Annotated in this window: 81 protein-coding genes and 3 pseudogenes; 28 read left to right on the top strand and 56 right to left on the bottom strand. The window is 65.9% G+C overall.

Annotated elements, in window-relative coordinates; translation table 11 throughout:
• Positions 1-38 precede the first annotated feature (38 nt).
• From AC1RWI_RS04145 to guaB, 6 genes and pseudogenes are all read right to left on the bottom strand, one after another.
• Positions 39-560 carry a helix-turn-helix transcriptional regulator gene (locus AC1RWI_RS04145; protein WP_043346893.1) on the bottom strand — a complete coding sequence of 174 codons (522 nt, stop codon included), beginning with the start codon at positions 558-560 and terminating at the stop codon, positions 39-41.
• A gap of 4 nt (positions 561-564) precedes the next feature.
• Positions 565-840, bottom strand: a complete 276-nt coding sequence (locus tag AC1RWI_RS04150) for a hypothetical protein (RefSeq protein ID WP_082054885.1) — start codon at positions 838-840, stop codon at positions 565-567.
• 61 nt (positions 841-901) lie between these two features.
• Positions 902-1,760, bottom strand: a pseudogene (locus AC1RWI_RS04155) (tyrosine-type recombinase/integrase); the annotation flags it as partial.
• Between the two features lie 261 nt (positions 1,761-2,021).
• Entirely contained in the window at positions 2,022-3,641 is a 1,620-nt protein-coding gene (gene guaA / locus AC1RWI_RS04160) for a glutamine-hydrolyzing GMP synthase (protein ID WP_492864733.1), read from the bottom strand.
• Positions 3,616-4,227: a hypothetical protein gene (locus AC1RWI_RS04165; RefSeq protein WP_492864735.1), complete on the bottom strand. Its 612-nt coding sequence runs from the start codon at positions 4,225-4,227 to the stop codon at positions 3,616-3,618. Before AC1RWI_RS04165 ends, guaA begins: the two co-directional genes overlap by 26 nt.
• Before the next feature lie 140 nt (positions 4,228-4,367).
• On the bottom strand, positions 4,368-5,831 hold the full coding sequence (gene guaB / locus AC1RWI_RS04170; protein WP_043346907.1) for an IMP dehydrogenase: 1,464 nt from the start codon (positions 5,829-5,831) through the stop codon (positions 4,368-4,370).
• 123 nt (positions 5,832-5,954) lie between these two features.
• On the opposite strand from guaB, the gene AC1RWI_RS04175 reads away from it, so the two are divergent.
• The gene (locus tag AC1RWI_RS04175; protein WP_150983476.1) at positions 5,955-6,923 is read left to right on the top strand and encodes a DMT family transporter; all 969 of its coding nucleotides are present in this window, start codon (positions 5,955-5,957) and stop codon (positions 6,921-6,923) included.
• Positions 6,924-7,041: 118 nt separating this feature from the next.
• Positions 7,042-7,623, top strand: coding sequence for a DUF4124 domain-containing protein (locus AC1RWI_RS04180; RefSeq protein WP_492864738.1), 582 nt, complete (start codon positions 7,042-7,044; stop codon positions 7,621-7,623).
• Positions 7,624-7,652: 29 nt separating this feature from the next.
• Here AC1RWI_RS04180 and AC1RWI_RS04185 read toward each other — a convergent pair whose 3' ends face one another.
• Positions 7,653-8,000 carry an RnfH family protein gene (locus tag AC1RWI_RS04185; RefSeq protein ID WP_043346912.1) on the bottom strand — a complete coding sequence of 116 codons (348 nt, stop codon included), beginning with the start codon at positions 7,998-8,000 and terminating at the stop codon, positions 7,653-7,655.
• Positions 7,993-8,430: a type II toxin-antitoxin system RatA family toxin gene (locus AC1RWI_RS04190; RefSeq protein ID WP_043351973.1), complete on the bottom strand. Its 438-nt coding sequence runs from the start codon at positions 8,428-8,430 to the stop codon at positions 7,993-7,995. The genes AC1RWI_RS04185 and AC1RWI_RS04190 overlap by 8 nt, the downstream gene beginning before the upstream one ends.
• A gap of 238 nt (positions 8,431-8,668) precedes the next feature.
• Between AC1RWI_RS04190 and smpB the strand changes: the two genes are divergently transcribed.
• Positions 8,669-9,121 (top strand): SsrA-binding protein SmpB, encoded by a 453-nt coding sequence (gene smpB / locus AC1RWI_RS04195; RefSeq protein WP_043346914.1) that lies wholly within the window; start codon positions 8,669-8,671, stop codon positions 9,119-9,121.
• A gap of 74 nt (positions 9,122-9,195) precedes the next feature.
• On the opposite strand, the gene AC1RWI_RS04200 is transcribed toward smpB, so the two are convergent.
• The 3 genes from AC1RWI_RS04200 to ppsA all read right to left on the bottom strand — a co-directional run bounded on the left by AC1RWI_RS04200 (position 9,196) and on the right by ppsA (position 13,166).
• Entirely contained in the window at positions 9,196-10,128 is a 933-nt protein-coding gene (locus tag AC1RWI_RS04200; RefSeq protein WP_043346917.1) for an SPFH domain-containing protein, read from the bottom strand.
• Positions 10,129-10,201: 73 nt separating this feature from the next.
• Positions 10,202-10,627, bottom strand: a complete 426-nt coding sequence (locus AC1RWI_RS04205; RefSeq protein WP_043346920.1) for an NfeD family protein — start codon at positions 10,625-10,627, stop codon at positions 10,202-10,204.
• A 154-nt stretch (positions 10,628-10,781) separates the two neighbouring features.
• Positions 10,782-13,166, bottom strand: coding sequence for a phosphoenolpyruvate synthase (ppsA, locus tag AC1RWI_RS04210; RefSeq protein ID WP_043346923.1), 2,385 nt, complete (start codon positions 13,164-13,166; stop codon positions 10,782-10,784).
• Positions 13,167-13,434: 268 nt separating this feature from the next.
• Here ppsA and ppsR point away from each other — a divergent pair, with 268 nt between their 5' ends.
• Entirely contained in the window at positions 13,435-14,346 is a 912-nt protein-coding gene (ppsR, locus tag AC1RWI_RS04215) for a posphoenolpyruvate synthetase regulatory kinase/phosphorylase PpsR (RefSeq protein ID WP_419188856.1), read from the top strand.
• A gap of 85 nt (positions 14,347-14,431) precedes the next feature.
• On the opposite strand, the gene AC1RWI_RS04220 is transcribed toward ppsR, so the two are convergent.
• The 16 genes from AC1RWI_RS04220 to rpsB all read right to left on the bottom strand — a co-directional run bounded on the left by AC1RWI_RS04220 (position 14,432) and on the right by rpsB (position 30,641).
• The gene (locus tag AC1RWI_RS04220; RefSeq protein WP_043346926.1) at positions 14,432-15,214 is read right to left on the bottom strand and encodes a TrmH family RNA methyltransferase; all 783 of its coding nucleotides are present in this window, start codon (positions 15,212-15,214) and stop codon (positions 14,432-14,434) included.
• Complete coding sequence (rnhB, locus tag AC1RWI_RS04225; RefSeq protein ID WP_043346928.1) at positions 15,211-15,921, bottom strand: ribonuclease HII; 711 nt, start codon at positions 15,919-15,921, stop codon at positions 15,211-15,213. Before rnhB ends, AC1RWI_RS04220 begins: the two co-directional genes overlap by 4 nt.
• Positions 15,921-17,126: a lipid-A-disaccharide synthase gene (gene lpxB, locus AC1RWI_RS04230; protein WP_043346931.1), complete on the bottom strand. Its 1,206-nt coding sequence runs from the start codon at positions 17,124-17,126 to the stop codon at positions 15,921-15,923. Before lpxB ends, rnhB begins: the two co-directional genes overlap by 1 nt.
• A gap of 14 nt (positions 17,127-17,140) precedes the next feature.
• Complete coding sequence (lpxA, locus tag AC1RWI_RS04235; protein WP_043346932.1) at positions 17,141-17,944, bottom strand: acyl-ACP--UDP-N-acetylglucosamine O-acyltransferase; 804 nt, start codon at positions 17,942-17,944, stop codon at positions 17,141-17,143.
• A 101-nt stretch (positions 17,945-18,045) separates the two neighbouring features.
• Positions 18,046-18,495, bottom strand: a complete 450-nt coding sequence (fabZ, locus tag AC1RWI_RS04240) for a 3-hydroxyacyl-ACP dehydratase FabZ (RefSeq protein ID WP_043346934.1) — start codon at positions 18,493-18,495, stop codon at positions 18,046-18,048.
• A complete protein-coding gene (gene lpxD / locus AC1RWI_RS04245) occupies positions 18,492-19,598 on the bottom strand; it encodes a UDP-3-O-(3-hydroxymyristoyl)glucosamine N-acyltransferase (RefSeq protein WP_043346936.1) in 1,107 nt (368 codons plus the stop codon). Before lpxD ends, fabZ begins: the two co-directional genes overlap by 4 nt.
• A gap of 34 nt (positions 19,599-19,632) precedes the next feature.
• Positions 19,633-20,160 carry an OmpH/Skp family outer membrane protein gene (locus tag AC1RWI_RS04250; protein ID WP_043346939.1) on the bottom strand — a complete coding sequence of 176 codons (528 nt, stop codon included), beginning with the start codon at positions 20,158-20,160 and terminating at the stop codon, positions 19,633-19,635.
• A 36-nt stretch (positions 20,161-20,196) separates the two neighbouring features.
• A complete protein-coding gene (gene bamA / locus AC1RWI_RS04255) occupies positions 20,197-22,530 on the bottom strand; it encodes an outer membrane protein assembly factor BamA (protein WP_419188857.1) in 2,334 nt (777 codons plus the stop codon).
• 99 nt (positions 22,531-22,629) lie between these two features.
• On the bottom strand, positions 22,630-24,021 hold the full coding sequence (gene rseP, locus AC1RWI_RS04260; protein ID WP_492864744.1) for an RIP metalloprotease RseP: 1,392 nt from the start codon (positions 24,019-24,021) through the stop codon (positions 22,630-22,632).
• Positions 24,022-24,159: 138 nt separating this feature from the next.
• On the bottom strand, positions 24,160-25,338 hold the full coding sequence (gene ispC / locus AC1RWI_RS04265) for a 1-deoxy-D-xylulose-5-phosphate reductoisomerase (protein WP_492864746.1): 1,179 nt from the start codon (positions 25,336-25,338) through the stop codon (positions 24,160-24,162).
• 11 nt (positions 25,339-25,349) lie between these two features.
• Complete coding sequence (locus AC1RWI_RS04270; protein WP_043346944.1) at positions 25,350-26,171, bottom strand: phosphatidate cytidylyltransferase; 822 nt, start codon at positions 26,169-26,171, stop codon at positions 25,350-25,352.
• A 37-nt stretch (positions 26,172-26,208) separates the two neighbouring features.
• Positions 26,209-26,982, bottom strand: coding sequence for an undecaprenyl pyrophosphate synthase (gene uppS, locus AC1RWI_RS04275; protein WP_043351978.1), 774 nt, complete (start codon positions 26,980-26,982; stop codon positions 26,209-26,211).
• A gap of 53 nt (positions 26,983-27,035) precedes the next feature.
• Positions 27,036-27,596 carry a ribosome recycling factor gene (gene frr, locus AC1RWI_RS04280; RefSeq protein ID WP_043346946.1) on the bottom strand — a complete coding sequence of 187 codons (561 nt, stop codon included), beginning with the start codon at positions 27,594-27,596 and terminating at the stop codon, positions 27,036-27,038.
• A 120-nt stretch (positions 27,597-27,716) separates the two neighbouring features.
• On the bottom strand, positions 27,717-28,427 hold the full coding sequence (pyrH, locus tag AC1RWI_RS04285) for a UMP kinase (protein WP_043346948.1): 711 nt from the start codon (positions 28,425-28,427) through the stop codon (positions 27,717-27,719).
• A gap of 326 nt (positions 28,428-28,753) precedes the next feature.
• Positions 28,754-29,632, bottom strand: a complete 879-nt coding sequence (gene tsf / locus AC1RWI_RS04290) for a translation elongation factor Ts (protein WP_006163113.1) — start codon at positions 29,630-29,632, stop codon at positions 28,754-28,756.
• A gap of 265 nt (positions 29,633-29,897) precedes the next feature.
• Complete coding sequence (gene rpsB, locus AC1RWI_RS04295) at positions 29,898-30,641, bottom strand: 30S ribosomal protein S2 (protein WP_043346950.1); 744 nt, start codon at positions 30,639-30,641, stop codon at positions 29,898-29,900.
• A 385-nt stretch (positions 30,642-31,026) separates the two neighbouring features.
• On the opposite strand from rpsB, the pseudogene map reads away from it, so the two are divergent.
• The 3 genes and pseudogenes from map to AC1RWI_RS04310 all read left to right on the top strand — a co-directional run.
• Positions 31,027-31,848, top strand: a pseudogene (map, locus tag AC1RWI_RS04300) (type I methionyl aminopeptidase); the annotation flags it as partial.
• A 67-nt stretch (positions 31,849-31,915) separates the two neighbouring features.
• Positions 31,916-34,501 carry a [protein-PII] uridylyltransferase gene (locus tag AC1RWI_RS04305; protein WP_043346954.1) on the top strand — a complete coding sequence of 862 codons (2,586 nt, stop codon included), beginning with the start codon at positions 31,916-31,918 and terminating at the stop codon, positions 34,499-34,501.
• 23 nt (positions 34,502-34,524) lie between these two features.
• A complete protein-coding gene (locus AC1RWI_RS04310; protein ID WP_492864749.1) occupies positions 34,525-36,279 on the top strand; it encodes a pseudouridine synthase in 1,755 nt (584 codons plus the stop codon).
• Positions 36,280-36,459: 180 nt separating this feature from the next.
• Here AC1RWI_RS04310 and AC1RWI_RS04315 read toward each other — a convergent pair whose 3' ends face one another.
• The 5 genes from AC1RWI_RS04315 to smc form a co-directional block, all read right to left on the bottom strand.
• The gene (locus AC1RWI_RS04315) at positions 36,460-37,614 is read right to left on the bottom strand and encodes a hypothetical protein (RefSeq protein WP_492864751.1); all 1,155 of its coding nucleotides are present in this window, start codon (positions 37,612-37,614) and stop codon (positions 36,460-36,462) included.
• A 122-nt stretch (positions 37,615-37,736) separates the two neighbouring features.
• Entirely contained in the window at positions 37,737-38,270 is a 534-nt protein-coding gene (def, locus tag AC1RWI_RS04320; RefSeq protein ID WP_043346961.1) for a peptide deformylase, read from the bottom strand.
• Positions 38,267-40,393, bottom strand: a complete 2,127-nt coding sequence (ligA, locus tag AC1RWI_RS04325; protein WP_492864753.1) for an NAD-dependent DNA ligase LigA — start codon at positions 40,391-40,393, stop codon at positions 38,267-38,269. The genes def and ligA overlap by 4 nt, the downstream gene beginning before the upstream one ends.
• A gap of 68 nt (positions 40,394-40,461) precedes the next feature.
• Positions 40,462-41,847, bottom strand: coding sequence for a cell division protein ZipA C-terminal FtsZ-binding domain-containing protein (locus AC1RWI_RS04330; RefSeq protein WP_492864755.1), 1,386 nt, complete (start codon positions 41,845-41,847; stop codon positions 40,462-40,464).
• Positions 41,844-45,359: a chromosome segregation protein SMC gene (gene smc, locus AC1RWI_RS04335; protein WP_492864757.1), complete on the bottom strand. Its 3,516-nt coding sequence runs from the start codon at positions 45,357-45,359 to the stop codon at positions 41,844-41,846. The genes AC1RWI_RS04330 and smc overlap by 4 nt, the downstream gene beginning before the upstream one ends.
• Before the next feature lie 450 nt (positions 45,360-45,809).
• Between smc and AC1RWI_RS04340 the strand changes: the two genes are divergently transcribed.
• Entirely contained in the window at positions 45,810-46,685 is an 876-nt protein-coding gene (locus AC1RWI_RS04340) for a ferritin-like domain-containing protein (protein ID WP_492864759.1), read from the top strand.
• Between the two features lie 13 nt (positions 46,686-46,698).
• Here AC1RWI_RS04340 and AC1RWI_RS04345 read toward each other — a convergent pair whose 3' ends face one another.
• A complete protein-coding gene (locus tag AC1RWI_RS04345; RefSeq protein ID WP_043346972.1) occupies positions 46,699-47,679 on the bottom strand; it encodes a DMT family transporter in 981 nt (326 codons plus the stop codon).
• Between the two features lie 210 nt (positions 47,680-47,889).
• On the opposite strand from AC1RWI_RS04345, the gene dapC reads away from it, so the two are divergent.
• The 6 genes from dapC (at position 47,890) to prmB (ending at position 53,146) form a co-directional block, all read left to right on the top strand.
• A complete protein-coding gene (gene dapC, locus AC1RWI_RS04350) occupies positions 47,890-49,107 on the top strand; it encodes a succinyldiaminopimelate transaminase (protein ID WP_492864817.1) in 1,218 nt (405 codons plus the stop codon).
• A gap of 94 nt (positions 49,108-49,201) precedes the next feature.
• Complete coding sequence (dapD, locus tag AC1RWI_RS04355; protein ID WP_043346976.1) at positions 49,202-50,029, top strand: 2,3,4,5-tetrahydropyridine-2,6-dicarboxylate N-succinyltransferase; 828 nt, start codon at positions 49,202-49,204, stop codon at positions 50,027-50,029.
• Between the two features lie 190 nt (positions 50,030-50,219).
• A complete protein-coding gene (locus AC1RWI_RS04360; protein WP_173430681.1) occupies positions 50,220-50,579 on the top strand; it encodes a hypothetical protein in 360 nt (119 codons plus the stop codon).
• 50 nt (positions 50,580-50,629) lie between these two features.
• A complete protein-coding gene (locus tag AC1RWI_RS04365; protein ID WP_492864761.1) occupies positions 50,630-50,977 on the top strand; it encodes an ArsC family reductase in 348 nt (115 codons plus the stop codon).
• A gap of 98 nt (positions 50,978-51,075) precedes the next feature.
• Positions 51,076-52,227: a succinyl-diaminopimelate desuccinylase gene (gene dapE / locus AC1RWI_RS04370; RefSeq protein WP_492864763.1), complete on the top strand. Its 1,152-nt coding sequence runs from the start codon at positions 51,076-51,078 to the stop codon at positions 52,225-52,227.
• Positions 52,228-52,252: 25 nt separating this feature from the next.
• Positions 52,253-53,146, top strand: coding sequence for a 50S ribosomal protein L3 N(5)-glutamine methyltransferase (gene prmB / locus AC1RWI_RS04375; RefSeq protein WP_043346987.1), 894 nt, complete (start codon positions 52,253-52,255; stop codon positions 53,144-53,146).
• A 100-nt stretch (positions 53,147-53,246) separates the two neighbouring features.
• Here the strand turns inward: prmB and AC1RWI_RS04380 are convergent, their stop codons facing one another.
• From AC1RWI_RS04380 to AC1RWI_RS04425, 10 genes and pseudogenes are all read right to left on the bottom strand, one after another.
• Positions 53,247-54,326, bottom strand: a complete 1,080-nt coding sequence (locus tag AC1RWI_RS04380) for a M14 family metallopeptidase (RefSeq protein WP_043346989.1) — start codon at positions 54,324-54,326, stop codon at positions 53,247-53,249.
• A gap of 95 nt (positions 54,327-54,421) precedes the next feature.
• A pseudogene (locus AC1RWI_RS04385) lies at positions 54,422-55,271 on the bottom strand (hypothetical protein).
• Between the two features lie 149 nt (positions 55,272-55,420).
• Positions 55,421-56,233 (bottom strand): M55 family metallopeptidase, encoded by an 813-nt coding sequence (locus AC1RWI_RS04390; protein WP_492864766.1) that lies wholly within the window; start codon positions 56,231-56,233, stop codon positions 55,421-55,423.
• A 13-nt stretch (positions 56,234-56,246) separates the two neighbouring features.
• Positions 56,247-57,314, bottom strand: coding sequence for a DmpA family aminopeptidase (locus AC1RWI_RS04395; RefSeq protein ID WP_492864768.1), 1,068 nt, complete (start codon positions 57,312-57,314; stop codon positions 56,247-56,249).
• Positions 57,315-57,327: 13 nt separating this feature from the next.
• A complete protein-coding gene (gene gsiD, locus AC1RWI_RS04400) occupies positions 57,328-58,245 on the bottom strand; it encodes a glutathione ABC transporter permease GsiD (RefSeq protein WP_043346999.1) in 918 nt (305 codons plus the stop codon).
• Between the two features lie 11 nt (positions 58,246-58,256).
• Positions 58,257-59,177, bottom strand: coding sequence for a glutathione ABC transporter permease GsiC (gene gsiC, locus AC1RWI_RS04405; RefSeq protein ID WP_492864770.1), 921 nt, complete (start codon positions 59,175-59,177; stop codon positions 58,257-58,259).
• Positions 59,178-59,331: 154 nt separating this feature from the next.
• Positions 59,332-60,879: a glutathione ABC transporter substrate-binding protein GsiB gene (gene gsiB, locus AC1RWI_RS04410; protein WP_492864772.1), complete on the bottom strand. Its 1,548-nt coding sequence runs from the start codon at positions 60,877-60,879 to the stop codon at positions 59,332-59,334.
• 23 nt (positions 60,880-60,902) lie between these two features.
• Positions 60,903-62,792: a dipeptide ABC transporter ATP-binding protein gene (locus AC1RWI_RS04415; RefSeq protein ID WP_043347005.1), complete on the bottom strand. Its 1,890-nt coding sequence runs from the start codon at positions 62,790-62,792 to the stop codon at positions 60,903-60,905.
• Positions 62,793-62,933: 141 nt separating this feature from the next.
• On the bottom strand, positions 62,934-63,887 hold the full coding sequence (locus AC1RWI_RS04420; RefSeq protein WP_043347006.1) for an isoaspartyl peptidase/L-asparaginase family protein: 954 nt from the start codon (positions 63,885-63,887) through the stop codon (positions 62,934-62,936).
• A 5-nt stretch (positions 63,888-63,892) separates the two neighbouring features.
• Positions 63,893-64,915, bottom strand: a complete 1,023-nt coding sequence (locus AC1RWI_RS04425) for a MurR/RpiR family transcriptional regulator (RefSeq protein WP_052494793.1) — start codon at positions 64,913-64,915, stop codon at positions 63,893-63,895.
• Positions 64,916-65,218: 303 nt separating this feature from the next.
• Between AC1RWI_RS04425 and AC1RWI_RS04430 the strand changes: the two genes are divergently transcribed.
• The gene (locus AC1RWI_RS04430; RefSeq protein ID WP_492864775.1) at positions 65,219-67,159 is read left to right on the top strand and encodes an ATP-binding cassette domain-containing protein; all 1,941 of its coding nucleotides are present in this window, start codon (positions 65,219-65,221) and stop codon (positions 67,157-67,159) included.
• 73 nt (positions 67,160-67,232) lie between these two features.
• Here AC1RWI_RS04430 and AC1RWI_RS04435 read toward each other — a convergent pair whose 3' ends face one another.
• The 5 genes from AC1RWI_RS04435 to alr form a co-directional block, all read right to left on the bottom strand.
• Positions 67,233-67,718 (bottom strand): disulfide bond formation protein B, encoded by a 486-nt coding sequence (locus tag AC1RWI_RS04435; RefSeq protein ID WP_006161979.1) that lies wholly within the window; start codon positions 67,716-67,718, stop codon positions 67,233-67,235.
• 59 nt (positions 67,719-67,777) lie between these two features.
• Positions 67,778-68,431: a GNAT family N-acetyltransferase gene (locus AC1RWI_RS04440; RefSeq protein ID WP_492864777.1), complete on the bottom strand. Its 654-nt coding sequence runs from the start codon at positions 68,429-68,431 to the stop codon at positions 67,778-67,780.
• A gap of 25 nt (positions 68,432-68,456) precedes the next feature.
• The gene (locus tag AC1RWI_RS04445; protein ID WP_492864779.1) at positions 68,457-69,038 is read right to left on the bottom strand and encodes a hypothetical protein; all 582 of its coding nucleotides are present in this window, start codon (positions 69,036-69,038) and stop codon (positions 68,457-68,459) included.
• A 76-nt stretch (positions 69,039-69,114) separates the two neighbouring features.
• Complete coding sequence (radA, locus tag AC1RWI_RS04450; RefSeq protein WP_006161974.1) at positions 69,115-70,476, bottom strand: DNA repair protein RadA; 1,362 nt, start codon at positions 70,474-70,476, stop codon at positions 69,115-69,117.
• A gap of 107 nt (positions 70,477-70,583) precedes the next feature.
• On the bottom strand, positions 70,584-71,699 hold the full coding sequence (gene alr, locus AC1RWI_RS04455; protein ID WP_043347015.1) for an alanine racemase: 1,116 nt from the start codon (positions 71,697-71,699) through the stop codon (positions 70,584-70,586).
• 487 nt (positions 71,700-72,186) lie between these two features.
• Between alr and lplT the strand changes: the two genes are divergently transcribed.
• Complete coding sequence (gene lplT, locus AC1RWI_RS04460) at positions 72,187-73,506, top strand: lysophospholipid transporter LplT (RefSeq protein ID WP_043347018.1); 1,320 nt, start codon at positions 72,187-72,189, stop codon at positions 73,504-73,506.
• Between the two features lie 24 nt (positions 73,507-73,530).
• On the opposite strand, the gene AC1RWI_RS04465 is transcribed toward lplT, so the two are convergent.
• From AC1RWI_RS04465 to tsaB, 4 genes are all read right to left on the bottom strand, one after another.
• Positions 73,531-74,697, bottom strand: a complete 1,167-nt coding sequence (locus AC1RWI_RS04465; protein WP_492864782.1) for a DUF1853 family protein — start codon at positions 74,695-74,697, stop codon at positions 73,531-73,533.
• Positions 74,672-75,625, bottom strand: coding sequence for a uracil-DNA glycosylase (locus tag AC1RWI_RS04470; RefSeq protein WP_043347022.1), 954 nt, complete (start codon positions 75,623-75,625; stop codon positions 74,672-74,674). The genes AC1RWI_RS04465 and AC1RWI_RS04470 overlap by 26 nt, the downstream gene beginning before the upstream one ends.
• A complete protein-coding gene (gene rimI / locus AC1RWI_RS04475; protein WP_492864819.1) occupies positions 75,622-76,107 on the bottom strand; it encodes a ribosomal protein S18-alanine N-acetyltransferase in 486 nt (161 codons plus the stop codon). The genes AC1RWI_RS04470 and rimI overlap by 4 nt, the downstream gene beginning before the upstream one ends.
• A 101-nt stretch (positions 76,108-76,208) precedes the next feature.
• Positions 76,209-76,976 (bottom strand): tRNA (adenosine(37)-N6)-threonylcarbamoyltransferase complex dimerization subunit type 1 TsaB, encoded by a 768-nt coding sequence (gene tsaB, locus AC1RWI_RS04480; protein ID WP_492864784.1) that lies wholly within the window; start codon positions 76,974-76,976, stop codon positions 76,209-76,211.
• 195 nt (positions 76,977-77,171) lie between these two features.
• Between tsaB and AC1RWI_RS04485 the strand changes: the two genes are divergently transcribed.
• Positions 77,172-77,441 (top strand): acyl-CoA-binding protein, encoded by a 270-nt coding sequence (locus AC1RWI_RS04485; protein ID WP_043347030.1) that lies wholly within the window; start codon positions 77,172-77,174, stop codon positions 77,439-77,441.
• A 47-nt stretch (positions 77,442-77,488) separates the two neighbouring features.
• On the opposite strand, the gene AC1RWI_RS04490 is transcribed toward AC1RWI_RS04485, so the two are convergent.
• Both AC1RWI_RS04490 and AC1RWI_RS04495 read right to left on the bottom strand, forming a co-directional pair.
• On the bottom strand, positions 77,489-78,958 hold the full coding sequence (locus AC1RWI_RS04490) for a DHA2 family efflux MFS transporter permease subunit (protein WP_043347032.1): 1,470 nt from the start codon (positions 78,956-78,958) through the stop codon (positions 77,489-77,491).
• Positions 78,955-79,425, bottom strand: coding sequence for an SRPBCC family protein (locus AC1RWI_RS04495; RefSeq protein WP_043347037.1), 471 nt, complete (start codon positions 79,423-79,425; stop codon positions 78,955-78,957). The genes AC1RWI_RS04490 and AC1RWI_RS04495 overlap by 4 nt, the downstream gene beginning before the upstream one ends.
• Before the next feature lie 81 nt (positions 79,426-79,506).
• Here AC1RWI_RS04495 and AC1RWI_RS04500 point away from each other — a divergent pair, with 81 nt between their 5' ends.
• The 7 genes from AC1RWI_RS04500 to AC1RWI_RS04530 all read left to right on the top strand — a co-directional run bounded on the left by AC1RWI_RS04500 (position 79,507) and on the right by AC1RWI_RS04530 (position 87,551).
• A complete protein-coding gene (locus AC1RWI_RS04500; protein WP_492864787.1) occupies positions 79,507-80,223 on the top strand; it encodes an SGNH/GDSL hydrolase family protein in 717 nt (238 codons plus the stop codon).
• 152 nt (positions 80,224-80,375) lie between these two features.
• The gene (locus AC1RWI_RS04505) at positions 80,376-80,819 is read left to right on the top strand and encodes a VOC family protein (protein ID WP_043347041.1); all 444 of its coding nucleotides are present in this window, start codon (positions 80,376-80,378) and stop codon (positions 80,817-80,819) included.
• A gap of 165 nt (positions 80,820-80,984) precedes the next feature.
• A complete protein-coding gene (locus tag AC1RWI_RS04510; RefSeq protein ID WP_043347044.1) occupies positions 80,985-82,172 on the top strand; it encodes an acyl-CoA dehydrogenase family protein in 1,188 nt (395 codons plus the stop codon).
• Between the two features lie 12 nt (positions 82,173-82,184).
• Positions 82,185-83,432: an acyl-CoA dehydrogenase family protein gene (locus tag AC1RWI_RS04515; RefSeq protein WP_492864790.1), complete on the top strand. Its 1,248-nt coding sequence runs from the start codon at positions 82,185-82,187 to the stop codon at positions 83,430-83,432.
• Positions 83,429-84,679 (top strand): LLM class flavin-dependent oxidoreductase, encoded by a 1,251-nt coding sequence (locus tag AC1RWI_RS04520; RefSeq protein WP_492864792.1) that lies wholly within the window; start codon positions 83,429-83,431, stop codon positions 84,677-84,679. The genes AC1RWI_RS04515 and AC1RWI_RS04520 overlap by 4 nt, the downstream gene beginning before the upstream one ends.
• A 26-nt stretch (positions 84,680-84,705) precedes the next feature.
• A complete protein-coding gene (locus tag AC1RWI_RS04525) occupies positions 84,706-86,082 on the top strand; it encodes an LLM class flavin-dependent oxidoreductase (protein WP_043347052.1) in 1,377 nt (458 codons plus the stop codon).
• Positions 86,079-87,551 (top strand): SidA/IucD/PvdA family monooxygenase, encoded by a 1,473-nt coding sequence (locus tag AC1RWI_RS04530; RefSeq protein WP_492864794.1) that lies wholly within the window; start codon positions 86,079-86,081, stop codon positions 87,549-87,551. Before AC1RWI_RS04525 ends, AC1RWI_RS04530 begins: the two co-directional genes overlap by 4 nt.
• Before the next feature lie 59 nt (positions 87,552-87,610).
• Here the strand turns inward: AC1RWI_RS04530 and AC1RWI_RS04535 are convergent, their stop codons facing one another.
• Positions 87,611-87,979 carry a hypothetical protein gene (locus AC1RWI_RS04535; RefSeq protein ID WP_492864796.1) on the bottom strand — a complete coding sequence of 123 codons (369 nt, stop codon included), beginning with the start codon at positions 87,977-87,979 and terminating at the stop codon, positions 87,611-87,613.
• 473 nt (positions 87,980-88,452) lie between these two features.
• On the opposite strand from AC1RWI_RS04535, the gene AC1RWI_RS04540 reads away from it, so the two are divergent.
• The 4 genes from AC1RWI_RS04540 (at position 88,453) to AC1RWI_RS04555 (ending at position 96,495) form a co-directional block, all read left to right on the top strand.
• Positions 88,453-91,704 carry a hybrid sensor histidine kinase/response regulator gene (locus tag AC1RWI_RS04540; protein ID WP_492864798.1) on the top strand — a complete coding sequence of 1,084 codons (3,252 nt, stop codon included), beginning with the start codon at positions 88,453-88,455 and terminating at the stop codon, positions 91,702-91,704.
• Positions 91,705-91,749: 45 nt separating this feature from the next.
• The gene (locus AC1RWI_RS04545) at positions 91,750-92,400 is read left to right on the top strand and encodes a response regulator (protein WP_043347061.1); all 651 of its coding nucleotides are present in this window, start codon (positions 91,750-91,752) and stop codon (positions 92,398-92,400) included.
• Between the two features lie 874 nt (positions 92,401-93,274).
• Positions 93,275-93,925, top strand: a complete 651-nt coding sequence (locus AC1RWI_RS04550; protein ID WP_492864800.1) for a LuxR C-terminal-related transcriptional regulator — start codon at positions 93,275-93,277, stop codon at positions 93,923-93,925.
• Between the two features lie 227 nt (positions 93,926-94,152).
• The gene (locus AC1RWI_RS04555) at positions 94,153-96,495 is read left to right on the top strand and encodes an ATP-binding protein (RefSeq protein ID WP_492864802.1); all 2,343 of its coding nucleotides are present in this window, start codon (positions 94,153-94,155) and stop codon (positions 96,493-96,495) included.
• Between the two features lie 69 nt (positions 96,496-96,564).
• Here the strand turns inward: AC1RWI_RS04555 and AC1RWI_RS04560 are convergent.
• Positions 96,565-97,748 (bottom strand): fimbrial protein (locus tag AC1RWI_RS04560; RefSeq protein ID WP_492864804.1); only part of this gene is annotated, 1,184 nt, incomplete at its 5' end.

Here is a 97,748-nt window from a genome sequence, read left to right on the forward strand (position 1 = left end):
CCATGCACTTCCGCGCCAAGCGTAGACCTCCACCGCCCCTAAACTAATGCTTCCAGCTCGTTGTAAGCCGAGCGCGGCAAGCGCCGTCCTTCCTTTGCCACATTCACCTGCAAGGCTATTCGCGCCACGTCCAACACGCCTTTGCCTAACGGATAGCTGCCCTTGGCCTGTAACCAGGTCAGCACGTCCGCTAGATGCCAGATCGACGCGCTACCCTCATGCACCGGTGCAGGGAAACTGCCCGGATGCGAAAGCATCAGTTTGCGCATGTTCTGCCGTGACACGCCTATGATGTCGGCCACATCGGTCAGGCCGACCAAATCGGGCGCCACTTCGATCAGTCTGGCTGCCGGCACGGCGCGCCGCACGTCAACTAACGCGCTGCGCACGGCCGCGTCCGCATTGTCCGCCTCGCGGGTAAATTCCAGCGCGAGCCGCCCGGGCTGACCGATCCCGATCAGGGCATCATCGCAACCGGCCTCGCCCAGACGCTCGACCAACCCATCTGGATCACGATCGTCGTCGGCGAGCTGGTATTTCAAAGTGAAGATGTATTCCATCGTGCTACTCCTCGACACCGTCGGCCGCATCCTGTTGCTTGCGGTGCGTAGTGCAGTTGTTCACGACGCGCCGTAAGGCGCGTGCGTGGTTGCCGGGGTTCTTCGGCGTGCTCCATATCGACGTGATACAGAACTCGCCGCAGCGGCACTCCTCGTCGTTGTACGGACAATAAATCCGTCCCCAAGCGTGGCTACCGCCGACTTCGACGCGCCAGCCCTGTTCTTCGGCGTGCTTGAGAGCTTCCTCGACCTCTTTCTTCGGATGAGGGGAACGAGCCATCAGTTATCTCCAGTATTGGGATGATTGGCTTGGTTGTCAAGTGACAACCAAACACCCGTTTCTGCGTCACCCGGTTCAGGGTCGCGTTCGACATGCAGCGGTCGGCGTCATAGCGTGACGGCAGCACGAACTTGGAGCCAGCGGCGCAGGTGTGGAGCGCCACGAAGATGTCGAGTGCCTGACGCGAAAGGTAGACCACGTGGGGGTTGCGCCCTTTCATCCGCCGCTTTGGGATCGTCCAGGTCGCAGTCTCGAAATCCACCTCATCCCAAGTGGCTTGGATTAGCTCGCTCTTGCGCGCCAGCGTCAGCAGAATCATGCGCAATGCAAGCCGGATGGTCGGATAGGTTGCCACCGATTCCATCTGCCGCGCCATCAGACGAATCTCCAACGGCGACAAGGCGCGATCGTTCGGCACGAAGGTCGCAATCGAGGCGGCACCCACACCCTCCACCGGGTTGTCGACCTTCTCCCCGTGCAGGATGGCGAACGCATAAACCTGCTTCACGATGTCGCGGACGTGTACCGCAGTGGCAGGGGCACCGCGCGCCTTCACCTTGTTGCACAAGGCACGCAGGTCATCTGCGGTGATTTCGTTGAGTTGCCGGTTCTCGAAGGCCAGCAAGATGTCCCGATCGACGATGCTCTGACGCATCGCCTTCGTGCTGTCGGCCATGCGCGCACCCGCCAGCCATTTCTCGGTCATTTCCCCGAAGGTCTTGGCGGCGGTCAGCCGACGGTTCTCACGTTGCTTTTCCAGCGCGGGGGACTTGCCCTGGGCGACGGCCTTCTTGGTGTCGATCCGCTTTTCACGGGTCAGGGCCGGTTGGCCCGTAGCGGCCGGCGGTCAGCGTCTCGCGGCGGCCGTTGAGACGGTAGTCGTAGCGAAAGGTGACGGTACCTGTAGGCGATACCGTCAGCCGACGGCATGAGAATAATCGCCCGCAAAGCCTTATGGGTATTGGATTTTTTCCCTTCCGTTACCGTCATGCCACCCAAGTCCGGGTGACGGTATCTGCAAGAACGCGCGTACAGCCCGAAGCATATGCCGACAAAACTACCGACGCCAGAGTCAGTCTTTAGCAAATCGTTAGCAATAGCAGAAAAGACGAAACCCGCGACGAATCGCGGGTTTCCGGGGGATTGCCAATAGCCGTCAATAGCTATTTGCTAATGTGAAATCACTCCCACTCGATCGTCGCCGGCGGCTTGCCCGACACGTCATACACCACGCGATTCAAGCCACGCACCTCATTGATGATGCGGTTCGAACAGCGGCCCAGCAGCGCGTACGGCAAATGCGCCCAGTGCGCCGTCATGAAGTCGGTGGTCTGCACCGCGCGCAGCGCGACCACGTAGTCATAGGTGCGGCCGTCGCCCATCACGCCAACCGACTTGACCGGCAGGAACACCGCAAAGGCCTGGCTGGTCAGGTCGTACCAGCTCCTGCCCACTTGCGAAGGCTCGCACATGCCGGCGGCGGCATCCTGCTCGGTAGCGACCGTGCCACGCAGCTCTTCGATGAAGATCGCGTCGGCGCGGCGCAGCAGCTCGGCGTAGTCACGCTTGACTTCGCCCAGGATACGCACGCCCAGGCCCGGGCCGGGGAACGGGTGGCGGTAGACCATCTCGGGCGGCAGGCCGAGCGCCACGCCGAGTTCGCGAACTTCGTCCTTGAACAGGTCGCGCAGCGGCTCGAGCAGCTTCAGGCCCAGTGTTTCCGGCAGGCCGCCCACATTGTGGTGGCTCTTGATGGTGGTGGCCTTCTTGGTCTTGGTGCCGCCGGACTCCACCACGTCGGGGTAGATCGTGCCTTGTGCCAGCCACTTCGCGTTGGTCAGCTTCTTGGCCTCGGCCTGGAACACTTCGACGAACTCGCGGCCGATGACCTTGCGCTTTTGCTCGGGATCGGTCACGCCGGCCAGGTGGCCGAGGAACTGCTCGGACGCGTCGATGGCGATGACCTTGGCGTGCAGGCGGCCGGCGAACATATCCATCACCATCTTGCCTTCGTTCAGGCGCAGCAGGCCGTGGTCAACGAACACGCAGGTGAGCTGGTCGCCGATGGCGCGGTGGATCAGGGCAGCGGCCACCGAGGAATCGACGCCGCCGGACAGGCCGAGGATCACTTCTTCGTCGCCGACCTGTTCGCGGATCTTGGCGACGGCTTCGGTGATGTGGTCATGCATGACCCAGTCAGGCTTGGCGCCCGCGATCTTCAGCACGAAGCGCTCCAGGATGTCGCGGCCCTTGGCGGTATGCGTGACTTCCGGGTGGAACTGCACGGCGTAGTAGCCGCGCGCTTCGTCGGCCATGGCAGCGATCGGGCAGCTGGGCGTGGAGGCCATCAGCTTGAAGCCCGGCGGCAGCTCGGCGACCTTGTCGCCATGGCTCATCCAGACCTTGAGCATGCCGTGGCCTTCGGGCGTGGAGAAATCTTCCAGGTCCTTGAGCAGCGCGGTGTGGCCATGCGCGCGCATCTCGGCGTAGCCGAACTCGCGATGGTCGCTCCACTCCACCTTGCCGCCCAGTTGCACGGCCATGGTCTGCATGCCGTAGCAGATGCCCAGCACCGGCACGCCGAGGTCCCATACGGCCTGCGGCGCGCGCAGCTGGTGGTCTTCGTAGGTGCTGGCGTGGCTGCCGGACAGGATGATGCCCTTGGGCGCGAACTCGCGCACGAATTCGTCCGTGACGTCGTTCGGGTGGATTTCGCAGTAGACGTGCGCTTCGCGCACGCGGCGGGCGATCAGCTGCGTGACTTGCGAGCCGAAATCAAGGATGAGGACTTTGTCGTGCATGATGGGCGGATGGCGTTTCGTCCGGTACGGGCTCGGTCATCACTTCGGTGCCCGGACCATAGCCGGGCGGCGGCGTGACACCCGGCTCGCGCCGGTATTCGGGTGATTGCGGCCGGCGTGCCACGGGGGCGGTGCCGGCATCCTTGTTTTGCGTCTCTTTTTGCAGCTCGCGCTGTTCGCGCTGCTCGCGTTCGCGCACGCGTACGCGCTTGGCGGCCGGGATCTGCACCGCGGCGAAGAAGGCCAGGATCGCGGCCAGCACAGGCAGCCAGATCTTGCCGGCGCCCTGCACCGGCAGGTCGAACATAAGCATCCACGCCACAATCAGCACCGCGCTGGCGAGGTTGACCTGCCCGACTGTCCGCGCCACCGCCACCGTAAGCTGCCCGTTGACGGTTGCCTGCCACAGCAGCAAGGCCAGGCCGACCAGGGCCACGCCGAGCAACTGCCCGTACATCGCGGGCTGCGGCTGCGGTAGTTGCAGCGCGCTATAAAGGGTCGTGAAAGGCGACAGCAGCATGACGATGCCGAGCAGCAGATTCAGCAACGCGTCCAGGAACAGCACGGCACGCAGCAATACTTTCATGAGAACTCCTCCGGCCAGGCGCAGTGCCTGGCTTGCGGGCGGCGCCGGGCGGCGCAGCCGGCGCGCGGCTGGCGGGACATCCAGGTCCCGCACAGCCGCCAGTTCATTGAGACCTGCCTGGTCGACTCACTGGCATCGACTTACTCGATGTAGTAGTTCGGCGCTTCCTTGGTGATCTGCACGTCGTGCACATGCGACTCGCGCATGCCCGCGGCGGTGATCTGCACGAACTCGGACGTCTCGTGCCAGTCGGCGATCGAGCTGCTGCCGCAGTAACCCATGGAGGCACGCACGCCGCCGCACATCTGGTGGATGATGGCAGTGACCGAGCCCTTGTAGGCCACGCGGCCTTCAATGCCTTCGGGGACCAGCTTGTCGACGTTGGCGGTGTTGTCTTCCTGGAAGTAGCGATCCGCCGCGCCGTCCTTCATCGCGCCGACCGAACCCATGCCGCGGTAGCTCTTGAAGGAACGACCCTGGTACAGGAAGACTTCACCCGGCGACTCTTCGGTGCCGGAGAACATGCCGCCCATCATGACCACATGCGCGCCAGCCGCCAGTGCCTTGGCGATGTCGCCCGAGTAGCGGATGCCGCCGTCGGCCACCAGCGGCACGCCGGTGCCCTTGAGGGCTTCGGCCACGTTGGATACCGCGGTGATCTGCGGCACGCCCACGCCAGCGACGATACGGGTGGTGCAGATCGAGCCCGGGCCGATGCCGACCTTGACGCCGTCGGCGCCATGATCGACCAGCGCGCGCGCGGCTGCACCGGTGGCGATGTTGCCGCCGATCACCTGCACTTGCGGGTAGTTCTGCTTGACCCAGCGCACACGGTCCAGCACGCCCTGGCTGTGGCCGTGGGCGGTATCGACCACGATCACGTCCACGCCGGCCTTGACCAGCAGGTCCACGCGTTCGTCGTTGTCAGGGCCCACGCCGACTGCGGCGCCGACGCGCAACTGGCCGCGGTCATCCTTGCTGGCCAGCGGATGTTCCACTGCCTTCTGGATGTCCTTGACGGTGATCAGGCCATTGAGCTCGAAGTCCTTGTTGACGACCAGCACGCGCTCCAGGCGGTGGCGGTTCATCAGGCGCTTGGCGTCTTCCAGCGATGCGTCTTCGCCCACCGTGACGAGCTTCTCGCGCGGCGTCATCTTGGCGCGCGCGGGCGCGTCCAGCTCTTCCTCGAAACGCAGGTCGCGGTTGGTGATGATGCCGACCACGGTCTTGCCTTCCACCACCGGGAAACCGGAGATGCCGTATTGATGTGATAGTGCAATCACATCGCGGATCTTCATGTCGGGGGGAATGGTGATCGGGTCACGCAGCACGCCGGATTCGTAGCGCTTCACGCGCGCCACTTCCCGCGCCTGGTCGGCCGGCTTCAGGTTCTTGTGGACAATGCCGATACCACCGGCCTGCGCCATGGCAATTGCCAGGCGGGCTTCCGTGACGGTATCCATGGCGGCGGATACCAGCGGAATGTTCAGTTCGATCGAACGGGTCAGGCGGGTACGGAGCGAAACATCCCGGGGCAGTACCGACGAATAGGCCGGCACGAGGAGCACGTCATCGAATGTGAGTGCTTTCTGGACAAGACGCATAGCAATTCCTCTAGGCGCAAAACCGAATTATACAGGAATGGCACGTTTCTTGACGCGCCTGCGAGTGCCCTTGTTCAAGTCTGCTATGCTCTTTGTCTTTTTTTCAGGGATAGGCAAGCCACGATGGGTATTGGCGTACTGTGCGGCCTGCTGGCCGGCGCCTTCTGGGGCATGGTGTTTATCGCCCCCAAGCTGCTGCCCGTATTCTCGCCCTGGGAACTCGCGATCGGCCGCTACCTGGCCTATGGGCTGGTCGCCTTCATCGCCGCGCTGCCGCTGATGAAGCGCATTGCGCGCAAGCTCACGCGCGCGGACTGCCTTGCGCTGCTGCGCCAGGCCTTCACCGGCAACCTGCTGTACTACGTGCTGCTGGCGTTCGGCGTGCAACTGGCCGGCGTGGGCCCCACCTCGCTGATCATCGGCATCCTGCCCATCTCCGTCACCATCATGGGCCGGCGCGACCATGGCGCCGTGCCGTTGTCGCGCCTGATCTGGCCGCTGCTGGTGGTGGCCGCCGGCATCGCCTGCATCAATATCGACCTGTTCGCCGGCGGCGGACATGCGCACGGTGCTGCCGCGGGCGAGGCGGTGCGCACGGTCTGGCAACGGCTGGCCGGCGTGATGTGCGCGGCCGGCGCGCTGGTGTGCTGGACGCTCTACGCGGTCGACAACGCACGCTACCTGCAGCGCAACCCGCAGTACAGCGGCAATGAATGGTCCGCGCTGTATGGCATCTCCACCGGCGTGGTGTCGGTGGTGCTTGCGCTGCTGGCGCTGCTGGGCTGGCTGGTGGCCGGCGACAGCCTGGATGCGGCCAGCGGCGGCCGTGACTGGCAGTGGTTCTGGATGGTCAACGCGGCCGTGGCGCTCGGTGCGTCACTGATCGGCAACAACCTCTGGAATATCTCCAGCCGCCGCCTGCCGCTTACGCTCTCGGGGCAAATGATCGTATTCGAGACGCTGTTCGCGCTGGCGTACGGCTTTGTCTTCGACCATCGCCTGCCGCGCCCGCTGGAGATCGCGGCCATCGCGCTGCTCATGATTGGCGTGGCCTGGTCGGTTCGCTTGCACGCGGTCGACAAGTCTGCCTAAACTAGCGGCCAATCCCGGCAGCCAAGGGCGCGCGAGTCACTCGCACAGCGGGGTTCCAGCCCTGCACGCCCTGCCGCCGCACTCACTCTCACCGCAGGCTGCCCCAACACGCTAAGCCATGAAACGATCGACCGCGCACATCAAGCTCGCCACGCTGGCCGCCCTCGCCTGCCTGTGCCAGGCAACCACCGCCCAGGCGGATTCGCAATGGCAGTGGCGCGACGGCAGCGGCCGCATGGTCTACAGCGACGTGCCGCCGCCGCCCTCGGTGCCTGCCGCCAGCGTGATCAAGGCACCCGGACGCTTTGCCGGCAGCTTGCGCCCGGTCGAGCCGCCGGGCGGCTCGCCAGCCGCGGCAGCCGGCCCTGCAGGCGTTGCCGCCGCCACCCAGGCTGCGCCGGCGCCGGGCGCAAAGGGCAATGGCAACGCGAAAAAAGAGTCGGTGGCAAGTGCCGAGGAAGCCTTCGAGAAACGCCGCGCCGCGCAGGCGAAGGCCGAAGCGGACCAGGCCGCCAAGGACCTGGCTGCGCAGGAGCGCCAGGCGCGCTGCGCGCAATCGCGCAACTATGCGATGTCCCTGCAGCAGAACCGCCGCATTGCCGTGTCAGCGCCAGACGGCTCGCCGCAGCAACTGAACGATGATGAGCGGCAGGCCGAACTGCAGCGCGTCAACGCCACGCTCGAGCAAAACTGCACCTGAGCGCCTTTGCAACGCCGCACCGGGGCCGCTCAGCCGCCACGCAGCCATTTCAGCCCTTCGCGCGTGCCGCCCTTGCGGGTCTTTTGCACGCGCCGGTTGCGGGCCGACTGGGGATCGGCCACCAGCGGGCGATAGACCTCGACGCGGTCGCCGGCCCGCACCAGGGTGTCCGGCGTCTTGAGCTTGCTGAAAATGCCGACCCGCATGGTGGCGGGATCCACCTCCGGACAAGCCTGTAGCAGGCCCGAGGCCGCGATCGCGGCGACAATGCTGGTGCCGCAGGGCACCTCGACCTCCTTCAGGAAGGCGTCGCCAGGGCGGGCATAGCAAACCGTGATGCGCACCGGGGCCGCGGTGCCGGCGTCGTGCTCAGCCATTGCCGTAGACCATTTCGGCACGCTTGACGAACGCATCGACAAACGTGTTGGCGATCATGCTGAACACCGGCCCGATGATTTTCTCCAGCAGGAAGCTGGAAAACTCGTAGTGCAGGTGGAATTCGATCTTGCAGGCATCCTCACGCAGCGGCGTGAAGCGCCAGGAACCGCTGAAGGTCTTGAAGGGGCCGTCCTCGAACACCATATCGATCCTGGTGGGCCGCTCCTGCGTATTGCGGGTGTGGAAATACTGCTTGATGCCGTTGAAGTGGATGTAGATCTTGGCGTCAAGCATCGTCTCGGTCTGCTCGAACACCTCCACGCCCCCGCACCAGGGGAGGAACTTGGGATAGTCCTCGACTTGCGTGACCAGGTTGTACATCTGCTCGGCGGAATGGCCGAGCAGCACGGATTTATGGACGTCTGCCATGTAGTGGGGAATCATGGCCCGCGCAGGCGCCGCCAGCGCATGACGCACTGCGGAATCCACCGGAGCGGGCCGGTTTGCTAGAATCCCGATTTTAGCCCACGCGCGCGCCGACGGCACCCAGGGCGCGCACGATAGCACCCAAACCGCGGCTTGATGGGCTTGCACGGCCCTGCAGCGTCTTCCCCCTTCGTTTTTTGGTGTTCGTTTTACTTATCTCCATTTCCACTATCCGGACCGCATGACCATCGCAGAAAACAAGAAAGCCTTTTTCGACTACTTCATCGAAGAGCGATATGAGGCGGGGATCGTGCTCGAAGGCTGGGAAGTCAAGGCGATCCGTGCGGGACGCGTGCAGATCAAGGAAGGCTACGTGGTCATTCGCGACGCCGAGCTGTTCCTGATCGGCGCCCATATCAGCCCCCTGCACAGCGCCTCCACCCACGTCTCGCCCGACGCGGTGCGCACCCGCAAGCTGCTGCTCAAGGCAGAAGAGATCAAGCGCCTGATCGGCAAGGTGGAGCAGCGCGGCTTCACGATCGTGCCGCTCAACCTGCATTACACGCGCGGACGCGTCAAATGCGAGATCGGCCTGGCCAAGGGCAAGAAGCTGTTCGACAAGCGCGAGACCGAGAAGGACCGCGACTGGCAGCGGGAGAAGGCGCGCATCATGAAGGGCGCGGGCAAGGAGTAAAAGACCGAGGCAGCGCGGCGGCAAGCCGCAGACTGCCTCCTCTGTGCAAGGCTTGCGCTTCAAGCTCCCTCGCTTCAAGCCCCCTTCTGCTGGCCTTTGACGATCTGCAGCGCCGACGCAACCATGGTGCTCATGTCGCCAAGGTTGCCCGGCACGATCAGCGTGTTGCCTTGCTTGGCCAGATTGCCGAAGGCGCTCACGTACTCCTCCGCCACCTTCAGGTTCACCGCCTCCATGCCGCCGTCCGTGCGGATGGCATGCCCGATCTTCTCGATGGCCTGCGCGTTGGCCTCCGCCACCGCCAGGATCGCCGAGGCCTCGCCCTGCGCCCGGTTGATGGCGGCCTGCCGCTCGCCTTCGGACTTCTGGATGGCGGCCTCGCGCGCGCCCGTGGCCAGGTTGATCTGCTCCTGGCGCTTGCCTTCCGACGCGGCGATCAGCGCGCGCTTTTCACGCTCGGCGGTAATCTGCGCCTGCATCGCATGCAGGATTTCCTTGGGTGGCGTGAGATCCTTGATCTCGTAGCGCAGCACCTTCACGCCCCAACTCGCGGCGGCCTCGTCCAGCGCATTGACCACGCTATGGTTGATGTACTCGCGCTCCTCGAAGGTCTTGTCCAGCTCCAGCTTGCCGATGACCGAGCGCAGCGTGGTCTGCGACAACTGGGTGATAGCCACCACAAAATTGCTGGACCCGTAGGATGCCTTCATCGGGTCGGTCACCTGGAAATACAGCACGCCGTCCACCTGCAATTGCGTGTTGTCCTTGGTGATGCAGATCTGGCTCGGCACATCGAGCGGGATTTCCTTCAGAACATGCTTGTAGGCCACGCGATCGATGAAGGGCAGCACGACAGTCAGCCCCGGCGTCAGCGTGGCGCGGTACTTGCCGAGCCGCTCCAGCACCCAGGCATGTTGCTGCGGCACGATCTTGAAGCTTTGCGCCACCAGCACGATGACGGCGACCAGGATCAGCAGGGGCAGCAGGCTGCCGAAGAATTCGAACATGGGACCTCCGTGACGGGGTTGACAAAAACGAACTGAAAAAACAGGGAAAACCGAGGCCGCGCCCTGCCTTGCACTATCGCGGGCTGACGAAGAGCGTGTTGCCGCGCACCGCGACGATGCGAAAACGCCCGGGCGCTGCTGGGCCGGCCGCCTGGAGTTCCACATCCCAGTCGGTGCCACGGTAACGCACGCGTGCCCGCCCGGCGTCGCCCCAGGCCGGCACCTCAAGCTCCTGGCCGATGTCCGGGTTGACGTTGGGATCGCGCTCCGCCGCCTCGCGCCTCACGCGTCCATAGCGGGAGCGCCGCAGCGCGACAAAGCCGGCCAGCGCCACCAGCGCCGCCAGCAGGGTCTGGGCGGCTGCGCCAAGCCCGGCCAGCGCACCCAGGCCACCCGCCGCCGCGCCCAGCGCTACCATCAGCAGATAAAAGGTGCCAAGCCCCAGTTCCGCGATCACCAGGACCGCCGCCAGCGCAAACCAGATGTAGTACGGCGCCATCTTTGCCTCCTTGCTTACCTGCGTATCTGCGTATCTGCTTACCTGCGTTTGTCCTGGCCACGGCCAAAAAAAAACCCCGCAGCGCCAGGGCGCCTGCGGGGGTTCGGAACACCTGGCGCAGGGCCGGTGTACCGCTATTGTGACGTCAAATGCCTCAGGAAGCCAGTTGCTTCCAGGTATCGACCACCGAATCCGGATTCAGCGAGATCGACTTGATGCCTTCCTTGGCCAGCCACAGTGCAAAGTCCGGGTGGTCCGAGGGGCCCTGGCCGCAAATGCCAACGTACTTGTCCAGGCGCAGCGCGGTGGAGATAGCGCGCGACAGCATGAACTTGACGGCCGGGTCGCGTTCGTCGAAGTCCTTGGCCAGCAGCTCCATGCCGGAGTCGCGGTCCAGGCCCAGCGTGAGCTGGGTCAGGTCGTTCGAGCCGATCGAGAAGCCATCGAAGTACTGCAGGAACTCTTCAGCCAGGATGGCGTTGGACGGCACTTCGCACATCATGATGACGCGCAGGCCGTTCTCGCCGCGCTTCAGGCCGTGCTTGGCCAGCAGCTCGATGACCTTCTCGGCCTGGCCGAGCGTGCGCACGAACGGCACCATGATCTCGACGTTGGTCAGGCCCATGTCGTCGCGCACGCGCTTCATGGCCTTGCATTCCATCTCGAAGGCTTCGGCGAAGTCTTCGGAGATGTAGCGCGAGGCGCCACGGAAACCCAGCATGGGGTTTTCTTCGTCCGGCTCGTAGCGCGACCCGCCGATCAGCTTCTTGTACTCGTTGGACTTGAAATCCGACAGGCGCACGATGACGGGCTTGGGGTAGAACGCCGCGCCGATGGTGGCGATGCCTTCGGCCAGCTTGTCCACGTAGAACGCGCGCGGGCTGGCATGGCCGCGGGCCACGCTTTCCACGGCCTTCTTCAGGTCGGCATCGACTTGCGGGTAGTCGAGGATGGCCTTCGGGTGGACACCGATGTTGTTGTTGATGATGAACTCGAGGCGGGCCAGGCCAACACCCTGGTTCGGGATCTGGCAGAAGTCGAAGGCCAGTTGCGGGTTGCCGACGTTCATCATGATCTTGACGTCGATGTCCGGCATTTCGCCGCGCTGCACTTCGGTAACCTCGGTTTCCAGCAGACCATCGTAGACGCGGCCTTCATCGCCCTCGGCGCACGACACCGTCACCAGCGTGCCGTCCTTGAGCAGGTCGGTGGCGTCACCGCAGCCGACCACGGCGGGCACGCCCAGCTCGCGCGCAATGATGGCCGCGTGGCAGGTACGGCCACCGCGGTTGGTCACGATGGCGGCGGCGCGCTTCATCACCGGTTCCCAGTTGGGATCGGTCATGTCGGCAACCAGCACGTCGCCGGGCTGCACGCGCTCCATCTCGGACGGATCATTGATCACACGGACGCGGCCGGTGCCGATCTTCTGGCCAATGGCGCGGCCGCTGGTGAGCACGGGCGCGGTGCCCTTGAGCTTGAAGCGCTGCTCCGCCTTGCCGGCGGACTGGCTCTTCACCGTTTCCGGGCGGGCCTGCAGGATGTAGATCTTGCCGTCGCGGCCGTCCTTGCCCCACTCGATGTCCATCGGGCGGCCGTAGTGCTTCTCGATGATCATCGCGTACTTGGCCAGCTCCGACACATCGGCGTCGGTGATGGAGTAGCGGTTGCGCAATTCGATGGGCACATCGACGGTCTTGACGCGGCCGGCTTCGCCCGGCGCGGTGAATTCCATCTTGATCAGCTTGGAGCCGATCGAGCGGCGGATGATGGGGTACTTGCCCGCTTGCAGCGTGGGCTTGAAGACGTAGAACTCGTCCGGGTTGACCGCGCCCTGCACCACCGTTTCGCCCAGGCCGTAGCTGGAGGTAATGAAAACGGCATCGGGGAAGCCGGATTCGGTGTCGATGGTAAACATCACACCCGCAGCGCCCACATCCGAGCGCACCATGCGCTGCACGCCGGCGGACAGCGCGACGATGTCGTGCGCGAAGCCCTTGTGCACGCGATAGGAAATGGCGCGGTCGTTGTACAGCGAGGCGAACACGTGGCGGATCTTGTCCAGCACATCGTCAATGCCGCTGACGTTGAGGTACGACTCCTGCTGACCGGCGAACGATGCATCCGGCAGGTCTTCGGCGGTCGCCGACGAACGCACGGCGAACGAGGCCTCGGCGCCTTCGCGCGCTTCGGCACGCGCGTAGAACTCGCGGATTTCCTTTTCCAGGCGGGGCTGGAACGGCGCTTCGACGACCCAGTTGCGGATCTCGGCACCGGCTTCGGCCAGGGCCTTGACGTCGTCGACGTTGAGGGCCTTCAGGCGATCGGAAATGCGTTGGGTCAGGTTGCTGTGGGCGAGGAAGTCGCGAAAAGCCAGCGAAGTGGTGGCAAAGCCGCCGGGCACACGCACGCCAGCCTCGGCCAGCTGCGAGATCATCTCGCCGAGCGACGAATTCTTGCCGCCCACGGTTTCCACGTCTTCCTTGCGCAACTGCTCGAACGGCAGCAGGTATGCGCCGTCAATTGCCGGGTTGTTCATAAAAGCCTCAAAACAAAGTAAGAAACCTGTTGCTGACGCCCGGAATATTGTTGGAGTTCTGCTACCGGACGGATCGCTTGGCTAAACAGCCCCAGCGGCTCACAATCGGCGTGCGATCGTGATTGCTGCAGCGCACATTGTTGACAATTCGTGGCCGAATCGTTGTGCCAACAGCGCTGGCGGAATTGCTTAGCGAAAAGATCGCCGCTATTCTACCGTGCCGCACCGCACTTTCGCGGAACGCGGATTCAAAAATAATTGTCCATACATGTCCCTCCCCGACGCTCCCCAGCCCGACGCTACCGCCGCGCCACTTGCGCCGCAGCACCCCCAGGAACCGCGTAAGGAGGAGGAGCGCCCCGCCATCCGCACGGTCTTTATCGTCTCCGATGGCACCGGCATTACCGCCGAAACCTTCAGCCACTCAATCCTGGCCCAGTTCGAGATGCGTTTCCGCAAGGTGCGCATGCCGTTCGTCGACACGCCCGAGAAAGCGCACATCGCAGTGGGCAAGATCAACGAGGCCTTCTACGCGGAAGGCGTGCAGCCCATCGTCTTCACCACCCTGGTCAACCAGGAGTCGAACAAGGCGATTCGCCGCGCCAAGGCCATGATCCTGGACATGTTCCAGACCTTCATCGAGCCGCTGGAGAAGGAACTCGGCCTGAAGTCCACCCATGCTATCGGCCGTTTTCACCAGAATGCGGACACCGAGGCGTACCAGAACCGCATCGAGGCGATCAATTTTTCGCTCGCGCATGACGATGGCCAGTCGCACAAGAACCTGGCCGAGGCCGATATCATCCTGGTGGGCGTGTCGCGCAGCGGCAAGACCCCGACCAGCCTTTACCTTGCCATGCAGTACGGGCTGAAGGCGGCCAACTACCCGCTGATTCCAGACGACTTCGAGCGCGGCAAGCTGCCCACCGCGCTCTACGCATTCAAGAGCAAGATCTTCGGGTTGTCGATCAACCCGCAGCGCCTGGCCGAGATCCGCAACGAGCGGCGTCCGGGCAGCAAGTACGCCGCGCCGGAAAACTGCCGCTACGAGGTCAACGAGGCCGAGGCCATGATGCGCCGCGAGGGCATCAAGTGGCTGTCGTCCACCCACAAGTCGATCGAAGAGATCGCCACCACGATCCTGCAGGAAATCAAGGTGGACCGCGACAGCAACTATTGAGTCAGGCTGACGCCGCACGGCGGGCGCGCAGGCCGGTCAGTGCGGCGAAGTGGGCTGCGAAGTAGGCTGCGAAGCGGCGGCAGGCTTAACCAGGACGGCGCTGCCGCACCGCCTCGAACAGGCAGATCGCGGTCGCGGCCGCCACGTTCAACGACTCCAGCCCGCCCGGCTGGGGAATGCCCACCGTGCGGCTGACCTTGGCCATCCATTCCGGGCTCACACCCGCGCCTTCATTGCCGACCACCCAGCCTACCGGTGCGCGCAGGTCCGTGTCGAACACAGCTGCCTGCGCGTGCGACGACGTGGCCAGCAGCGGCACCGCCAGGCGCGGCGCCAGCATGTCGAGCGTGCAGTGCTCGACAATGTTCAGGTGGAAATTGGCGCCCATGGCGGCGCGCAGGGTCTTGGTGGACCAGGCGAAGGCGCTGCCCGTGACGAGAAAGGCGTGCTGGATGCCTGCGGCCGCGGCGCTGCGCAGGATAGAGCCGACATTGCCGGCATCCTGGACGCCGTCCAGGATGATGCAATCGGTGTCGATATGCGACGGCAGGTGGCCGCGGGGCGTATCGATGACCAGCATCAGGTCGATGCCGTTGACCACGCCGGCGACCAGATCGAACAAGGCATCCGCCAGCAGGACCACGCGCTCGGGCTCGATCTGCCTGAGCAGCTGCGCCACCTCGGCATGATCGTAGTGCCGCTCCGACACCACGCACTGCACCGGCTGGCCCAGCGCGTCCAGGTAGGCTTGCGCCAGGTGCACGCCATCCAGCACCGACTGCCCCGCCTTGCGGCGTGCATGCGTGGAACCAGTCAGTGCCTTGAGGTGCTTGAACAGCGCGTTTTCGCGCGATGTGACGTGTTTCACAGTAGCGGCTCCGGGAATGCTGGCGCCGGGATGGCGCCCACGGGCGCGATCCGCCCCATCGCGATGGCTTGGCGCACGGGCGCAAACGAGCGCCGGTGGTGCGGCGTGGCCCCGAACTCGGCAAGCGCGGCCAGGTGCTGCGGCGTGCCGTAACCTGCGTGGGCATCGAAGCCGTACTGTGGGTATGCGCCATGCAGCACCAGCAACGCGCGGTCACGCGCCACCTTGGCCAGGATGGAAGCCGCCGAGATGGCCTGCACCTTGGCATCGCCTTTAACGATGGCTTCGACCGCAAAGCGCACCTGCGGGCAGCGGTTGCCGTCTACCTGCACGAGGTCCGGCTCCAGGCCGGAATCGGCCAGGCCATGCACGGCACGCTGCATGGCCAGCATGGTGGCATGCAGGATGTTGATCCTGTCGATTTCTTCCACTGAGGCCTGGGCGATATGCCAGCCCAGGGCGCGCTCGCGAATCTCGTCGAACAGCGCCTCGCGGCGGCGCGCGGTCAGCACCTTGGAGTCCGCCAGGCCCTGGATCGGGCGGGCCGGATCCAGCACCACGGCGGCGGCGTAGACCGGGCCGGCCAGCGGGCCCCTGCCCGCTTCGTCCACGCCGCACAAAAGGCGTACTTGCGCGGCGGTGCCGGCCAGGTCAAAGCCGAGCTGGGCCGAATCGCCCTTGGCGGTGGCTGTGGGGCGGCGCGCCATTACACGCCCCTCCGCTGCCGGATCAGGTCGGCGACCACTGCCGAAGCGATCTCGGCGGTATTGCGTTTAAGCGTCTGGTGCATCTGGGTGAAATGATCCCGCAGGAACGCGGTATTGCCTTCGTCGTTCAGCTGCAGCAGCGTCTCGCGCGCCAACGCCTCGGGCGTGGCGTCATCCTGCAACAATTCGGGTACGACAAAACGCCCCGACAGGATGTTGGGCAGGCCCACATACGGCAGGTAACCCTGCCGCTTCATGATCTGCGCGGTCAGCCAGGGCACCTTGTACGAAATCACCATGGGCTTCTTGTACAGCGCGGCCTCCAGCGTGGCGGTACCGCTAGCCAGCAGGATCACGTCGGCGGCTTCCATGGCCAGGTGAGACTGCCCGTCGATGACGGTCAGCGGGATCTGCGGATACTGCTGGTGCAGGCCCGCGACGATCTCTCGCAGCGGCGCGCTGGCAACCGGCAGCACAAAGGCGAGATTGCCGTCCATGCTGTGCATGCGCGCCATGGCGGCGAAGAACGTCGCGCCCAGGTTGCGCACCTCGGACTGCCGGCTACCGGGCAGCACGGCCACCACGCGCGGCCCGGCCGGCAGGCCAAGCTTCTCGCGGGCGCCCTGCGTGTCCGGCACCATCGGAATCACGTCGGCCAGCGGATGGCCCACATAGGTGGCGGGAATCCCGGCCCGGGCGTAGATCTCCGGCTCGAACGGGAACAGGCACAGGATGTGGTCGACCGCGCGCGCGATGGTGCGGATGCGCCCGCCGCGCCAGGCCCAGATCGACGGGCTGACAAAGTGCACCACCGGAATGCCGGCACGGCGCAGCGGCACTTCGAGCCCGAAGTTGAAATCCGGCGCGTCCACGCCGATAAAGCACAGCGGCGGCTGCGCCAGCAGTTTTTCCTTGATGGCGCGGCGCGTGGCGAGAATCTCGCGCAGCGAGCCCAGCACCTCCACGTAGCCGTTGACCGAGAGGGTGTCCATCGGCCATTGCGACTCGAACCCTTGCGCCATCATGCGGGGGCCGCCAATGCCCGCGTAGCTCACCTCACCGAGGCGAGCCTTGAGTCCACCCATCAGCAGGGAGGCAAGCAGGTCGCCGGAGTTCTCGCCAGCCACCATGGCAATGGTGCCGCGATTGCCCGCGCCCGCCGCAACCGGCGTGGCCTCCATGGCCGGTAGGACACCGTCGACCATGGTTGTATCCGGCTTCAGCGCACAATGCCGCGCTGCGTGGCGGCAATGAAGTCGAGGAAATCCTGCAACGCAGCCGTGGCGGTGCCTTCGGCCTGCGCAATGAGTTGCGCGATCTCGTTGCGGGCGGCTTCAAAGCTCAGGTCGGACTTGTACAGCACCTTGTAAGCCTGGCGCAGGGCCGCGATCTGCGCGGCGTCAAAGCCACGGCGGCGCATGCCTTCCACGTTGATGCCGTGCGGCGTGGCCTTGTTGCCGCCCTTGTCGCCAGCGGCGATCACGAATGGCGGCAGGTCCTGCACCAGGGCCGAGGCGCCGCCCAGCATGGCGTGCGCGCCGATGCGCACGAACTGGTGCACCCCGCTCATCCCGCCAAGAATGGCCCAGTCGCCCACCTGCACGTGGCCGGCGATCTGCGCGTTGCTGGAGAACACCGTGTGGTTGCCCACCTGGCAATCGTGCGCGATGTGCACGTAGGCCATGATCCAGTTGTCATCGCCGATGCTGGTCACGCCCTGGTCCTGCACCGTGCCGGTGTGGATGGTGGTGAATTCGCGAATGGTATTGCGATCACCGATCACCAGCCGGGTCGGCTCGTTGCGGTACTTCATGTCCTGCGGCGTGCCGCCCACCGAAGCGTAAGGCCCGATGCGGTTATCCGCGCCAACAGTGGTATGCCCCTCGATGGTGGTATGCGCGCCCACCTGGGTACCACTGCCAAGGCGCACGTGGGGACCCACGATGGAAAACGGCCCGACGGTCACGTCGGCTGCAAGCTCGGCCTTCGGGTCAACCAGTGCGCTGGGATGGATTTGCGTCATGCGTCCTGTCCTATGGTCTGAGATGAAAAGATTGAACGGTCAACACAGTGAGCCAAATACGTCCAAGACCTGCCCGGGGCCTAGCCCCGAAGGCAGGCTTCTTAGTCGGCTTGTTTGACGGTGCACATCAACTCAGCTTCACAAGCCACCTTGTCGTCGACGGTGGCAAATGCCTTGAACTTCCAGATGCCGCGGATATAGCGCTCGACAGATACCGTCATATGCAACTGGTCGCCCGGCGTCACGACCTGCTTGAAGCGCGCGCCGTCGATGCCGACGAAGTAGTACAGCGAGTTTTCCTTGCGCTCCATGTCGGCGCCAAAGGTCAGCAAGCCGGCCGACTGCGCCAGCGCTTCGAGGATCATCACGCCCGGCATCACGGGGTGGCCCGGGAAATGGCCCTGGAAGTACGGTTCGTTCATGGTGACGTTCTTCAGCGTTTTGATACGCTTTTGCGGCTCCAGTTCAAGCACGCGGTCTACCATCAGGAACGGGTAACGATGCGGCAGCAGCTTGAGGATCTTGCGGATGTCGATATCGACTGCGTTCATGATTTTTTCTCTTCGGTATGCTGGATAGATATGCCGGCGTCCTGCCCTTGCAAGCGCTTCTCGAGCTGGATCACGCGATCGCGCAATTTGCTCAGGCCTCGCAAGGTGGCTGCGGTGCGTTCCCAATCGCCATGCGGCTGGACCGGGAACACGCTGGTGAAATGCCCGCCGGGCTTGGAAATGGATTTAGTGATCGATGTGCCACCGGATACCGTGGTGCGGTCGGCGATGTTCAGGTGGCCGGCAAAGTTGGCCGAGCCCCCGATCACGCAGAAGCGCCCGACCTTGGTACTGCCGGCAATCGCCGCACATCCCGCGATCACAGTATGCGCGCCCACCCGTACGTTATGCGCGATCTGTACCTGGTTATCGAGCTTGCAGCCGTCCTCGATGATCGTGTCGGCCATGGCACCGCGGTCGATGGCGGTATTGGCGCCGACCTCGACATCATTGCCCAGCACGGCGCGGCCGGTCTGGGGAATCTTGACGTACTCGACGCCAGCCGGGCCAATGTCCGGGGCAAAGCCGAAGCCATCCGCACCCAGCACCACACCGCTGTGCAGTATGCATCTCATACCCACCACGCACTGGTGATAGATCGAGACATTAGCGTAGATCAGCGTGTCATCGCCAATCCGCGCCCCGGCGCCAACAAAGCCGTTGGCCAGGATGCGCACCCGCTCGCCAAGCCGGGCCCCGCTCTCGATCACCACGTTGGGGCCGATAAAGCAGGACGCCGGGACCACGGCATCGGGCGCCACGCTGGCGCGCGGGTCGATGCCGGTACGGTGATCGGTATTGCCGCGGCGATCGAACCCCTGCGCGATACGTGCAAAGCACACATAGGGATTGCGTGCCACCAGCCAGTTGCGACCGTCGGCCTGCCCTTCGGCGCGAATGCGCTCCAGGTCGGCCGCCGACACGATCACGGCGCCGGCGCCGGAGGCCAGCGCCTGCGGCAGATACAAGGGATTCGAGAGAAACGAGAGCTGATCGGGGCCGGCCTGGTCGAGCGGCGCGAGGCCGCGCACGGCGAGGTCGGGATCACCCACAACCTGCGCGCCGGTATCGGTGGCGAGCTGACCCAGTGTGGGTGTTTGCATGGCAGTACTTCCTTGGACGGCGAAAACTGGCAGCTTACTTGCTGCCGGCGTTCAACGCTTTCATCACATCGTCGGTAATGTCGATGCGAGGATTGACGTACACGGCCTCTTGCACGATCAGATCGTACTTGCGCTGCTCCGCAAGCTGGCGAATCACGCGGTTGGCACGCTCGAGCACCTGGGCCAGTTCCTCGTTGCGGCGCTGGTTCAGGTCCTCGCGGAATTCACGTTGCTTGCGCTGGAATTCGCGATCGAGATCGGCCACTTCGCGTTGACGGCGCTGGCGGTCGGCATCGGCCAGCACGGCGGTGTCCTTGTCGAGCTTGTCGGCCATGCCCTTGATCTTCTGGGCCATGTCCTGCAACTCGCGGTCGCGCTTGGAGAACTCCTGCTCCAGCTTGACCTGGGCCTGCTTGGCAGGCACCGAATCACGCAGGATGCGTTCGGAATTGACCGCGGCGATGCGCGCTTCCTGCGCCATGGCAGGCGCGGCTGCCAGCAGCGCGCCAACCGTCAGCGCAGCCGCCGTCAGGTTTTTGATCAGTGGGAATGTTGTTTTCATGAATCCGTTCCTCAATCTTCTTTCTTCTATGCCCGATCAGAACGCAGTACCGATCTGGAACTGGAAGCGCTGTACCTTGTCGGTCTCGTCCTTCTTCAGCGGGAAGCCCACGCTGATCTTGAGCGGACCGATCGGCGACAGCCAGGACATGCCCAGGCCCGTCGAATACTTGAGCTGGCTGAACAGCAGCGGTGCGCCTTCTTCGTACACGTTACCGAAGTCGAAGAAGGTGAACAGGCGCAGCGTCCGGTCCACACCCGAACCCGGCAGCGGGAAGATGAATTCGACGTTGCCGATCATCTTGGAAGCGCCGCCAATCGGGTTGCCGTTCTGGTCCTTCTTGCCCAGCGTGCTGGTCTGGTAGCCGCGAACCGAGCCGATACCACCGGCGTAGAAGTTCTTGAACACCGGGAACGGCGTATTGCCGTAGCCGTGCCCGTAAGCCACTTCACCGTTGAAGGCCAGGGTAAAGGCCTTCGACAACGGATAGAAGTACTGCTGCTGGACACTGGCGCGATAGTACTGCGTATCGCCACCGGGCACGCCCACTTCCAGGTTTGCCTGCGTGTAGGGTCCCTTGGTGGGGACCAGCGCACTGTCGCGGCGGTCGCGCGCCCAGCCGATCGTGAACGGGAAGTTGTTGATCGGATCGCCGCTGGACTTGCCGATCTTGGTCAGCCACTGGCCGTACTGGAGCGGCGTGTTCGGCGAGATGGTCACCTGGGTACGCTCGTAGCCGATGCCGAAGAACACGGTATCCGTTTCCGTGAACGGCACGCCGAACTTGACGTTGCCGCCCTCCGAAACGATCTTGTAGTCCTGGTCGCCGGTGTAATACAGCGGCCGCGACGTACGATAGTAGATATCCGTCGAGCGGCTGATGCCGTCCACCGTGAAATACGGATCGTATTGCGTCAGCGAGATCGTGCGGAAGGACTTCGCGGTGTTCACGTCCAGGCCAAGGCTGGTACCCGACCCGAACACGTTATCCTGGCGCAGGCCGGCTTGCAGCACCAGCTTGTCCGTGGAGGAGAAACCCAGGCCCAGGCTGATCTGCCCGGTCGGCTTCTCGGTCACGTTGACGTTCACATCGACCTGGTCGGGCGCGCCGGGCACGTCCTCGGTGGTGATGTTGGTGTCGGTGAAGTAGCCGGTACGATTGATACGGGACTGCGATTGCGTCAGCTTTTCGCTGTCGAACCACGAGCTTTCCATCTGGCGCATTTCGCGGCGCACCACTTCGTCGCGCGTCTTGCTGTTGCCCACGACGTTGACGCGGCGCACATAGACGCGACGGCCCGGATCGACCATCAGGGTCAGCGCGACTTCGCGCTTTTCCTTGTCGATCTGCGGCTGCGGGTTGATGGTGGTGAACGCGTAGCCGTAGGTGCCCAGCAGATCGGTAATGGCCTTGGTGCTCTGGGTCAGCTTCTCGGACGAAAAGACCTCGCCCTTCTGCAGCTTGAGCAGTTTTTCCATCTCGGCCTGCTTGCCGAGCAGTTCGCCCGCCAGGCGGATGTCCGACACCTTGTACTGGTCGCCTTCCTTGATGTTCAGCGTCAGGAAGATGTCCTTCTTGTCCGGCGTAATCGACACCTGCGTCGATTCGATGGCGAACTCGAGGTAGCCGCGGTTCAGATAATACGAACGCAGCGCTTCCAGGTCGGCGGTGAGCTTTTGCTTCGAATACAGGTCGTTCTTGGTGTACCAGGACAGCCAGTTCGGGGTCGACAGCTGCATTTCATCGCGCAGCGTGCCTTCCTTGAAGGCCTTGTTGCCGACGATATTGATCTGGCGGATCTTGGCCACCGGACCTTCGTCGACATTGAACACCACCGACACGCGGTTGCGGTCGACCGGGGTGATCGTGGTCTGGATGTCGGCGGCATAGTAGCCGCGCGCCACGTACTGGCGCTTGAGCTCCTGCTCTGCCTTGTCGATCAGGGCCTTGTCGTAATACCGGGCCTCGGCCACGCCCACAGCGCGCAGCGAGCGGCGCAGGGTGTCCTTGTCGAATTCCTTGATGCCGACGAACTCGAGCTGCGAGATGGCGGGACGTTCTTCCACCTGGACGACCAGCACGCCGTCCTCGGAACGGATCTGGACGTCCTTGAAGAACCCGGTGTTATACAGGGCACGAATGGCGTCCGCGCCCTTGTCGTCGCTGAAGGTTTCGCCGACCTTGACCGGCAGGTAGCCGAACACCGTACCCGGCTCGACCCGCTGCAGGCCCTCGACACGAATGTCCTTGACGACGAATGGCTCCGCGGCCCAACTCACTGGGGTCCAGGCCGCGATGATGGCACTCGCCAGCACGCCCAGCGAGATGCGCTTATGTCTGATCAATCTTGATCCCCTCTTTGATTCCATGCAGGATTGGGCTCCGATGCTTCACGGGGCTGCGCCTTGGCTCGGCATCCGGCACGCAGGTGTCAGTGACACCCGCGCGCCGCAGCCGGCAACCCATGTCTAGCCGCGCGCTAAAAACAGCCGGCTGACATCGTTGAACAAGGCGAGCGAAGTCAGGAGCAAGACGCAGGCGATGCCGACCTTCTGCAGCACAGCCTGCCAGTGGTCTGGTACGGGCCTGCCAGTCAAAAATTCAACGCAATAATACAGCAAATGCCCCCCATCCAATACCGGAATAGGTAACAAATTCAACACACCGAGGCTAACACTGACCAACGCCAGGAAGCCGACAAAGGGCTGCCAACCGAGATGGGCGGCGCGCCCCGCGTAGTCCGCCACGGTCAGCGGGCCGCTCAGGTTCTGCAGCGAAGCCTGCCCCACCAGCATCTTTCCGAGCAGCTTGAGTGAGAGCGCGCTGGTGCTCCAGACCTGCCCGACCGCGCGGCTCAGCGCCTCGACCGGCTGATAGCGCACGGTTTCCATCTCGACCGCCTGGCTCAGCGCGGCGCCCAGCTTGCCGGTGGCGGCGGCTGCCCCGCTGGCGCCCTGCGCCGCGGGGACCGTATCGAGCTTCACGGGCACCTCCAGGCGGCGGCCCTCCCGCTCGATGCCAAGCGCGACCTCGGCGCCGGGCTGCGCCCTGACCCCGCGGATCAGTTCGCCAGCCTGGGTCAGCGGGCGTCCTTGCCAGGCCACCACGCGATCGCCCTGGCGCAGGCCGGCGCGTTGCGCGGCGGAGTCCGGCAGGACTTCGGTGATCGTCACCGGCCCGCCCTTGAGGGCCAGCCCCAGCGTGGCAAGCGGGTCTTGTTCGGGATTGCCTCCGGTATTCGGCAGCCGCGGCAACTTCAGATCGCGCTCGGCGCCATCGGCAGCGCGCACGTGCAGCACCGCGCTGGCGTCGCCAAAGCCCTGGGCGAACACGGCCATGCGCAAGTCGTTCCAGGAACGCACCTGCTCGGTTTCGCCGTTGGCCTGCAGCGCCAGCACGCGGTCGCCCTCGCGCAAGCCCGCCGCAGCCGCCGGGGTGCCAGCAGGCGGCGCCGCGACGATGGGCGCGGCCTCGCGCATGCCGCCGGCAAACAGCACGAAATACAGCACGATGGCCAGGGCAAAGTTAGCCAGCGGCCCGGCTGCCACGATCGCAAAGCGCTTGGCCACCGGTTGCCGGTTGAAGGCGCGTGGCAGATCCGCGGGATCGACCGGTGCATCATGGCCCGGATCGCTCTCCCGCTCATCGAGCATCTTGACGTAGCCGCCGAGCGGAATCGCGGCGATGGTCCACTCGGTACGGTCCCGCCCCTTGGACACCCAGCGCACCAGCGGCCGCCCGAAGCCGATCGAGAAGCGCAGCACCTTGACCCCGCACAGGCGCGCGGCCAGGTAGTGACCCATTTCATGGAAATAGATCAGGATGCAAAGGGCAGCGACGAAAGCAATTACGGTTTGCATGGCAGGCAGCTTGTCGTCAGGGGCTGGAGCGCCCCGATGGCACAAAGTAGACACCGGGCACGCGGCCCGGCAACCGGTGCACCGGCATGGGCCGGTGCGCCGCTATTGTCGCCGATCCCGGCCGCGCCGCCACCGGAGTCAGCACGAACGCGCGCTTTCCAGCAGGACGCCGGCGCGGCGGCGCGCATCCTGGTCGATGTCCATCACGCCTTCCAGCGTTTCGACGCTCCCCGGCGAGGCCTGTGCCAAGACTTGCGCCACGATGCGTGCGATGTCGGTAAAACGGATCCGGCCTTGCAGGAACGCCTCGACGGCAACCTCGTTGGCGGCGTTCAGGATGGCCGGGGCCGCCCCGCCCGCCCGCAAGGCGTCGAACGCCAGGCCCAGGCAGGGAAAACGCGCCAGATCCGGGGTTTCGAATGTCAGCGCGCCGGCACGGGTAAGGTCCAGCGGGGAAACGCCCGCGTGCATGCGTTCGGGATAGGCGAGCCCGTAGGCGATCGGCGTACGCATGTCGGGGTTGCCGAGCTGGGCCAGCACCGAGCCGTCCGCGTAGGACACCATCGAATGCACGATGCTCTGCGGGTGGATCAGCACCTCAATGCGGTCCGCCGGCGCGGCGAACAGCCAGTGCGCCTCGATCACCTCCAGCCCCTTGTTCATCATGGTGGCCGAGTCGACCGAGATCTTGCGGCCCATCACCCAGTTCGGGTGGGCGCAGGCCTCGTCCGGCGAAATATCGTGCAAGGTGGCCGGGTCCCGGGTCCGGAACGGGCCGCCGGAAGCCGTCAGCAGGATCCTGGAGACGCCCGCGCTCAGGCGTGGATCGTCCGCCGGCAGGCACTGGAAGATGGCATTGTGCTCGCTGTCGATCGGCAGCAGCGTGGCGCCGTGCTCGCGCACGGCATCCATGAAGAGCCGGCCCGACATCACCAGCGCTTCCTTGTTGGCCAGCAGCACGCGCTTGCCCGCCCGCGCCGCGGCCAGCGTGGGACGCAGCCCGGCGGCGCCGACGATGGCGGCCATCACCGAATCGGCCGCGGGGTCGACCGCCACTGCTTCCAGGGCCGCTTCGCCATAGCCCACCTCGGTTTTGATGCCGTCGGCACGCAACAGCGCCTGCAGCTCGCTCGCGGCCTGGGCGGTGCCGACCACGGCGTGCGCCGGGCGGAACTCGCGGCACTGCGCCGCCAGCTTGTCGACCTGCCGGTGCGCCGTCAGCGCATGGACGGCATAGCGCTCGGGGTGGCGCTTGACCACATCAAGCGTACTTTCCCCGATCGAGCCAGTGGCACCCAGGACGGTAATACGACGCATATCAGATCAACTCAAAGATAGATGGCCAGCAAGGCGGCCAGCGGAAACACAGGCAACAGCGCATCGATCCGGTCGAGCACGCCGCCATGGCCGGGCAACAGCCGGCTGCTGTCCTTCATGCCAACCTGGCGCTTGAGCAACGACTCGAAGAGATCGCCGACCACGCTGGCGACCACCAGCAGGGTCGACAGCAGCGCCACGACAGCCAGGCCGTTATGGTCGGCCATGCGAGAGAACCAGGTCGGGGAAAAAGCTTGGGTAGCGGCCAGCCCGAGCGCGATCAGCAGCACCAGCAGCCAGCCGCCGAGGGCGCCTTCCCAGGACTTGCCCGGGCTGATGGTCGGGGCAAGCTTGCGCCGCCCGATAGCCTTGCCAACGAAATAGGCACCGATATCGGCAGCCCAGACCAGCACCGCTACGGACAGCAGCACCCCGATGCCCAGCTCGCGCAGGATCAGGGTGGCATGGCCAAACGCCGGCAGCATGAACAAGCCAAGAATAGCGCCCAGCAAGGTAAAGGACGGGCTCGCCTGGCGCACGCCGCGCGCCAGCAGCACCACGGCGACGCCCCAGCAGGCCACGCCGATCTGCAACAGGCGCGTCAGCGCCTGGCGGTCGGCGGCGTCATGCCAGCCGATCAGGGCGACCAGGCAGGCCACCGCATAGACATAGGGCCAGAAGCCGCGCAGTCCGATCAGGCGGCCAAATTCCCAGCCCGCCAGCACGACGATCACCGCCACCAGGCCGGCCAGCGCCGACGGAGGTGCCAGGAACAGGATCGGCAGGATCAGCAGCAACAGGCATACAGCGGTGATGACACGGGTAAGAAGCATGCGCTGCGGGATTCCGGTGAAAAAATGGAAAACGGCTTCAGGCGGTGCCGGAAAGGCCGGGTGGTGCGACCACTTGCGCGCTGGTACGGCCGAAGCGGCGCTCGCGCTGCCGGTACGAGGCAAACGCCTTGTCGAGCTCGGCGGGGCTGAAATCCGGCCAGAACACGTCGGTGAAATAGAGTTCGGAGTAGGCCAGCTGCCACAGCAGGAAGTTGCTGATGCGCTGCTCGCCCCCAGTGCGGATGAACAGGTCCGGCTCCGGCGCGTAGGCCATGGCCAAGTGCGGCGCGAGCAGGGATTCGTCCACGGACTCCGGATCGAGCATGGGCGAGCGCGCCAGCATCTTGCGCATGGCCTGGAGCAGGTCCCAGCGGCCACCATAATTGGCGGCGATGGTCACCGTCAGGCCGGTGTTGCCATCCGTGCGCGCCTCGGCATCGGCGATCAGCTGCTGGATGCGCGGGCTGAAGCGGCTCAGGTCGCCGACCACCCTCACCCGGATGTTGTTGGCGTGCATCTTGACCACCTCACGGCGCAGCGCGGTCATGAACAGCCGCATCAGGAACGAGACTTCGTCCACCGGGCGGCGCCAGTTCTCGGAACTGAACGCGAACAGGGTCAGGTACTGCACGCCACGCGCGGCGCAGGCCTCCACCACGGCCCGCACGGCATCCAGGCCACGGCTGTGGCCGGCTACGCGTGGCAGGTGCCGCTGGGTCGCCCAGCGGCCGTTGCCATCCATGATGATGGCGACGTGGCGGGGCACATAGGTGGAGTCGGGGACGCTGAGCGTGGAACTGATGTGATGCATGATGGGAAACGGTACCGGACACAGCGGCGGCTGGCAAGCCGCCGCTTCATGCGTCACACCGTCATGATCTCCTTGTCCTTCTCGGCGACCATCCTGTCGATCTCGGCAACGAACTTGTCGGTGAGCTTCTGGACATCGTCCTGGCCGCGGCGCTCGTCGTCCTCGGAAATGGCTTTGTCCTTGACCAGCTTCTTGAACTGCTCGTTGGCATCGCGGCGCAGGTTGCGCACGGCGATCTTGGCGCCCTCGGCCTCGCCCTTGACAACCTTGGCGAGTTCCTTGCGGCGCTCTTCGGTCAGCATGGGCATGGGCACGCGGATGGTCTCGCCCATGGTCGACGGGTTCAGGCCCAGGTCCGCGTCACGGATGGCCTTCTCGATGGCGCTGACCATCTTCTTTTCCCAAGGCTGTACGCTGATGGTGCGCGAATCGGCCAGGCCGACGTTGGCCACCTGGCTGATCGGCACCGGGGAGCCGTAGTAATCCACTTGCACGTGGTCGAGCAGACCTGTATGCGCGCGACCAGTGCGAATCTTGGCCAGGTCGGCCTTGAACGCTTCAATGGTCTTTTGCATTTTCTGCTCGACGCTCTTCTTGGTGTCGGCGACGCTCATCTTTACCTCCGAAAACGGGTAATCATGATCCCGGACCGCAGGATCGAAAATGAATCATTCTACTCTTTGCCAGCACGCGCGCCACCTTCGGTGGCAGCACGCCAGCGCCTGGTGCAGCACTTATACGTGCACCAGCGTACCTTCGTCTTCGCCCAGGATGACGCGTTTGAGCGCGCCCGGCTTGACGATAGAGAACACTTTGATCGGCAGTTTCTGGTCGCGGCACAGGGCGAATGCCGTGGCATCCATGACCTGCAGGTTGCGCGAGATCGCCTCATCAAAGGAGATGGTGGTGTAACGCGTGGCGCTAGGATCCTTCTTGGGGTCGGCGGTGTAGACGCCGTCCACCTTGGTCGCCTTGAGCACGATCTCCGCGCCGATTTCCGCGCCACGCAGGGCCGCCGCGGTATCGGTGGTGAAGAACGGGTTGCCGGTGCCGGCGGCGAAGATCACCACCTTGCCCTCCTCCAGCTGGCGGATGGCGCGCGGGCGGATGTAAGGCTCGACCACCTGGTCCATGCGCAGGGCCGACTGCACGCGGCCCACGATGTCGGCGTGGCGCATGGCATCCTGCAGGGCCAGCGCATTCATCATGGTGGCCAGCATGCCCATGTAGTCGGCGGTCGCGCGGTCCATGCCCGCTGCCCCGCCGGCCACGCCGCGGAAAATATTGCCGCCACCGATCACCACCGCGACCTGGACGCCCAGCCTCACGATCTCGGCGATGTCATTGACCATGCTTTCGATGGTGGAGCGGTTGATGCCGAAGGCATCATCGCCCATCAGGGCCTCGCCGGACAATTTCAGTAGGACGCGCTTATAGGCTGGCATATTGATCCCCGGAGCTGGTTCGGCTCGTTCTGTTGAGCCGGATATTTGAAGGCAGGCGGCACGGATCGGCGTGCCGCCGCTATAAAAGCCGGTTTTCGGGGTGGCCTGGCTCCGGCACGGCAACAGCGCGATAACACACGAAAAACTCGTGTTCAAAGCGCCCCTGGGGCACGGCAGGTCAGACGACTGCGGAAACGGGCTACCAAGCCCGCGCCGCACGGGTAAGCGCGGCGCGGTCATTTGTGCCGAGGGGCACCTTGCGGTGCCCCTCGGCATTATACGGCGACCGGTGGGGCACCCTACCGGGCACCCTGGCCGCCAGGACTTCAGGCCTTCTGGGCAGCGGCCACCTGGGCGGCCACTTCAGCGGCGAAGTCGTCCTGCTTCTTCTCGATGCCTTCACCGACCACGTACAGGGTGAAGCCCTTGACCGTGGTGTTGGCGGCCTTGAGCATCTGTTCGACCGTCTGCTTGTCGTTCTTCACGAAGGTCTGGTTAAACAGCGACACTTCCTTCAGGTACTTCTGCACCGAGCCGTCGACCATCTTGGCGACGATTTCGGCCGGCTTGCCCGATTCGGCAGCCTTTTGCTCGGCGATGCTGCGCTCCTTGGCGATCAGGTCGGCGGGCACGTCGGCGGACGACAGCGACACCGGCTTCATCGCGGCAACGTGCATGGCCACGTCCTTGGCGGCGGTTTCGTCGCCGTCGAACTCGACCATCACGCCGATGCGGGTGCCATGCAGGTACGCAGCCAGCTTGCCGCCATTGGCGTAGCGGGCAAAGCGGCGGATCGCCAGGTTTTCGCCGATCTTGCCGATCAGGGCGGTACGGGTGGCTTCCACGGTCACGCCGTCGATTTCCAGCGCCGACAGCGCAGCCACGTCGGCCGGGTTCTGCTTGGCGACCAGCTCAGCGACCTTGTTCGAGAACGCCATGAAGTCATCGTTCTTCGACACGAAGTCGGTTTCGCAGTTCAGTTCCACCAGCGCGCCGGTGGTCCCTTCGATGAAGGACACGACCACGCCTTCGGCGGTCACGCGCGAAGCGGCCTTGCTGGCCTTGTTGCCCAGCTTGACGCGCAGCAGCTCTTCAGCCTTTTCCAGGTTGCCTTCAGCCTCGGTCAGGGCCTTCTTGCATTCCATCATCGGCGCGTCGGTCTTCGCGCGCAGTTCTGCCACCATGCTTGCGGTAATTGCCGCCATTTGTCACTCCTTGAATGGTTCGCCCCGCCCTACCCCGCCGTCGATGTGGCGCGATCCGGGACCGGAGGTAAGTTCAACTTCATCCGCGCCAGATCATGCCAGGGGCGGATGACAACAATTCGAAAAAAGGGGGCGTAAGATTCGCCCCCTCGGTTGCCGGAAAGCCCCCGGCTGCGCGCAGCACCCCGGCCCAGGGGCCGGTTGGCTAGCGATGATGTGTCAGCTTGCGATGCGCGCGGTACGGGGTCCTCTCGGCAGCAAGCCTTTAGGCTTCTTCGACTTCGACGAAATCGTCGCCGCCGCGTGCGGCTTCAACCACGTCCTGCACGGCGTTTGCACGGCCTTCCAGGATCGCGTCGGCCACGCCGCGCACGTACAGGGCAACTGCCTTGCTCGAGTCGTCGTTGCCCGGGATCACGTAGTCGATGCCTTCCGGCGAGTGGTTGGTATCGACCACGCCGATGACGGGCACGCCCAGCTTCTTGGCTTCGGTCACGGCAATCTTGTGGTAGCCGACGTCGACCACGAAGATGGCGTCAGGCACGCCGCCCATGTCCTTGATGCCGCCGATGGACTTTTGCAGCTTGTCCATTTCGCGCTCGAACATCAGGGCTTCCTTCTTGCTCATGGTTTCCAGCGCGCCGGCTTCCTTGGCGGCTTCCATGTCCTTCAGGCGCTTGATCGAGATCTTGACGGTCTTGAAGTTGGTCATCATGCCGCCGAGCCAACGGGCATCGACATAAGGCATGCCAGCGCGGCCTGCTTCTTCAGCCAGGATTTCGCGCGATTGACGCTTGGTGCCCACGAACAGCACGGTGCCGCGGTTTGCTGCCAGTTGACGCACGTACTTCAGCGCGTCCTGGAACATCGGCAACGTCTTTTCGAGGTTGATAATATGGATCTTGTTGCGATGGCCGAAGATGTACGGAGCCATCTTGGGGTTCCAGAAGCGGGTTTGGTGGCCGAAGTGGCAACCGGCTTCCAGCATTTCGCGCATGGTAACGGACATGAAAAATCTCCAAAAGGGTTAGGTCTGAAGTCCGCCCCGACATTCCTGAAAAGGAACACCCCGGATGGACGGACTCGCAATTTCAATAACTTTGTATTTGATAAGCGCAAGGCGCCTGCCAAATACCGCAGCACAGTAGTGACTGCCCGGCCCGCCAACCGCTGCCCGCAAGTCACATCGACCTGCCAGGTAGCCGCAAGTAGGCGAGCCAGCGATTGTAGCAACAAAACGGGCCTTCGCTCAAGGGGCCACTTACCATGAAAACCAGGCGCCCGCAGCCGGCGAAGCCCGTTTTCGGCTGCGGTCGATGCCCGATGGTGCGATAATCCCACTTTCAGATTCAATTTGAGGCGCAGCCCGTGGCTTCGCCGCCACTTTTGCGAGCAGCATGAGCATCCATATCAAGAACGCCGACGATATCGCCCAAATGCGGGTAGCCTGCCGGCTGGCCTCCGAGGTCCTCGACTACATCACGCCCTTCGTCAAGCCGGGGGTCACCACCGGCGAACTCGACCGGCTGTGCCACGCCTATATGCGCGATGTGCAGGGCACGGTACCCGCACCCCTGAATTATGCGCCGCCCGGCTACCCGCCCTTCCCCGGCGCCATCTGCACGTCGGTCAACGACGTGATTTGCCACGGCATCCCGGGCGAGCGCGTGCTGAAGTCCGGCGACGCGGTGAACCTCGACATCACCGTGATCACCAAGGAAGGCTACTACGGCGACACCAGCCGCATGTTCATTGCCGGTGAGGGCTCGATCCTGGCCAAGCGCCTGGCGCAGATCACCTTCGAATGCATGTGGAAAGGCATCTCCCAGGTGCGCCCCGGCGCCCGCCTCGGCGATATCGGCCATGTGATCCAGGTCCACGCGGAAGCGGCCGGCTATACCGTGGTGCGCGAGTACTGCGGCCACGGCATCGGCAAGAACTTCCACGAGGACCCGCAGATCCTGCACTACGGCCGGCCCGGCACCGGCATGGAGATCCAGGCCGGCATGATCTTCACGATCGAGCCGATGGTCAACGCCGGCAAGCGCGATATCCGCACCATGCCCGACCACTGGACCGTCAAGACGCGTGACCGCAGCCTGTCCGCGCAGTGGGAGCACACCATCCTGGTGACCGAGACCGGCTACGACGTGCTTACCGTCTCCGCGGGCACGCAGGCACCGCCGTCGTTCGTCACTGATTCTGTTGCAGCCTGACGCTACGGGCGCCAAGGTTGGCGCCCTTCTTGTTTCAGCCGTCCCTTCGATGCCCCAAGCCCTAGCCATGGACGCCACGCCGGAAATCATCCTCGCCACCCGTGTTCGCGATCAGCTGAAAGCCGACAAGCAGGCCGTGTTCGCGGATTTCAACGCGCACGGCCATGTCGGGCACCTGCTGACGCGCCTGCGGCGCGCGGTCGATGCCGCGCTGGTCGAAGCCTGGCGCGGCCTGGGCCTGCCGGACGACAGCGCGCTGGTGGCGGTGGGCGGCTACGGGCGCGGCGAGCTGTTCCCGTTTTCCGATGTGGATGTGCTGCTGTTGCTGCCATCGGAACCCGGCGAGGACACCACCTCCAGGCTGGAGAAGTTCATTGGCCTGTGCTGGGACCTGGGCCTTGAAATCGGCTCCGCCGTGCGCACCGTGGACGACTGCATCCGCGAATCGCGCCAGGACGTGACGATCCAGACGTCCTTGCTGGAAGCGCGCCTGCTGACGGGCAACCGCAAGCTGTTTGCCGAGCTGCAGACGCGCTACCAGGCCGACCTGGACCCGCGCGCCTTCTTCCAGGCCAAGCTGCTGGAAATGCGGCAGCGCCACGCCAAGTACCAGGACACGCCCTATTCGCTCGAACCCAACAGCAAGGAAAGCCCCGGCGGCCTGCGCGACCTGCAGGTGATCCTGTGGATGACCAAGGCCGCCGGGCTGGGCGACAGCTGGAAGGAACTGTTCGAGCGCGGGCTGCTGAGCGAGCGCGAAGCGCAGGAACTCGCCCGCAACGAGCGCCTGCTCAAGACCATCCGCGCGCGCCTGCACCTGGTGGCCGGGCGCCGCCAGGACGTGCTGGTGTTCGACCTGCAGACCGCGCTGGCCGAGGCCTTTGGCTACCGCCAGAACAATAACAAGCGCGCCAGCGAGCAGTTGATGCGCCGTTACTACTGGGCAGCCAAGGCGGTCACGCAGCTCAATATCGTGCTGCTGCTCAATATCGAAGCCATGTTGTTCCCGAGCGAATCCAAGGTGACGCGCGTCATCAACGAGCGCTTCGTGGAACGCCAGGGCATGCTCGAGATCACCAGCGACGATCTCTACGAGCGCGAGCCGCACGCCATCCTGGAAACCTTCCTGGTGTACGAGCGCACGCCGGGCGTCAAGGGCTTGTCGCCACGCACGCTGCGCGGCCTGTACAACGCCCGCACGGTGATGGACGCGAGCTGGCGCAACGATCCGGTGAACCGCCGCCTGTTCCTCGCCATCGTGCAGGAGCCGCAGGGAATCACCCACGCGCTGCGCCTGATGAACCAGACCAGCGTGCTGGGCCGCTACCTGATCAACTTCCGCCGTATCGTCGGGCAGATGCAGCACGACCTGTTCCACGTCTACACGGTGGACCAGCACATCCTGATGGTGGTGCGCAACATGCGCCGCTTCGCCATCGTCGAGCACACGCACGAGTTCCCCTTCTGCAGCCAGCTGATGGCCACCTTCGACCGCCCCTGGGTGCTGTGGGTGGCGGCGCTGTTCCACGACATCGCCAAGGGCCGCGGCGGCGATCACTCCAAGCTCGGCACGGCGGATGCGCGCCGTTTCTGCAAGCAGCACGGCATTGAGCGCGAAGATGCCGACCTGATCGCCTGGCTGGTCGAGCATCACCTGACCATGAGCCATGTCGCGCAGAAGCAAGACCTGACCGATGCGGACGTGATCCATGCCTTCGCCCGCGTGGTCGGCACCGAGCGCTACATGACCGCGCTCTACCTGCTGACCGTGGCCGATATCCGCGGCACCAGCCCCAAGGTGTGGAACGCGTGGAAGGGCAAGCTGCTGGAAGACCTCTACCGCATCACGCTGCGCGTGCTGGGCGGCGCGCGCGTGGACCCGCACTCGCTGTGGGCGCAGCGCCGCGACGACACCATCGCGCAGCTGCGGCTCAAGGCGTTCGACCCGGAACTGGGCAAGCCTTTGTGGTCCCAGCTCGACGTGGCCTTCTTCCTGCGCCACGACGCGCGCGACATCGCCTGGCTCACGCGGCACCTGTACAACAAGGTGGACAGCCCGGTGCCGGTGGTTAAGGCGCGCCTGTCGCCCGCGGGCGAAGGCTTGCAGGTGGCGGTCTACATCAAAGACCAGCCCGACGTGTTCGCGCGCATCTGCGGCTATTTCGAGCGCAAGAGCTTCTCCATCCAGGAAGCCAAGATCCACACCACGCGCCACGGCTATGCGCTCGATACGTTCCAGGTGACCGACCCGGGCATCAGCAGCGACGCCAGCGGCAACTACCGCGACATCATCGCGCTGGTGGAGCACGAGCTGGCCGAGCGCCTGCAGCAGCAAGGCGCGCTGGCGGAACCCACCCAGGGGCGGCTGTCGCGCCAGTCGCGCAGCTTCCCGATCAAGCCGCGCGTGGACCTGCGCCCCGACGAACGCGGCCAGTACTACCTGCTTTCCTTGTCGGCCAACGACCGCACCGGCCTGCTGTATGCGATCTCCCGCGTACTGGCCAAACATCGCACCTCGGTGCATACCGCCCGCATCAATACGCTCGGCGAGCGGGTGGAAGACGTTTTCCTGGTCGATGGCAGCCGCCTCGCCTCGGATAACAAACTGCAGTTACAGCTTGAACAGGACCTGCTGGCGGCGCTGGCCATCTAGGCCGGACGCCCCACATAGAAGATATGACCGATAGCAATTCGCCCAAGCGCAAGACGCTGGGCATCAAGACCGCCGCGCCCGAGGGCAATGCCCGCAAACCCGCCGCCACCCGGCCGGTGCGGGTGTCCGACCTGAACCGCGGACGCGTGCGCGCCGTGGTCGACGGCATCAAGCAGGCACAGGAACGCGCCGGCGGCCGCAAGAAGGCAGAAGACGCTGGCCAGCGCCCGCCGCGCGGCCCGCGCCCGGGCGAAGGCCAGGACCGTCCGCGCCGTTTCACCCCGGGTGAAGGCCAGGATCGGCCCCGCCGCTTCGGCGGCGACAGCAACGACCGCCCGCGCAATTTCGGCGCCGGCGAAGGCCAGGACCGTCCGCGCCGTTTCACCCCGGGTGAAGGCCAGGATCGGCCCCGCCGCTTCGGCGGCGACAGCAACGACCGGCCGCGCAACTTCGGCGCCGGCGAGGGCCAGGACCGTCCGCGCCGCTTCAACCCGGGCGAAGGCCAGGATCGGCCCCGCCGCTTCGGCGGCGACAGCAACGACCGGCCGCGCAACTTCGGCGCCGGTGAGGGCCAGGACCGTCCGCGCCGTTTCACCCCTGGTGAAGGCCAGGATCGGCCCCGCCGCTTTGCTGGCGAAGGCAATGACCGCCCGCGTCGTTTCGCCCCAGGCGAAGGCCAGGACCGTCCGCGTCGTTTCGGCCCAGGCGAAGGCCAGGACCGTCCCCGCCGCTTCGCCGGTGAAGGCAATGATCGCCCGCGCAATTTCGGCCCAGGCGACGGCAACGATCGTCCGCGCCGCTTCACCCCGGGTGAAGGCCAGGACCGTCCGCGCCGTTTTGCTGGCGAGGGCGACGACCGCCCTCGCCGTCCCGCTCACGGTGGCGACAATGACCGTGCGCGCCGCGCCGGCGATGCCGGCCAGCGTGACTACCAGGGCGCCCGTGCAGAACGTACGGAACGTACGGAACGTGCCGCACCCGTACAGAACGCGCCCCAGCCCAGCTCCGATGGCCTGGTGCGCCTGTCCAAGCGGATGTCGGAGCTCGGCCTGTGCTCGCGCCGCGAAGCCGATGAATGGATTCCGCGCGGCTGGGTACTGGTCGACGGCCAGCCCGTCACCGAACTGGGCTCGCGCATCAGCCCGGACGCCAATATCGAGATCCACCAGGCTGCACGCTCCGAGCAAGGCGAACGCGTGACCGTGCTGCTGCACAAACCGGTCGGTTATGTGTCGGGCCAGGCCGAAGATGGCTACGAGCCCGCCGCCGTGCTGTTCGCGCCGGAAAACCAGTGGGAGCTGGACCCCACCCGCAAGCGTTTTGCCCCGTGGCAGCGCAAGAGCCTGGCACCTGCCGGCCGGCTCGACATCGACTCCACCGGCCTGCTGGTGCTGACCCAGGACGGCCGCGTCGCGCGCCACCTGATCGGCGAGGATTCGACCGTCGAGAAGGAATACCTGGTGCGGGTAAGCTGGGATTCGCCGGAAGGCCTGGTCGAGCGCGACATCTCGCACGTGTTCCCGGTGGAACTGATCGAGAAGCTGCGCCACGGCCTGTCGCTGGATGGCGAAGCGCTCAAGCCGGCCAAGGTGAGCTGGCAGAACGAGGAGCAATTGCGCTTCGTCCTGCGCGAAGGCAAGAAGCGTCAGATCCGCCGCATGTGCGAGCAGGTTGGCCTGCGGGTCGTGGGCCTGAAGCGCGTGCGCATGGGCCGCATCGTGCTGGGCGACCTGCCGGTGGGCCAGTGGCGCTTCCTCGGTGCCTTCGAGAAGTTCTGAGCGCCGGGCCGAAAAGCAAGCTGGCGGCCGGCGCCACGCGCCGCGCCATCGCCAGGCACGCGGCACTCGACACGCTGGCACCGCTTGCACGGTCTGGCCGCCGGGACAAACCCAGCGGCCTCGCATGGCCAATGCCTCAATCCATGCCGCAAGCGGGCGCCCTGCCCTGCGCCAATCGCTTCACAGCTGTGGTGCACGGCAAGCCGCGCCGTGCGCATTGACCATCTCCGGCAGCCCGAACACTGCCTTGGCGCCGCATTGCGAGCCAAGCATCCGGTGCTGGTCGTGCCCGACGCCAACCACCTCGAACGCCTGGCGGCGCACCGGCGGGTGCTGGCTACCCATCATCGGCGCAGCAAGAAACTGCGTGTAGCGCAGGTAGCCACGCGCGCGCTCCAGCCGGGTCGGCCCTTCGGCCTCGGCGCCGCAGGCCTTGTCGAGCACGCGGTGGTTGGGGTCGTTATCTTCCGAGCCCACGAGGTAGGTCACCTGGCGCTGGAGATAGCGGCGGAACAGCACATCGCCGGTCGCGCCGCGCGCATAGGGGACCATGTCGCGCATACCGTAGCGGTATTTATCATAGTCCGCGCAAATGGCCGTGTCATAGGGCGCAAAGCCTTTGCCGCGTGGGCGCTCCGGCGTGAAATACAGATACGACGAAGGATTCGCCACCACGTAGCGCAGATCGATGCCGCCCGCGCGAATACGCTCGTCGACGTTGTTCAGCACCACATAGCGATGCACCAGCTGCGCGCCTCCCGAGTGGCCGGCCACCGTCACGCGGGTCACTGCGGGAAAACGGGCCTTGTTGGTCACCATGCCGACGAGGTCATCCAGCACCTGCAGCGAGCTGACCGAAAACGGTGGGTTGACCGCATCCTCCCCGCTCATCCAGCCCTGCACGCTCCATATCGGCATGCCGTCGAAATGCTTGCCCTTGGCCGCATCCGGCGTGCCGGGGAAGTTCGGCGCGATGAGCAGCACCTCGTCGGGATTGCGCCCGGTTTGCTTGAGCAGCGCCGCGCCGGCCGCGAAGTAGTCGTCGCCGTTACGCTGCAGCCCGTGCTGGACGAAGATCACCTCGCGGATGCCGCGCAGGTCTGCGTCCAGCGGATGGTTGGCGTAGACCGGAAAATCGTAGGCCCCAGCACCCGTGCCAAGCCTGACCCGCTGCCATTGGGGCGCGGCAGCTTGCGGCGCCGTGCCGGGCGCCGGTGCGGCCTGCTTCGCGCTCGCGGCACTGTCCGCGCCTGGGGCGGCGCAGCCAAACTGGGCCGCCGCGGCTAGCGCAATCAGTGCGATCGATGCGCAACGCGCAAGGCGAAGTGTCTGCATATCCTGTCTCCCGGTGCTCGATGCGGCGCGCGCGCCCGTGTTTTCGTTCGTAAAGCCGTACCCTGCGCGTGGGTGCGCAAGTCGAGCGCATGCATCAGTCGTCGCCGGCCAGTCGTCGCGGGTCAGTCGTCGCTATTGGGAGGCAGCTCGGGGAACAGCACATCGGTAAAGCCGAAGCGCGTAAAGTCCGTCACCCGCATGGGATAGAGGATGCCCTGCAGGTGGTCGCATTCATGCTGCACCACGCGCGCGTGGAAATCCTCGGCAACGCGCTCGATGCGCGCGCCCATCACGTCAAAGCCGGTGTACTTCAGGCGCGTGAAACGCGGCACCACCCCGCGCAGCCCCGGCACCGACAGGCAGCCTTCCCAGGCTTCATCCTGCTCCTCGCCAAGCGGCGTCAGCTCGGGATTGATCAGTACGGTCTTGGGCACGGTGGGGGCGTCGGGATAGCGCGGATTGCGGTCGAAGCCGAAGATCACCACCTGCAGGTCCACGCCGATCTGCGGCGCGGCCAGGCCAGCACCGTTGGCGTGATCCATGGTGTCGAACATATCGTCGATCAGGATGCGCAATTCGGGCGTGTTGAAGCGCGTGACAGGGCGCGCTACCTGCAGCAGGCGCGGGTCGCCCATCTTGAGAATGTCACGGATCATGCTTGATCTCCGGTATTAAGCTCGGCCAGCAAAGCCAGCAAGGCGGCCTCGTCCAGCACGGGCACGCCGAGCGCCTCGGCCTTTTCCAGTTTGCTGCCGGCTTCCGCGCCAGCCACCACATAGTCAGTCTTCTTCGACACCGAGCCGGCCACCTTGGCGCCGGCCGCCTCCAGCATTTCCTTGGCGTCTTCGCGCGACAGCGTGGGCAGCGTGCCTGTCAGCACGAACGTCTTGCCGGCCAGCGGCGCGGGCGCCGCACGCTGCGCCGGCTCGCTTTCCGGCCAGTGCACGCCGGCGGCACGCAGTTGCTCGATGACTTCCACGTTGTGCGGCTCGGCCAGGAAGTTGGCGATGGACTGCGCCACCACCGGCCCCACGTCGTTGACCTCGAGCAAGGCGGCCTCGTCGGCTGCCAGCAGCCCATCGAGCTTGCCGAAATGCTTGGCCAGGTCCTTGGCCGTCGCTTCGCCCACATGGCGGATGCCTAGCGAGAAGATAAAGCGGTTGAGCGTGGTCTCGCGCGACGCCTCGATGGCGGCCACCAGGTTGGTGGCCGACTTGTCGGCCATCCGGTCCAGCGCGGCCAGCTTGGCGACGCCAAGCTTGTAGAGATCGGCCGGCGTGTGCACGATGGCCATGTCGACCAGTTGCTCGACCACCTTGTCGCCGAGGCCTTCGATATCCATGGCGCGGCGCTGCGCGAAATGCAGCAGCGCCTGCTTGCGCTGGGCCGCGCAGATCAGCCCGCCGGTGCAGCGCGCGATCACCTCGCCTTCCAGCTTCTCGATGTGAGACCCGCACACCGGGCATGCGGTGGGCATGACGAAGGCGCGTGCGTCGGCGGGCCGGCGCTCCGGCACCACCGCCACCACTTCGGGAATCACGTCGCCGGCGCGCCGCACGATCACGGTATCGCCGATATGCACGTCCTTGCGGCGGATCTCGTCCTCGTTGTGCAGCGTGGCATTGGTCACCGTCACGCCGCCAACGAACACCGGCGCCAGCCGCGCCACCGGCGTGATGGCGCCGGTGCGGCCGACCTGCACCTCGATATCCTCGACCACCGTGGTCATTTCCTGGGCCGGGAACTTGTGCGCCAGCGCGAAGCGCGGCGCACGCGACACGAAGCCAAGGCGCTCCTGCTCGGCCAGCGCGTTGACCTTGTACACCACGCCGTCGATGTCGTACGGCAACGCCGCGCGCCGCTCGCCCACCCCGCGATAGAAGCTCAGCAAGCCGTGCGCACCCCGCACGACTTCGCGCTCCGCGCAGACCGGCATGCCAAGCCCGGCGAACCAGTCGAGCATGGCGCTGTGCGTCTCGGGACGCGGCGCGCCTTGCAGCTCGCCCAGCCCGTAGGCGAAAAACGACAACGGACGCTTGGCGGTGATGCGCGGATCCAGCTGGCGCAGGCTGCCGGCGGCGGCGTTGCGCGGATTGACGAAGGTCTTTTCACCGGCCTCGGCCTGCCGCGCATTGAGCTTGTCGAATTCGCGGCGATACATGAAGACTTCCCCGCGCACTTCCAGCACCGCTGGCAAGGCCTCGGCCTCGCCGCGCAAGCGCAGCGGAATCGCCTTGATGGTGCGCACGTTGACGGTCACATCCTCGCCAGTCTCGCCGTCGCCGCGGGTGGCGGCCTGCACCAGCCGACCGGCCTCGTAGCGCAAGGACATGGCCAGGCCATCGAACTTCAGCTCGCAGGCGTACTCCACTGCCTCGGCGGCGCTGAACAGGTCGGCCGTGCCGTCGGCGGGGGCGGCACGCCCCAGCCCCTGCGCGCAACGACGGTCGAAGGCCAGCACATCCTCATCCTCGAAGCCGTTGTTTAGCGACAGCATCGGGATGGCATGGCGTACCGTATCGAAGGCCGACAGCGGCTGGCCGCCCACGCGCTGCGTGGGCGACTCAGGGGTCAGCAATTCGGGATGCCTGGTCTCGATGTCCTGCAATTCGCGAAACAGCGCGTCGTACTCGGCATCGGGCACCGACGGTGCATCGAGGACGTAGTACTGGTAATTGTGGCGCTCCAGCTCGGCGCGCAGCCAGTCGGCGCGCGCGGCGGGAGAATCGCTGACAGGCGCGGGGGCTTGCGCCGCCGCACCTTCTGGTTTGGTGCTCATGCTGAAGGACTGAATCCGTTGTCGTCGTTATCGTCGATGCCGAACTGGCGTACTGGCGTACTGGCGTGTCAGAGACTGAACAAACGTAGCGTCACCGGCGAGCCCGCAGGCATGCCGCGGGCCTCCAGCTTGTCGTAGAGTGTTTGAAGCTGGCCGAAGATGGCGACGAAGGACGATTCGCTCAACGGCCGCATATTGTCGTCGACCAGTTGCGCGCCCATGCGTTGCGCCAGGCTGTAGCCGTACTCGCACACGGTCTTGAACGGCTTGGTCGCCTGCGCCGCGGACGGCACATCGAGCAGCAGCGTGATCTGGCGGCCGGCCTTGGCCGTGAGGTCATCGCGCAGGAAATTGGTATCGCCGAACTGCAGCGTGAACAGCGCCCGCTGCACGCCCTCGGCGTTGGCCTGATAGCGCGTGAAGCGAGTGCCGTCGCGCGACAGGACCAGCCCGTCCTGGGTCGCCACCGTCTGCACATAGGCGGCGGACCACGGCGCGCCGTCGGAGATCACGTTCACGCCAAGCTGCACATCGCAACTGGCGGCAAACGCATCGAGCTCGCGGCCGTTGGCGACCGTCTCGGTCATGTCGGGCAGTTCGGCCGAGGCGTCTAGCGCTTCGGCCAGCGCTTCCACCGCATTGACGAACTCCGAAAACTCGAGCGCATTGAGCGCCCCGCTGCGGTTGGCAAGCTGCACCGCTACCTGCAGGTCCTCGTACTGATGGCCGGCGGTGACCGGCTCCCAGGCATTGGCTTCGCTGCGCAGGCCTTCGATGTGCACCTGCTTGGTTCCCGCACGGCGCAGGCGGCCGGTGAGCGGCAGGATGCGATCGCCCGAGCTCTTGCGCTCCAGGCGCAGCGGCACGATGCAGTCGATCAGCGGATCGATGACAGCCGGCGTGGGCTGGCCATCGAGCGCAACGGGCTCTTGCTGCGCCGCTTGGGCAGGCGCGGCATCTTGCCTGGGCTTTGTCGGTTCGGTGCGTTCCACTTGTTCCGCGTGTTCTGCATCTTCCGCATGTTCTTCGTGGTCCGCGGCGTCATACGATTCGGCGAGCCCGGCAGACCCAGCCTCCTCGGCATGCGCGGGCTTGCCGGCAGCCGCATGGGCCGAGGACGGCGCCGCGGCGATGGCCACTTCATCCGCCAGGGCTTCGTCGGCGTCGGCCGAGCTCGCGGCCATGCCAGCCGCCACGGCGGCGGCGTCCAGCGGCGAAGCCGACAACGTGGGCTCGCGCCGCTCGAGCTGATGCTCGGGCAATGGCTCGTGCAGCCTGGCGCTGACTTCCGGCTTGACCACCGGGCTTACCACCGGCTCGCGCATCGGCGGCAGGTCGTCTTCGGGCTGCAGGGCGCGCGGGCGGCGCGCCTTGCGGATCTGCCACTGGTTGTAGGCGACTACCAGCAGCAACAGGACAATGCCTGCAACGATCAGGGCGGTCTGGAGCGTCATGCTGCCTCCGCCATCGAGAGCGCTGCGTCCATATCCACGGCGACGATACGCGATACACCTTGCTCTTGCATCGTCACGCCAATCAACTGGTGTGCCATTTCCATTGCGATTTTATTGTGGGAAATGAAGACGAACTGGGTCTTGTCCGACATGCGCGCCACCATATTGGCGTAGCGCTCCGTATTGGCATCGTCCAGCGGTGCGTCCACCTCGTCGAGCAGGCAGAACGGCGCCGGGTTGAGCTGGAACATGGCGAACACCAGCGCGATGGCCGTCAGGGCCTTCTCACCGCCCGACAGCAGGTGGATGGTGGAGTTCTTCTTGCCCGGCGGCTGCGCCATCACCTGCACGCCGGCGTCGAGGATTTCGTCGCCGGTCATGATCAGCCTGGCTTGCCCGCCACCGAACAGCGACGGGAACAGCTCGCCGAAGTGATGGTTGACCTGGTCGAAGGTCCCTTGCAGCATCGCGCGGGTTTCCTGGTCGATCTTGTGGATCGCGTCTTCCAGCGTGGTGATGGCGTCGATCAGGTCGGCCGACTGCGCATCGAGGAAGGTCTTGCGCTCGCGCGCCGCCGCCAGTTCGTCCAGCGCGGCCATGTTCACCGGCCCGAGCGCGTTGATGGCGTTGTTCAGGCGGGTGACCTCGCCCTGCAGGTAGGAGGGCTTGAGATCGGGCGTGAGCTTCTCGGCCAGCGCGGCCTCGTCCACCTCGGCGGTCGTGAGTTGCTCGCTGAACTGCTCCTGGTTCAGGCGCGCGGCCTGTTCCTTCAACTGGTACTCGGTGATGCGGTCGCGCAGCGGCTGCAGGCTGCGCTCGGCGGCCAGGCGCTGGTCGTCGTACTGGCGCAGCTGCGCCGACAGCGCGTCCAGCTCGGTGCGGGCGAGCTGGAGTTTTTCTTCCTTCTCGGCACGGCGCTCCAGCGCATCCTGCAGGCCGGTGTGGGCGGTCTGCTCATTGATGGTTTCCAGCTCGACACGAGCATCTTCCAGCGACTGGGCAAGACGCTCCGACTGGTCGCCCGCGGTCTGGATATTGCGGCGCAGCTCGTCGATGCGGTTAGCCAGGTTGCGCTCAGCGAACAGCGCTTCCTGCGCCGCGCGCTCGAAGTCGCGCAGCTGGTGCCGCGCCGACGACAGCTTGCTGTCCAGCGCCTCGAAGGCCATCTGGTGGTCTTCGTGCGTGGACTGCATCTGCGCCAGCGCGGCGTCGTGCTGCTCGAAGCTGGCTTCGGACTCGGCGCGGATGGCGCGCTGCTCTTCGATCTGCGCGGCGATTTCGGCCAGTTCCTCACGGATCTGGCCGCTGCGCGCGGCGTAGCGCTCCATGGCCTGCGACAGCTTGAGCACATCCATCTGCAGCGCGTGCACGCGGCGTGTGGCCTGCTCGCTGCGTCCGCGGGCCTCGGTGAGCGCGGCGCTGGCCTGGGTGTAGGCCGCTTCGGCGCGGACCGCCTGGCTCTTGGCTTCGTCGGACAGCAGCAGCTGGGCGCGCGCCTGCTTCTGCAGGTTTTCGATTTCCTGCTCGCGGGCCAGCATGCCGGCCTGCTCGGAATCGGCCGCATAGAGGTGGACCGAGCTACGGCCCACCAGGTGGCCCTCGGCCACGACGAACGACGCGCCTTCCGGCAGCGTGGCGCGCTGGGCCAGCGCCGACGCCATATCGGTGGCGGTGTAGATATCGGCCAGCCAGTCCTGCATCACGGCCCGGATGCCCGGCTCGGTGATCTGCACCAGCGCCATCAGCGCACGCATGCCGGCGGGGGTTTCCTGCGGGCGCGCGGCCGGCGGCGGCGAGTAGAAGGCCAGCTTGGCGGGCGGCGCGTCGGACAGGAAGGACTTGATCCAGTCCAGGTTGGAGACTTCGAGCGCGCCGAGCTTTTCGCGCAGCACGGATTCCAGCGCGCTTTCCCAGCCCGGCTCGATATGGAGCTTCTTCCACAGGCGCGGCAGCTCGGCCAGGCCGTGCTTGGCCAGCCAGGGCTGCACCTTGCCTTCGGTCTGCACATTTTCCTGCAACTGCTTGAGCGCGGCCAGGCGCGCTTCCAGCGACCCGATCGCGGCGGCCTCGCGCTGCACGCGTTCCTGCGCGCTGCGGCGCTCGCCGTCCAGGCGCGGCACGCTGTCGGCGGAGTCAGCCAGGATGGCCTGCGCTTCTTCCAGCACGGCTTCCTGCTCGGCCAGCTCGGCGCGTTGCTCTTCCAGGCGGGTTTCATCGGGGCGGTCCAGCCCCTTTTCTTCGCCGGACAAGCGCTCGCGACGCTGCTCGAGCTGCTGCAGCATCTGGTCGGCGCTGCGCTGCTGCGCGGCCTCCAGCTTGAGCGCCTGCTCGGCCTGCATGATGCTGGCGCGCTGCTCGTTGGACAGCACCTGGGCATCGCGCCACTGGGCTTCCAGCGTGGGCAGCTCATCGGTCTTGTGCGCGACGGCCTCCTGGGCTTCGATGGTGCGGCCTTCGGCGACCGCCAGCTCTTCTTCAGCCTGCGCCAGGGCATCGGTAGCCTGCTCGGCCTTGCCCTGCCACTGCTCGCGCTGCGCCGTCAGTGCGGCGATCTGTGCCTGCACGCGGTTGCGCGACTCCACCACATAGCGGATCTCGGCCTCGAGCTTGCTGACCTCGGCATTGGCTTCGTACAGGCCGCCCTGCGCGGTGTGCATATTGTCCGAGGCGGCGTAATGCGCGGCGCGCATGGTCTCGAGCTCGGCCTCGACGTGGCGCAGTTGCGCGGTTTGCGCTTCCAGGTCGATCTGTGCCTGCTCGATGGCGCGCGTGTTGCGCTCCTGCTCGGCCTGGGCCTCGCGCTTGCGCAGCAGCCACAGCAGGTGCTGCTTTTCCTCGCCGTCGGACTGCAAGGTCTTGAAGCGCTGGGCCACTTCGGCCTGCCCTTCGAGCTTGTCCAGGTTGGTGCCGAGCTCGCGCAGGATGTCTTCCACGCGGGTCAGGTTCTCGCGCGTGTCGGACAGGCGGTTCTCGGTTTCGCGGCGGCGTTCCTTGTACTTGGACACCCCTGCGGCTTCTTCCAGGAAGATCCGCATGTCATCGGGCTTGGCCTCGATGATGCGCGAGATCATGCCCTGCCCGATGATGGCGTAGGCGCGCGGCCCCAGGCCGGTGCCCAGGAAGATGTCCTGGATATCGCGGCGGCGCACGGCCTGGTTGTTGATGTAGTAGGAGGACGTGCCGTCGCGGGTCAGCACCCGCTTGACGGCGATCTCCGCATATTGGCTCCATTGCCCGCCGGCGCGCCCCTCAGGGTTGTCGAACACCAGTTCGACGCTGGCGCGGCCAGCCTGTTTGCGCGCGGTGGAGCCATTGAAGATCACGTCCTGCATGGACTCGCCGCGCAGCTCGGAGGCGCGCGACTCGCCCAGCACCCAGCGCACCGCATCGATGATGTTCGATTTGCCGCAGCCGTTGGGACCGACGATGCCGACCAGTTGGCCAGGCACTTGAAAATTGGTGGGATCGACGAAGGACTTGAAGCCCGCCAGCTTGATCGAGGACAGTCGCACGGTTGGTCGTGGGGTATCTAGCGTAATGCAGCGTTCAGGAGAGCCGGGCCCCAACGAGAAGCAGGGCCGGCGCGTGCCGGTTGCGCCCCATGCCTTCTCTCTTGTGCCCGATAGATGGCGCTAATCATACCATCGCGCCTTCGGCGTCCGGGCGCTTTCCGGGCTAAGCGCTAGCCATTTCCCCAGGGCGTTTGGGCCGCTTCCGATACACCCCGTGCGGTTCACGCCCCACGCTTGCGGCGATGCTGCCATGCGGCGAAAGATCACCACCCTGCGCTTGACGTCGCCGCACTTCTTGGCGCCGGCGGGAAACTTCCAAGGGTTAGTGCTAGTCTCTCATTGTCAGCGTGATCCTTGAGGCCCATTGCACCTGCCGCCCCGTCACCGGCGCAATGGCTGCCACCGGCCAACGCGGAGCCCGGCTTCGCGCCCCTTCTGGGAGTGTCCAGCATGACCGCCTTCTCACCGGCGATATCAGACAGCAGCTTGCCCGACCACGATGCCGTGAATGTGGCTACAACACCACCCTGGTCCTTGGACGACATCGATTTCCAGGCCATCGACACCGCCCTTGTCCGGTCCGATCGGGAATTGTTCTACCTGCTGGTGTCGGCCTCCTTTGTCGAAAGCGGCTCGGACACGTACGCCGGCAACCTGGCCAATTACTACGCCGCCAATCCCGAGGCTTCCGGCTGGTTGTCCGAACACTGGGAGGCAGAGGAGCTGCAGCACGGCCTGGCCCTGCGGCGCTATGTGGAACATGTCTGGCCCGAGTTCGACTGGGAGCGCGGCTATGCGCGGTTCTTCGAGGAATACCGCCATACCTGCTCGATCGACAACTTCGAGTCCACGAAAGCCCTTGAGATGGCCGCGCGCTGCGTGGTCGAGACTGGCACCGCGGCCCTTTACCGCTCCCTGGAACAAGCCAGCGACGAGCCGGTGCTACGCAATCTGACGCGGCGCATCGCCGATGACGAGGTGCGCCACTACAAGCACTTCTACCGCTACTTCAACACCTTCAACGGCGTGGAACGGCTCGGCCGCCTGCGTGTACTGGGCGCCCTGGTGCGCCGCTTGCTGGAAATCAAGAACGAAGACGCGCAGATCGCGCTGCGCAACGTGCTGCGCATCGAGCGCGGCACCGAGGATATCCCGCAACGGGACGTGCGCCGGCTCAACTCCCGGGTGAGCGCCGTGATCCGGCGCAACCTGCCGATCGAGATGACGGTCAAGATGCTGCTCCGCCCGCTGCACCTGCATGCCAGCGTGGAGCGCGCCATCCGCAAGCCGCTGGTGGCGGTGGTGTCGCGGGCGATGCTCTATTGAGGCGCGGCGCCACCTATTGCGGCTGCAGCGCCTGGTCCGCCACACCGGCGGCGTTGCCGGCGCGACGCGCCTTGGTGCGGTGCACCAGCCCCGACAAGGCGCCAGCCGCCACGATGCACAGGCCGCCGGCGGCCTCCTTCCAGCTCAGCGTCTCGGTCGCCAGCCACCACGACGACACCGCCGCGATCACGATCTCGAACAGCATCAGCAGCGATACCCGGTTGGCCGGCAGGCGCTGCAGTCCATACTGGACCACCGAATTGCTCAGTACCAGCGTCGCGGCGAGGCCCAGCATCAGCGCCACGCCACCCCAGCCGATCACCGGCGCCAGCGCCACACCGCCCGGCTCCAGCAACAGCGCGCACGGCAGGCCGACCGCGGTGCAGCCCACGTAGACCATCACGGTGCGCAGGCGCGCATCCATCTCCGGGTAAAGCTGCCCGGCCCGGCGCGACAGCACATTGTTGACGGCAAACCCCATGCCGCCAATCAGGCCGGACCATTCCGCTGCGCGCGTGGGCAGCGGCAGCCCCACTTCCGGCGTCCACAGCATCAGCCCCGCGCCAAACAGCGCCAGCACTACCAGCAGCAAGCCGGATGCCGATAGTTTCTCGCCCAGGAAGACGCGGGCAAACAAGGCCGTCCATACCGGCGTCAGGTAGAACAGCAGCAACACCCGCATCACATGGCCGTTGACGCTGCCCCATACAAAGCCGGCGTTGGTCACGCCTGCCGCCAGCCCGATCGCCACGAACAGCCACGACCAGCGCAGGCCACCCAGGTGGCGCGCGAAGGCCACCAGGGCGATCAGCGCGGCCATGGCGCTCACCAGCGCGGCTGCCGTCATGCCGCCCAGACCCCAGCCGGCAAGAACCCGGTAGGGAAACCAGGCGATGCCCCAGACCGAGGCGCCCAGCAGGATGGACAAGGTGGATTTGAAGGCATGCGGGTCGGCCGGGGCCGAAGCAGTGGAAGTCGCGGGCAGATGGCTCATGGGAAAACGGTCAAGGCTGCCACTTGGGCAGCCAGTCGGTATTCGGTATCGGAAAATCACTGCGGGACAGCCGGGGCTGGTCGCGCACGGCCGCAGACAAGCCACAAGCCGCCGCGCCGCGCCGCCAGGGCCTTGCCGGCGCACGGGAATGTCCGGCAATCCTCTATAATGACTGGCTTTGAGCTTGGCCCTACCGGCCTGAACCTGATCGTGAATCCCCGCCTCGACCTGCTCCAGCCCTATCCGTTCGAGAAACTGCGCGTGCTGCTGGCTGACGTCAAACCAAATGGCGCGCTGCCCGCGATCAGCTTCGGCATCGGCGAACCCAAGCACCCCACGCCCGAATTCATCAAGACGGCGCTGTCGAACGCGCTGCAAGGACTGGCGAATTATCCCACAACGGCCGGATCCGATGCACTACGACAGTGCATGGCCGCGTGGATCCAGCGCCGCTACAATCTGCCGGCGGTCAATGCCACGACCCAGGTGCTGCCGGTCACCGGCTCGCGCGAGGCCTTGTTCGCCTTCGCCCAGACCGTGGTCGACGCCAGCCAGCCCGGCGCGCTGGTGCTGTGCCCCAACCCGTTCTATCAGATCTATGAAGGCGCGGCGCTGCTGGCCGGCGCCACGCCCGTGTTCGCCAACAGCGATCCGGCGCGCAACTTCGCGCCCGCGTTCGACCGCATTGGCGCCGAGACCTGGGCCAAGGTGCAACTGGTCTTTGTGTGCTCCCCGGGCAACCCGACCGGCGCCGTGCTGTCGCTGGAAGACTGGCGCGAGCTGTTCGCGCTGTCCGACCGCCATGGCTTCGTGATCGCCTCGGACGAGTGCTACTCCGAGATCTACTTCAAGGAAGGCGAGCCGCCGCTGGGCGCGCTGGAAGCCGCGCACAAGCTGGGCCGCGCCGAAGGCGCACATCCCTTCGAGCGCCTGGTGATGTTTTCCAGCCTGTCCAAGCGCTCCAACGTGCCGGGCCTGCGCTCGGGCTTCGTGGCCGGCGATGCCGCCCTGCTGAAGAAATTCCTGCTATACCGTACCTATCACGGCGGCGCCATGAACCCAGCGGTGCAGACCGCCAGCGTGGCGGCCTGGAACGACGAGGCCCATGTGCGCGACAACCGCGCCGCCTACGTGCGCAAGTTTGCCGAGGTCACGCCGATGCTGGCCGAGGTGCTGGACGTGGCCTTGCCCGATGCCGGCTTCTACCTGTGGGCGGATGTCTCGCGCACCGGCCTGTCCGACACCGAGTTTGCCGCGCGGCTGCTGGCCGAGCAGAACGTCACTGTGCTGCCGGGCAGCTACCTGGCGCGCGAGGCCGATGGCATCAACCCGGGCGCCAACCGCGTGCGCATGGCGCTGGTGGCCACGCCCGGGGAATGCCTGGAAGGCGCGCGCCGCATCGTCGCCTTCTGCAAGTCGCTGGGCTGAAACCCGCGGACGCGGGCGAAGTGCGCCGCACGGCACACACCGTACACACACCGTATTTTGTTGTAGACAACGATCAACCACTGAAAACACGCATATGACGCAAGCACTGCAAGCCCTGATCGACCAGGCATGGGAAGACCGCGCAAGCCTCTCGCCCAAGTCCGCCCCCAACGACATCCGCGAAGCCGTGGCCAATGTGATCGGCCAGCTCGACACCGGCGCCCTGCGCGTGGCCGAGAAGCAAGGCAAGGAATGGATTGTCAACCAGTGGATCAAGAAGGCCGTGCTGCTGTCGTTCCGCCTGGAAGACAACGCGCCGATGTCCGCTGGCGGCTTCGCCCAGTTCTACGACAAGGTGCCGACCAAGTTCGCCAACTGGACCGCCGACGACTTCGCCAAGGGCGGCTTCCGCGTGGTGCCCCCGGCGGTCGCCCGCCGTGGCTCGTTCATCGCCAAAAACGCCGTGCTGATGCCTTCGTACGTCAACATCGGCGCCTACGTCGATGAAGGCACCATGGTCGACACCTGGGCCACCGTCGGTTCGTGCGCCCAGATCGGCAAGAACGTCCACCTGTCCGGCGGCGTCGGCATCGGCGGCGTGCTCGAGCCGCTGCAGGCCAACCCGGTCATCATCGAAGACAATTGCTTCATCGGCGCGCGCTCGGAAGTGGTCGAAGGCGTGATCGTGGAAGAAAACTCGGTGATCTCGATGGGCGTGTACCTCGGCCAGTCGACCAAGATCTATGATCGCGAAACCGGCGAGATCCATTACGGCCGCGTGCCGGCTGGCTCGGTGGTGGTGGCGGGCAACCTGCCTTCCAAGGATGGCAAGTACAGCCTGTACTGCGCCGTGATCGTCAAGAAGGTGGACGCGCAGACCCGCGCCAAGACCAGCCTGAACGACCTGCTGCGCGGCGACTGATCTCGCCCGCTGCATCGAGGGGAGCGCCCCTGGCCCGGAACCGTGCGCGTGCACGGCCGGTCTGAACCGGAATGCCGGATCGGAACGCCAACGCTCCCCTCACCCCTTTGCCCTTTCCCCGCTCTCCAACGGTTCCCGCTCAATGGATACCGCCGCCGGCCGCCGCTGGCCCGCCCTTCGCAAGCGACTCATGGCCCTGGACCCGACCACTGTCACCACCGTTCTCTCGCTGCTGCCCACGATCCTCGAACAGGCCAACAAGACCATCGAGAAGATCAAGAAGGGCAAGCGCCGCGATGGCACCGCAGACATGCCTGGCCCGGACACGCGCGACCCTGCCGCGCGCATTGCGGACCTGGAAAACGCCGCCATGCAGCAGGCCGAGGCCGTCAAGCTGCTGGCCGAGCAACACGCCATCACCATCGAGGCCCTGCGCCGCGAAGCCGCACGGCTGGATCGCCGCCTGCGCCTGATGACCGGCGTGGCCATGGCCGGCTTTGCGCTTGGGCTTGCCGGCCTGGTGGTCGCCCTCAACCTTTTGCTGCGCTAGCCAGACCGGCCGGCCCCGCATTTCTCCGCTCATCGCCTCCACTTATCGCCATGACTGTCCTGCTCTACGGCATTCCCAACTGCGATACCGTCAAGAAAGCCCGCACCTGGCTGGAATCCAACGGTGTGGATTACACCTTCCACGACTTCAAGAAGCAAGGCGTGGACGAAGCCATGCTGCGCGGCTGGCTCGCGCAAGTGCCGCTCGCCACCCTGCTCAACCGCAAAGGCACGACCTGGCGCGCGCTGTCCGACGCGGACAAGGCGCTTGCAGAACAGGAAGCCGGCGCGATTGCGCTGATGCAGCAAAGCCCGTCGCTGATCAAGCGGCCGGTGCTGGCCCACAAGGGCAGCGTCAGCGTAGGTTTTTCAGCGGAAAATTACGCCAGCCTTTTTTAAGCCCGATGGCAGCGCCAGGACATGCGCGCTGCCAGGACGCAAGACTCGAACCATGCACCCCGCCGGACTCCGGCGCCAGGTGCCTCCTCGCTGCCACCATGAACCCCACCCTCGCCCTCACCGAAGACCTGATCCGCCGCCGCTCCGTCACGCCCGCCGATGAAGGCTGCCAGGCCGTGCTGGAAACCCGCCTGAAGGCGCTGGGCTTCGCCTGCGAAGCCATCGTCAGCGGCCCGGACGACTTCCGCGTGACCAACCTGTGGGCCGTCAAGCGCGGCACGCGCGGCCAGCACGGCAAGCTGCTGGCCTTTGCCGGCCACACCGACGTGGTGCCCACCGGCCCGCTGGAGCAATGGGGCTCAGACCCCTTCCTGCCCAGCCACCGCGACGGCAAGCTGTACGGCCGCGGCGCCGCCGACATGAAGACCTCCATCGCTGGCTTCGTGGTAGCGGTCGAAGAATTCGTGCAGGCCCACCCGGACCACGCCGGCTCCATCGCCTTCCTGATCACCAGCGACGAGGAAGGCCCCGCGCACGACGGCACCGTCAAGGTGGTCCAGGCGCTGAAGGCGCGCGGCGAGCGACTCGATTACTGCGTGATCGGCGAGCCCACATCGGTCGACACGCTCGGCGACATGGTCAAGAACGGCCGGCGCGGCTCGCTCTCGGGCAAGCTCACCGTCAAGGGCGTGCAAGGCCATATCGCCTACCCGCACCTGGCCAGGAATCCCATCCACCTGGCCGCGCCCGCATTGACCGACCTGGTGAACGAGCGCTGGGACGAAGGCAACGAGTACTTCCCCGCCACTAGCTGGCAGATGTCGAATATCCACGGCGGCACCGGCGCCACCAACGTGATCCCCGGCCATGTCACCGTGGATTTCAATTTCCGCTTCTCCACCGCCAGCACGCCCGATGGCCTGAAGGCGCGCGTGCATGCCATCCTGGAGCGCCACCAGCTGGACTACGACCTGGACTGGACCCTGGGCGGCGAGCCCTTCCTGACCGCGCGCGGCGATCTGTCCGAAGCGCTGGCTGGCGCCATCGCGGCGGAAACGGGCGTCAAGACCGAGCTGTCCACCACCGGCGGCACCTCGGATGGCCGTTTTATCGCCAAGATCTGCCCGCAGGTGATCGAGTTCGGGCCGCCCAATGCCAGCATCCACAAGATCGACGAGCACGTGGAAGTGCGATTTATCGAACCCCTCAAGAACATTTACCGTGGCGTGCTGGAACGCCTGATCGCCTGATCGCCGCGGACCAGAAAAAGACGCTATGGCAACCTCCTCCCCCCTGCTCACCGTGCGCGACCTGCTGCGCTTCGCGGTATCGCGCTTTACCCAGGCCAAGCTGTCCTTTGGCCACGGCAGCGCCAATGCCTATGACGAGGCCGCGTACCTGACGCTGCATACGCTGCACCTGCCGCTGGACACGCTCGACCCGTTCCTCGACGCGCGCCTGCTGCCCGAAGAAGTCGACGCCGTGCTGCAGGTCATCGAGCGCCGCGTGACCGAGCGCGTGCCCGCGGCCTATATCACCAACGAGGCCTTCATGCACGGCCTGCGCTTCTACGTGGACTCGCGCGTGATCGTGCCGCGCAGCTTCGTTGGCGAACTGCTGCATGAAGGGCTGGAACCGTGGGTAGGCGACAGCGCCGAAATCGGCCCGGTGCTGGAGCTGTGCACCGGCTCCGGCTGCCTGCCCATCATCGCCGCGCACGTCTGGCCGAAGGCCCGCATCGATGCGGTCGACATCTCGCCGGATGCGCTGGCCGTGGCTCGCCGCAATGTGGCGGACTACAAGATGGAAGACCGCATCAGCCTGTACGAGGGCGACCTGTACGCACCGCTGCCCGCGGGCGCCAAATACGATGTGATCCTCACCAACCCGCCCTACGTCAACGAAACCTCCATGCAAGCGCTGCCGGCCGAATACCAGGCCGAGCCGCGCATCGCACTGGCTGGCGGCGACGACGGCATGGACGTGGTCCGCCGCATCATCGCCGGCGCCAAGGCGCACCTGAACCCGGGCGGCGCGCTGGTGGTGGAGATTGGCAACGAGCACGCCAATGTGCAGGCCGCGTTCCCCGACCTGGAGATCGTCTGGCTGCCGGTCAGCGCTGGCGATGAGCAGGTGTTCCTGCTGACTTACGAAGCGCTGCCAGGTTGAAGGCTTGCTCAAGACACGGCCGCAGGCTCCTGCGGCCGTCTTTCTTCGCAATGGATACCCGCCGCGACGGCCGGATAGCCCGCTCAGTCCGCTCGGTCCCTCACCATCCCGCCAGCCCCTTCACCACCGCCTCCCTGACCTGCTCCACCACGCTCGCCCGCCAGTCGTCCGCATCCCCATAAAAGGCATGCCACATCGCCTGCCGAATCAGATTCCGCTGGCCTTCATCCGCCTCCGGGTGCAGGTGTAGCCAATGATCGCCACGTAGTGCCTCCAGCACCTCGGTGACAGGCAAGGTGCCGAATTCAAGCGCGATGCCGTTGTATGCCAGCGTGGGCAAAGTCTCCGGCACGGCCACCCAGGCCATGCCGTTGAGATTGGCCGAAGCCGACGAGCCGTCGTAGATCGAAGTGACATTGCCGCCCCAGATGGCGCGCACCCTGCCAATCTCCTCTTCGCGGTCCGGACCCATATAGATAGGCTCGCCATAGCCCCATGGGCCCAGGCCGGTATGCACGTCGATCCAGCGCAGCGCCTCGCGCCCGGCGCCGAAGCGCGCCAGGATGCGGCGCAGCGTGTAATTGCTCCAGGTCGCCTTGTTGCCGCCGAAGAACAGCCCGTGCGGCGCCTGGTACTGGCCGCCGCTCACCGCCGCCTGGTACCAGGGCAAGCCTTTCTCGGCTACCGCCTTCATCAGCGCGGCCTGGTCGGCCTCGGAGGGCGGCCAGTGCTCGGGCAGCAGCATGGGCGCCACCTCGGCGTACGGCGCGTTGTCGGGCAGCGGCTGGGTGAAATCCATGAAATTGCGGTTGAGGTCAACGTTGTCTTCGTTGACCCGGCGCATATGCGAGAAACCGTAGGGATTGACCGCGTGCACCAGCAGCAGCGCCACGCCCGCGCCAGCGCACGCCTGCAGCAGATCCGCGTCGCCCAGCATGGCGACCTGCGCCCCGGAGCCGCAGAAGCCTTCCACCCCGTGCATCCCTGAAGTCACCATGAGCACGCGCCTGGCCTCGGCACCGCCCACCCAGGCGACATCCATGGCGAGTTCCTCGCCGGCGCAGCCGCGCTTGGTGGGATGGGGGAACGCGGTCAGGGTGCCGCCGGCAGCCCGGGCCGCTTCAAGGAATTTCTGCCGGGCTTCGGCATAACTGCGGGAAAAGCTGGTGTGCAAGGACATGACAGCAGATTTCGCGCTTGGCGAGGAGTGGGGGTGCCGCTATTAAACGCCAACTTGGCCGGCATTGCCATCCGAAGCCGCCCGAAGCCGGGCAGCTAGCCTTTGCCGCCCTTCGCGCTCTTGGTGCCCTTCTCGCCCTTGGCCGCATCTGCCGGCACCGCCTCACGCAGCAACAGGGAGCGGAACGCATGCGGATGCATCTGGATGCCCGCCGCGGCGATCTGGGCGGCGGACAGCACCAGGTGACGCGCCAGCCAGTCATGGATGCTGCGCAGGAACCGGCGCTGCTCGACGCGGTTGGATTCCTGGATCACGCGCTCCAGCTTGACGTGCGCGGTGTAGACGTCGAGCAGGTTGATGGTCTTGAGCTTGGGCGGCGTGGTGGCGCTGCGCTCGATGGCGAGAATGCGCTTGACCTGGGCATCCGGCAGTTCGCCGGTTTCAAGGTAGGACTGATACACCGCTTCGAGCGCAGGAAAACGCACGGTGGGTTGCACGCGCGGCACGCCGGCCACCTTTTCCATGCGCAGCACGAGGTAACGGATGGCGGCCGTACGCCGCAGCGCGGCGTCGCTGGCCTTGCCTTGGCGGGCGCCACCCGCCGCGCCGCGGGCACGCGGGGGGGGGGGGGGGGGGCGGCGGGGGGCCCGGGCCGGCGGCCTCGAACTCCTCGTTGTCCGGCGCGGTCGCTTCGGGCACGGGCTGGCCGGCGTCCCGCTCGGTGTAGTCGGGCACCAGGTACAACAGGTCTGGCTCAGCAAGCACGGCCCGCGCGCAGGCCTCGCCAAAGGGGTACTCGTGGCCTTGCCCGTCGCGCAGGATAAAGGCCTGACCGTTGCCGAAGCCGTGGTGCCGCCCACGGCCGACCTGCTGCCGGCAGCGTGTGCCGGGTTCGACAAAATCCTTGCGTACGGGAGTCCAGCTCCCGTCGTTGACTGCGATCATGAATCTGCTTGTGCCTGCCGTGATGAGTGCTGCGAAGTGGCTGATTGCCTGCGGGGCGCCACCGGCGCCTGCCACCCGCCATTGTCCACCATGCGGCGGGCACTAGCGGGCACAACCGCCACGACCGCCTCAACAGGCCGCGCCGCGCCCTACTTCAGCATGAACGACATCGCCGACAGGCAGTTCAGCATGCGCACGGCCGCCTGCACCGAAGCGGCATCGAACGCCAGCGTCACGCCGTCCACGCGCTCCAGCGCGGGCCACTGGCAGAACAGGTCGGCATAGGCCGGGCCCTGGGTTTGCAAGCGGCAGTGGATCGGGCCACTGAGCTTCAGGGGCTGCCCGGCCTGCTCGCGTACGGCTTGCTCGGCTTGCGCGGCAATGGCGTCGCGCGATGCGGCAAGCGACAGCGAGGTGCCGCTGCCTTGCCCGCCGGCTTGCTTGGTCTGCACATAGCGCGCCCAGGGCATCAGCGCTCGGGTCTCGTCCACGAAGACATCGTCGCCGCTGGCCATCAGCACCGGCACACTGAATTCGCCCGCCAGGGCGCCGTAGATCCCGGCCTCGCCCAGTTCCTGGCCGTTGAGCCAGATGCGGGCGAACGCGCTGCTGTTGATGGTGTGGGCGAGGATACCGCGGCTTTGCGCGCGGCCGTGGTAGCCGATCATGAAGACGCCGTCGCAGCCGTGCACCCCGGCCATCATGCCAAGGTAGCGCGGCTTGCCTAGCACCAGGCGCGCGCGCGGGTCGAGCTGGTCCGGCAGCAGGTTGCGAAAGCCGCCGTGGGAATCGTTGACCAGCACTTCGACCGCGCCGCCCGCGAAGGCGCCTTGCACGGCGGCATTGGCTTCGGCCGTCATCCAGGCGCGGGCGCGTTCGTACTCGCCGTTGCCGGCGCGGGTCTGCTCGGGATGGAATACCCCGGCTACGCCTTCGATGTCGGTGGAAATCAGGATCTTCATGGCTTGTGGAGATTCAGTTCGTCGGTGCCGTGCGCAGCAGCCATTGCGGCAGCTCGGGCATCAACTCGCGCAGCGCGACACGCTGGTGCCCATCGCGGCCGCGCACGGTTTCGGCCTGCCACAGCGCATGCAGGATGGCCTGCTCAACGCTGTCGGCGGCGGCATGGAACAGCGTATCGAGCCGGGTTTCGTGCAGCATGGCCAGCGCCGGCATGGGTGCGCCGGCTTGCTGCGGCACGGTGTAGGCGGTGGAAAAAGCGAGCGCGATGTCGCCCGAGCCGTGGCCGAATACCGAGCCGGTACGCGCCAGGCCCGCCCCCGCGCGTAGCGACAGCCGGCGCAGCTGTCGTGCGTCGAGCGGCGCGTCGGTAGCCAGGATCATGATGATCGAGCCCTTCTCCGGCCCTGACTCCGCCGGCGCTTGCGTATGCGCCTGGAGCCGTTCGGCCAGCAAGCCGCCAAGGCGCGCGCCGGCCACGGTGAAGCTGGGCAAGGTGCCGAAGTTCGCCTGCACCAGCACGCCCACATGGTATCCGCCCACCTGGCGGGAGGCCGAGCCGATGCCGCCTTTCAGTCCGAACGACGACATGCCGCGCCCGGCCCCGACCGCGCCCTGCGCGAAATCCACGCTGGCTGCGGCGCAGGCTTGCGCATAATGCGCCTGCTGCACGGCCATCGCCTGTATGTCGTTCAGGTAGCCGTCATTGCACTCGAACACCAGCGGGTTGACCGTTGGCCAGGCGCGCCCGATCTCCGGATTGGCTGCAATGGCCTGCCGGATCTGCGCCTGCGACAGCGCGCCCACGGCAAAGGTGTTGCTCAGCGCGATGGGCGTCTCCAGCACGCCGAGCTCTTCCACCTGCACCAGGCCCACGCTCTTGCCGAAGCCATTGAGCACGGTCGCGGCGGCCGGCACCTTGTCGGTAAACAGGTTGCCGCCGTGCGGCAACACCACCGTCACGCCGGTCTGGCAGGCGCCGTCGGCCAGCGTGCATTGGCCAACCGCCACGCCCGGCACGTCGGTGATGCTGTTGCGCGCGCCGGCTGGCAACGCGCCGATATGCGGCATGGATACGGACATCCGCGTGCGCTCCTTAGCGCCGGTCGATCTTCGGATCCAGCGCGTCGCGCAGGCCGTCGCCCAGCAGGTTGAACGCCAGCACGGTCAGGAAGATGGCCAGGCTGGGGAAAATCGCCACGTGCGGCGCGGTCACCATGTCGGCGCGGGCTTCGTTAAGCATCGCGCCCCACTCCGGCGTGGGCGGCTGCGCGCCCAGGCCCAGGAAGGACAGGCTGGCGGCGGTGATGATCGAGGTGCCGATGCGCATCGAGAAATACACCACGATGGACGAGATGGTGCCCGGCAGGATGTGGCGCATCAGGATGGTGAAGTCGGACGCGCCAATGCTGCGCGCGGCTTCCACATACGTCAGGCGCTTGAGCATCAGCGTATTGCCGCGCACCAGGCGGGCGAACGCCGGGATGCTGAACACCGCCACCGCGAAGATCACGTTGGTCATGCCGTTGCCGAGGATGGCCACGATGCCGATCGCCAGCAGGATGCCGGGGAAGGCGAACAGCACATCGGAGATGCGCATCACGATGCGGTCCCACCAGCCCTCGTAGTAGCCGGCCAGCAGGCCGAGCACGGTGCCCACGATGGCGCCGATGATCACCGAGAAGAAGCCCGCGGCCAGCGAGATGCGGGCACCGGCCAGGATGCGGCTGAAGATGTCGCGTCCGAGCGAATCGACGCCGAACCAGTGCGCGGCGCTGGGGCCCGCATTGAGCGCGTCGTAGTCGAAGAAATTCTCCGGATCGTAAGGCACCAGGTGCGGGGCGAGGACCGCCACCGCCACCAGCAGCAGCACGAACACACCGGCGCCGAGTGCGAGGTGCTGCTTGCGGAATTTGCGCCAGAACTCGGTCCAGGGCGTGCGCACGGCTTCTTGCGTGGCGGCTGTGGCCGGGACGGCGGACTCGCCGTTGGCGGGCGTGGATAGCTGGGTCATGCCGGCCTCACTTACTTATAACGAATGGCGGGGTTGATGACGGTGTACAGCACGTCGACCACCAGGTTGATCAGGATGAACTCAAGCGAGAACAGCAGCACCTCGGCCTGGATGACCGGGTAGTCGCGCATCTCGACCGCGTCCACCAGCAGGCGTCCGAGGCCAGGCCAGTTGAACACCTTTTCCACCACGATCGAGCCGCCCAGCAGGAAGCCGAACTGCAGGCCCATCATGGTCACCACGGGAATCATGGCGTTGCGCAGGCAGTGCTTGGCCACCACCAGGAACTCGCCCACGCCCTTGGCGCGCGCGGTCCGCACGAAATCTTCATTCAGCACCTCGACAAAGGAGGCGCGGGTAAACCGTGCCATCACGGCGGCCACCGCGGCGCCCAGCGTGATCGACGGCAGGATGTAGTGCTTCCAGGTATCGGCGCCGATCGACGGCAGCCAGCCCAACTGCACCGAGAACACCTCCATCAGCAGCATGCCCAGCGCGAAGGCGGGAAACGAAATGCCGGACACCGCTAGCGTCATGCCGAAGCGGTCGGGCCAGCGGTTGCGCCAGACGGCCGAGCTGATCCCGATCACCATGCCGAAGATCACCGCCCACACCATCGAGGCCAGCGTCAGGTACAGGGTCGGCATGAAGCGGTCGCCGATTTCCTCGCTGACGGCACGCTTGGTGCGCAGCGAATTGCCAAACTCCCAGCGCAAGGCGTTCGAGAAGAATTGCACGAACTGCTCGGGCAGCGGCTTGTCCAGGCCGAGATCGCGGCGCACCAGTTCCACCGTGGTCTGGTCGGCCTCGGGGCCAGCCGCGAGCCGGGCGGGATCGCCGGGCAACAGGTGGACGAACAGAAACACCAGCACTGCCACGATCAGCAATGTGGGGATCACGCCCAGGAATCGTTTGAGAAAGTAATTCAGCATGATGCACCGGATGATTAAAGACCGCGGGCCGCCCGCCCTGCCCCCGCGACTGTGGGCAGGCGGCCGTGCACGGCTTGCTGCGCTGTACCGCTAAGCGATGACCGAGCGCGTGGCGCCGCTCTGATGGGACGCGCCACGCGCAAGGCCGATGCGCTTACTGCTTGATGTCGATCTCGTCGAAGCTGAACGAGCCGTCAGGCATCACGTAGGCGCCCGTCAGGCGCTTGCTGCGCGCATACAGCACCTTTTCGGTCACCAGGAACGCCCAGGGCGCATCCTTCCAGATGTGTTCCTGCGCGTCCTTGTACAGACGGGCCTTCTCGCCACGGTCGGTGGTACGCAGGGCGCCGGCGATGTCGGTGTCGACCTGGTCGTTTTTGTAGTACGCGGTGTTCAGCAGCTTGGGCGGCATCGATTCGGAGGCCAGCAGCGGACGCAGCGCCCAGTCGGACTCGCCGGTCGACGACGACCAGCCTACGTAGTACATGCGCACGCCGGCGTCTTCCGGCTTCTGCACGCTCTCCACCTTCTCGACGCGCTGGCCGGCTTCGAGCGCTTGCACGGTCGCCTTGATGCCGACTTGCTGCAACTGCTGCTGCACGAACTGGATCACCTTCTGCGCGGTGGTGTGGTTGTACGCGGACCACAGCGTGGTCTCAAAGCCGTTCGGGTAGCCGGCTTCCTTGAGCAGCGCGCGTGCCTTGGCCGGGTCATACTGCCACGGACCCAGCTTCTCGGCGTAGTCCACGCCCGCGGGCACCACGCCGTCCATCGGCGTAGCGTAACCGGCGAAGGCGACCTTGGCCAGCGCGTCCTTGTTGATGGCGTAGTTGATGGCCTGGCGCACCTTGGGGTCGTTGAACGGCTTGACCATGGTGTTCATGCTCAGGTAGCGCTGGATGATCGAGGGCGAGGCGATCAGGTCCACCTTGGCACTGCCCTTGAGCACCGCTGCCTGTTCGAACGGAATGCTGAAGGCAAAGTCCGCTTCGCCGGTCTGCATGATGGCGGCACGCGTGTTGTTGTCCACCACCGGCTTCCAGGTGATGGTGTCGATCCTGGGGTAGCCGGTCTTCCAGAAGCCGGCGAATTTCTTGCCCTTCAGGTGATCGGGCTGCTTCCACTCGACGAACTCGAACGGGCCGGTACCGACCGGATGGAAGGCGATGTCCTTGCCGTACTTCTGCAGCGCGGCGGGCGAGATCATCACGGCGGACGGGTGGGCCAGCACGTTGATGAACGGCGAGAACGGCTCCTTGAGCGTGACCTTGACGGTGTTGGCGTCGACCACTTCGGTCTTGGCCACGCGGTTGAACAGCGTGTAGCGCTTGAGCTTGTTGGCCGGATTGGTGACGCGGTCGAAGTTGGCTTTGACGGCGGCGGCATCGAAGGTGGTGCCGTCGTGGAACTTCACGTTCTTCTTCAGCTTGATGGTGTACGTCAGGCCATCCTTGCTGGCTTCATAGCTCTCGGCCAGCACGTTGATCAGCTTCATGTCCTTGTCAAAGCCGAACAGGCCTTGGTAGAAGGACTTGGCGGCGGCTTGCGACAGCGTGTCGTTGGCGTCGTACGGGTCGAGCGTGGTGAAGGTGGAGTACACCGCCATCACGGCGTCCTTGGCGGCAAAGGCGGGACCTGCGCCGAGCGCGGCCAGGGCCAGGCCACCGGCGATCAACTTGGAAGGGGCCAAACGGGTCATCATCGATTCTCCTTGGTTTCGTCAGTTCAGTAGGCGCCGCCGATGGCGTGCCTGGCTACAAAATGATGGGATGCGGCGTTGCCGCCGACGGCTACGAGCGGCTGCACCACCGGCTCGTCGCCGAGCGCGCGGATCGGGCTGGGCATTTCGTCCGAGAGCGGCTCGCGCTTGAGGTGGCGGCGCGCCGGATCGGCGATCGGCACCGCCGACATCAGCTTCCTGGTGTACGGGTGCTGCGGGTTTTCAAAAATGGCGCGGCGCGGGCCGATCTCGACGATCTGGCCCAGGTACATCACCGCCACGCGGTGGCTCACGCGCTCCACCACGGCCATATCGTGCGAAATGAAGAGGAACGCAATGCCCATCTCGCGCTGCAGGTCCAGCATCAGGTTGACGATCTGCGCCTGGATGGAAACGTCGAGCGCGGAGACCGATTCGTCAGCGACCACCACCTTCGGGTTCAAGGCGAGCGCACGCGCAATGCAGATGCGCTGGCGCTGGCCGCCCGAGAACTCGTGCGGGTAGCGCGAGGCGTGCGCGGCCGACAGGCCCACCTTTTCCAGCAGCCAGGCCACGCGCTGCTCGGCCTCCTTGCCGCTGGCCACCTTGTGCACCAGCAGCGGCTCCATGATGGAGTAGCCCACCGGCACGCGCGGGTCGAGCGAGGCGAACGGGTCCTGGAAGATGAACTGGATATTGCGGCGCAGGGTCTGCAAGGCGCCGCCGCGCATCTGGCTGATGTCCTGTCCGTTGAACTCGATGGTGCCGCTCTGGCTGTCGACCAGGCGCAGCAGCGAGCGGCCGGTGGTGGACTTGCCGCAGCCGGACTCGCCCACCAGCGCCAGGGTCTCGCCGGGGTAGAGGTCAAAGCTCACGCGCTCGACCGCATGCACGCGGCGCGCGACGCGGCCCAGCAGGCCGCCCGGCACATCGAAGCGGGTCACCAGGTCGCGCACGCGCAGGATCGGCGCGGCGTCCACCGCCACCGTATCCTGCGGCACCGGCGCCACCGGCTCGCCCTGGTCCAGCTGCACCAGCGGGAACTTGGCCGGCCAGTCGGTGCCGCGCATGGCGCCCAGCTTGGGCACCGCGGACAGCAGCGCACGGGTGTAGGGATGCGCGGGCTTGCCGAAGACTTGCTCGGAGGTGCCCTCCTCCACCTTCTCGCCGCGGTACATCACCAGCACGCGGTCGGCCACCTCGGCCACCACGCCCATGTCGTGGGTGATGAAGACCACGGCCATGTCCATCTCGGACTGCAGATTGCGGATCAGTTGCAGGATCTCGGCCTGGATGGTGACGTCGAGCGCCGTGGTGGGCTCGTCGGCGATCAGCAGCGCCGGCTTGCACGACAGCGCCATGGCGATCATCACGCGCTGGCGCATGCCGCCGGAGAGCTGGTGCGGGAAGCGGTCCAGCACGCGGCGCGCCTCGGGAATGCGCACGATCTCCAGCATGCGCAGGGCTTCGGCGCGCGCCTCGGCGCGGCTCTTGCCCTGGTGCAGGCGAATCGATTCGGCAATCTGCTCGCCCACCGGAAATACCGGGTTGAGCGAGGTCATCGGCTCCTGGAAAATCATCGCCACGTCACTGCCGCGCACGCGGCGCATGGCGGCGCCATCGGCGGTGGCGAGATCGAGCACCTGGCCATTGCGCCGTCGCAGCGCCATGCTGCCGCTGGCGATCTTGCCGCCGCCGTGTTCCACCAGGCGCATCAGCGCGAGCGAGGTCACCGACTTGCCCGAGCCCGACTCGCCCACCACGGCCAGCGTCTCGCCACGATCGACGTGGAAAGACAGGTTGCGCACGGCTTGCACCGTGCGCTCCGAGGTGGAGAAGCGCACGGTGAGATCGTTGACGGCTACCACGCGTTGCGCTGGCAGGACGATGGTCGACTGGGAAGAGGATGCAGCCACTGGGCCCCCTTTAGTGCCTAGGTTGATGCTTTGTTGGTGCTTTGCTTGGTGCAGTGCTTGGTGCAGTGCTTGGTGCAGTGCTTGATGCAGTGCTTGATGCTTTGCTTGCCATGCGGATGCCGCTGCCGTACTCGCGCGCGCTCAGCCGTAGATCCACACATTGACCGGCTCGCCCACCCGGGCGAAGCCGCGGTACATGCCTTCGGTATTGAACGGCAGCGTGACGTTGCCTTCGCGGTCCACGGCGATGAGGCCGCCGCGCCCTTCGATGGCAGGCAGCTTTTCCATCACCACGCGGCGTGCGGCTTCTTCCAGCGGCACGCCTGCGTAGCGCATCTGCGCCGCCACGTCGTACGCGGCCACGGTGCGGATGAACATTTCGCCGGTGCCGGTGGCGGACACCGCCGCCACATCGTCGGCAAAGCAGCCGGCGCCGACGATGGGCGTATCGCCCACGCGGCCGACCTGCTTGTTGGTCACGCCGCCGGTGGAAGTCGCGGCGGCCAGGCGCCCCTGCGCATCGAACGCCACCGCGCCAACCGTGCCGAACTTGGTGTCCGGGTCGATGGGTTCCGCGGCCAGCGTGGCGGCGTCGTGGTCCAGCAGGGTCGTGCCGCTGCCTGCGCGGGCGCGTTCCCACTGATCGGTGCGCGCCTGCGTGAAGTAATAGTCCGGCGTCACCAGTTCCAGGCCCTGCGCTTGCGCGAAGGCCTCGGCGCCCTCACCGGCGAACAGCACGTGCTGGCTCTTCTCCATCACCGCGCGCGCGGCCAGCACCGGGTTGCGCAGGTGCTTGACGCAGGCCACCGCGCCGGCGCCCAGCGTGGCGCCGTCCATGATCGCCGCGTCCAGCTCATAGGTGCCGGCGTGGGTCAGCACCGAGCCGCGGCCGGCATTGAACAACGGGCAATCCTCCAGCAGGCGCACGGCCTCGGTGACAGCGTCGAGCGCGCTGCCGCCATCGGCCAGCACGCGCTGGCCGGCTTCAAGCACGGCGCTCAGCGCGGCGGTGTATTCGGCTTGCTTGGCGGGGCTCATGGCGGCACGGGTGATGGTGCCGGCGCCGCCGTGGATAGCAATGACTGGGGTGTTCATGAGGTTCACGATGCGTTCGGGGAAGTCTTTTTGCGGCGTGCCGTGGCGGCCTTGGCGCGGCCTTCGGCTGCTGCGTCGCGGCGTGGTTCGCGCGGTTCGTGCGCATCCCGTCCTTGTCCGGGAGGCGCGCCGTGCAGCCACGGCAGCAGGAAGTCGGTCATCTCGGCGGCGGCCTTGACGGCATGCGCGGCGCGATACGCCACCGCGCCGCACAGCGCCTCGATAAAGGCCAGCACAGCCGCATCCGAATTAGCCGAAAGCTGGCGCCCGGTCTGGGCGTACAGCGCGATATCGGCCAGTGGCGCCAGCGGCGAAGTGGGCCCGTCGGTCAGCGCCAGGATGTGCGCGCCATGCGAGCGTGCACGCTTGGCGATGGCCACGGTGTCATACACATAGCGCGGAAAGCCGATCACGATCAGCAGGTCGCGCGGCTGCAGCTTGAACAACTGGCGCGCCGCGGTGGATGCGCCGCCCGCGCCCGAGACCGAGATCACGGTGCGGCAGGACATATCCAGCCCATGCTGCAACAGCCCTGCCAGGAAGCCGCTGGCGCCAAAGCCCACCACGAAGATGCGCTCCGCTGCCAGGATGGCCTCCACCGCGCGCTCGCAGGTCTCGGCATCGAGCGCGCGCCGCGAGGCTTCGAGGTTGCGCACATCCTCCTCCAGCGACGCGGCAAACACTTCGGCCACCGTGGCGGGACGCGCCAGTTCGGTGCGCAATTTCTCAACTGGTGCAAGCGTTGCCTCGAAACCGCGCACCAATTCGGCGCGGAACTGCGGGAAGCCTTCGAAGCCCAGCGCATGTGCGAAGCGGTTCGCGGTGGCCACCGACACCGCCACGGCATCGGCGAATTCGTCGATGCGCATGGTGGCGGCGCGAAACGGGTTGCCCAGCACGTACTCCGCCATGCGCTGGTGCGCTGGCGTGAGCGTGGGCAAGGCGCGGGCGATGCGCTCCGCGATCGAAGCGCTGCCGTTGCTGCCGTTTTTTCCGGCAGAACCGTGAGTACCGTTACCGTTGGTCATGGCGCGTGCATTGGGTTGGTCGGAGATCCGCGCGGCGGGAAACAACGTTTTCATCCGGCGCGGATCTATGTAAATAAATTTACACGCAAACCCCATGCCATGAAAATAGAGTTTTACCAGGCCAAGGGTTTTCACCTAGGAACATCGAAAACGAAGCCGGCCATGCACCGAGCGTTCCGGGGGCGCCGCCATACGAAGCAGCTACAATGCCGGGTTGCCCCGTGCCATGCCGGGGCCGGTTAGATTTCGAGCTACAAGGGCAACCGCCCCAGACCCGCAGCCTTCTTCAGCCTTTCCCCTCCCGTGATCCGAATCGACCAGCTAGTCCTCCAGCGCGGCACCAAGGTGCTGTTCGACCACACCAGCGTGACGCTGAACCCCGGCGAGCGCGTCGGCCTCGTCGGTGCCAACGGCAGCGGCAAGTCGACCCTGTTCGCCATGCTGCGCGGCGAATTGCAGGCGGACGGCGGCGACGTGGCCATCCCGCCGCAGTGGCGTACAGCCCACGTGGCGCAGGAAACCCCCGCCGTAATGCGCAGTGCGGTGGATTACACGATCGACGGCGATACCCGGCTGCGCGACATCGAAGCGCGCATCGCCGCGGCCCAGGCCAGCGGCGATGGCAGCGCCGAGGGCGATGCCCACGGCGCCTTTGCCGATGCCGACGGCTACACCGCGCCGGCACGCGCGCAGGCCTTGCTGCTGGGGCTGGGCTTTACGCTGGCGCAGGTATCACAGCCGGTAGCCTCGTTCTCCGGCGGCTGGCGCATGCGGCTGAACCTGGCACAGGCGCTGATGTGCCCTTCCGACCTGCTGCTGCTCGATGAGCCCACCAACCACCTGGACCTGGACGCCATCGTCTGGCTGGAAGACTGGCTGGCGCGCTATCCGGGCACGCTGGTGATGATTTCCCATGATCGCGAATTCCTCGATGCGATCTGCAATGTCACCGTGCACATCGAAAACCAGCAGTTGCGCCGCTACGGCGGCAACTACAGCCAGTTCGAGACGCTGCGCCTGCAGCAGATGGCCTTGCAGCAGTCCGCCTACTCGCGCCAGCAAAAGGAAATCGCCCACCTCGAATCCTTCATCACCCGCTTCAAGGCCAAGGCCACCAAGGCACGCCAGGCGCAGAGCCGGGTCAAGGCACTGGAGAAGATGGAGCGGCTGGCGCCGGTGCATATCGCCGCGGGCTTTGCGTTCGAGTTCCGCGAGCCGGATTCGGCGCCCAACCCGATGATGGTGCTCGAAGGCGTGGACTGCGGCTATCCCGCTCCCGCGCCAGACGCGCCGCCCGTGACCATCCTGCACAACCTCACGCTGTCGATCCAGACCGGCCAGCGCATCGGCCTGCTCGGCGCCAACGGCCAGGGCAAATCAACCCTGGTCAAGACGCTGGCCGGCACGCAGCAAGCGCTGTCCGGCACGCTGCGCCAGGGCAAGGGCCTGCAGATCGGCTACTTTGCCCAGCACCAGCTGGAAACGCTGCGCGATCACGAGTCGCCGCTGCAGCACCTGGCCCGGCTCGCGCCGGACACCCGCGAGCAGGAACTGCGCGACTTCCTCGGCAGCTTCAACTTCCGCGGCGAAATGGCCACCGCGTCGATCGAGCCGTTCTCCGGCGGAGAGAAGGCGCGCCTGGCGCTGGCGCTGATCGTCTGGCAAAAGCCCAACCTGTTGCTGCTGGATGAGCCGACCAACCACCTGGACCTCGACACCCGGGAGGCCCTCACCATGGCGCTCGCGCAGTTCGAAGGCACGCTGATCGTGGTCTCCCACGACCGGCACCTGCTGCGCGCCACCACCGATCAGTTCCTGCTGGTGGCCGACGGCACCATCCAGCCCTTCGACGGCGACCTGGACGATTACCGCGACTGGCTGCTCAAGCAAGCCGCGGCCAAGCGCAACGCGGCTACCGCGGCGCACGCGCAGGAAGACGGCGAAGCGCCAGCCACCGCCAACCGCCGCGACCAGCGCCGCGCCGAGGCCGACGAGCGCCAGCGCCTGACGCAATTGCGCAAGCCGCTGGCCAAGGAGCTGGAAAAGGTGGAAAAACGCATGGCCGTGCTGCAGCAGGCCAAGAGCGAGATCGACACCTTCATGGCCGACGAAACCAGCTATGCGGAGGCCAACAAGGCAAAGCTGCTGGAGATGCTCAAGCGCCAGGGCGAGGTCGGTGGCGAACTGGACGCGCTGGAAGAGCGCTGGCTCGAGCTGCAGGAGCAGATCGAGCTGATCGTTTGATCGTGGGAAGGGTGCCGGGGGCCGCAGCCCCCGGGATGCGCGCGCCGGCAGCCGCCAGTGCGCGCCAGGCAGATCAGCGGTAGTTCTTCTCGCGCCGGATCATGCCGACCGCCAGCGTGGCGGACAGGATGAACAGCCAGATCAGCGACCACGCCGGGATCGACAGGCCGAAGATCGGGGGCAGCGGCGTGGTACACATGCCATCCGAGTAGAACACCTGCGGCAGGATCTTGGCCGTGGGCAGCTGGTTGACCCAGTTCTCCAGCGGATCGATGCCACAGCTGGCCTTGGGGTTGAGCAGCAGCGACACGTGATAGCCCGCCACCGCGATGCCGGCCACGCCGGACAACATGCCCAGGCCCTGCCACAGGCTGCGCGTGTTCTGCGCAATGGCGGCCAGCAGCGAGAACAGGCCGATGCCGACGAAGGCAAAGCGCTGCATCACGCAAAGCGGGCAAGGCTGGTAGCCCTCCACATGCTGCAGGTAGAGGGCATAGCCGACCAGGCCGAACGAAATCGCGGCGATCAGCAAAAAGAAACTACGGGAATTGGCTTGCATGGCTCACTAGCGGAAAAAGGCCGGGCGACATGCGCCGGCGCGCAATACGAGGCACATTATTACCGATTTTGCGGACCATGCCCGCCCAATCCGTTGCGATGGGCAAGACGCGGCTTGCGGCGGATTGACGCATGCCAGCGCGCCGACGGCAAGCGGTAGAGCCAATGCTTGCGCAGCGGGCTGTCCGGCGCGACGCCCGGGTGCTCGAAGGTGCCATCCGCCACCATGCCCAGGCGCTCCATCACGGCCCGCGAACGGGCGTTGGGCAACGCAGTGAAGGAGACGATTTCCGCCAGCGCCAGTTGCTCGAAGCCGAAGCGCAGCGCGGCCTGCGCCGCCTCCGAGGCATAGCCCTGCCCCCAGTACGCTCGCGCCAGGCGCCAGCCGATCTCCACGCAGGGCGAAAACGGCAACGCAGCGGCAGGCTCATGCAGGCCCACAAAGCCGATGAAAGCGCCATCGGCCTTGCGCTCCACCGCCCAAAAGCCCCAGCCCCGCTGCGCGATCAGCGCCTGGCAGCGCAGCGCCATGGCGTCGCTGGCAGCGCGCCCCAGCGCAGCGGGGAAACACGCCATCACCACAGGATCGGCATTGAGCGCGGCAAAGGGTGCGAAATCCGCCTCGCGCCACTGCCGCAAGCGCAGCCGCGCGGTTTCCAGCACGACCGGCTCATGGCCAGCCGCGCCTGGCGCCGAAGGGCGTTGATCGGGCATGGTGGCAAGTTCTCCCGGGCCAGCGTCAGCGCGCAGCGGCGCCCTGCTCCGCCCGGCTGCGCTCGTAGGCCTTGAGCGCCCGCGCATCCGCGTGGCTGACAAGCTCGCAGATCAGCAGCGTCTTGCCAGGCAGCGCGGCGCTTTCACGCGCCACGACGGAAACGGTGCCGAGATCGGGCAGGGGCTGCTGAGCGGCCGGCAGAGCGCGGGCAAAGCCCTTGGTGGCGGTGCCCAGCAACGTCGAAGGCTCCTGCTTGAGCTGGTAGCGCGCGGCCAGCGCTTCGGCCTGCAGGCCTTGCACCAGCACACCCGCCGACGTACCCGCGAATACCACTTCATCGCTTTGGAAACCGTCCTGCCCGATAGGCTGCGGCAGCTTGTAGATGGCCGCGCCCAGCCTGGACAGATCCGGCTTGGCGAGCTTCTCGGCGGCCTCGTAAAGCGCGGTGGCGGATTTCGTGGTGTAGGGCGGCTTGCACAGCGCCGCGTCAAAGAACGCCTTGGCAGCATCGGCCGCGGCGGCGGCGCCGGACACCGAGAGCAGCGAGGCGGCGCAGCCGATCGCGGCTAGCGCGCCGGCTTGCCGGCGGACGTTGAACATGCGCATGGATGAACTCCGACTAAAAAATGCTTCGGAATATACCCAAAATTGCGGGAAAAAGGCCAGGAATGGGCTGAAAGCCTCACTCCATATGCCGAACCCGGTCGATCGCCTGCTCCAGCCGCTCCACCGCGATCACTTCCAGGCCCTCGATCTTCTGCTTGGGCGCATTGGCCTTGGGGATCACCGCGATCGAGAAGCCCAGCTTGGCCGCCTCGCGCAAGCGGTCCTGCCCGCGCGGGCTGGGCCGGATCTCACCGGCCAGGCCGATTTCGCCGAACACCACCAGGCCGCGTGGCAGCGGCTTGTTGCGCATGGAGGAGTGAATGGCCAGCAGCACCGCCAGGTCGGCCGCCGGCTCGGTGATCTTGACCCCGCCCACGGCGTTGAGGAAGACGTCCTGGTCGAAACAGGCAATGCCGGCATGGCGGTGCAGCACCGCCAGCAGCATGGCCAGGCGGTTCTGCTCCAGGCCCACCGCCAGGCGCCGCGGGTTCGGCACGTTCGCGGTATCGACCAGCGCCTGCACCTCCACCAGCAGCGGGCGCGTGCCCTCCTGCGTCACCAGCACGCAGGAGCCGGGCACCACCTGCTCATGCTGCGACAGGAACAGTGCGGACGGGTTGCTCACCCCGCGCAGGCCGCGCTCGGTCATGGCGAACACGCCCAGCTCGTTGACCGCGCCAAAACGGTTCTTGAAGGCCCGGATCAGGCGGTGCGAGGAGTGCGTGTCACCCTCGAAATACAGCACGGTATCGACGATGTGCTCCAGCACGCGCGGGCCGGCCAGGCTGCCATCCTTGGTCACGTGGCCGACCAGGATGATGGTGGTGCCGGTGCTCTTGGCGATCCGGGTCAGCTGGGCCGCGCACTCGCGCACCTGGGCGACCGAGCCTGGGGCCGAGGTCAGCGCATCCGAGAACAAGGTCTGGATCGAATCGATTACCGCGACCTCGGGCTTTTCCACCTCCAGCGTGGCCTGGATCTTCTCGAGCTGGATCTCGGCCAGCAGCGCCAGGTGCGGGCTGTCCACGCCCAGGCGCTGCGCGCGCAGTGCGATCTGCGCGCCGGACTCCTCGCCGCTGACGTACAGCACGCGGCGCTGCGCGGACAGGTTCGCCAGGGCTTGCAGCAGCAAGGTGGACTTGCCGATGCCGGGATCGCCGCCGATCAACACCACCCCGCCCGACACCAGGCCGCCGCCGAGCACGCGGTCGAACTCCTCGATGCCGCTGGAAAAGCGCGGCACGTCGGCAGCGTCGATCTCGGACAGGCGCTGCACCATGGCCGAGGCCGCCAGCGGCTGGAAGCGCTTGGTCGAAGGGGTTTCCGCCACGCTCTCCACCAGCGTGTTCCATTGCTGGCACTGCGGGCACTGGCCTTGCCAGCGTGGCGAGGTGCCGCCGCACTCGGTGCAGGTATAGACGTTCTTGGGCTTGGCCAACTGAGGTCCTAGGGGATGCTGAAGAGGATGCGCAAGGCAATGCGCGGGGGCCCGGGATCGGTCGCCTGGGCCGGGACGAAGGCCCCGGCCCCTGCCCGCATGGCCGCTCAGGCCAGCGCAGACTGCTCTGGCGTGGTCAGGGTCGCCACAGTGACGGGCACCCGGGGCGCCAGCGCGCACATCAGTTCGTAGCCCACGGTGCCGCTGGCCACGGCGACGTCGTCGATCGGCAAGCCCTGGCCCCACAGGGTCACGGCGCTGCCCACCTTGGCCCTCGGGCAAGGCGTCAGGTCGACACAGATCATGTCCATGGAGACCCGGCCCACCAAACGGGTGCGCACGCCGTCGACCAGCACCGGCGCGGGCTTGTCGCCCCAGCCTGCCGCATGGCGCGGATAGCCGTCGGCATAGCCGCAGGCCACCACGCCGATGCGCATCGGCCGCTCGGCCGTGAACAGAGAGCCATAGCCGACGGTATCGCCCGGCTGCAGGTCCTGCACCGAAATCAGCTCGCTGTGCAGCGACATGGCCGGCTGCAGCCCAAAGCTGGCCACATCGGCCGCGACGCCCGTGGGCGAGGCACCGTACAGCACCACCCCGGGACGGACCCAGGCGCGATGGGCCTGGGGATGCCACAGCGTGGCGGCCGAGTTGGACAAGCTGGCCTCGCCCGGCAGGTTGGCGGTGGTGGCGTCGAAGACTTCCAGCTGGTGCGCGATGCCGCGCGCGCTGTCGGCATCCGAGAAATGGGTCATGTGAACAATACTGCCCACGCACGGCAGGGTCCGCGCACGCTCCCAGGCTGTGCGGTACTGCTCCGGGCGGAAGCCCAGCCGGTTCATGCCGGTGTTGAGCTTGAGCTGGATGCCCAGCGGCCCCTTGGGACGCGCCACTTCCAGCATGCGCAGTTGCTCCTCGCAATGCACCGCGGTGGTGAGGCGGTACTGCTCCAGCAAGGGCACGTCCTGCGGCTGGAAGAAACCCTCTAGCAGCAGGATCGGGCCTTGCCAGCCCAACTCGCGCAGCAGCACGGCTTCGTTCAGGTCGAGCAGGCCAAAGCCGTCCGCGGCGCGCAGGCCGGCGAATGCCCGGCGGATGCCGTGGCCATAGGCGTTGGCCTTGATCACAGCCCAGACGCGCGACTGGGGTGCGCAACGGCGCACTACGTCCAGGTTGTTGGCCAGGGCCGGTTGATGAATGACGGCGTGAATGGGTCTTGGCATGAGATCGCTTCTAGTGCTTTTTACTGCGGCTTTTACTACGGCTTTACTGCGGCTTTTTGTTGCTTCCAGTGGCTTGCGGCGCGGCGGCGCGACGGGGATCCTGGCAGCCTGGCCGGATCACTTCCGCCGCGTGGATGCACCATATCCGGGAAGACCCGGTACGCGCAGCGCTTCGCACAGACGTTATTTGAACACATTAGGGCAAACATTTAGGGAATCGCTGCGCGCTTGCGCTGTCCAACCGGCGGCCCGTGGAAGCTCGGAATCGCCTTCTTTTCGTGTTATAAAGCCGGACGTTCCGGCCATGTTTTAAAAGTGATGCAATATGTCGAACACGGTCAGGCAAGCTGCGCAGCGATCCCACGGCTGGCCCGGGCATCACTTGGACAACGACGCGGGCCCAGGTTCCCTACAGGCAACAACAGCACCCAGCGGCGCGCTGCTGCCTGGCATGTACGGTGATAGCGATGGAGATAGAGTCCAAAGTATGAAGAAGGGTTTTTATACCATCATGGCCGCGCAGTTCTTCTCATCGCTGGCCGACAATGCGCTCCTCATCGCCGCTATCGCCCTTCTGACCGAGCTGCACTCTCCACAGTGGATGACGCCGCTGCTCAAATTGTTCTTCGTACTGTCCTACGTCGTGCTGGCTGCCTTCGTGGGCGCCTTCGCCGACTCGATGCCCAAGGGCAAGGTGATGTTCATCACCAACACCATCAAGATAGCGGGGTGCGCCATCATGATGTTCGGGTTGCACCCGCTGCTGGCCTACGGCATCGTCGGGTTCGGCGCTGCGGCGTACTCGCCCGCCAAGTACGGCATTCTCACCGAGCTGCTGCCGCCCGAGAGACTGGTCGCCGCCAATGGCTGGATCGAAGGCCTGACGGTGTGCTCGATCATCCTGGGCACGGTGGTGGGCGGGGCACTGATCTCGGTGCATATCTCGCAACTTCTGCTCGGCATCGACGTGCCCTACGTCGACACAGGCATCACCACCCCGGCCGAGGCGGCCATGGTGGTGATCATGATGTTCTACGTGATCGCAGCCGTATTCAACCTGTTCATCCCCGAGACGGGCGCCCGCTACCCGCAGCAGGAAAAGAACCCGATCAAGCTCATCGCCGAGTTCGCTGATTGCTTTACCGCCCTGTGGCGCGACAAGCTCGGCCAGATCTCGCTGGCCGTGACCACGCTGTTCTGGGGTGCCGGCGCCACCTTGCAGTTCATCGTGCTGAAATGGGCGGAAAAATCGCTCGGCCTGAACCTGTCGCAAGGCGCCCTGCTGCAAGCGGTGGTGGCGGTGGGCGTGGCGGTAGGCGCGATCATGGCGGCCATGCGCATCCCCTTGCGCAAGTCGCTGTCGGTGCTGCCGTTTGGCGTGGCGATGGGCGTGGTGGTGATGCTGATGGCCTTCTACACCAAGCACAGCCTGCCCGAGATTTCGCTGGATGTGCTCGGCATGCACATGCCGCTGTACATGGCGATCGCCTACGTCTTCCTGATGCTGGTGGGTGGCATGTCCGGCTACTTCGTGGTGCCGATGAACGCGCTGCTGCAACACCGCGGGCACGTCCTGCTGTCGGCCGGCCATTCGATTGCCGTGCAGAACTTCAACGAGAACGTCTCGGTGCTGCTGATGCTGTGCCTGTACGCGCTGCTGATCAAGCTCAATGTGCCGATCGGCATTGTCATCGTGGCCTTTGGCATCTTCGTGTGCGCCACCATGCTGCTGGTGATGCGCCAGCACCGCTACAACGTGCGCAACTTCAATTCGCTCGCCATGATCGGCGAGGACAAGCACCACTAAGCGTCGCTTGCGCCACGGGCCGGTTCAGCCCACCGGCCTGGCGATGCGCTCGCGCGCCCGCTCCTCCCATCCCGGCGGCACCACAAACCCGCGGGTACGTTCGCGCCACACGCCGGGCTGCCCCGCCGGCTCTACCTCGCACAACATCACCGGTGCTTCCCGGCGCCAGTTCTTCTCGTGATGCGTCTCCGCAAAACGCAGCGCCAGTGCCTCATGAATCGCCTCGGCGGTTTCCGTATGCGCTTGCGCCACCCTGGCCGGGGCCATCCACGCCGAGCGCGGCAGCCGGTACCAGCGCGAGCCTTCGCGCTTGCCAGCCCAGGCCAGCCAGTCCGGCAAGGTGGACCACCATCCGTGCAGGTGATCCGGCGCGATACCCAGGCTGCCGATGGACTGCGGCACCACGCCGTCCCGGTAGAACAGCCAGCCGAGCAGGTAGACCTCGCTGCGGTCGACAGGGCGGCCCAGCAGCGCCAAGGCCTCGGGGGTGCGTGACAGCGGCAGTTGCCTGCGCACGATATGATCCAGCTTGTCGCCCAGGCGGTCCACCAGGTTGGGGCCGACGAAGCAATGGCGGTCCAGCATGGCAGCGCCGGGCCCGCCGCCGCGCGGTGCGCCGTGCGTCGCAGGCTCGACCAGAAGGTAGAACTTGGCCGCCATCTCCCAGTGCACGGTGGCGCCGCTGGCCACGTCGCGCCAGACAAAATCGAGCTCGCCCAGCGTTTGCACGCCATGCTCGCCGGCACGGCGCACCGGCAGGTTCGCCGCAAGCAGCTCCAGCCCCTCGGCGTGTTCCAGCGTGAATTGCAGCAGGCGCTCCGCATGCCGGCCCAGCCGCAGGCTGGGCGCGGGCGACGGGCCGCGCACGCGCTGCTGCTCCAGGCCTGCGGCAAGTTCGGCGATGGTGGGGGGCAGCGCGGCGGGGTCGGCAGCGGGCAGCCAACGCTGCCAGGCGGCCAGCGCCCCTTCCGGCCAGCGCGCGAGCGCCGCTGGCGAATGCCCGGGGGCGTTGCCATTGATGATGGCGTTGCCTGCGTCGTCCGTCGGCAGGAATGCCAGCAGCGGAGGCGACAGCGAGCACCAGGCGAGCTCGCGCAGGCGCTGCGAGACGGCATGGCGCCAGAGCGGCGCCATCTCGATGGCGCCGCCGGGGCTCAGCGCGAACTCAGGCCTTGGCTCCCGCACGGGCATGTACCTCGCGGGCCAGGCACAGGTCCTCCCAGGCACGCGCCTTGTCGGACAAGGTGCGCAACAGGTAGGCCGGGTGATAGGTCACCACCACCGGAATGCCTTCGTAGCTATGGACGGTGCCACGCAGCTTGCCGATCGGCGTAGTGGTGCGCAGCAGGGACTGGGCAGCAAAGCGTCCCAGCACCACGATCAGCTTGGGCTGGATCAGCGCGATCTGCCGGCGCAGGTAAGGCTCGCACTGGGCGACCTCCTCCGGCTCGGGATTGCGGTTGCCGGGCGGGCGGCACTTCAGCACGTTGGCGATGAACACGTTGCGCCCGCGCGCCAGGCCGACCGCCGCCAGCATATTGTCGAGCAGCTTGCCGGCCTGGCCCACGAAGGGCTCGCCTTGCAGGTCCTCGTTTTCTCCCGGGGCTTCGCCGACCAGCATCCATTCGGCCTGGCGGTCGCCCACGCCGAACACGGTCTGGGTGCGGCCATCGCACAACTGGCAATCGGTGCAGCCGGAGACCCGCTGCGCAAGCGCGGCCCAGTCCAGGCGCGCAATCACGGCTTCGCGCGTGCCGGTATCTGCCACCGCCACCGCCACCGCAGGCTCAAGCGGCATGCGCGCGACGGCGGCTTCGGCCATGGCCGGCACTCCCGCTTCCATATCGGCTTGTGCCGACCATGCGCGAGGCACTGCTTCGGCCTGCGCTTCGGGCTGGGCTTCGTCCGCGCCAGCGTCGGCAACGGCGGCGAGCGTCACGGCGGCCTGGGCCGCTTCGCGCGAGGCCGCGTCGTCATTGACGGCGGGATCTTCCGCGCTCGGGTCGGCGAGCGCCGCGATGGCGGATGGCTCGACCGCCTCCGGCAAGGCTGGCGCGCGGCGCAGCACCCATTCATCGGCAATGCCGAGCACTTCGAGGAACCTGGCGCGGCGGCTCATGGCACGGCCTCCGTGGGTGCCCACGCGCGGCGCAGCACAAGCGCATCCTCGCGCGTCTGGCCGGCTGCGGGGTAATAGCCCTTGCGCCGGCCGATCTCGGCAAAGCCGGCCTCCCGGTACAGCTCGATGGCGCCCACATTGGAGGGCCGCACTTCGAGCAGCATGGTGTGCAGATGAAGCGCGTGCGAGGTAGCCATCGCGGCGGCCAGCAGCAGCCGGCCAAGGCCGCCGCGCTGGCGCGCCGGGTCCACGGTGATATTGAGCAGGTGCATCTCGTCGACAACCGGCATCAGCACCGTGTAGGCGACCAGCACGCCCCCGTTATCCCGCAAGGTCAGGCCGATGTGCCCGGCCTTGACGGAATTCTCGAAATTGGCACGGGTCCATGGGTGGGTGTAGGCCCGGGCTTCGATCTGCGCCACGGCTTGCACATCCAGCGCCGTCATGCGGCCAATGCTCCAGCCCGCCGGCACGCCTGGCATCACCGGCACCTCGGGCCATGCGTAGCCGTTGCCGCACGCTGCATGCGTGCCCTGGCCGGGATTGGCCGAGCCGGCGTCCGGTGGCGGGTTGCGCTCCACGCTCACGGCTGGTCTCCCGCCGCTGTCGCCGCGCGCTGCGCCGCCACGGCCTGGCGCTCGGCGATGGTCTGGGCCACCTTGTCGCGCAGATAGATCGGCATGGCGTCGCACGGCGCAACGGTTTCATTGCGGGCCAGCGCGCGCAAGGCAATCGACACCAAGGCCGGCGCGGCGGGCAAGGCCTCGGGCACGCTGCGCAGCGCCAGCGCCGTGGCCGTGAGGCGCTCGCCAAACACGGCAGCGGCACTGCCCGCGAGCCAGAACGGCCCGGCGGGCAGGCTGACGGCCTCCGGCGGGCACACCTGCATGTCGGTCGCCGCCTGCCACGCCTGCGCGGCGCCGTCCCAGCGGAACGCGCCTGCGTAGGCTTCGTCCATGCGTGCGTCCAGCGCTACCAGCACGGATACGTCGGGCGGCAGCGCCGGCACCCCTTGCCCGCCCAGGCGCACGCGTTCGGCGCAAGCCATCAGCGAATTGACGGGAATCACGGGCAGATCGGCGCCAAAGGCCAGGCCCTGGGCCACGCCGCAGGCGGTGCGCAAGCCCGTGAAGGAACCCGGCCCGGCGCCAAAGGCGATGGCGACACAGTCCGACAGGGCAATGCCGGCTTCGGCCAGCAACTCGCCGGCGGCCGGCAGCACGCGGGAAGACGAGCGCGGGCCGGTGTGTTCATGACGAACCAGGCACTCCAGGGCGCCGCCATCGGCAATGCGCCCGAGCGCGACGGAACACCACTCGGTGGAGGTTTCAAGTGCAAGAATCCAGGACATGGCGAGATTGTATCCGGAGCAGCCTCAAAAGCTGAACTGGCGCGCGGCGCGCCCGCCCCGGGGTGCGCCGGACTGAAGCGTTCTTCGGTTTCTTCCGGCTCAAACGCGCGATGACGGGCGCTATCATCGCGGCTACCGGGTTTTTCCCGAACACCGAACCCGCAACGCATCCCCCTATCCAGCCAGGAGAACCCCATGAGCGACCTGCAGGCACGCTTTGCCCAAGCCCAGATCGACGCCAAGCAACTGACCGAGCGCCCCAGCAACATGACCCTGCTGCGCCTCTACGCGCTGTTCAAGCAAGGCAGCGAGGGCGACGCCCATGGCGACAAGCCGGGCATGACCGACTTCGTCGGCCGCTACAAGTTCGAAGCCTGGGAAACGCTCAAGGGCACCGCGCAGGAAGACGCGCAGGAAAAATACATCGCGCTGGTGGAAGACCTGCGCAGCGGCGCCACCGCCTGAAGCCATATCGCCAGCTGGGTTAGCCGGCTCGCGGCCGGCTAACCCTTTCAGGCCTCGGCCAGCGGCCTTGGCCGTATCCGCCAGGCCGCCAGGATGGCGGTGGCAATGACGAGGCCAACCGCCAGGAAGGTCTCGTCGAAGGCGCGAATGCGCGCGGCCGGGTCGCCGTCGGTACCGAGCACCGCGCCCTGCGCCGCCAGCCGCCATTGCAGGCCGACGCCGGCCAGGCTTACCCCGATCGCACCCCCCAGCTGCCGGATGAAGTTGATGCAACTGGAACCCTGCGCAATCAGCGAATAATCCACGCCCCGCATCGAGCCCAGCGTCAGCGACGGCAGGATGCAGCCAAGCCCGATCCGCCCCAGCACCGCAAACCCCACCAGCAGCAGGTAAGGCGTGGCCTGGGACCCCATCGCCATCAGCAGGAACGAAGCCGACAGCAGCGCGAGCCCGAACGACACCTGCAGGTGTGGCGAGACGCGATGGGTCAGCCGCCCCGCCGCGGCAATGGTCAGGGCCAGCGCGATGCCGGCCGGCAGCAGCACCAGCCCGGCGCGCGACGGCGTATAGGCCAGCGCCATCTGCATGTAGACAGGCAGCAGGTAGGTCGATCCGAACAGCCCCGCGCCGTAGATGAAAGCCACCACCGCCCCGGCCGAAAACTGCCGGTAGCTGTACAGGCGCATGTTCATCAGCGGGTTCTCCGCGCGCAACTGCCACAGCACGAACACCACCAGCATCAGCACGCCAAAGGCTGCCAGCGCCGTGCCGGCAGGCACGCTCTCGCGCATCTGCACCAGCCCGTTGAGCAGGCTCACGGTGGCAATGCCGGCCAGGCCCAGGCCCTGCCAGTCGAGCGGCTTGCGCTCGCCCATCATGGCCGAGTCCACCGCCATGAAGCGGCGCGCCATCCACAGCCCGATCAGCGTCAGCGGTACCACCACGAAGAAGATCGAGCGCCAGCCGTAGGCCTCCACCAGGAAGCCGCCCACGCTGGGGCCGAGCGCCGGCGCCAGCACCACCCCAAAGCCGAACATGCTGACCGCCTTGCCCTGCTCGCGCTCCTCGAACACCCGCAGGATCAGGATATTGGGCAGCGGCTGCAGGATCCCCGCCGCAATGCCCTCGGCCACCCGCATGGCGATCATCACGCCATAGGTGGGCGAGAATCCGCCGACCAGCCCGCCCATGCCCAGCAGCAGCAAGCTGCCAATGAACGTGCGGCGCAAGCCGTAGCGGTTAAGCAGCCACGGCGTGAGCAGCATCGACAGCGTCATGGCAATCATGAAGCTGGCCGCCACCCATTGCGCGCTGTCCTGCCCCAGCACGAAATGCCGGCTCAGGTCGGGAATGGCCACGTTGACGATGGTCGACGATACGATCGAGGAGACCGTGCCCAGCATCAGCGTCAGCAGCACCAGCCAACGCAGCTGGCTGCCGTAGCGTGCCCGCAGCGATTCCCGGGTCGGGCCGCCCGGCTGCCTGCCGGCGGCAGGCGACGAGGGCCGCTCGCTCACCCCAGCCGTCCGAGGGCGGCCAGTTCGCGGATCTTGCGCACGGTGTCGAGGTCAGCCTCGTGATAAGCCGATTTGACGATTTCGGCGAAACGGTCATCGCCGCTGTCGTCCACCGCAGGCATGGTGGTTTCGTAGACAAAGCGCAGCAGCAAGGCGCCCGGGCCCGGCGTCTCGATCGCCATGGTCAGGGTGCCGCCGGCGTGCTCGTCGGTGGGGGCGGTCTCATAGCGCACGACACGGCGCGGCTCGAAGACAACGCGGTCGCGAATCGTGGCCTTGCCGAAATGCAGCTTGCGCTCGACCCAGTCGTCGCCCCGCTCCACGATCTCCGCACGGTCCAGCCCAATGACAAACAGCTCGGGCTCGGCACTGCGCAGCACCAGCCCTTGCCAGAGTTGCTCCGGCGTGAGCGTGTCCAACTGGATATTCTGTGGATCGTTGATCTCCACCAAGTGCTCGAAACGCAACTTAACTCTCCCGATCTATGGTTAGCCGATATTATGAAGGTCTGTGCCAAGGTCCGCAGCAAAACTTCCCGGAGCCCGCCCATGAGCGCCCTGCCGTCTCCCGATACCCGAACCGATGTCCTTTGCGCCATCGATCCGCTGCAGGTACTGGTCTACGCCGACTCGTTATCGTGGGGCATCGTGCCTGGCACACGGCAGCGCCTGCCCTGGCCGGTGCGCTGGCCCGGCCGGCTGGAACTCGCCCTGAACGGCGGGATCGGCAGCAGGCAGCGCCCCGTGCGGATACTGGAAGACTGCCTCAACGGCCGCCGCACGGTCTGGGACGATCCCTTCAAGCCGGGCCGCAACGGCATCCAGGGCCTGGCACAGCGCATGGAGATGCACGCGCCACTGGCGCTGGTGATCCTGATGCTCGGCAGCAACGATTTCCAGTCCATGCACCCGCATAACGCCTGGCACGCCGCGCAAGGCGTCGGCGCCCTGCTCGACACCATCCGCGGCGCGCCCATTGAGCCCGGCATGCCCGTGCCGCCGGTGCTGGTGCTGGTGCCCCCGCCCATCACCACGCCGCGCGGGCCGCTGGCGCCGAAGTTTGCCGGCGGCGAGCACAAATGCGTGGGGCTGGCGCAAGCCTTCCAGGAAATATGCCGCGCGCGCGGCTGCGCCTGGTTCGACACCGGCACGGTAATCCATAGCAGCGAAGTCGACGGCGTACACCTGGACGCCGCCAACCACGTCGCGCTGGGCGATGCGCTGGCACCCATGGTCAATGCACTGCTGGCGCCAATGCGCGCCTGAGGCCCGCCGGGGACCGCTTTCAGCCTTACGCATCACAGGCGCCGAGTAGAACACTCCTGACAGTACGTGTCAGGAGTGCCGGCGCACAATCCTGACCTTCGGGCGGAGTGCTTCCATACGGGCCGCGCCCCCATTCCAAGCAGGGGACTGCGATGCAATTGCTGATCAATATCGACGTCGACGACCTCGCGCACGGCATCGGCTTCTACCAGCACGGCCTTGGCCTGCGCCTGGCGCGCAAGCTGTTCGACGGCTCCGTGGCGGAAATGCTGGGCGGCGGCGCGCCGATCTACCTGCTGGCCAAGGCGCCGGGCACCAGGCCAAGCGCGCGCGCCGACAGCCGCCGCGGCGATCGCCGGCACCGGACGCCGGTGCACCTCGATTTTGTGGTGGCGGACCTGGAAAGCGCGGTGGAACGTGCGCTGGAAGCCGGCGCCGAACTGGAGGACTGGCCGCAGGATTTTGCCTGGGGGCGGCAGGCGAAGCTGTCCGACCCTTTTGGCCATGGGCTCTGCTTTACCGAGTGGAAGGGTGAAGGTTATGGCGCCACCGAAGCGGGAAAGGAAACCAGGGAGCCGGCGCTGCAGGATCGATAGCGCCATAGCCCGGCCGTGCCCGCGCGGCCGGGCCAAAGGAAGTACGCCGGCTGGCGGCGCGAGGCCATCCCCAAAAGTGGATATGCAAGCGCGGTTTGCTTCGTTGGTGGCGCGACAACCTTGTTTTATCGTCTCTCGGGTGCAACTTCGAGAAGACAACGCGGCATGTCCAACTTCGACCCGGACCTGAACGATCCCTTCGTCGCCCGCGCGGTGGTGCTGCGCGAGACCTTCCATACCGATGCCGTCGCCCGCGACAAGGCTGGCGGCCGGCCTACCGAACAAATCCGCTGGCTCAAGGAAAGCGGCCTGCTTTCAGCGGGCATTCCCGCGGTGTACGGCGGGGGCGGTGCATCTTGGCTTTCACTGCTGCGGGTCGTGCGTGAATTCGCGCGTACCGATGGCTCGCTGGCCCACCTCTTCGGCTACCACCATCTGCCCGTGCACGCCGTGCAGGCGCGCGGCACGCCGGCACAGCAGGAACGCTGGCTGCGCGCCGCCGCCAGGGCGCAATGGCTGTGGAGCAACTCGGGCAATGCGCTGTCGAAGACGTCCAGTGCGCAGCGCGCCCCCGGCAACAATGGCTGGGTGGTCACCGGATTCCGGCCCTTCTCCAGCGGCAGCCATGTGGCGGACGTGATCCAGCTGGCATGGGAGAACGCGCTGGGCCAACGCCTGATGGGCGTGGTGCCGGCCGATCGCGCGGGCATCGTGATCGAGGATGACTGGGATGGCATCGGCCAGCGCCAGACCGGCAGCGGCACCGTAACGTTCAACGGCGTGCTGGTGCGCGACGATGAACTGCTTGGCAAGCCCGACGATCCGCTCACCCCTTTCGCATCGCTGACCACGCTGCTGCAGCAAAGCGTGCTGCTCAACGTGTTTGTGGGCACGGCGCAGGGCGCGCTCGACGAAGGCCGCGCCTATACCGCCACGCAATCGCGCCCATGGATCCACTCGGGCGTGGAGCGCCATGTCGATGATCCGTGGGTCCAGCGCAAATACGGCGAGCTCGCCATCCGCACCTTGGCGGCAACCGAGCTGGCCGACCAGGCGGCGCGCAGCCTGGATGCCATCTATGGCTACGGACAGGCGCTGACGCTGGAGCAGCGCGGGCCCGTAGCCATCGCGCTGGCCACCGCCAACCTGTACGCCGGGGAAACCGGCCTGGCCGTATCGAACGAGATCTTCGAGGTGATGGGCGCGCGTTCTGCCACCACCGCCAATGGCTTCGACCGCTTCTGGCGCAACGTGCGCACCCACACGCTGCACAACCCGGCCGAGTACAAGAAACGCACGGTGGGCACGTGGTTGCTTACGGGCGAGTTCCCCTCGCCTGCCATCTATCGCTGAGACAGACCCATCATGACCGCCAACGTCGCCTTTCTTCACGCGCAGGCCGAACCAGCGCCCGCGCTGTTCGAGCCGGACACCAGCAACCCCTTCATCGCCCGCGCGGTCTCGCTGCGCGAGCGCTTTGCCGAAGACGCCATCGCCCGCGACCAGGCCGGCGGGAAACCCGCGGAGCAGATTCGCTTGCTCAAGGAACACGGCCTGCTTGCGCTGCTGCTGCCGCGCGAAGTCGGCGGCCAGGGCGAAACCTGGTCGACCGTGCTGCGCATGACGCGCCTGTTCGCGCAGGTGGACGGCTCGCTCGGCCATCTGTTCGGCTATCACTACAGCAGCCTGCTGAGCCCGCGCTTGCGCAACGCGCCGCAGAAAGCCGCCAGCCTTTGGCGCCGCTCGGCTGAAGGCAACTGGTTCTGGGGCAACACGGCGAACAGCTTTTCCAGGAGCCTGTCTGGACGGCGCGATGGCGAGTGGTTCGTGCTGGACGGCTACCGTCCCTTCACCTCCGGCTCGCACGTGGCCGACTTCCTGGCGATTGCCTGGGAAGACGCAGACGGCGGCGAACGCCGCTTTGCCGCGATTCCCGCGGACCGCGCAGGCATCGTGATCGAGGACGACTGGGATGGCATCGGCCAGCGCCAGACCGGCAGCGGCCGCGTCACCTATCAGGGCGTGCGCGTGCACGAGAGCGAAGTGCTCGGGCAGCCGGTGCCGTTGAACCCCACCGGCGCGCCGGCCGAGCCCTACCGCACGGTCACGCCGCTGCAGCAGCAAAGCGTGCTGCTCAATGTGTTTATTGGCACGGCCCAAGGTGCGCTGCGCGCCGGGCGTGAGTACACGGTGCATCAGTCGCGCCCGTGGATCCACTCAGGCGTGGAGCGCCATGTGGACGACCCGTGGGTGCGCCGGCAATACGGCGAGCTCTGGGTCAAGACCCAGGCAGCCACCGCGCTGGCCGACCGCGCGCTGCTTGCGCTCGACAGCGTGATCGCACGCGGCGAAGCGCTCAGCGCCGAGGAGCGCGGCGAAGCGGCCGTGGCCATTGCGGCGGCCAACGTGCTGGCCGGCGAGGTCGCGCTGCAGGTCTGCAGCGAGATCTTCGAGGTCACGGGCGCGCGCTCGGCGGTGCGCAAGACCGGCCTGGACCGCTTCTGGCGCAACGTGCGCATCCATACCTTGCACAACCCGTCCGAGTACAAGACCCGCAATGTCGGCCGCTGGGTGCTGGGCGAAGGCCATCCGGAACCGGGGACCTACCAATGAGTGCATCGAACGGGGCGCGCCAGCGCCAGCTCCACCTCAACATCAACATCCTGCACTCGGGCTTTGTGCCCTCGGCCTGGCGGCTGCCTGACAGCGATCCCGCCGCCTTTACCGACGTGCGCCACTACATCCGCGTGGCGCAGATCGCTGAAGCCGGCAAGCTCGACGCGGTGTTCCTGGCGGACAACGCCGCGATCGTCGACCAGATTCATTTCCGACCGATCCCGGCGCTGGAACCCACGGTGCTGCTGGCCAGCATCGCGGCGGCGACCACGCATATCGGCCTGATCGGCACGGCGTCCACCAGCTACAACGAGCCCTACAACATCGCGCGGCGCTTCGCCACGCTAGACCATGTCAGCGCGGGGCGCGCCGGCTGGAACGTGGTCACCACGGCCGATGTGCCGTCGGCGCGCAATTTCGGGCGCGATGCGGCGCCGGACCATGCGCAGCGCTATGCGCGGGCGGCCGAATTCACGTCCGTCGTCAAGGCCCTGTGGGACAGCTGGGAGGACGACGCCTTTATCGGCGACAAGGCATCGGGCCGCTTCGTCGACACCGCCAAGGTGCAGCCGATCGCGCACCGTGGCGAGCATTTCAGCGTCCAGGGGCCACTTAACCTGCCGCGCTCTGCGCAAGGCCATCCGGTGGTGGTGCAGGCCGGCGGCTCCGCCGACGGGCGCGAGCTGGCCGCACGCCATGCCGAGGCCGTGTTCTCGGCATCGCAATCGTTCGAGGAATCGCTGGCCTACGGGCGCGAGCTCAAAGCGCGCGCACAGGCGCTCGGGCGCGGGCCCGATGCCGTGCAGGTGCTGGCCGGCACGCTCGGCATCACGCCGGACCGCCTGAAGCTGGACGAACGGCTGCCGCACAACCTCGCGTTGCCCGCCAACGGCAACGGCAACCACACCTTCTTCAACGCCACGCTGGCGCTGGCGCAGCGTCATGGCTACACCGTGCGCGAACTGATCCGCGAACTGGCAGGCGGCGGCGGCCACCGCGTGATCGTGGGCACACCCGAGCAGATTGCTGACGACATCGAGCGCTGGTTCCGTCACGGCGCGGCCGATGGCTTCAACCTGATGCCGGATGCGTTGCCCGACGGGCTGCGGGACTTTGTCGACGGCGTGGTGCCGATCCTGCAGCGGCGCGGCATTTTCCGCACGCAGTACGAAGGCAGCACGCTGCGCGAGCACCTGGGGCTGGCACGACCGCAAGGCCGGCAAAGCACACGCATAGCCGCCTGATATCCCTCAACAACCGATAAGCAATCATGGCTCAACGTAGCGGTTTCCTCAGCCTGGGCGCCTTTCTTTACCCCAGCGGCCACCATATCGCCGCCTGGCGCCATCCCGATGCCAAGGCCGACGCGGGCATCGACTTCAAGCATTACATTGCGCTCGCCCAGGCCGCCGAGGCAGCGAAGTTCGACCTGGTCTTCCTGGCCGACGGCGTAGGCACGCGCGGCGACGATGTCGAGTTCCTCAGCCGTACCGCGCACAGCTACCAGGCGCAGTTCGAGCCCATCACGCTGCTGTCCGCGCTGGCCGCGGTGACGCAGCGCATCGGCCTGGTCGGCACCGTCTCGACGAGCTTCAACGAGCCGTATCACGTGGCGCGCAAGTTCGCCTCCCTGGACCATATCTCGGGCGGGCGTGCCGGCTGGAACCTGGTCACCTCATCCAACGAGCACGAAGCGCGCAACTTCAACCGCGACCACCATTTCGCCCACGCCGAGCGCTACGAGCGCGCGGCGGAGTTCGCCGATGTGGTCACCGGGCTGTGGAACAGCTGGGAGGACGATGCCTTCCTGCGCGACAAGGCCAGCGGCCGCTACTATGAGCCTGCAAGGCGCCATGTGCTGGGCCACAAGGGGAAGCATTTCTCGGTGCAGGGGCCACTCAACGTGTCGCGCACGCCACAGGGCCATCCGGTCGTGGTGCAGGCCGGCTCCTCCGAAGCCGGCAAGGAACTGGCCGCGCGCACGGGCGAAGCCGTGTTCACGGCGCAGCAGACGGTGGAAGATGCCGTGGCGTTCTACGCCGACGTCAAGGGCCGGCTTGCCCGCTACGGGCGCGAGCCGGATGACCTGAAGATCCTGCCCGGCGTATTCCCGGTGGTGGGCCAGAGTGAAAGCGAAGCCAAAGAGAAATTCGAGCAACTGCAAGCGCTGATCGACCCGGTGGTCGGCCTGGCGCTGGTGTCTGGCCTGACGGGCGGCTTCGACCTGTCAGGCTATCCGCTCGACGGCCCGATTCCCGAGTTGCCCGAGACCAATGCCAGCAAGAGCCGCCAGCGCCTGATGATCGAGCTTGCGCGGCGCGAGAACCTGACCATCCGCCAGCTTTACCAGCGCGTTGCGGGTGCGCGCGGCCACTGGCAGGTGATCGGCACACCCAAGCAGATCGTCGACCAGCTCGAAGAGCGCTTCCGTCAATACGGCGCCGACGGCTACAACATCATGTCGCCGGTGCTGCCGGGCGGACTCACCGATTTCATCGCGCTGGTGCTGCCTGAGCTGCGCCGCCGCGGCCTGTTCCGCGCGGAGTACGAAGGCAGCACGCTGCGCGAGCACCTTGGGCTCAAGCGCCCCGTCCATCCAGCGGCTTGCGCCAGGCCCGCCGCCTCAACCCTTGCCGCTGCAGCATGACGACAACCTCTTCCTTCCCCGGCTCCGATCCCGATTTCCTCGCGCGCGAGACGCTGCGCCTGCTCGGCCCCGCGCCCGACAACTGGGTGCCGGACCACGCCGGCATCGACCACAACGTGGCCATCGTCGGTGGCGGCCAGAGCGGCAGCGCCTATGCCTTCGCGCTGCGCCGCGCGGGCATCGGCCGCGTGACGGTGCTCGACGCCGCGCCAGACGGTGCGCTGGCCGGCGTCTGGCGCACGCGCGCGCGCATGCGCAAGCTGCGCACGCCCAAGAACCTGGTCGGGCCGGAGCTCGGCCTGCCGACACTGGGCTTCCAGGCCTGGTATGAAGCACGGCACGGCGCCGAGGCCTATGCCGCCATCGACCGCATTGCGCGCCTGGACTGGGCCGATTACCTGGACTGGTACCGCAACTTCCTCGGCGTGCCGGTGCGCTACGCCACGCGCGTGGTACGCATCGAGCCCGTAAGCGGCGCCGCGCCGCAGCGCTTCCGGCTGCATCTTGAAGTAAACGGGCAAGCGCGCATCGAGACCGCACGCAAGGTCATCCTGGCCAATGGCGTGGCCGGCAATGGGGCTGCGTTCGTGCCCGCTGTGTTATCGCAGGCCGTGGCCGCCGGGCTGGCCGCGCATACGGCCGATGCCATCGACTTCGACGCGCTGCGCGGCAAGACGGTCGCCGTGCTCGGCGCGGCGGCCTCCGCCTTCGATGCCGCCGCCGTGGCGCTGGAATCCGGCGCGGCCGCCGTGCACCTGTTCGCGCGCCGCGACCATATCGCCGCCACGCCGGTATCGCGCGTGCGCGCCTACCCCGGCCTTTACGACAATTACCACGCCCTGCCCGATGCCACGCGCTGGGAGCAAGTCATCCGCTATCGGCGCGCCGGCTCCACGCCACCGGCCGACTCGGTGGAGCGGGTGCTAAAATTCCCGCAGTTCCATCTGCACCTGAGCACGTCGCTGTCCACCGCCGAGGTGGAGTCCGGGCGCATCGTCACCGAGGTGCAAGGGCAGACCCTGCGCTTCGACTTTGCGATTGCCGGCACGGGCTACCTGGTGGATCCGTCAGCGCGTGCGGAACTGGCCGGCATTGCGCCGCATATCCTGCGCTGGCGCGACCGCTACCAGCCCCCGGCCGATGCGCGCGACGACGAGCTCGCCGCGTCGCCCTATCTGGGCAGCGGCCTTGAGTATCTAGAGAAAACACCAGGTGCCGCGCCGTGGCTGCGCGATCTCCATGTACATAACCCCGCAGGTTTCGCCAGCGTCGGCGTGCCGCTGGGCGATGTGCCCAGCATGCGGCGCGATATTCCGGGCTCGGTCGCCCGCATCAGCCGGGATCTGCTGCTGGCGGACCTGGCGCTGCATGAGCAGCGGATTCGTGGGGACGTGCCGGCGGATTTTGGGGCGGAGTTCTATGCTGGCGCGGTCTGGAAGCCCGCGGGCGCTGCGCTCGCGGCGGCTTGAGGTGGCTTGAGGCCACTGGCAAGGCCTTTTAACCTGAACAGATCAAGCCAGAAATCTCGTCAGGATCCGATGTACTTGTAGTACAGAGCCAGTTTCCCGTTGTTTTCTGAAACTTCAATATGAAGAATAGCCTCACCGGGCCTGCCATTTTCAAAGAGCACGCACTCCATTCCTAGTGCCTTACCGTTGGTTTCATAGACATCAATGCATGGCCTTTTCTGCGTACGCGAATCAAAGGCCGCCTCCAGTGGCGCAATGGATAAGATTGCCCCCACATCGAAGTATTCATCAACGCACTCGAATATCTCTTCGGCCACTGCGCCGGAAATGCCAAACTTGTGCTGTAGCGCCTGTGCATCTCGCAGGCCAATGGTCTCGATAAATCGCTTCGCCTCGTCATAGGCCTGCTGCCTTGTTGGCGTTCGCATGGGTCGGCTCCGCGATGGCAAGACATCGAGGCGCAAATCTAGCACGACAAGGACCTAGCGTGAATTTTGCGGGGGGCCCCGTGGATAGGCAGTCCCCTGGACAGGCATTCCATCCAGGATAAGCAGAGAAAGAAAGCCGCAAGCTCAGGACAGGTCCGCCCCAAGCGCGGCAGTCACCCCCGCAGCCTTGCCGATCCGCCACGCAAATCCGCCGGGCCCTTCCGGGATGCCGGGATATGATCCGGGGCTATTGAGCAATTGCCGGATCTGGTGTACACATCGAGTTGCCCCACTTTCAGTGACATGTCCAGCGACACATCTGTATTGCTCGGGGCAGAGCAGGCCATTCTCCGTCCTTTGACGTGTGCGCGATGCCGGCCACACCGGGCTGCAGCGTGGTACCGCCATAGAGGTTGCCAATTTCCCCCGGGTCTCCTTCGTAGACACGATGCCTTTTACTACCCGCCGCGCCAATGGAACGCAGTCCGATCCGCCGCCTTGCCCGCATGCAGAGGCAACTGAGCCTCGTGCCGTTCGTCGTCATTCCGTTGGCGCTAATGCTGGCCGGCACGCTCTGCTGGGGCATATTCCGCGTCGTGGAGGATCAGCAAGAACGGATCGACATCCATTTTTCCGAACTCACTGGCTATATCCGGGAGCAGGAGGCCTTCCTGATACGCCTGCGGACGCGAGTCCGGAGCTTGCATCCCGATGATGAAACGGGTGATGTGAAGCTGCGGCGCATCGATTCGAGCGCCCATGGCGGCGTGAAGCTGTTCGAGGCGCGGGTGCCGCGCACGTCGGTCATGTTCAGCATTGCCTGCGCGAGCACGGCAGACTGTCCTGCGCCAGACAGCGCCGTGCTCCGGCTCGGTCCCTTTTTTTCCGATTACTACAGCACGTACTGGGCCGCATCCCAGCAGCCTGCGGCAGATGCCTTCCTGATCGCGGCGCATGCCGATGCCAGTGTCGGCATGCCGGCGTTGCGCTCCACGCCGGAGAACAGGCCGCAGGAGTACGGCGCGGTGCTCTCGATGGTCGCGCAGCATGCCGGCACGCACGCAGGCGAGCGCGACGTTGCATCGGGGGCTGTCAGCTGGCTGCGCGCCGATCCGGCGGCCGGGGGGGCAGGCAAGATGCTCGCCGTCCTGCCGCTCGACGCCGCGGCGGCCAGACCGCGAGCGACGGAATCCGGCAACGAGACGCTCTACGCTGCCGCGCTGCTGAGCCTGGATAGGATTGGCAATATTCGGGGTTCTCTGAAAACACCCGGCTACGACGATTTCTGGCTGGAAGACAAGGCCCGCACCACCTTTGCGGGCAAGACGCCGTTGCCCGCATCGAAGGCGGACGGCGTCACCTTTGCCACCGATGGACTGTACTTTCGGCTGAAAGACCCGAAAGGCGCGTGGCACGCGCTATACCGCATCAGCTACCCGACCTTTTTCCGCCACAACAAGGGTCTGCCGGTCCTCCTCGCACTGCTGGTGCTGCTCGGGCTAGGCGGCGCCTTGTCGTTCGTGCGCTGGTACAACCGGCGCGTGGTGTTGCCGGCGCGCCGGGCGCAGGAGCGGCTGGCGCAAGCCGACGCATTCTGCCACGCGCTTATAGAGACCGCGCCCGTGGCGCTGTGCATTTACAGCCGGGCGGACGGCGCGGCGCTGTTCGGCAACCATCTGGCAAAGCAATGGCTGAACCTGGCCCCGGACCTGGATACGCACCCGGACCTGCAGTGCGTTCTCGACAATCCGTCTCAGGCCACGCAAGTGCTTGCTGCCGCCCTGCCCGGCACCATCGGGGAAATCCGGGGCGATGGCAGCAGGCCGCTCTCCCTGGCTTTCGCGCCTGCCCGCTACCACGGTCAAGCGGTGCTGCTGTGCGCGTTTTCCGATATCAGCGCACGCAAGGAAACAGAACGCGGCCTGGCCAAGGGAGGGCAGGATGCCGACAGCGCGAGCGCGGCCAGGACCACCTTCCTGGCCTCGATGAGCCACGAAATCCGCACGCCGTTGTATGGCGTAATGGGCGCCTTGGAACTCCTGGAGCTCACCAGCCTTGGCAACGTGCAGGGGCAGTATGTCCAGACTATCCGCAACGCGTCGGAAGCACTGATGCAGATCATCAGCGACGTGCTGGATATCGCCAAGATCGAGGCGCGGCAGCTGTCAGTCGAGGCCGACGACTTCTGCCTGCTATCGCTGGTGGAGGCCACCATCAGCCGCCATGCCGCCAGTGCCGGGCAAAAGGGCCTGCTCCTGTACGCCTGCGTGGCGCCCGAGCTGCCTGAACGCCTGCGTGGCGATTCAGTCCGAATTCAGCAAATCCTGAACAATCTGCTGTGCAATGCCATTAGATCCACTGAATCCGGTCACGTGATTCTCCGCGTCCGGCAAGTTTCGGCAGATCGCGATGGCGTGACGCTGCGCTTCCAGGTAGTCGACACGGGGGTCGGGATCCCGCAGGAATGTCAAGCGGAACTCTTCACGCCGTTCCACCGGATCGACAGCAAACTGCATGCGGTAAGCGGCGCCGGATTGGGCTTGTCCATCTGCATGCGCCTGGCAACGTTGATGCATGGGGACATCCGGGTGGTCAGCGATCCGGGCCTGGGAAGCAGCTTTTCGCTGACGCTCCCCCTGTCGCATGCCGCGACGCAGGTACCATCGCAAGCGCCCGTGCTGACGGGAAAATCCGTCTACGTGCGATCCCCGAGCAAGGAGTTGACCGACAATGTGTGCGCATGGCTAAGGCGCTGGGGAGCCACCACCCACACCGCAGACGATGCCCCTGTCGATACCGCGCGGCCTGCGCATCTGCTGGACCTTCTCGTCGCCTACCCGGTTCCCGAGGGCTGGAGCGGGAATTACCTGTTTGCCGGCAACCCGCCCGCTGCCGCGCACGCTGCTGTGTCAGCGGGGCGTGGCAACCTGAGTGCGCACAGTGTGCAAGCGGTCGGCAGCGCTATCGCGCTGGCGGGGCCGGTTACATCCGCACCGGCCGACAGGCAGGCGGAACCTCTCGCCGCCGACGCACGGCTTCGGGTGCTCGTGGCCGAGGACAACGCTATCAATGGAATGATCCTCAAGGAGCAACTCGAACAGATCGGCTGCCTGGTTGCCCTGGTCCGCAATGGGGTGGATGCGCTGGCCCGATGGCACCCCGACCTGTTCGATGTCGTGATCACGGACATCAACATGCCAAGGGCAAATGGCTACGAGCTGGCCGAAGCGTTGAGGCAACAAGGCTACGCGGGTCCTATTGTGGGGATCACCGCCAACGCGATGCGCGAAGAGGAACAACGCTGCCTGGACGCAGGCATGACGTCCTGGCTGGCCAAGCCATTTGACGTCGGGGCGCTACGGGCCCATCTCCAGTTCATTCGCTCGCCTGCTGTCATACCGCATGCGGCGCACACTGTCCCGCGGGCGCCGGCCAGTCAAGATGAAGCCGGGTTCGTGCCGATCAGGTTCCGCAACTTATTCACCGAGACCATGCGAGACGATATCGCGGCGCTCAATCGAGCCATGGTGAATGCGTCCGCCGGCAGCGCCCTGGATACGTTGCATCGTATGCGCGGAGCGCTGGCTACCGTAAAATTGTTCAGCCTCGTGAAATACTGCGAATCCCTGGAGGAAGACATTCGCAGCGAAGGCCTCCAGAAAAAGCAGAAGGCCGGCATAACACTGGTTACCTCGCAGATCGAGGCCATTCTTGCCGAATTTTGACAATCGACCAGACGGAGACCTCTCTTTATCCGATTTTTGAACTCCATGAAAAAAACCAAAATCATCTTAGCGGACGATCATCCCCTGGTGCTCATGGGAATACGCGAAGTCATTGAACGGGACCTGCGTTTCGTGGTGGTTGATTCCGCCTCGGGTCCCTCGGACCTGATCGCCAAGATTCCCGTTGCCCGTCCGGATATCATCGTCACCGACTTTGCCATGCCTGGTGATTTGGTCTTCGGAGATGGCCTGAGGCTCATCGAGTACCTGGCCAGGACGTTTCCCGGCGTCAAGCTGCTGGTTCTGACAATGCTCACCAACCCGATCATCGTATCAGCGCTGTACGATGCCGGCGCGCACGGTGTGGTGCTCAAGGGCGATTCTCTCAACGACATCCTCGCCGCCCTGTTCGCGATCCGGAGTGGCCGCAGATACATTCCATCCTCCCTCCAGGAGACGCTTCGCGCGAGTTCGGGGGCGGACTCCATTGGCGAGCGAATCAAGATGCTGTCGCCCCGGGAATACGAAGTGCTTCGCCATTTCGTTGGCGGGGACTCGGTTCAGGATATCGCCAGGCACTTCAGCCGCAGTGTCAAGACCGTGAGTGGCCACAAGGTGTCAGCAATGCAAAAGCTCGGTGTCACAACCGACCAGCAACTCATTGCCTTCTGCATTGCTACCGACCTTTTTCAGTAGCAGGATGCCATGGGCACGCCCAGGCACCGGCATCGCGCAGGGCGGGGGCGCCCTGCCGCGCGAAAAAAAACCCAAGCGGCCTGCGAGGGTCGCTTGGGTGGGTAGAAGTCCGGACAAAGGGAGGGAATCCTCGCCGGAATCGGGGTTCGGCATCACCAGGGAGCGTTGATGCCGACGAAGTCAAGAATACTGAAGTCATCACGCTTCTACTACCAGACAATTCTGGTTTTGCAGCAACGTGTCGGCGTTGACAGCCAATGGGCGACCGGCTGGCGGCGGTGGCTGATCATCACCAGATCGTCGTCGGCTTGCACGAACTCATCTAATCAGACAGTCAACCCTATAGCCAATCAGAATTAATCGTTGCCACGGTTTTCCAACTTTTTTCGTTACGAACCAATTCGCGATTGACGAATTTAAATTTCGTGCGACCCGAAGCCCTAAGAAGAATAGCGTGAACCGGCGGCAACTCCGCCGGGGCCGGGCGCGGGAGAGGTTGGGCGAACCGGTCCGCGCCTCACTGCGATGCGTGGCTCACCTGCACCGCCCCCCGAGCAGTGCACGCGTCATTAAGCGCGGCGATAATCTCACTTCATTTATTTTTTCCAAAAACAAGAACTATCCTGTTCCGCTGCCTGGGAATTCTGGCGAACATCTGCTGAGGCACGCGATCCATACCGGGGCCGTGGAGGCCGCGATGCACTTTCACTTTCACGTAACCTCACGTAACCAAGCCATCGGAAGATCGTCTGCCGCCCGGCGGGCACGCTCCGCTGGGCGGCGAACCGGTTTTGCACAGATTCGTTGATCGGAGGGCATAGTTGTGCCAGTCAGAGTGCTTCTTGCGGATGACCGTTCCACATCGCAGAAAAAGATGCGCCAGGTGCTGGCGCTGATGGGTGACGTCGAGATCGTCGGAGAGCCTGTGGATTCCGCCGAACTGATGCAGTGGCTGAGCAGGGGCAGGACCAAGGCCGATGTCCTGCTCTGCGCCTTCTTTCGTCCGGGCGGGCGATTCAACGACAACATCGCATTGCTGGATCTTCTGCATGACACCTGCCCTCGCTTGCGGGTCGTGATCATCACGAGGGCAGCCAGCCCGTTGGTCCTGCGCGCCATGATCGTCTCGGGCGCCCATGGCCTGCTGCTGAGGAGCGACCCGGCAAGGGAGATCGCGGGCGCCCTGCGCGCTGTCGCGCGAGGGCGAATGTACATCGCCGAATCGGTGCGCAGGCGGATGGCTCACTCGCGCATGGCCGAGGCGCCGATCGACGTCTTTGCCAACGACTGCATCTCGGCGCGGGAGACCGAAGTGCTGCGCCGCTATACGCGCGGCATGACCATCGGTGAGATCGCCACGGCGCTGGGCCGCAGCATCAAGACCGTAAGCACGCAGCGCATTGCGGGCATGAAAAAACTCGGACTTGCAAACGACCGCGAGCTGTATGAGTACGCATTCGCATTTCGGTTTGCCCCCGCCAACGAGGATAAGGCTGCAAAGACAGTCAACTCCCTGCGCGGATAACGGCACTCCGGGGTCTAGCCAGCGGAATCGCGGGTGGTCAACGCCGACCACTGCTGGGATCGAAGATTGAGAATTGTCCGATAGGAAAGCCTTCCGATCGGCGGCATCATTCGACAATGCATTCCCATCGACTTCGTGCTGGGCGCGGTAGCGTCAACATATCGCCGCCCCGCGTCGCCGTTGTGATGCTATATCTTCTGGCCGCGGCCTTGCTGCTTTGCGCGGGCATGGCTGCGGTGTTGTACCTGGAGTCTCGATTCGAGAGGGAAATTTCCGCCTATCGGCGCCAGATGAATGCCGCGGCGTATAACGCGCAGGTTTTCCTCGGGCGACGTAGTTCGCTGCTGATCTCCCTGATCGACTCCATATCCGAAGGCAGCGGCAAGACGGTCCGGTTGCCGACAAGCGAGGCACATCACATCGAAGCGATTTCGCTCGCTATCGATCCGCAGGCCGGGAAGAGCTGGACCTTGTATGTGACCGAACGGGACAGGGACGCCATCGCGCGTTCAGGCGCCCATCTGGTCTACTGGACCGCCACCCGGTCCACCCAGGCGGGGCCGACCAGCGCCCGCCGTGGAATTCGCGAGACGCTCTCGCCCGAGGTGACGAACATGCTGGTTGCGCGGCACGCGCAATCGGCGGACGCCGGGTCGATCATCTGGGCCAGCGATCGTATTCATCACCGCCTGTACATGTTTGGCCGGGTCGATCCCGGTGAGAAGACGGCCGGCTGGCTCGGATTGGCGTTGGACAATGTCGAGCCGGGTCTCCTGCTGTCCAAGCCTGGCCTGAGCTATATGCTGCTGGACCGTCACGACAACGTTGTTCTCGAAAGCGCGGAAGATGCCGAATTAAGGCGCGATCTGGCAAGCATGACGCGCGAGGATGCGTTTCTTCGATACGGCATGGGCCCGATACCGAAGTACCTCACGCTCAGCAAGGCGGTTGGCGACGACGGCTGGCGTGTTGTCTATTTCATTCGTGCCAGCGCGCTGCTCAGGGCGTGCATGCCGGCTGTCCGGCTGGCGCTGGGGGGCTTCCTGTTGCTGATCATCGGCATGGGCATCGGCATCGTGTATATCAACCGGCACCAGTTGCTGCCGGCGCGGCGGCAGTTTGACAGCCTGATTGAAAGCGAAGCCTTCAGCCGCTCCATGATCGAGGCGGCACCGGTGGCATTGTGCGTGCTTCGCCGCCGCGACGGCAATGTGCCACTTGCCAACGGATTGGCGCGAAACTGGCTGGATCCCGACGTCTCGTGGCGCGAAGCCGCGCTGTCCAGGGACCGCCATCCGGGCAGCGGCCGCGAACTGGTACTGCATGACGGCCGCAGCGTCCATGTGTCTTTCGCGGCAGCGCGCTACCAGGGCGAAGACGTGGTGATCTGCGCGTTCAGCGACATCACGGCCCGCAAGGAATTGGAAGCGGCAACGCAGCTGGCCATGCAACGAGCGGAAGCCGCCAATGAGGCCAAGACCATTTTCCTGACCACCATGAGCCATGAGATTCGTACGCCGCTATACGGCATTCTGGGAACACTTGAGCTCCTGGCCTTGAGCGGCCCGTCAGGGCAGCAGCGGGAGTACATCAAGGCCATCGAAAGATCCTCGGATTCCCTGTTGCAGGTAGTGGATAACACGCTGGACATCTCGCGAATCGAAGCCGGGAGCCTGATGCTCGAACCAGCGGCCTTCTCTCCGCTCGACCTGACGGAGGACGTGCTTTGCGCGTACGCCGCACGCGCCGAGCGCAAGGGCCTGCTCATCTACGCCTGCATCGATGCGGACATTCCCGGGAGCCTGCATGGCGATGCGGTTCGCGTGCGCCAGATCCTGAACAACCTTCTGAGCAACGCCATCAAGTTCACGCAGATGGGCCGAGTGGTGCTGCGCGCGCGGATGGTGGCAACCCGGCCGGAAGGCGTCGAACTGATGTGGCAGGTGGCGGACACCGGCGTCGGCATCTCCGCGCAAAGCCAGGAGCGCATCTTCGAGTCGTACTATCAGGCAAGCGGTACCCGGCAGGCGACGGCCAGTTCGGGTCTCGGCCTGTCGATCTGCCATCGGCTTGCCCGGCTGATGGGCGGCACTATCCAGGTGGTCAGCGAGCCTGGGCTCGGAAGCCTTTTCTCGGCTACGCTGCCCTTCTCACCGTCCTTCTCACCGTCCTTCTCGCCGTCCTTCTCGCCGTCCTTCTCGCCGTCCTTCTCGCCGTCCATCGATGCGCCGGATATCGTGATGCCTCAACTACGGCCTGGCGTGGTGTACGTGCGCTCGGACGTGAGGGAGATCGCCACGCACCTGTGTGCCTGGCTACGCCGTTGGGGTGCCGTTGCACAGCCGTACTCCGAAACGCAGGGAGGCTTGCATCGGGACGAGATACTGATCGATGTGCTGCCATCCGCGCGCGGTGATGTGCCCTGGGCGGGGATCAGGATTGTGGCGATACCGTTTGGACCCGATCATCCGCAGAAGACCGGGAGCGGCTGGCAGGTGAACGGATATCGGGTACGAGCGATCGGCCTCGCGGTCCGGTTGGCGCAGAACGATGCTGGCCAAAGCTGCTGATCACGCCCGGGCGCCGACGGCTCGCGTATGGTCAGCTCGGCGTTGCCAGCCTGGTTCTGGACACCATGCTCAGGGGAAAGTGAAGGTGAATTCGGCGGAGCCTCCCGCATAACCGGCCCTCACCTCGGCGTCGCTACCGGTGCGGATGTACTGCGCCGACAGCGGAAGCTTCGCGGTCCTGCCCGGCTTGTCGAGCGTCATCTCGTACTTCCTGGCCGCGCCCGGATCGCCATAGGAGATGCGCTCCCGGCTGCCGTCCTCGCGCGTCATGATGATGCCGAACCCCTGGGCCAGGCTCTGCCCGCCCGGTGCGCTGAGCCGCAAGACCGTCTTGTCCGCATTGGGGGGCATGGCCTTGTCCCTGAAACTGATCGTGGGCCTGGCGTTGGCCGCGCAATTGCTCAGGGCGATTTCGAAATGCTTCGGCGGGGACGTGTCGTTGAGCCTCTTGAACCGATCAATGGGAATACGCCCCAGATCGACCGGAATGATCTGGTTGGCCACCACGTCGCATCTGTTCAGAATCGGGGGCGGAGGGCCGCCGCCAATGCCGACGATACCGGTGCTGTCGTAGGTAATGGACTGACGGCATCCCGGGCCCAAGGTGGGCACCTGGAACGTGCTGCCCAGGCTCACCCCCACCGACTTCAGAAAATCCGCTGCGTAGATCTTCACCTGGAGACCAGCCTCAACATTGGTCACCTTGATCTCGCCCGCGGGGAGCGCATTCGGGTCCTTGGTCAGCACCAGGTACTGTTTGTAGCTGGCGATGGTCATACCGGTCTCCGTCGACTGAATGGGGTTGTACAAGACGTCCATCTTCTCGACGGCAAGCGGGTCGAGCTCCTTGCGCAAGGTCCGGGTGACACCGTCCGACGATATCGCTTCCCACTTGAAGCCGATGCCGTCAATATTCGTCGGCGCAAGGCCATCCGCTCCGATGGGCGGCCCGAACCCCAATGTCCAGTGCGCGCCCGTGACCAGTTCGTGAGCGACCCCCGGCGAAACCGAACCGAAGGTGAAGGACGTCGTCAATGCGAACCGCCGCTCCATCAGGATCGTGCCGATGGCCGTACTGCTGGTCAGGGGATTGGTGACCGTCCACGGCTGGATCTCCTGCGGATTGGGGTGCGTGCAGTTGATGGCTATGCGGTTTTGAAATTGCGCCTGGGCGCTGCCGCTCGCCAGCCCCAGCCCCAGCCCCAGCATTAGCATTAGCATTGGCACGGCAAGGAACAGGCGTACCGATTGGC

Source organism: Cupriavidus sp. MPR-AND1C (assembly GCF_058809705.1).

Bases quoted from the DNA above. Each gene is read 5' to 3' on its own strand.
- AC1RWI_RS04145 (WP_043346893.1), bottom strand. From the start codon at position 560: ATGGAATACATCTTCACTTTGAAATACCAGCTCGCCGACGACGATCGT.
- AC1RWI_RS04150 (WP_082054885.1), bottom strand. From the start codon at position 840: ATGGCTCGTTCCCCTCATCCGAAGAAAGAGGTCGAGGAAGCTCTCAAG.
- guaA (WP_492864733.1), bottom strand. From the start codon at position 3,641: ATGCACGACAAAGTCCTCATCCTTGATTTCGGCTCGCAAGTCACGCAG.
- AC1RWI_RS04165 (WP_492864735.1), bottom strand. From the start codon at position 4,227: ATGAAAGTATTGCTGCGTGCCGTGCTGTTCCTGGACGCGTTGCTGAAT.
- guaB (WP_043346907.1), bottom strand. From the start codon at position 5,831: ATGCGTCTTGTCCAGAAAGCACTCACATTCGATGACGTGCTCCTCGTG.
- AC1RWI_RS04175 (WP_150983476.1), top strand. From the start codon at position 5,955: ATGGGTATTGGCGTACTGTGCGGCCTGCTGGCCGGCGCCTTCTGGGGC.
- AC1RWI_RS04180 (WP_492864738.1), top strand. From the start codon at position 7,042: ATGAAACGATCGACCGCGCACATCAAGCTCGCCACGCTGGCCGCCCTC.
- AC1RWI_RS04185 (WP_043346912.1), bottom strand. From the start codon at position 8,000: ATGGCTGAGCACGACGCCGGCACCGCGGCCCCGGTGCGCATCACGGTT.
- AC1RWI_RS04190 (WP_043351973.1), bottom strand. From the start codon at position 8,430: ATGGCAGACGTCCATAAATCCGTGCTGCTCGGCCATTCCGCCGAGCAG.
- smpB (WP_043346914.1), top strand. From the start codon at position 8,669: ATGACCATCGCAGAAAACAAGAAAGCCTTTTTCGACTACTTCATCGAA.
- AC1RWI_RS04200 (WP_043346917.1), bottom strand. From the start codon at position 10,128: ATGTTCGAATTCTTCGGCAGCCTGCTGCCCCTGCTGATCCTGGTCGCC.
- AC1RWI_RS04205 (WP_043346920.1), bottom strand. From the start codon at position 10,627: ATGGCGCCGTACTACATCTGGTTTGCGCTGGCGGCGGTCCTGGTGATC.
- ppsA (WP_043346923.1), bottom strand. From the start codon at position 13,166: ATGAACAACCCGGCAATTGACGGCGCATACCTGCTGCCGTTCGAGCAG.
- ppsR (WP_419188856.1), top strand. From the start codon at position 13,435: ATGTCCCTCCCCGACGCTCCCCAGCCCGACGCTACCGCCGCGCCACTT.
- rnhB (WP_043346928.1), bottom strand. From the start codon at position 15,921: ATGGCGCGCCGCCCCACAGCCACCGCCAAGGGCGATTCGGCCCAGCTC.
- lpxB (WP_043346931.1), bottom strand. From the start codon at position 17,126: ATGGTCGACGGTGTCCTACCGGCCATGGAGGCCACGCCGGTTGCGGCG.
- lpxA (WP_043346932.1), bottom strand. From the start codon at position 17,944: ATGACGCAAATCCATCCCAGCGCACTGGTTGACCCGAAGGCCGAGCTT.
- fabZ (WP_043346934.1), bottom strand. From the start codon at position 18,495: ATGAACGCAGTCGATATCGACATCCGCAAGATCCTCAAGCTGCTGCCG.
- lpxD (WP_043346936.1), bottom strand. From the start codon at position 19,598: ATGCAAACACCCACACTGGGTCAGCTCGCCACCGATACCGGCGCGCAG.
- AC1RWI_RS04250 (WP_043346939.1), bottom strand. From the start codon at position 20,160: ATGAAAACAACATTCCCACTGATCAAAAACCTGACGGCGGCTGCGCTG.
- bamA (WP_419188857.1), bottom strand. From the start codon at position 22,530: ATGGAATCAAAGAGGGGATCAAGATTGATCAGACATAAGCGCATCTCG.
- rseP (WP_492864744.1), bottom strand. From the start codon at position 24,021: ATGCAAACCGTAATTGCTTTCGTCGCTGCCCTTTGCATCCTGATCTAT.
- ispC (WP_492864746.1), bottom strand. From the start codon at position 25,338: ATGCGTCGTATTACCGTCCTGGGTGCCACTGGCTCGATCGGGGAAAGT.
- AC1RWI_RS04270 (WP_043346944.1), bottom strand. From the start codon at position 26,171: ATGCTTCTTACCCGTGTCATCACCGCTGTATGCCTGTTGCTGCTGATC.
- uppS (WP_043351978.1), bottom strand. From the start codon at position 26,982: ATGCATCACATCAGTTCCACGCTCAGCGTCCCCGACTCCACCTATGTG.
- frr (WP_043346946.1), bottom strand. From the start codon at position 27,596: ATGAGCGTCGCCGACACCAAGAAGAGCGTCGAGCAGAAAATGCAAAAG.
- pyrH (WP_043346948.1), bottom strand. From the start codon at position 28,427: ATGCCAGCCTATAAGCGCGTCCTACTGAAATTGTCCGGCGAGGCCCTG.
- tsf (WP_006163113.1), bottom strand. From the start codon at position 29,632: ATGGCGGCAATTACCGCAAGCATGGTGGCAGAACTGCGCGCGAAGACC.
- rpsB (WP_043346950.1), bottom strand. From the start codon at position 30,641: ATGTCCGTTACCATGCGCGAAATGCTGGAAGCCGGTTGCCACTTCGGC.
- AC1RWI_RS04305 (WP_043346954.1), top strand. From the start codon at position 31,916: ATGGACGCCACGCCGGAAATCATCCTCGCCACCCGTGTTCGCGATCAG.
- AC1RWI_RS04310 (WP_492864749.1), top strand. From the start codon at position 34,525: ATGACCGATAGCAATTCGCCCAAGCGCAAGACGCTGGGCATCAAGACC.
- AC1RWI_RS04315 (WP_492864751.1), bottom strand. From the start codon at position 37,614: ATGCAGACACTTCGCCTTGCGCGTTGCGCATCGATCGCACTGATTGCG.
- def (WP_043346961.1), bottom strand. From the start codon at position 38,270: ATGATCCGTGACATTCTCAAGATGGGCGACCCGCGCCTGCTGCAGGTA.
- ligA (WP_492864753.1), bottom strand. From the start codon at position 40,393: ATGAGCACCAAACCAGAAGGTGCGGCGGCGCAAGCCCCCGCGCCTGTC.
- AC1RWI_RS04330 (WP_492864755.1), bottom strand. From the start codon at position 41,847: ATGACGCTCCAGACCGCCCTGATCGTTGCAGGCATTGTCCTGTTGCTG.
- AC1RWI_RS04340 (WP_492864759.1), top strand. From the start codon at position 45,810: ATGACCGCCTTCTCACCGGCGATATCAGACAGCAGCTTGCCCGACCAC.
- AC1RWI_RS04345 (WP_043346972.1), bottom strand. From the start codon at position 47,679: ATGAGCCATCTGCCCGCGACTTCCACTGCTTCGGCCCCGGCCGACCCG.
- dapD (WP_043346976.1), top strand. From the start codon at position 49,202: ATGACGCAAGCACTGCAAGCCCTGATCGACCAGGCATGGGAAGACCGC.
- AC1RWI_RS04360 (WP_173430681.1), top strand. From the start codon at position 50,220: ATGGCCCTGGACCCGACCACTGTCACCACCGTTCTCTCGCTGCTGCCC.
- AC1RWI_RS04365 (WP_492864761.1), top strand. From the start codon at position 50,630: ATGACTGTCCTGCTCTACGGCATTCCCAACTGCGATACCGTCAAGAAA.
- dapE (WP_492864763.1), top strand. From the start codon at position 51,076: ATGAACCCCACCCTCGCCCTCACCGAAGACCTGATCCGCCGCCGCTCC.
- prmB (WP_043346987.1), top strand. From the start codon at position 52,253: ATGGCAACCTCCTCCCCCCTGCTCACCGTGCGCGACCTGCTGCGCTTC.
- AC1RWI_RS04380 (WP_043346989.1), bottom strand. From the start codon at position 54,326: ATGTCCTTGCACACCAGCTTTTCCCGCAGTTATGCCGAAGCCCGGCAG.
- AC1RWI_RS04390 (WP_492864766.1), bottom strand. From the start codon at position 56,233: ATGAAGATCCTGATTTCCACCGACATCGAAGGCGTAGCCGGGGTATTC.
- AC1RWI_RS04395 (WP_492864768.1), bottom strand. From the start codon at position 57,314: ATGTCCGTATCCATGCCGCATATCGGCGCGTTGCCAGCCGGCGCGCGC.
- gsiD (WP_043346999.1), bottom strand. From the start codon at position 58,245: ATGACCCAGCTATCCACGCCCGCCAACGGCGAGTCCGCCGTCCCGGCC.
- gsiC (WP_492864770.1), bottom strand. From the start codon at position 59,177: ATGCTGAATTACTTTCTCAAACGATTCCTGGGCGTGATCCCCACATTG.
- gsiB (WP_492864772.1), bottom strand. From the start codon at position 60,879: ATGATGACCCGTTTGGCCCCTTCCAAGTTGATCGCCGGTGGCCTGGCC.
- AC1RWI_RS04420 (WP_043347006.1), bottom strand. From the start codon at position 63,887: ATGAACACCCCAGTCATTGCTATCCACGGCGGCGCCGGCACCATCACC.
- AC1RWI_RS04425 (WP_052494793.1), bottom strand. From the start codon at position 64,915: ATGACCAACGGTAACGGTACTCACGGTTCTGCCGGAAAAAACGGCAGC.
- AC1RWI_RS04435 (WP_006161979.1), bottom strand. From the start codon at position 67,718: ATGCAAGCCAATTCCCGTAGTTTCTTTTTGCTGATCGCCGCGATTTCG.
- AC1RWI_RS04440 (WP_492864777.1), bottom strand. From the start codon at position 68,431: ATGCCCGATCAACGCCCTTCGGCGCCAGGCGCGGCTGGCCATGAGCCG.
- AC1RWI_RS04445 (WP_492864779.1), bottom strand. From the start codon at position 69,038: ATGCGCATGTTCAACGTCCGCCGGCAAGCCGGCGCGCTAGCCGCGATC.
- alr (WP_043347015.1), bottom strand. From the start codon at position 71,699: ATGCCAAGACCCATTCACGCCGTCATTCATCAACCGGCCCTGGCCAAC.
- lplT (WP_043347018.1), top strand. From the start codon at position 72,187: ATGAAGAAGGGTTTTTATACCATCATGGCCGCGCAGTTCTTCTCATCG.
- AC1RWI_RS04465 (WP_492864782.1), bottom strand. From the start codon at position 74,697: ATGCCCGTGCGGGAGCCAAGGCCTGAGTTCGCGCTGAGCCCCGGCGGC.
- AC1RWI_RS04470 (WP_043347022.1), bottom strand. From the start codon at position 75,625: ATGAGCCGCCGCGCCAGGTTCCTCGAAGTGCTCGGCATTGCCGATGAA.
- rimI (WP_492864819.1), bottom strand. From the start codon at position 76,107: ATGCCAGGCGTGCCGGCGGGCTGGAGCATTGGCCGCATGACGGCGCTG.
- tsaB (WP_492864784.1), bottom strand. From the start codon at position 76,976: ATGTCCTGGATTCTTGCACTTGAAACCTCCACCGAGTGGTGTTCCGTC.
- AC1RWI_RS04485 (WP_043347030.1), top strand. From the start codon at position 77,172: ATGAGCGACCTGCAGGCACGCTTTGCCCAAGCCCAGATCGACGCCAAG.
- AC1RWI_RS04500 (WP_492864787.1), top strand. From the start codon at position 79,507: ATGAGCGCCCTGCCGTCTCCCGATACCCGAACCGATGTCCTTTGCGCC.
- AC1RWI_RS04505 (WP_043347041.1), top strand. From the start codon at position 80,376: ATGCAATTGCTGATCAATATCGACGTCGACGACCTCGCGCACGGCATC.
- AC1RWI_RS04510 (WP_043347044.1), top strand. From the start codon at position 80,985: ATGTCCAACTTCGACCCGGACCTGAACGATCCCTTCGTCGCCCGCGCG.
- AC1RWI_RS04515 (WP_492864790.1), top strand. From the start codon at position 82,185: ATGACCGCCAACGTCGCCTTTCTTCACGCGCAGGCCGAACCAGCGCCC.
- AC1RWI_RS04520 (WP_492864792.1), top strand. From the start codon at position 83,429: ATGAGTGCATCGAACGGGGCGCGCCAGCGCCAGCTCCACCTCAACATC.
- AC1RWI_RS04525 (WP_043347052.1), top strand. From the start codon at position 84,706: ATGGCTCAACGTAGCGGTTTCCTCAGCCTGGGCGCCTTTCTTTACCCC.
- AC1RWI_RS04530 (WP_492864794.1), top strand. From the start codon at position 86,079: ATGACGACAACCTCTTCCTTCCCCGGCTCCGATCCCGATTTCCTCGCG.
- AC1RWI_RS04535 (WP_492864796.1), bottom strand. From the start codon at position 87,979: ATGCGAACGCCAACAAGGCAGCAGGCCTATGACGAGGCGAAGCGATTT.
- AC1RWI_RS04540 (WP_492864798.1), top strand. From the start codon at position 88,453: ATGGAACGCAGTCCGATCCGCCGCCTTGCCCGCATGCAGAGGCAACTG.
- AC1RWI_RS04545 (WP_043347061.1), top strand. From the start codon at position 91,750: ATGAAAAAAACCAAAATCATCTTAGCGGACGATCATCCCCTGGTGCTC.
- AC1RWI_RS04550 (WP_492864800.1), top strand. From the start codon at position 93,275: ATGCGCCAGGTGCTGGCGCTGATGGGTGACGTCGAGATCGTCGGAGAG.
- AC1RWI_RS04555 (WP_492864802.1), top strand. From the start codon at position 94,153: ATGGCTGCGGTGTTGTACCTGGAGTCTCGATTCGAGAGGGAAATTTCC.